102 protein-coding genes and 5 tRNA genes (1 of these 107 cut by a window edge) are annotated in these 112,939 nt (G+C 67.3%); 43 read left to right on the plus strand and 64 right to left on the minus strand.

What is annotated here, in order from left to right; all coding sequences use genetic code 11:
• Positions 1–154: 154 nt before the first annotated feature.
• The 5 genes from MKD38_RS00005 to MKD38_RS00025 form a co-directional block, all read right to left on the minus strand.
• The gene (locus MKD38_RS00005; RefSeq protein ID WP_252674126.1) at positions 155–574 is read right to left on the minus strand and encodes an Hsp20/alpha crystallin family protein; all 420 of its coding nucleotides are present in this window, start codon (positions 572–574) and stop codon (positions 155–157) included.
• Positions 575–589: 15 nt separating this feature from the next.
• Positions 590–1,030: an Hsp20/alpha crystallin family protein gene (locus tag MKD38_RS00010; protein WP_026163953.1), complete on the minus strand. Its 441-nt coding sequence runs from the start codon at positions 1,028–1,030 to the stop codon at positions 590–592.
• A gap of 172 nt (positions 1,031–1,202) precedes the next feature.
• Positions 1,203–2,282 carry an alpha/beta fold hydrolase gene (locus MKD38_RS00015; protein ID WP_252674127.1) on the minus strand — a complete coding sequence of 360 codons (1,080 nt, stop codon included), beginning with the start codon at positions 2,280–2,282 and terminating at the stop codon, positions 1,203–1,205.
• Positions 2,283–2,405: 123 nt separating this feature from the next.
• Positions 2,406–2,807 (minus strand): hypothetical protein, encoded by a 402-nt coding sequence (locus tag MKD38_RS00020; protein ID WP_252674128.1) that lies wholly within the window; start codon positions 2,805–2,807, stop codon positions 2,406–2,408.
• A gap of 456 nt (positions 2,808–3,263) precedes the next feature.
• Positions 3,264–5,162, minus strand: coding sequence for a potassium transporter Kup (locus tag MKD38_RS00025; RefSeq protein WP_252674129.1), 1,899 nt, complete (start codon positions 5,160–5,162; stop codon positions 3,264–3,266).
• Here MKD38_RS00025 and MKD38_RS00030 point away from each other — a divergent pair.
• A complete protein-coding gene (locus tag MKD38_RS00030; protein ID WP_252674130.1) occupies positions 5,161–5,304 on the plus strand; it encodes a hypothetical protein in 144 nt (47 codons plus the stop codon). The two genes, MKD38_RS00025 and MKD38_RS00030, sit on opposite strands and share 2 nt — an antisense overlap.
• A 179-nt stretch (positions 5,305–5,483) precedes the next feature.
• Here the strand turns inward: MKD38_RS00030 and MKD38_RS00035 are convergent, their stop codons facing one another.
• The 7 genes from MKD38_RS00035 to MKD38_RS00065 all read right to left on the minus strand — a co-directional run bounded on the left by MKD38_RS00035 (position 5,484) and on the right by MKD38_RS00065 (position 12,820).
• Positions 5,484–6,224, minus strand: coding sequence for an ABC transporter ATP-binding protein (locus tag MKD38_RS00035; RefSeq protein ID WP_252674131.1), 741 nt, complete (start codon positions 6,222–6,224; stop codon positions 5,484–5,486).
• Positions 6,221–6,991, minus strand: coding sequence for an ABC transporter ATP-binding protein (locus MKD38_RS00040; RefSeq protein WP_252674132.1), 771 nt, complete (start codon positions 6,989–6,991; stop codon positions 6,221–6,223). Before MKD38_RS00040 ends, MKD38_RS00035 begins: the two co-directional genes overlap by 4 nt.
• Entirely contained in the window at positions 6,988–8,067 is a 1,080-nt protein-coding gene (locus MKD38_RS00045) for a branched-chain amino acid ABC transporter permease (RefSeq protein WP_252674133.1), read from the minus strand. Before MKD38_RS00045 ends, MKD38_RS00040 begins: the two co-directional genes overlap by 4 nt.
• 1 nt (position 8,068) lies before the next feature.
• Positions 8,069–8,935, minus strand: coding sequence for a branched-chain amino acid ABC transporter permease (locus MKD38_RS00050; RefSeq protein WP_025582061.1), 867 nt, complete (start codon positions 8,933–8,935; stop codon positions 8,069–8,071).
• Positions 8,936–9,035: 100 nt separating this feature from the next.
• A complete protein-coding gene (locus MKD38_RS00055) occupies positions 9,036–10,241 on the minus strand; it encodes an ABC transporter substrate-binding protein (protein ID WP_252674134.1) in 1,206 nt (401 codons plus the stop codon).
• A gap of 121 nt (positions 10,242–10,362) precedes the next feature.
• Positions 10,363–11,193 carry an alpha/beta fold hydrolase gene (locus MKD38_RS00060; protein WP_252674135.1) on the minus strand — a complete coding sequence of 277 codons (831 nt, stop codon included), beginning with the start codon at positions 11,191–11,193 and terminating at the stop codon, positions 10,363–10,365.
• Between the two features lie 13 nt (positions 11,194–11,206).
• Complete coding sequence (locus MKD38_RS00065; protein WP_252674136.1) at positions 11,207–12,820, minus strand: benzoate-CoA ligase family protein; 1,614 nt, start codon at positions 12,818–12,820, stop codon at positions 11,207–11,209.
• 286 nt (positions 12,821–13,106) lie between these two features.
• Here MKD38_RS00065 and MKD38_RS00070 point away from each other — a divergent pair, with 286 nt between their 5' ends.
• From MKD38_RS00070 to MKD38_RS00135, 14 genes are all read left to right on the plus strand, one after another.
• Entirely contained in the window at positions 13,107–14,054 is a 948-nt protein-coding gene (locus MKD38_RS00070) for a helix-turn-helix transcriptional regulator (RefSeq protein WP_252674137.1), read from the plus strand.
• A gap of 114 nt (positions 14,055–14,168) precedes the next feature.
• Positions 14,169–15,866: a 2,3-epoxybenzoyl-CoA dihydrolase gene (gene boxC, locus MKD38_RS00075; protein WP_252674138.1), complete on the plus strand. Its 1,698-nt coding sequence runs from the start codon at positions 14,169–14,171 to the stop codon at positions 15,864–15,866.
• Positions 15,867–15,898: 32 nt separating this feature from the next.
• The gene (gene boxB, locus MKD38_RS00080) at positions 15,899–17,323 is read left to right on the plus strand and encodes a benzoyl-CoA 2,3-epoxidase subunit BoxB (RefSeq protein WP_252674139.1); all 1,425 of its coding nucleotides are present in this window, start codon (positions 15,899–15,901) and stop codon (positions 17,321–17,323) included.
• A 13-nt stretch (positions 17,324–17,336) separates the two neighbouring features.
• Positions 17,337–18,581 carry a benzoyl-CoA 2,3-epoxidase subunit BoxA gene (gene boxA / locus MKD38_RS00085; RefSeq protein WP_252674140.1) on the plus strand — a complete coding sequence of 415 codons (1,245 nt, stop codon included), beginning with the start codon at positions 17,337–17,339 and terminating at the stop codon, positions 18,579–18,581.
• A 110-nt stretch (positions 18,582–18,691) separates the two neighbouring features.
• Positions 18,692–19,081, plus strand: a complete 390-nt coding sequence (locus tag MKD38_RS00090) for an MbcA/ParS/Xre antitoxin family protein (RefSeq protein WP_018004354.1) — start codon at positions 18,692–18,694, stop codon at positions 19,079–19,081.
• The gene (locus MKD38_RS00095; protein ID WP_252674141.1) at positions 19,041–19,793 is read left to right on the plus strand and encodes an RES family NAD+ phosphorylase; all 753 of its coding nucleotides are present in this window, start codon (positions 19,041–19,043) and stop codon (positions 19,791–19,793) included. Before MKD38_RS00090 ends, MKD38_RS00095 begins: the two co-directional genes overlap by 41 nt.
• A gap of 122 nt (positions 19,794–19,915) precedes the next feature.
• Positions 19,916–19,991 (plus strand) — tRNA-Met (locus tag MKD38_RS00100).
• Between the two features lie 197 nt (positions 19,992–20,188).
• A complete protein-coding gene (locus MKD38_RS00105; RefSeq protein ID WP_252674142.1) occupies positions 20,189–20,773 on the plus strand; it encodes an NUDIX hydrolase in 585 nt (194 codons plus the stop codon).
• A 40-nt stretch (positions 20,774–20,813) separates the two neighbouring features.
• On the plus strand, positions 20,814–21,566 hold the full coding sequence (aat, locus tag MKD38_RS00110) for a leucyl/phenylalanyl-tRNA--protein transferase (protein ID WP_252674143.1): 753 nt from the start codon (positions 20,814–20,816) through the stop codon (positions 21,564–21,566).
• A 74-nt stretch (positions 21,567–21,640) separates the two neighbouring features.
• Positions 21,641–22,447: an arginyltransferase gene (locus tag MKD38_RS00115; protein WP_252674144.1), complete on the plus strand. Its 807-nt coding sequence runs from the start codon at positions 21,641–21,643 to the stop codon at positions 22,445–22,447.
• A 108-nt stretch (positions 22,448–22,555) separates the two neighbouring features.
• Positions 22,556–23,590, plus strand: a complete 1,035-nt coding sequence (locus MKD38_RS00120; protein ID WP_252674145.1) for a quinone-dependent dihydroorotate dehydrogenase — start codon at positions 22,556–22,558, stop codon at positions 23,588–23,590.
• Positions 23,591–24,025: 435 nt separating this feature from the next.
• Positions 24,026–25,003: an ABC transporter substrate-binding protein gene (locus MKD38_RS00125; RefSeq protein WP_062798240.1), complete on the plus strand. Its 978-nt coding sequence runs from the start codon at positions 24,026–24,028 to the stop codon at positions 25,001–25,003.
• A 177-nt stretch (positions 25,004–25,180) separates the two neighbouring features.
• Positions 25,181–26,077, plus strand: a complete 897-nt coding sequence (locus MKD38_RS00130; RefSeq protein ID WP_115706673.1) for an ABC transporter permease — start codon at positions 25,181–25,183, stop codon at positions 26,075–26,077.
• 1 nt (position 26,078) lies between these two features.
• Positions 26,079–26,873, plus strand: a complete 795-nt coding sequence (locus MKD38_RS00135; RefSeq protein WP_062798235.1) for an ABC transporter ATP-binding protein — start codon at positions 26,079–26,081, stop codon at positions 26,871–26,873.
• A gap of 82 nt (positions 26,874–26,955) precedes the next feature.
• Here the strand turns inward: MKD38_RS00135 and MKD38_RS00140 are convergent, their stop codons facing one another.
• The 3 genes from MKD38_RS00140 to MKD38_RS00150 are packed head-to-tail and all read right to left on the minus strand — an operon-like array spanning position 26,956 to position 29,854.
• On the minus strand, positions 26,956–28,002 hold the full coding sequence (locus MKD38_RS00140) for a tripartite tricarboxylate transporter substrate binding protein (protein ID WP_252674146.1): 1,047 nt from the start codon (positions 28,000–28,002) through the stop codon (positions 26,956–26,958).
• On the minus strand, positions 27,999–28,856 hold the full coding sequence (locus MKD38_RS00145) for a phosphate/phosphite/phosphonate ABC transporter substrate-binding protein (RefSeq protein ID WP_252674147.1): 858 nt from the start codon (positions 28,854–28,856) through the stop codon (positions 27,999–28,001). The genes MKD38_RS00140 and MKD38_RS00145 overlap by 4 nt, the downstream gene beginning before the upstream one ends.
• Complete coding sequence (locus tag MKD38_RS00150; RefSeq protein WP_252674148.1) at positions 28,853–29,854, minus strand: ornithine cyclodeaminase family protein; 1,002 nt, start codon at positions 29,852–29,854, stop codon at positions 28,853–28,855. Before MKD38_RS00150 ends, MKD38_RS00145 begins: the two co-directional genes overlap by 4 nt.
• Before the next feature lie 117 nt (positions 29,855–29,971).
• On the opposite strand from MKD38_RS00150, the gene MKD38_RS00155 reads away from it, so the two are divergent.
• On the plus strand, positions 29,972–30,859 hold the full coding sequence (locus tag MKD38_RS00155; protein WP_252674149.1) for a LysR family transcriptional regulator: 888 nt from the start codon (positions 29,972–29,974) through the stop codon (positions 30,857–30,859).
• A 46-nt stretch (positions 30,860–30,905) separates the two neighbouring features.
• On the opposite strand, the gene MKD38_RS00160 is transcribed toward MKD38_RS00155, so the two are convergent.
• Genes MKD38_RS00160 through MKD38_RS00170 form a run of 3 tightly spaced genes read right to left on the minus strand, consistent with a single transcriptional unit; the run spans position 30,906 to position 33,340 of the window.
• Entirely contained in the window at positions 30,906–31,175 is a 270-nt protein-coding gene (locus MKD38_RS00160; RefSeq protein ID WP_252674150.1) for a hypothetical protein, read from the minus strand.
• Positions 31,172–32,584 carry a LutB/LldF family L-lactate oxidation iron-sulfur protein gene (locus tag MKD38_RS00165; RefSeq protein ID WP_252674151.1) on the minus strand — a complete coding sequence of 471 codons (1,413 nt, stop codon included), beginning with the start codon at positions 32,582–32,584 and terminating at the stop codon, positions 31,172–31,174. Before MKD38_RS00165 ends, MKD38_RS00160 begins: the two co-directional genes overlap by 4 nt.
• A gap of 30 nt (positions 32,585–32,614) precedes the next feature.
• The gene (locus tag MKD38_RS00170) at positions 32,615–33,340 is read right to left on the minus strand and encodes a (Fe-S)-binding protein (RefSeq protein WP_252674152.1); all 726 of its coding nucleotides are present in this window, start codon (positions 33,338–33,340) and stop codon (positions 32,615–32,617) included.
• A gap of 234 nt (positions 33,341–33,574) precedes the next feature.
• On the opposite strand from MKD38_RS00170, the gene MKD38_RS00175 reads away from it, so the two are divergent.
• From MKD38_RS00175 to MKD38_RS00185, 3 genes are all read left to right on the plus strand, one after another.
• Positions 33,575–34,360 (plus strand): IclR family transcriptional regulator, encoded by a 786-nt coding sequence (locus tag MKD38_RS00175; protein WP_012352591.1) that lies wholly within the window; start codon positions 33,575–33,577, stop codon positions 34,358–34,360.
• A gap of 153 nt (positions 34,361–34,513) precedes the next feature.
• On the plus strand, positions 34,514–35,263 hold the full coding sequence (locus tag MKD38_RS00180; protein ID WP_252674153.1) for a FadR/GntR family transcriptional regulator: 750 nt from the start codon (positions 34,514–34,516) through the stop codon (positions 35,261–35,263).
• A gap of 15 nt (positions 35,264–35,278) precedes the next feature.
• The gene (locus MKD38_RS00185) at positions 35,279–36,691 is read left to right on the plus strand and encodes an FAD-binding oxidoreductase (protein ID WP_252674154.1); all 1,413 of its coding nucleotides are present in this window, start codon (positions 35,279–35,281) and stop codon (positions 36,689–36,691) included.
• Between the two features lie 66 nt (positions 36,692–36,757).
• Here the strand turns inward: MKD38_RS00185 and pbpG are convergent, their stop codons facing one another.
• The 5 genes from pbpG to MKD38_RS00210 all read right to left on the minus strand — a co-directional run bounded on the left by pbpG (position 36,758) and on the right by MKD38_RS00210 (position 41,378).
• Positions 36,758–37,975 carry a D-alanyl-D-alanine endopeptidase gene (pbpG, locus tag MKD38_RS00190; protein WP_252674155.1) on the minus strand — a complete coding sequence of 406 codons (1,218 nt, stop codon included), beginning with the start codon at positions 37,973–37,975 and terminating at the stop codon, positions 36,758–36,760.
• Between the two features lie 271 nt (positions 37,976–38,246).
• On the minus strand, positions 38,247–38,969 hold the full coding sequence (locus MKD38_RS00195; RefSeq protein ID WP_252674156.1) for a nitroreductase: 723 nt from the start codon (positions 38,967–38,969) through the stop codon (positions 38,247–38,249).
• A 16-nt stretch (positions 38,970–38,985) separates the two neighbouring features.
• Entirely contained in the window at positions 38,986–39,444 is a 459-nt protein-coding gene (locus MKD38_RS00200) for an acyl-CoA thioesterase (protein ID WP_252674157.1), read from the minus strand.
• An 84-nt stretch (positions 39,445–39,528) separates the two neighbouring features.
• Positions 39,529–40,455, minus strand: a complete 927-nt coding sequence (locus tag MKD38_RS00205) for a DMT family transporter (protein WP_252674158.1) — start codon at positions 40,453–40,455, stop codon at positions 39,529–39,531.
• Positions 40,452–41,378, minus strand: a complete 927-nt coding sequence (locus MKD38_RS00210) for a histone deacetylase family protein (protein ID WP_252674159.1) — start codon at positions 41,376–41,378, stop codon at positions 40,452–40,454. Before MKD38_RS00210 ends, MKD38_RS00205 begins: the two co-directional genes overlap by 4 nt.
• 367 nt (positions 41,379–41,745) lie before the next feature.
• Here MKD38_RS00210 and phaP1 point away from each other — a divergent pair, with 367 nt between their 5' ends.
• Positions 41,746–42,324, plus strand: coding sequence for a TIGR01841 family phasin PhaP1 (phaP1, locus tag MKD38_RS00215; protein WP_252674160.1), 579 nt, complete (start codon positions 41,746–41,748; stop codon positions 42,322–42,324).
• A gap of 360 nt (positions 42,325–42,684) precedes the next feature.
• On the opposite strand, the gene lpdA is transcribed toward phaP1, so the two are convergent.
• The 4 genes from lpdA to aceE form a co-directional block, all read right to left on the minus strand.
• On the minus strand, positions 42,685–44,469 hold the full coding sequence (gene lpdA / locus MKD38_RS00220; protein ID WP_252674161.1) for a dihydrolipoyl dehydrogenase: 1,785 nt from the start codon (positions 44,467–44,469) through the stop codon (positions 42,685–42,687).
• Positions 44,470–44,502: 33 nt separating this feature from the next.
• Positions 44,503–45,162 (minus strand): Ntn hydrolase family protein, encoded by a 660-nt coding sequence (locus MKD38_RS00225; RefSeq protein ID WP_252674162.1) that lies wholly within the window; start codon positions 45,160–45,162, stop codon positions 44,503–44,505.
• Between the two features lie 59 nt (positions 45,163–45,221).
• On the minus strand, positions 45,222–46,886 hold the full coding sequence (gene aceF, locus MKD38_RS00230) for a dihydrolipoyllysine-residue acetyltransferase (protein ID WP_252674163.1): 1,665 nt from the start codon (positions 46,884–46,886) through the stop codon (positions 45,222–45,224).
• Between the two features lie 166 nt (positions 46,887–47,052).
• Positions 47,053–49,740, minus strand: coding sequence for a pyruvate dehydrogenase (acetyl-transferring), homodimeric type (aceE, locus tag MKD38_RS00235; protein WP_252674164.1), 2,688 nt, complete (start codon positions 49,738–49,740; stop codon positions 47,053–47,055).
• Between the two features lie 476 nt (positions 49,741–50,216).
• Here aceE and MKD38_RS00240 point away from each other — a divergent pair, with 476 nt between their 5' ends.
• Both MKD38_RS00240 and MKD38_RS00245 read left to right on the plus strand, forming a co-directional pair.
• Positions 50,217–52,778 (plus strand): PAS domain-containing sensor histidine kinase, encoded by a 2,562-nt coding sequence (locus MKD38_RS00240; RefSeq protein WP_371925599.1) that lies wholly within the window; start codon positions 50,217–50,219, stop codon positions 52,776–52,778.
• A gap of 159 nt (positions 52,779–52,937) precedes the next feature.
• Positions 52,938–53,570, plus strand: a complete 633-nt coding sequence (locus MKD38_RS00245) for a response regulator transcription factor (protein WP_012352577.1) — start codon at positions 52,938–52,940, stop codon at positions 53,568–53,570.
• A gap of 86 nt (positions 53,571–53,656) precedes the next feature.
• On the opposite strand, the gene MKD38_RS00250 is transcribed toward MKD38_RS00245, so the two are convergent.
• Positions 53,657–54,337, minus strand: coding sequence for a hypothetical protein (locus tag MKD38_RS00250; RefSeq protein WP_252674165.1), 681 nt, complete (start codon positions 54,335–54,337; stop codon positions 53,657–53,659).
• A gap of 161 nt (positions 54,338–54,498) precedes the next feature.
• Here MKD38_RS00250 and folD point away from each other — a divergent pair, with 161 nt between their 5' ends.
• The 5 genes from folD to MKD38_RS00275 all read left to right on the plus strand — a co-directional run bounded on the left by folD (position 54,499) and on the right by MKD38_RS00275 (position 60,828).
• Positions 54,499–55,350: a bifunctional methylenetetrahydrofolate dehydrogenase/methenyltetrahydrofolate cyclohydrolase FolD gene (gene folD / locus MKD38_RS00255; RefSeq protein ID WP_115680008.1), complete on the plus strand. Its 852-nt coding sequence runs from the start codon at positions 54,499–54,501 to the stop codon at positions 55,348–55,350.
• A 128-nt stretch (positions 55,351–55,478) separates the two neighbouring features.
• On the plus strand, positions 55,479–57,563 hold the full coding sequence (locus tag MKD38_RS00260) for a M3 family metallopeptidase (protein ID WP_252674166.1): 2,085 nt from the start codon (positions 55,479–55,481) through the stop codon (positions 57,561–57,563).
• Positions 57,560–58,390 carry an exodeoxyribonuclease III gene (xth, locus tag MKD38_RS00265; protein ID WP_252674167.1) on the plus strand — a complete coding sequence of 277 codons (831 nt, stop codon included), beginning with the start codon at positions 57,560–57,562 and terminating at the stop codon, positions 58,388–58,390. The genes MKD38_RS00260 and xth overlap by 4 nt, the downstream gene beginning before the upstream one ends.
• Before the next feature lie 109 nt (positions 58,391–58,499).
• Positions 58,500–59,015 (plus strand): homoprotocatechuate degradation operon regulator HpaR, encoded by a 516-nt coding sequence (gene hpaR / locus MKD38_RS00270; protein WP_252674168.1) that lies wholly within the window; start codon positions 58,500–58,502, stop codon positions 59,013–59,015.
• Between the two features lie 19 nt (positions 59,016–59,034).
• Positions 59,035–60,828: a SulP family inorganic anion transporter gene (locus tag MKD38_RS00275; RefSeq protein WP_252674169.1), complete on the plus strand. Its 1,794-nt coding sequence runs from the start codon at positions 59,035–59,037 to the stop codon at positions 60,826–60,828.
• 186 nt (positions 60,829–61,014) lie between these two features.
• On the opposite strand, the gene MKD38_RS00280 is transcribed toward MKD38_RS00275, so the two are convergent.
• The gene (locus MKD38_RS00280; RefSeq protein ID WP_018006788.1) at positions 61,015–61,278 is read right to left on the minus strand and encodes a DUF1488 family protein; all 264 of its coding nucleotides are present in this window, start codon (positions 61,276–61,278) and stop codon (positions 61,015–61,017) included.
• A gap of 227 nt (positions 61,279–61,505) precedes the next feature.
• Between MKD38_RS00280 and MKD38_RS00285 the strand changes: the two genes are divergently transcribed.
• Positions 61,506–61,581: transfer RNA gene (locus tag MKD38_RS00285), tRNA-Lys, on the plus strand.
• A gap of 78 nt (positions 61,582–61,659) precedes the next feature.
• Here the strand turns inward: MKD38_RS00285 and MKD38_RS00290 are convergent.
• Positions 61,660–63,048 (minus strand): 8-oxoguanine deaminase, encoded by a 1,389-nt coding sequence (locus tag MKD38_RS00290; protein WP_252674170.1) that lies wholly within the window; start codon positions 63,046–63,048, stop codon positions 61,660–61,662.
• Between the two features lie 140 nt (positions 63,049–63,188).
• Positions 63,189–64,097: a LysR substrate-binding domain-containing protein gene (locus MKD38_RS00295; RefSeq protein WP_252674171.1), complete on the minus strand. Its 909-nt coding sequence runs from the start codon at positions 64,095–64,097 to the stop codon at positions 63,189–63,191.
• 141 nt (positions 64,098–64,238) lie between these two features.
• Between MKD38_RS00295 and MKD38_RS00300 the strand changes: the two genes are divergently transcribed.
• From MKD38_RS00300 to MKD38_RS00310, 3 genes are all read left to right on the plus strand, one after another.
• A tRNA-Lys gene (locus tag MKD38_RS00300) sits at positions 64,239–64,314 on the plus strand.
• 338 nt (positions 64,315–64,652) lie between these two features.
• On the plus strand, positions 64,653–65,633 hold the full coding sequence (locus MKD38_RS00305; RefSeq protein WP_111519754.1) for a tripartite tricarboxylate transporter substrate binding protein BugE: 981 nt from the start codon (positions 64,653–64,655) through the stop codon (positions 65,631–65,633).
• Between the two features lie 316 nt (positions 65,634–65,949).
• Complete coding sequence (locus MKD38_RS00310; protein ID WP_252674172.1) at positions 65,950–66,300, plus strand: hypothetical protein; 351 nt, start codon at positions 65,950–65,952, stop codon at positions 66,298–66,300.
• Between the two features lie 64 nt (positions 66,301–66,364).
• On the opposite strand, the gene scpC is transcribed toward MKD38_RS00310, so the two are convergent.
• Complete coding sequence (gene scpC / locus MKD38_RS00315) at positions 66,365–67,882, minus strand: succinyl-CoA:acetate CoA-transferase ScpC (RefSeq protein WP_252674173.1); 1,518 nt, start codon at positions 67,880–67,882, stop codon at positions 66,365–66,367.
• Positions 67,883–68,270: 388 nt separating this feature from the next.
• On the opposite strand from scpC, the gene MKD38_RS00320 reads away from it, so the two are divergent.
• A complete protein-coding gene (locus tag MKD38_RS00320) occupies positions 68,271–68,840 on the plus strand; it encodes a winged helix DNA-binding protein (protein ID WP_252674174.1) in 570 nt (189 codons plus the stop codon).
• 165 nt (positions 68,841–69,005) lie between these two features.
• Positions 69,006–73,859, plus strand: a complete 4,854-nt coding sequence (locus MKD38_RS00325) for an NAD-glutamate dehydrogenase (RefSeq protein ID WP_252674175.1) — start codon at positions 69,006–69,008, stop codon at positions 73,857–73,859.
• 21 nt (positions 73,860–73,880) lie between these two features.
• Here MKD38_RS00325 and MKD38_RS00330 read toward each other — a convergent pair whose 3' ends face one another.
• Together MKD38_RS00330 and MKD38_RS00340 are read right to left on the minus strand one after the other, a co-directional pair.
• Positions 73,881–74,234, minus strand: coding sequence for a hypothetical protein (locus tag MKD38_RS00330; RefSeq protein ID WP_252674176.1), 354 nt, complete (start codon positions 74,232–74,234; stop codon positions 73,881–73,883).
• A 504-nt stretch (positions 74,235–74,738) separates the two neighbouring features.
• Positions 74,739–75,125, minus strand: a complete 387-nt coding sequence (locus MKD38_RS00340; protein WP_252674178.1) for a hypothetical protein — start codon at positions 75,123–75,125, stop codon at positions 74,739–74,741.
• 184 nt (positions 75,126–75,309) lie between these two features.
• Between MKD38_RS00340 and MKD38_RS00345 the strand changes: the two genes are divergently transcribed.
• The 3 genes from MKD38_RS00345 to MKD38_RS00355 all read left to right on the plus strand — a co-directional run bounded on the left by MKD38_RS00345 (position 75,310) and on the right by MKD38_RS00355 (position 76,614).
• Positions 75,310–75,570 (plus strand): hypothetical protein, encoded by a 261-nt coding sequence (locus MKD38_RS00345; RefSeq protein WP_252674179.1) that lies wholly within the window; start codon positions 75,310–75,312, stop codon positions 75,568–75,570.
• Between the two features lie 44 nt (positions 75,571–75,614).
• The gene (locus tag MKD38_RS00350) at positions 75,615–76,121 is read left to right on the plus strand and encodes a cupin domain-containing protein (RefSeq protein WP_252674180.1); all 507 of its coding nucleotides are present in this window, start codon (positions 75,615–75,617) and stop codon (positions 76,119–76,121) included.
• A gap of 268 nt (positions 76,122–76,389) precedes the next feature.
• Entirely contained in the window at positions 76,390–76,614 is a 225-nt protein-coding gene (locus tag MKD38_RS00355; RefSeq protein ID WP_252674181.1) for a DUF2188 domain-containing protein, read from the plus strand.
• A 13-nt stretch (positions 76,615–76,627) separates the two neighbouring features.
• On the opposite strand, the gene MKD38_RS00360 is transcribed toward MKD38_RS00355, so the two are convergent.
• Entirely contained in the window at positions 76,628–76,768 is a 141-nt protein-coding gene (locus MKD38_RS00360; protein ID WP_154676077.1) for a hypothetical protein, read from the minus strand.
• A gap of 650 nt (positions 76,769–77,418) precedes the next feature.
• Between MKD38_RS00360 and MKD38_RS31080 the strand changes: the two genes are divergently transcribed.
• The gene (locus MKD38_RS31080) at positions 77,419–78,387 is read left to right on the plus strand and encodes a fimbrial protein (protein ID WP_371925600.1); all 969 of its coding nucleotides are present in this window, start codon (positions 77,419–77,421) and stop codon (positions 78,385–78,387) included.
• 832 nt (positions 78,388–79,219) lie between these two features.
• Here MKD38_RS31080 and MKD38_RS00370 read toward each other — a convergent pair.
• From MKD38_RS00370 to phaZc, 13 genes are all read right to left on the minus strand, one after another.
• Positions 79,220–79,296, minus strand: a tRNA-Pro gene (locus MKD38_RS00370).
• 55 nt (positions 79,297–79,351) lie between these two features.
• Positions 79,352–79,777: a MerR family transcriptional regulator gene (locus MKD38_RS00375; RefSeq protein WP_252674183.1), complete on the minus strand. Its 426-nt coding sequence runs from the start codon at positions 79,775–79,777 to the stop codon at positions 79,352–79,354.
• 116 nt (positions 79,778–79,893) lie between these two features.
• The gene (locus MKD38_RS00380; protein ID WP_252674184.1) at positions 79,894–80,304 is read right to left on the minus strand and encodes an integration host factor subunit alpha; all 411 of its coding nucleotides are present in this window, start codon (positions 80,302–80,304) and stop codon (positions 79,894–79,896) included.
• Between the two features lie 87 nt (positions 80,305–80,391).
• A complete protein-coding gene (gene pheT / locus MKD38_RS00385) occupies positions 80,392–82,839 on the minus strand; it encodes a phenylalanine--tRNA ligase subunit beta (protein ID WP_252674185.1) in 2,448 nt (815 codons plus the stop codon).
• Positions 82,840–82,898: 59 nt separating this feature from the next.
• The gene (gene pheS, locus MKD38_RS00390) at positions 82,899–83,930 is read right to left on the minus strand and encodes a phenylalanine--tRNA ligase subunit alpha (RefSeq protein WP_029047729.1); all 1,032 of its coding nucleotides are present in this window, start codon (positions 83,928–83,930) and stop codon (positions 82,899–82,901) included.
• A 250-nt stretch (positions 83,931–84,180) separates the two neighbouring features.
• A complete protein-coding gene (rplT, locus tag MKD38_RS00395) occupies positions 84,181–84,537 on the minus strand; it encodes a 50S ribosomal protein L20 (protein WP_008650487.1) in 357 nt (118 codons plus the stop codon).
• A gap of 28 nt (positions 84,538–84,565) precedes the next feature.
• On the minus strand, positions 84,566–84,763 hold the full coding sequence (gene rpmI, locus MKD38_RS00400) for a 50S ribosomal protein L35 (protein WP_006575466.1): 198 nt from the start codon (positions 84,761–84,763) through the stop codon (positions 84,566–84,568).
• A 167-nt stretch (positions 84,764–84,930) separates the two neighbouring features.
• Positions 84,931–85,452: a translation initiation factor IF-3 gene (gene infC / locus MKD38_RS00405; protein WP_081479471.1), complete on the minus strand. Its 522-nt coding sequence runs from the start codon at positions 85,450–85,452 to the stop codon at positions 84,931–84,933.
• A gap of 47 nt (positions 85,453–85,499) precedes the next feature.
• Positions 85,500–87,407, minus strand: a complete 1,908-nt coding sequence (gene thrS, locus MKD38_RS00410) for a threonine--tRNA ligase (RefSeq protein ID WP_252674186.1) — start codon at positions 87,405–87,407, stop codon at positions 85,500–85,502.
• Between the two features lie 356 nt (positions 87,408–87,763).
• Positions 87,764–87,840 (minus strand) — tRNA-Val (locus MKD38_RS00415).
• A gap of 21 nt (positions 87,841–87,861) precedes the next feature.
• Positions 87,862–90,090 (minus strand): RelA/SpoT family protein, encoded by a 2,229-nt coding sequence (locus MKD38_RS00420; RefSeq protein ID WP_252674187.1) that lies wholly within the window; start codon positions 90,088–90,090, stop codon positions 87,862–87,864.
• A gap of 15 nt (positions 90,091–90,105) precedes the next feature.
• Positions 90,106–90,468: a RidA family protein gene (locus MKD38_RS00425; RefSeq protein ID WP_252674188.1), complete on the minus strand. Its 363-nt coding sequence runs from the start codon at positions 90,466–90,468 to the stop codon at positions 90,106–90,108.
• An 84-nt stretch (positions 90,469–90,552) separates the two neighbouring features.
• Positions 90,553–91,434 (minus strand): 3-hydroxybutyrate-oligomer hydrolase PhaZc, encoded by an 882-nt coding sequence (gene phaZc, locus MKD38_RS00430; protein ID WP_252674189.1) that lies wholly within the window; start codon positions 91,432–91,434, stop codon positions 90,553–90,555.
• Between the two features lie 206 nt (positions 91,435–91,640).
• Between phaZc and MKD38_RS00435 the strand changes: the two genes are divergently transcribed.
• Entirely contained in the window at positions 91,641–92,417 is a 777-nt protein-coding gene (locus MKD38_RS00435) for a 3-hydroxybutyrate dehydrogenase (protein ID WP_252674190.1), read from the plus strand.
• Between the two features lie 39 nt (positions 92,418–92,456).
• Positions 92,457–92,948, plus strand: coding sequence for a DUF411 domain-containing protein (locus tag MKD38_RS00440; protein ID WP_252674191.1), 492 nt, complete (start codon positions 92,457–92,459; stop codon positions 92,946–92,948).
• A gap of 42 nt (positions 92,949–92,990) precedes the next feature.
• On the opposite strand, the gene MKD38_RS00445 is transcribed toward MKD38_RS00440, so the two are convergent.
• The 3 genes from MKD38_RS00445 to MKD38_RS00455 all read right to left on the minus strand — a co-directional run bounded on the left by MKD38_RS00445 (position 92,991) and on the right by MKD38_RS00455 (position 94,928).
• The gene (locus tag MKD38_RS00445; protein WP_252674192.1) at positions 92,991–93,371 is read right to left on the minus strand and encodes a putative zinc-binding protein; all 381 of its coding nucleotides are present in this window, start codon (positions 93,369–93,371) and stop codon (positions 92,991–92,993) included.
• Positions 93,372–93,576: 205 nt separating this feature from the next.
• A complete protein-coding gene (locus MKD38_RS00450; RefSeq protein ID WP_018006816.1) occupies positions 93,577–94,215 on the minus strand; it encodes a CoA transferase subunit B in 639 nt (212 codons plus the stop codon).
• 11 nt (positions 94,216–94,226) lie between these two features.
• On the minus strand, positions 94,227–94,928 hold the full coding sequence (locus tag MKD38_RS00455; protein ID WP_252674193.1) for a CoA transferase subunit A: 702 nt from the start codon (positions 94,926–94,928) through the stop codon (positions 94,227–94,229).
• A 181-nt stretch (positions 94,929–95,109) separates the two neighbouring features.
• On the opposite strand from MKD38_RS00455, the gene MKD38_RS00460 reads away from it, so the two are divergent.
• Positions 95,110–95,655, plus strand: coding sequence for a PAS and helix-turn-helix domain-containing protein (locus MKD38_RS00460; RefSeq protein ID WP_018006818.1), 546 nt, complete (start codon positions 95,110–95,112; stop codon positions 95,653–95,655).
• Positions 95,656–95,667: 12 nt separating this feature from the next.
• Here the strand turns inward: MKD38_RS00460 and MKD38_RS00465 are convergent, their stop codons facing one another.
• The 5 genes from MKD38_RS00465 to MKD38_RS00485 form a co-directional block, all read right to left on the minus strand.
• Positions 95,668–96,069: an acyl-CoA thioesterase gene (locus tag MKD38_RS00465; protein WP_252674194.1), complete on the minus strand. Its 402-nt coding sequence runs from the start codon at positions 96,067–96,069 to the stop codon at positions 95,668–95,670.
• A 52-nt stretch (positions 96,070–96,121) separates the two neighbouring features.
• The gene (locus MKD38_RS00470; RefSeq protein WP_252674195.1) at positions 96,122–97,150 is read right to left on the minus strand and encodes a DctP family TRAP transporter solute-binding subunit; all 1,029 of its coding nucleotides are present in this window, start codon (positions 97,148–97,150) and stop codon (positions 96,122–96,124) included.
• A 64-nt stretch (positions 97,151–97,214) separates the two neighbouring features.
• Complete coding sequence (locus tag MKD38_RS00475) at positions 97,215–98,519, minus strand: TRAP transporter large permease (protein WP_172581733.1); 1,305 nt, start codon at positions 98,517–98,519, stop codon at positions 97,215–97,217.
• The gene (locus MKD38_RS00480; protein ID WP_111519729.1) at positions 98,516–99,118 is read right to left on the minus strand and encodes a TRAP transporter small permease; all 603 of its coding nucleotides are present in this window, start codon (positions 99,116–99,118) and stop codon (positions 98,516–98,518) included. The genes MKD38_RS00475 and MKD38_RS00480 overlap by 4 nt, the downstream gene beginning before the upstream one ends.
• Positions 99,119–99,385: 267 nt before the next feature.
• Complete coding sequence (locus tag MKD38_RS00485; RefSeq protein ID WP_116336664.1) at positions 99,386–100,171, minus strand: SDR family oxidoreductase; 786 nt, start codon at positions 100,169–100,171, stop codon at positions 99,386–99,388.
• A 302-nt stretch (positions 100,172–100,473) separates the two neighbouring features.
• On the opposite strand from MKD38_RS00485, the gene MKD38_RS00490 reads away from it, so the two are divergent.
• Positions 100,474–102,162 (plus strand): electron transfer flavoprotein-ubiquinone oxidoreductase, encoded by a 1,689-nt coding sequence (locus MKD38_RS00490; protein WP_252674196.1) that lies wholly within the window; start codon positions 100,474–100,476, stop codon positions 102,160–102,162.
• A 79-nt stretch (positions 102,163–102,241) separates the two neighbouring features.
• Here MKD38_RS00490 and MKD38_RS00495 read toward each other — a convergent pair whose 3' ends face one another.
• The 3 genes from MKD38_RS00495 to MKD38_RS00505 all read right to left on the minus strand — a co-directional run bounded on the left by MKD38_RS00495 (position 102,242) and on the right by MKD38_RS00505 (position 105,370).
• Complete coding sequence (locus MKD38_RS00495; protein ID WP_256504644.1) at positions 102,242–103,288, minus strand: lipase secretion chaperone; 1,047 nt, start codon at positions 103,286–103,288, stop codon at positions 102,242–102,244.
• Positions 103,275–104,393, minus strand: coding sequence for an esterase/lipase family protein (locus MKD38_RS00500; RefSeq protein ID WP_252674197.1), 1,119 nt, complete (start codon positions 104,391–104,393; stop codon positions 103,275–103,277). Before MKD38_RS00500 ends, MKD38_RS00495 begins: the two co-directional genes overlap by 14 nt.
• A gap of 89 nt (positions 104,394–104,482) precedes the next feature.
• Positions 104,483–105,370: a flagellar brake protein gene (locus MKD38_RS00505; protein ID WP_252674198.1), complete on the minus strand. Its 888-nt coding sequence runs from the start codon at positions 105,368–105,370 to the stop codon at positions 104,483–104,485.
• Positions 105,371–105,613: 243 nt separating this feature from the next.
• Here MKD38_RS00505 and MKD38_RS00510 point away from each other — a divergent pair, with 243 nt between their 5' ends.
• Together MKD38_RS00510 and MKD38_RS00515 are read left to right on the plus strand one after the other, a co-directional pair.
• Positions 105,614–106,330, plus strand: coding sequence for a FadR/GntR family transcriptional regulator (locus MKD38_RS00510; protein ID WP_252674199.1), 717 nt, complete (start codon positions 105,614–105,616; stop codon positions 106,328–106,330).
• Between the two features lie 45 nt (positions 106,331–106,375).
• Positions 106,376–107,482 carry an NAD(P)/FAD-dependent oxidoreductase gene (locus tag MKD38_RS00515; RefSeq protein ID WP_252674200.1) on the plus strand — a complete coding sequence of 369 codons (1,107 nt, stop codon included), beginning with the start codon at positions 106,376–106,378 and terminating at the stop codon, positions 107,480–107,482.
• On the opposite strand, the gene MKD38_RS00520 is transcribed toward MKD38_RS00515, so the two are convergent.
• The 5 genes from MKD38_RS00520 to MKD38_RS00540 all read right to left on the minus strand — a co-directional run.
• A complete protein-coding gene (locus MKD38_RS00520) occupies positions 107,404–108,675 on the minus strand; it encodes an MFS transporter (RefSeq protein ID WP_252674201.1) in 1,272 nt (423 codons plus the stop codon). The genes MKD38_RS00515 and MKD38_RS00520 overlap by 79 nt on opposite strands.
• Position 108,676: 1 nt before the next feature.
• Positions 108,677–109,786 (minus strand): chorismate synthase, encoded by a 1,110-nt coding sequence (aroC, locus tag MKD38_RS00525; RefSeq protein WP_252674202.1) that lies wholly within the window; start codon positions 109,784–109,786, stop codon positions 108,677–108,679.
• 83 nt (positions 109,787–109,869) lie between these two features.
• The gene (locus tag MKD38_RS00530) at positions 109,870–110,598 is read right to left on the minus strand and encodes a glutathione S-transferase C-terminal domain-containing protein (protein ID WP_252674203.1); all 729 of its coding nucleotides are present in this window, start codon (positions 110,596–110,598) and stop codon (positions 109,870–109,872) included.
• 20 nt (positions 110,599–110,618) lie between these two features.
• A complete protein-coding gene (locus MKD38_RS00535; RefSeq protein WP_252674204.1) occupies positions 110,619–112,517 on the minus strand; it encodes an MFS transporter in 1,899 nt (632 codons plus the stop codon).
• A 176-nt stretch (positions 112,518–112,693) separates the two neighbouring features.
• Positions 112,694–112,939, minus strand: partial view of a CBS domain-containing protein gene (locus tag MKD38_RS00540; protein ID WP_092313657.1) — the 3' portion only. It continues 201 nt past the right edge of the window; the window shows 246 of its 447 coding nt (coding positions 202–447); its start codon lies beyond the right edge, outside the window — the gene reads right to left on this strand; its stop codon occupies positions 112,694–112,696.

Genomic DNA, 112,939 nt, shown 5'->3' on the forward strand with positions numbered 1-112,939 from the left:
GGAGATCGGCATGGAAGCGGCGCTGCGGCGCATCTTCGAAGCCTACCGCCGGCACGTGAGCGACGCGCGCGTGCTGGTCAACCAGGGCTGAGCCCGCCGCGCGTGCAAAGCAAGACGGCGGTGCCATGGCACCGCCGTCTTGCATCGGGCACGCTTAGCCCACCGAGACCTCGATCCGGCGCGGCCGCGCTTCATCGCGGCGCGGGATGGTCAGCTTGAGCACGCCATCCTGCAGGTTGGCCTCGATCCCGGACGCGTCGAGATCGGGACTGAGCGTGAACGTGCGCGCATAGCGCGGCTGCCGTACCTCGGCATGTTGCACGCGCAGGCCCGCCGGCATCGGCAGCACTGCCTCGCCCTCGATGCGCAGGCTGCTGTCGTGCACGTTGACCTCCAGCTTCTCGCGTGGCACCCCCGGCAGGTCCGCCCACAGCGTGACGCCGGCGGCGGTCTCGAAGATGTCGACGGCGGGAATCAGCGTCATGGCCGCCTCATCCCGGCGCTCCGCCACGGCACCGCCCTGCCCGGCCGCATCGGCCTGGTCGCGCTGGACGACTTGATTCGAATCGGTCATGGCTACCTCCTCACATTAGCTGACGGTGATGGCACGCGGGCGCGAGGCCTCGCGCTTGCCGACGCTGATCGACAGGCAGCCGTTGGCATAGCGTGCCTGCACCTTGTCGGGATCGGCCGCCTGCGGCAACTCGATCACACGGCGGAAGCTGCCGGCAAAACGCTCCTGCGCGTAGGGCCGCGCCTCGGCGTCGCCCTCGGGCTGCGTCGCGGCGCGCTCGCCGCTGATGGTCAGCAGGCCCTTGTCCACCGACACCTCGAACTGCTCCGCCTTCAGGCCCGGGGCAAACACCACGATCTCGATGGAGTCGTCGGTGGTGCCGATATTGAGCGGCGGAAACGCACCGAAACGCCCGGAGCGCAGGCTCGACGGAAAGCCGCCGAACAGGCTGGCCATCTGCCGTTGCATCCGGTCGAATTCACTGAACAGGTCAGTCCCGAAAATGAAGTCACTCATGGTTGGATCCTCCTTCTGTGCAGCGGGGAGGCGCACGGACGCCTTGTTTCCCGGCCGCCGGTGCGCCGGCTGGCGGGGAAGCCACAGCGCGTTGCTGCAGCGGCTGGGCAATCCTTAATTAGTGTCCGGGCCGGAGGATTTCAAGAGGGGTTGGTGCAGGCTGCCCGGCGCCTCAGGCACCGGCGCGATCGAAGCCGGCCTTGCGCGCCAGCACAATGGCCTGGCCGCGGTTTTCCACTTCCAGCTTGGCGAAGATGCTGGTGATATGGTTGCGCACGGTCTTCTCGCACAGGTCCAGGTGGGCAGCGATCTGCGCGTTGTCGCGCCCCTGCGCGATCAGTTCGACGATATCGCGCTCGCGGCGCGTGAGCGCGGTAAACGCGGGGGAGCGTGCCGGCTGCGCCGACGGCAGGAACGCACGCACCTCGTCGAGCCAGCGGCGCCACGCCGGCTCGTCCTCCAGCAGCAGGTGGTTGCCGCTTTCCAGCGGCACGAAGCGCGCGCCGGGAATCTCGCTGGCAATCAGGCGGCCTTCATCGAACGGCACGCGCGCGTCGCGCACCGCGTGTAGCACCAGCGTCGGGCACGACACGCGCGGCAGCAGCGCCACCACGTCGATGTCGTTGAACACGCGCATGAAGCGCGCGGCATTCAGCGGCGAGGTCGACACCCGCTCCAGTTCGTTGAACCAGGCATGCTGCTCGGCGGTGCCGCCCGGGATGAACTGGGTGGTGAAGAACTGGCGGAAGGCGGGGTTCTCCTGGCCCCAGCCCAGTTCGGCCAGCTTGTTCATCAGCTCGGCTTCCTCCAGCAGGCGCTGGCTCAGATGGTCGCGCTTCAGGCGCCCGCGCGCGTAGCCGCCGTGCAGCACCAGATGGCTGACCCGCTGCGGATGCGCCACTGCGTAGGCCACGGCGATCGATGCGCCCTGCGAGATACCCAGCAGCGGGAAATGGTCCACGCCGGTGGCGTCGACGATGGTTTCGAGATCGCGCAGCCAGGCATCGAAGGACAGGTCCTCGATGTCGCGATCGGACAGGCCGCAGCCGCGCTCGTCATAGCGGATCAGCGTATGCGTGTCGGACAGCGCCGTGATCATGTGGCTCCACACCGGGCTGCCGACATCGAACTCCAGATGGCTCATCCAGTTGGCCGCCTTGACCAGCGGCGCGCCGCTGCCGGTGATGGCATAGGCCAGCCGCACGCCATCGCGGCTGGTGCACAGGCGGATCTGCTGCTTGAACATCGGCATGTCGGGGCCGCGCGGGCAGGAGCTGCCTGCCGGCGGCCGCGGGCCGCGGCCGCCATGCGGGCGCGCCGCGTGACTTCCCTAGCTTAGGCAAAGGACGGGCGGCGCAAAAGCGCCGCCGCGGGTTCAGGACAGGCATTCCCCGCTACCGCGCGCATCGCTGCGCGCGCCGTCGGTATACGGATCACGAGAGGAGTCGCGCGACCCGCCAAGCGCGCCCTCGGTGAAGACGTCGAAACGCCCCATGCGCGCGCCGTCGGTATAGGGATCCGCCTTGCGCATTCCGTCGTGGCTCACGTCGAAGTCGCGCACCCGGCACACGGAAAGGTTGCCGCGCGCCACCACGGGCAGCAGCACGTTCCCTGCGTCCGGACTGCGCGCGCCCTCGGTAAATGCATCGCGCTGGGCGGCGTGGCGCGGCATGGCGGCGGCCAGCGCTTCGCCATAGGCACCGGCACGGGCCGGCTGGCTCAAGCCGGCGGCGAGTGCGGCAGCGGCAACGAGGGCGTGGGCAAGATTCCTGTGCATTGCAATCTCCAACTGCGGTAGCCGTCGGCAGGTCTGCCGCGGCGGATCCGTCATGCGGGCGAACGACGACAAAACGGCGCGGCTGCACGGGATCGCCCGTGCCGTGCAAGCCATGGCCTGGCGCCGGCCGGCTGCCATCCCATCAGGGCAGCGGCGTGGCGCCGGACTCCGGGTTTCCGGGGGGGTGCTGGGGCAGTCTGGAGGCCGCCGCGCCGATGAGGGAACTGCCGCCAGGCGCGGGGCTGAGACAAGCTAGGGGAGCATTGTCGGACGCGGACCGGCTCGCCGCATGAGGCCACGGTCCCGGATCGGGCTGCCGCATGGCCGTTTTCCGGGACCTGTGCCCCGCCGCGGCGTCGTGGGGTCAAAGCGCGGCCAAAAGAAAAGCCCCCGGGGCGCCTGGCGGCGCAGGCCCGGGGGCTGGCGGAGCGGGCGGCGGGCGCGGCCCGCGCGCGCTCAGATCTCGACCTTGGTGCCCAGTTCGACGACCCGGTTGGCCGGGATCTGGAAGAAGTCCGACGGCTTGGCGCCGTTCTGGTGCATCCACGCGAACAGGCTTTCGCGCCACATCGGCATGCCCGGCAACTTGGACGGGATCACCGATTCGCGGGCAATGAAGAACGAGGTCTCCATCAGCTCGAAATGCATGTCCAGCTTGCGATCGGCCAGGTCCAGCACCTTCTGCACGTCCGGCGTTTCCTTGAAGCCATATTCGGACTTGAGGATGAACACGCCGCCGCCCAGGTCCTTGCAGCTCAGGCGATGGTCGTCGTCGACGTACGGGACGTCGCGCGTGATGAAGTTCAGGAACACCACGCGCTCGTGCAGCACGCGGTTGTGCTTGAGGTTGTGCAGCAGCGAGACCGGCACCGAGTCGGTGTTGCCGGTCAGGAACACCGCGGTGCCCTCGACCCGGTGCGGCGGGTGCGCCAGCAGGCCGGCGATGAACGGCTCGAGCGGGATGCCGTCTTCCAGGCTGCGCGCGCGCAGCAGCTTGCGCCCGCTGTACCACGTCATCAGCAGGAAGAACGCGCTGCTGCCAAGCAGCAGCGGGAACCAGCCGCCCTCGGCGACCTTGAGCAGGTTGGCCGCGAAGAATGACAGGTCGACCACCAGGAAGGCCGCGCCCAGCACCGCGACCAGCGCCGGGTTCCATTTCCAGACGTTGCGCATGCACACCGTCGCCAGGATGGTGGTGATGACCATGGTGGTGGTCACCGCGATGCCATAGGCCGCCGCCAGGTTCTCCGACTTCTTGAACGAGATCACCACGCCGAACACCAGCGCCAGCAGCATCCAGTTGACCACCGGCAGGTAGATCTGGCCGATCTCGGCCGCCGAGGTGTAGCGCACGCGCATGCGCGGCAGGAAGCCCAGCTGGATCGCCTGGCTGGTCAGCGAGTACGCGCCCGAGATCACCGCCTGCGAGGCGATCACGGTGGCGCAGGTGGCCAGCAGCACCATCGGGATCAGCAACAGCTCCGGCACCATCAGGTAGAACGGGTTCTCGGCGCCGGCCGGATTGTTCAGCAGCATCGCGCCCTGACCAAAGTAGTTCAGCATCAGGCACGGCATCACCAGGATGAACCAGCCGATGCGGATGGGGCGCGCGCCGAAGTGGCCCATGTCGACATACAAGGCCTCGGCCCCGGTCAGCACCAGGAACACCGAGCCGAGCACGATGAACGCCTGCAGCGAGTGCTCGACCAGGAAGGTGATGCCGTAGTAGGGATTCACTGCCTTCAGGATCTCCGGCGCCTGCACCAGGTTGTAGACGCCCAATGCGCCCAGCGCGAGGAACCACGCCAACATCACCGGTCCGAACAGCTTGCCCACCGCCGCGGTGCCGTGGCGCTGGATCAGAAACAGCGCGGCCAGGATCACCAGCGTGATCGGTATCACGAATTGCGACAACTGCGGCGCGGCGATCTCCAGCCCTTCCACCGCCGACAGCACCGAGATCGCCGGCGTGATCACCGCGTCGCCGTAGAACATGCAGGCGCCGAAGATACCCAGCATCATCAGCACTTTGGCCTTGCCGGAGCGCGGCGCCACGGTGCGCAGCACCAGCGCCATCAACGCCAGCACGCCACCCTCGCCGTCGTTGTCGGCCCGCATCACGAACACCACGTACTTGATCGAGACCACGATGATCATGGCCCAGAACAGCATGGAGATCACGCCCAGCACGGCGTCCGTGCTGAAGGCAATGCCGTGCTCCTTGCTGAAGCATTCCTTGAGGGCGTAGAGCGGGCTGGTGCCGATGTCGCCGAAGACGACGCCTACCGCGCCGAGCACCAGCGCGCGCGTGCTGGGGCTCTCGACAAAATAGTGGCTGGTTGTGGATTGGGTCATGAAGTTGGGTCTGCTCGACCGGAGCGCCGGCAGGTTTGTTGGCTCTGCCGCGGCCGGTCCGATCCGGCGCAACAGTTTGCTGCGCGCGGGGCCGGTGCTGGTTGCGGTTCTTATTGCATTGCACAAACGCGCGCAATTCTAGTTGAACTGTCGACTATCGACCACTGCGGCAATAAGGGATGCCGCTTTCGTGACTTCGCAAGAATGGGAGGGAAGTGGCGGATGGTCAAGCCCCGCCGGAGCAAAACAGCGACACCTTGCGCCCGCAAGTGCCGTTGCGGCAGGACAACAATAGTGAACTACACGTCACCCGCAGTCGGCTCAGACGCCGAGATAGCGGTCCAGCGCTTCCGGCTTGCCGGCCAGGTCCGAGGCGGGACCGGACAACACCACCCGGCCCTTTTCCAGCACCACGGCACGGTCGGCATGGGCCAGCACCGAACGGAAATTGCGGTCGACCACCACCGACGCGATGCCGGTGCTGCGCACCGTGGCGATCACCGCCCAGATCTCGCGCACGATGCGCGGCGCCAGTCCTTCGGTGGCCTCGTCCAGCACCAGGCAGTCCGGATTGGTCATCAGCGCGCGGCCGATCGACAGCATCTGCTGCTCGCCGCCGGACAGCTGCTGGCCCCCATGGGACAGGCGTTCCTTCAGGCGCGGGAACAGATCGAGCACGCGCGCCTCGTCCCAGTCGTTGCGGCCGTGGCAGCCCTTGCGCGCCGCCATCAGCAGATTCTCGCGCACCGACAGGCTCGGGAAGATGCCGCGCCCCTCCGGCACGTAGGCCACGCCGAGGCGTGCCACCTCGAACGGCTGCGCGCGCGAGACCTCGCGGCCGGCCACCAGGATGCGGCCCTGGCGCTGGCGCACATGGCCCAGCAGCGTGCGCAACAGCGTGCTCTTGCCCATGCCATTGCGCCCCAGCAGCCCGACCGTCTCGCCCGCGCCGACGGTGAAGTCGATGTCGCGCAGCACATGGCTGGAGCCATACCAGGCGTTGATGCCGGTGGCCTCGATCATCGGCGTGGCGGGGGCCGCCGCGGGGTTCTGCTGGTTCATGCGGCCTCGTCCTCTTCCTCGCCCAGGTAGGCGACCTGGACTTCGTGGTTGGTGCGGATCGCCTCGGGGCTGCCGGTGGCGATCACGGCGCCGTTGACCATCACGGTGATGCGGTCGGCAACCGAGAACACCGCGTCCATGTCGTGCTCCACCAGCAGGATGGCGTGGCCTTCGCGCAGGCCGCGCAGCAGTGCCAGCATCCGGGCCGATTCTTCCGCGCCCATGCCGGCCAGCGGCTCGTCCAGCAGCAGCGCGACCGGCTGCGTGGCCAGGCACATCGCCACCTCCAGCTGGCGCTTCTGCCCGTGCGCAAGGTCGCTGGCGCGCCGGTCAGCCAGGTGCTCCAGCCCGGCCCGCTCCATGGCCTCGTCGGCCAGCGTCGCGGCGGTGCGGCAGCCCTGGGCGCTTTCCCACAGCCGCCAGGCGCGCTGGGCGCGCGACTGCGCCGCCAGCCGGCAGTTCTCGCGCACCGTCAGCGGCAGGAAGATGTTGTTGCGCTGGTAGCTGCGCCCCACTCCATGGCGCGCCAGCCGCGGCTGCGACCAGCCGGTCACGTCCTCGCCCTTCAGGCGCAGCCGGCCCGAGGAAGGCGGCAGTTCGCCGGACAGCATATTGATCAGGGTCGACTTGCCGGCGCCATTGGTGCCGATCACGGCGTGGATCTCATGCAGCGCCAGCGTCAGGTCGACCCCCGCCACGGCGGTCAGGCCGCCGAAGCGCCGGGTCAGCTGCTGCGCCTCGAGGATGGGGGTGGCGGGCGCGTTCATGCGGCCTCCGTATGGCTGCGCGGCTCCGCCGCGGCTTCGTCGGTGCCGGAGCCGGCATCGCCATTGCGGCGGCGCCGGCGCCCGTGCCGCAGCACCGACGGCAGGCTGACCAGCCCGCGCGGCAGCAGCGCCACCGCGACAATGATGAAGCCGCCCATCAGCAGCTGCCAGTGCTTGGTCAGCGTACTGAACCACTCGGCCAGCAGCACGAACGAGAACGCGCCCAGCACCGCGCCGGCGAGGCTGCCGACGCCGCCCAGGATCACCATCAGCATGGCGTTGCCCGACTGGTGCCACGACGCGATCTCCGGATTGACGAAGCCGAACTGGATCGCATAGAGAAACCCGGCCAGCCCTGCCAGCAGCCCGCCCGCGACAAAGGCGCTAAGCTGGTAGCGGTAGGTGGCATAGCCGGCCGCGCGCATGCGCTGCTCGTTGTGGCGGATGCCGACCAGCGCGTGGCCGAAGCGCGAGCGCAGCACCAGCATCAGCACCGCGACCGTCGCCACCAGCCCCAGCCACACCAGCCAGTAGAAATGCATGGGGTCGTTCACCGTCAGCAGGTGCTCGCCGGGCACGGGGAATTCCGGGCGGAAGTAGATATAGGTGCCGTCGCTGCCGCCCGCGACCTTGGTGTCGTGGAACACGAAGTACACCATCTGCGCGAACGCCAGCGTCACCATGATGAAATACACGCCGCGCGTGCGCAGCACCAGTGCTCCCACCACCAGCGCCAGCGCGGCCGATGCCGCCAGCGCGCCGGCCAGCAGCACCCAGCCGTTGCCGGGCCCGCTCTGCGGCGCCAGCATGGCGGTGGCATAGGCGGCCATGGCGAAGTAGGCGGCGTGGCCCAGGCTGACCAGCCCGGTGTAGCCGATCAGCAACTGCAGCGACAGCGCGAAGATCGCCATGATCATCACCTTGCTGAGCAGCTCGATATAGAACTTGTGGCTGTCCGCGGTCAGCAGCAGCGGCAGCCCGGCCAGCACCGCGAAGGCCACCACCCAGCCCAGCGCGGTGGCGAGCGTGGCGTTGCGCGCAGCGCGCCGGCGCGTCGGCAATGTCGTCGGATTCATGTCATCCCGCCTTGAACAGCCCCTGCGGCTTCCACAGCAGGATCACCGCCATCAGCAGGTAGATCAGCACGCCGGCTGCCTCCTGCCAGAACACCTTGCCGAAGGTATCGACAAAGCCCAGCAACAGCGACGCCACCAGTGCGCCCTTGACCGAGCCGATGCCGCCGATCACCACCACCACGAAACAGACGATCAGCACCTGCGCCCCCATGCCGGGATAGACCGACGACACCGGCGCGGCGATCATGCCGGCCAGCACCGCCAGCGCCACGCCGAGCGCGAAGACAAAGCGGTAGAGCACGGTGATATTGATGCCGAGCGACTGCACCATCTCGCGGTTGGTGGCGCCGGCGCGGATCATCATGCCCAGCCGCGTGCGCCGGATCACGTAGTACATCGCCAGCGCCACTACCAGGCAGATGGCGGAGATGAACAGCCGGTACACCGGATACGTCATGTCGTTGCCGATCGGCAGCGCGCCGTCGAGCAGCGCCGGCACCTGCACGCCGTGCACGTCGTCGCCGACCAGGATGCTGCGCAGCTCCTCGAACACCAGGATCAGGCCATAGGTCATCAGCACTTGCTGCAGGTGGTCGCGCTCGTACAGGTAGCTGAAGAAGGCCCACTCCAGCACATAGCCGAACGCCACCGCCAGCACGATGCCGAGCGGAATGGCGATGAACAGGTTGCCGGTCAGGCCGGCCAGCGTGAAGGCCAGGTAGGCGCCCAGCATGTAGAAGCTGCCGTGCGCCAGGTTGATCACGCCCATGATGCCGAAGATCAGCGTCAGGCCGCTGGCGACCAGGAACAGCAGCAGGCCGTACTGGACGCTGTTCAGGCATTGGATGAGGAAGGAGACGATGTCCATGCGGGCAATACATCAAGGAACCGATAGCCACGCACGCTGGTGGCAAGCTCTCCTCTCCCGCGAGCGGGAGAGGGGAGAAAACACGCGGGTGTTAAAGCGCTTACAGCCGGCAGCCGCGCGCCGGATCGGCCAGCGCCTTCACCGCCACGGAACTGACCTTGTTCTCGCGCCCGTCCACCTTGCGCAGGTAGAAGTCCTGCACCGGGTTGTGCGCCTTGGACAGCGTGAAGGTGCCGCGCGGGCTGTCGATCCTGGCCGCGCCCATGGCCTTGTACAGGTCGGCCTTGCGCGTCATGTCCCCCTTGACCGCGGTGGCACCGGCCGCGAGCAACTGTGCCGCGTCATAGCCCTGCACCGCATAGACATCGGGCTGCAGCTTGAAGGCCTTGGCGTAGTCCAGCCGGAAGTTCTTGTCGCGCGCATTGGTCAGGCCGTCGGCATAGTGCAGCGTGGTCTCCAGCCCCTGCGCGGCGTTGCCCTGCGCCTCGAGCGTGCCGTCGGTCAGGAAGCCCGAGCCATACAGCGGGATCTTGTCCTTCAGCCCCGCCGCGGCCCAGTCCTTGACGAACTTGACCGCGCCGCCGCCGGCAAAGAACACGAACACGGCATCGGGCTTGAGCGAGGCCACTTCGGTGATCAGCGCCTGGAATTCGACATTGGGGAACGGCAGGCTAAGCTCCTTCACCACCTTGCCGCCCTTGGCCTCGAACGCTTCCTTGAAGCCCTTGACCGACTGCTCGCCGGCGGCGTATTTCCAGGTCAGCGTCACCACCTTCTTCAGGCCGCGCTCGCCCAGCACCTGGCCCATCGCATAGCCCGGCTGCCAATTCGAGAACGAGGTGCGGAAAATGTTGGGCCCGCACAGCGGCCCGGTGGCCTCGTCGACGCCGGCGTTGGGAATGATCAGCAGCGTGTTGTTTTCCTTGGCCACCTTGACGATGCCCATCTGCACGCCGGAATGCACCGTGCCGACCACCACGTCGACCTGGTCGCGCTTGACCAGCTTGGTGGCGTTCTCCGGCGCCTTGGCCGGATCGGACTCGTCATCGACCTTGAAGTACTCGATCTCGCGTCCGCCCAGCTTGCCGCCCTGCTGCTGCACGTACATGCGGAAGCCGTTCTCGATGGCGTTGCCCAGCGCGGCATAGGTGCCGGTGTACGGCAGCATGAAGCCGACCTTGATCTTGCCGCCGGCGGGGGCGCCGGCCGCGGGGGCCGCGGTCTGCGCGGAAGCGCCGGCCATGGCAAAGACGGTGGCGACGGCAAGGCAGGCAGGCGCAAGCCTGCGCGATGGGAAGCGACGCATGGTGTCTCCTGGTGGTCAAGCCGGTTGGCTCGCTGGACCGTTGCCGGTCACCCTGCCCTTGCCACGGTGCCGCCGGCGCATCTGGCACCGCGAACCCCTGCGCAATCGGCGGGAAGCCGAATTATTTTAGGTTTGAAGTATATGCGTTTATATGCTGAACCGCAGCCAGCGTCAACGGATCTTTTTGGTCGCGATGGGGCGAATGTCCGCATCGCGCGAGTTTAAGCAAGGTGGTCTGGGGGGCATATCGATGGATACCCTCGATCTGCGCCATGGTGCCGTACTCGTCGTCCTCGCCCTGCACCGCCAGCACCGGGCATTGGATGCCGGACAGCAGCGGCCGCAGGTCCCAGCGGCGGAATTCCGGGTCAAGCCAGATATCGTTCCAGCCCCAGAACGCGGAATCGACATCGGCATGGTGGCGTGCCAGCCGCTCGCGCAGGTCGGTTTCGAGGTAGGCCTGGCGCGTCGCCGCGATGCTTTGCACCGACAGGTCTTCGACCACGATATGCGGCGCCAGCACGGTGATGCCCGCCACTGCACGCGGAAAGCTGGCAGCGTGGATCAGCGCGATCGAGCCGCCGTCGCTGTGGCCGAGCAGCCAGGGCGTGCCGTGCGCGCGTCCGGGCCCGATCTCCAGGGCATCGAACAGCGCGGGCAGCGCCTCGCGCGCCTGCCGGTGCATGAAATCGGGGCGCCACTTCTCGTCGTGCGGCCGCGGCGAGGAGCGACCGTAGCCGTAGCGGGAAAACACCAGCCCGCGGTAATTGCCGGCCTCGCAGAAGTCCAGTGGAAAGTCGCGCCACATGCTGACCGAGCCGAGGCCCTCGTGCAGGAACACCACCAGCGGGCGCTGCGCGCGCTCCGGGCGCAGCCACTGGTACTCGATCTGGATACGGCGGTTGTCGAACGGGATCTCGACCAGGCTGCCGGGCATGGACATTGGTTGCATCGGTTAAGGAAGTTCAGCCGCGCGCGGCCTGCTCGCGCTGGCGCAGGCGGAAGCGCTGTATCTTGCCGGTCGCGGTCTTGGGCAGCTCCGGCACGCATTCGATCAGGCGCGGGTATTTGTACGGCGCCAGGCGCGACTTGATAAAGGCCTGCAGTTCCGCCGCCATGCCGTCGTGCCATTGCTGGCCGGGGCGCAGCACCACGAAGGCCTTGGGCTTGACCAGTTCGTCGGCATCGGTCACGCCGATCACCGCCGCTTCCAGCACGGCCGGATGCTGCGCCAGCGCGGCCTCGACCTCGAACGGCGAGACGTAGATGCCGCCGACCTTGAGCATGTCGTCGCTGCGGCCGGCGTAGGTGTAATAGCCGTCCGCATCGCGCAGGTACTTGTCGCCGCTGCGGGTCCAGGCGCCGACAAAGGTCTCGCGGCTCTTGTCGCGATTGCACCAGTACATCAGCGCGGCGCTCGGGCCCTTGATGTAGAGCTCGCCGATCTCGCCCGCGGCGCAGGGCTGGCCCTGCTCGTCGAGCAGCCTGATTTCGTAGCCGGGGACCGGCACGCCGGTGGTGCCGTAGCGCACCGCCCCCGGCCGGTTCGACAGGAAGATGTGCAGCATCTCGGTGGAGCCGATGCCGTCGAGGATGTCGCAGCCGAAATGCGCCAGGAAGCGTTCGCCGATATCGCGCGGCAGCGCCTCGCCGGCCGAGGTGCATACGCGCAGGGCCACCTGCGCGCGCGGCGGCAGCTCGGGCGCGGCCAGCATGCCGGCGAACAGCGTCGGCACGCCGCAGAACACCGTCGGCTTGTGCTCGCACAGCCGTTTGAACACGGCCGCGGGCGTGGGCCGTTCGGCCATCAGCACGGTGGTGGCGCCGACCGACATCGGGAAGGTCAACGCGTTGCCCAGCCCGTAGGCAAAGAACAGCTTGGCCGCGGAGAACACCACGTCGTCCTCGCGGATGCCCAGCACTTGCCGTGCATAGAGGTCGGCGGTATGGAACAGGTTGGCGTGGGTATGCACGGTGCCCTTGGGCCGGCCGGTCGAGCCGGACGAGTACAGCCAGAACGCCATGTCGTCGGGCCCGGTGCTGGCAGTCGGCACCGGTGTGCGCGTGCGCGCCAGCATCGCGCCGACACTGCAGGATGGCGCGGCGCCGGCGTGCGGCGCGGCCTGGATCACGGTCGGCGACAGCCCGCTCTTGTCGATCGCGGCCTGCATCACCGGCAGCAGCGGCTCGGACACCACCACCGCGCGCGCGCCGCTGTGTTCAAGCATGTAGGCGTAGTCGTCGGCGGTCAGCAAGGTATTGACCGCCACCGGCACCACGCCCGCCAGCAGGCAGCCGAGGAACACCACCGGAAAATCGACCGTATCCAGCGCGCACAGCAACAAGCGCTCTTCCTGGCGCAAGCCGGCCGCGCGCAGCGCGCCGGCGAAGCGGCGGGCCCGGTCGTCGAGTTCGGCGTAGGTCAGCGCGGTGGTGTCGTCGCGATAAGCAGTCTTGCCGCCGCGGCCGGCCGCGAGGTTGCGCGACAGCAGGTCGTCGGCGGCGTTATAGCGTGACGGCAGCGCCGCTGCGGCACTGGCGGTGCCGTCGGAGGCCGCGGCAGGGTTGGGGGGCGTCATGTCTGCACTCCTTGGTCTCGCGCAGCGCGGGCCGCCGCGGCGCGGCAGGCGCGCGACGGCGCCAGGCCAGTCGCTGTTGTCGGGACCGGCCGGGTCGCAGCCGGGATCCGCTTGTTGATGCATTTTATTTCACATCAACTATTATGCAACCAAGGGAATGCACTATAGGACAGGGTTCGCGCTGGCAGCCGCCTGCGGCACCACTTGGGGCGACCCCGCTGAACGTATAATGCGCCCCTGCTTTTGCCCGCGCCTTCCTTTGGCCGCACCAACCCCGACCGACACCATGCGCCGCGATTCCGCACCGCTGCCCGCCGCCAGCGCCGCCGAGGCCGACACCCCTGCCGCGCCCGCTGCCAACGCCGAACGCGACCCCTACCTGACCCGGCTGGGCGAACGCATCCGTTCGCTGCGCGCCTCGCGCGGCATGTCGCGCAAGGACCTGGCGCGCGGCGCGGCCGTGTCCGAACGCTATCTGGCCAACCTGGAAACCGGCACCGGCAATGCCTCGGTGCTGCTGCTGCGGCAGGTGGCGCGCGCGCTCGATGTGCCGCTGCCGGTGGTGCTGGCCGAGGTGGACACCCTCAACGGCCAGCAGGCGTCCGAGTTCGCGCAGATGGTCCAGTGGCTGGCACAACTGCCCGCCGGCGACCTCGCGCGCGTGCGCGAAGCCTGCCGCCATGCGCTGGCGCCGGAGCCGTCCGGCGATGCGCGCCACCGCCGCATCGCGCTGATCGGCCTGCGCGGCGCCGGCAAGTCGACGCTCGGGCGCGCGCTCGCCGCAGTGCGCGACGTGCCCTTCGTCGAACTGAATACCGTGATCGAGCAGGAAGCGGGCGCCAGCCTGTCCGAGATCCACTCGCTGTACGGCCAGGCCGCCTATCGCCGCTACGAAATGCGCGCGCTGGAGCGGACCCTGCGCGAACACGACCGCATGGTGCTGGCCACCCCCGGCAGCCTGGTGTCGGAACCGGCCACCTTCAACCTGCTGCTGGCGCAGTGCTACACCATCTGGGTGCGCACCTCGCCCGAAGAACACATGGCGCGCGTGGTGGCCCAGGGCGACATGCGGCCGATGGAAGGCAACCGCGAGGCCATGGCCGACCTGCGCCGCATCCTCGAAGCGCGCGCGCCGCTGTATGACCGGGCCGACCTGTCGATCGACACCAGCGGCCAGGACGCCGCGACCTCGCTGCAGCAACTGCGCGCCCAGCTGCAGGCCGCGGGCGCCTGAGCCCGCCCCAGCGCGCGCCCCGGAGCGCGCCGACAAAGACGTTGCACCGGCCGTATCCATGCACTATATTTCATCAAAAGCCGCAAGGCACGATAGTGCACTCTGGAGACAGCCATGTCCACGCCGGCAATCGCCCCGCACCACCCCGTCCAGGCAGACGCGCCCGCGCCGGTCACGTTCGAGCGCCATCCCGACCAGTACCGCCACTGGAAGCTGAGCTTCAACGGCCCCATCGCCACGCTGGCGCTGGATGTCGATGAGGAAGGCGGCTTGCGTCCGGGCTATGCGCTCAAGCTCAATTCCTACGACCTCGGCGTCGACATCGAACTGCACGACGCGCTGCAGCGCATCCGCTTCGAGCACCCGGAGGTCCGCACCGTGGTGCTCACCAGCGCGCGCGAGCGCATCTTCTGCTCGGGCGCCAATATCTTCATGCTGGGGCAGTCGTCGCATGCGTGGAAGGTCAACTTCTGCAAGTTCACCAACGAGACCCGCAATGCCATCGAGGACGCCAGCCGGCACTCGGGGCTGAAGTTCATCGCCGCCTGCAACGGCACCACCGCCGGCGGCGGCTACGAGCTGGCGCTTGCGTGCGACGAGATCGTGCTGGTCGACGACCGCTCGTCCGCGGTGAGCCTGCCCGAGGTGCCGCTGCTGGGGGTGCTGCCCGGCACCGGTGGCCTCACCCGCGTAACCGACAAGCGCCATGTGCGTCGCGACCACGCCGACATCTTCTGCACCACCACCGAAGGCGTGCGCGGCCAGCGCGCCAGGGACTGGAAGCTGGTCGACGAAGTGGTCAAGCCGGCGCGCTTCGCCGAATACGTGGCCGAGCGCGCCGCGGCGCTGGCCGCCACCAGCGACCGTCCGCAAGGCCACCACGGCATCACCCTGACGCCGCTATCGCGCGCCGTGGAGCCGGACGGCTATCGCTACGAGACCGTGCGCGTGCATGTCGATGCCAACGCGCGCAAGGCCACGCTGACCGTGTTCGGCCCCGACAAGCACCAGCCCGCCGACCTGGCCGGCGTGGTCGCGGCGGGCGCGCAATGGTGGCCGCTGAAGATGGCGCGCGAACTCGACGACGCCATCCTGACGCTGCGCACCAACCATCTCGACATCGGCATCTGGGTGCTGAAGACCGATGGCGACCCGGCCGCGGTGATGGCGGCCGATGCCCTGCTGCAGGCGCACGCCGGCCACTGGTTCGTGCGCGAGACGCTGGGCATGCTGCGCCGCACGCTGGCGCGGCTGGACGTGTCGTCGCGCAGCCTGATCGCGCTGATCGAGCCCGATTCCTGCTTTGCCGGCACGCTGCTGGAACTGGCGCTGGCCGCCGACCGCAGCTACATGCTGCACCTGCCCGACGCCCCCGACGACGCGCCCCGCGTGTTCGTCTCGCCGCTCAATTTCGGCCACTACCCCATGCCCAACGGCCAGACCCGGCTGGCTGCGCGCTTCTACGGCGACGAGGCCGCGCTGGGCCCGGTGCGCGACCATATCGGCGCGCCGCTGGATGCGCTCAGCGCCGATTCGCTCGGCCTGATCACCGCGGCGCCGGACGATATCGACTGGGAAGACGAGATCCGCATCGCGCTGGAAGAGCGCGCCAGCCTGTCGCCGGATGCGCTCACCGGCATGGAAGCCAACCTGCGCTTCGGCGGCGCCGAGACCATGGAGACCCGCATCTTCGGCCGGCTCACCGCCTGGCAGAACTGGATCTTCCAGCGCCCCAACGCCGTCGGCGAGAACGGCGCGCTGAAGGTCTTCGGCAGCGGCAACAAGGCCCGCTTCGACTGGGACCGCGTCTAGCGCGCCCGCCAGGACCACACAGGAGACCGCCCGTGAGCATCGACTACAGCCAGAAGATCCCCAACAACGTCAACCTGTCCGACGACCGCGCGCTGCAGCGCGCGCTGGAGCACTGGCAGCCGGCCTTTCTCGACTGGTGGCGCGACATGGGACCCGATGGCTCGCACGACTTCGAGGTGTACCTGCGCACCGCGGTGTCGATCGATCCCTCCGGCTGGGCGCATTTCGACCACGTCAGGATGCCCGACTATCGTTGGGGCATCTTCCTGCAGCCGGCCGATCCCGAGCGCCGCATCCACTTCGGCGAGCACAAGGGCGAGGCCGCGTGGCAGGAGGTGCCGGGCGAGCATCGCGCCAACCTGCGCCGCATCATCGTGACCCAGGGTGACACCGAGCCCGCCTCGGTCGAGCAGCAGCGCCACCTCGGCCTGACCGCGCCCAGCCTGTACGATCTGCGCAACCTGTTCCAGGTCAACGTTGAAGAAGGCCGCCACCTGTGGGCGATGGTGTACCTGCTGCACCGCTATTTCGGCCGCGACGGCCGCGAGGAAGCCGAGGCGCTGCTGGAGCGCCGCTCGGGCGACCAGGACAACCCGCGCATCCTCGGCGCCTTCAACGAACGCACGCCGGACTGGCTGTCGTTCTTCATGTTCACGTACTTCACCGACCGCGACGGCAAGTTCCAGCTGTGCGCGCTGGCCGAGTCCGGCTTCGATCCGCTGGCGCGCACCACGCGCTTTATGCTGACCGAGGAAGCGCACCACATGTTCGTCGGCGAATCCGGCGTATCGCGCGTGATCCAGCGCACCTGCGAGGTCATGCGCGAGCGCGGCATCGAAGACCCGGCCGAAATACGCGCCGCCGGCGTGATCGACCTGCCGACCATCCAGCGCTACCTGAACTTCCACTACAGCGTCACCATCGACCTGTTCGGCGCCGACCAGTCGTCGAACGCCGCCACCTTCTACAGCGCGGGCCTGAAGGGACGCTTCGAGGAAGGCAAGCGCGCCGACGACCATGTGCTCAAGAACGATGTCTACCGCGTGCCGGAAGTGCGCGACGGCCGCCTCGGCGAGCGCGAGGTGCCGATGCTCAACGCGCTCAACGAAGTGCTGCGCGACGACTACATCAAGGACAGCATGGGCGGCGTGGCGCGCTGGAACAAGGTCATCGAGAAGGCCGGCATCCCGTTCCGGCTGACCGTGCCGCACAAGGCCTTCAACCGCAAGATCGGCACGCTGGCCAACGTCCATGTCTCGCCGGACGGCAGGCTGATATCGCCAGCCGAATGGAAGGCTCACGAACGCGACTGGCTGGCAACCGACGAAGACCGCGCCTTCGTCGCCTCGCTGATGGGCCGCGTCATCGAGCCTGGCAAGTATGCGAACTGGATCGCCCCACCGGCGGTGGGCATCAACCGCCAGCCAATGGATTTCGAATACGTGCGCTTCAACTGAAACCCGACACGCCATGGGCGCCCCCGACATCATCAAGCAGCACCTGATCGATCCGGAAATCTGCATTCGCTGCAACACTTGCGAAGACACCTGTCCGATCGATGCCATCACCCATGACGACCGCAACTACGTGGTCCGGGCCGACGTGTGCAACGGCTGCAACGCCTGCCTGTCGCCGTGCCCGACCGGCGCCATCGACAACTGGCGCACCATGCTGCGCGGCCAGGCCTACCCGATCGAGGCACAGCTGCTGTGGGACGAGTTGCCGGCCGAGGTGCCGTTGCCGGATCTGGACAGCGCCGATCAGGCCGCGCCGGCCACCGCCGGCAGCGGCACCACCGCGCCCGACGACGCCGCGATCCAGTCGGTCGAGACCAGCCGCCACACCTCGCCGCGCGCGCCATGGTCGGCCGCCCATCCCTATGTGAACCTGCACGGCGTGCGCGCGCCGGTGACCGCCACCGTGGCCGGCAACTACCGGCTTACCGCCGCCGACGCGTCCAGCGATATCCACCATATCGTGCTGGATCTCGGCACCCACTTCTTCCCGATCCTGGAGGGCCAGTCGATCGGCATCGTCCCGCCGGGCACCGATGCCGCGGGCAAGCCGCATTACATCCGCATGTATTCGGTCGCCAGCCCGCGCGACGGCGAGCGCCCGGGCTATAACAACCTCGCGCTGACGGTCAAGCGGGTCGAGCAGGACCACGACGGCAAGCCGGTGCTTGGCGTGGCGTCGAACTACCTGTGCGACCTGGCCAAGGGCGACACGGTGCAGGTGGTGGGCCCGTTCGGCGCGACCTTCCTGATGCCCAACCACGCCGAGGCCAGCGTGATGATGATCTGCACCGGCACCGGGTCGGCCCCGATGCGCGCCATGACCGAGCGCATGCGCCGCAACCTGGCGCAATTCAGCGGGCGCCGGCTGCTGTTCTTCGGCGCGCGCAATGCCGCCGAACTGCCTTACTTCGGCCCGCTGCTGAAGCTGCCCAGGGATTTCCTCGACATCCACTTCGCCTTCTCGCGCGACCCGGCCACGCCGCGCCGCTATGTCCAGGACGCGATCCGCGAAGCCGCCGACAGCGTTGCCGCGCTGCTGGGCGACGCCAACGGCCATGTCTATATCTGCGGCCTGAAGGGCATGGAGGAAGGCGTGCTGGCCGCATTTGAAACGGTCTGCGCCGGCGCCGGTCTTAACTGGAAGGCGCTGGAAACCAACATGAAGGCCGAAGGACGGCTGCATATCGAAACCTACTAGCCGCGCCTCCGAGACGGGCGCGCCGCGTCATAGGCTGGAATCTTCGAGCAGCCCCTTCCCTTCTGAAATTCATCGCCTATAATCTTTCTGAAGAAACAGGAGCATAGGCAATGCAATCGAGGCGGATTCCGGAAACCGATCCCGCCGGCGGTCCCGACCCCGGCACCACGCTGACCAAGGCGGTCATGCGCGCCGCCGGCTTCCTGGGCATCAGCCAGGCCATGGTGGCAAGCGTGCTGGGCATCAGCACGGCCTCGGTCTCGCGCATGGCCTCGGGCGGCTATGTGCTCGACGCGCACCGCAAGGAGTGGGAGTTCGGCGTCTTGTTCGTGCGCCTGTTCCGCTCGCTCGACGCCATCCTGGGCCACGGCGACCAGGCCCGGCTATGGCTCACCCACGACAACCTCGCGCTGGGCGGCAAACCGCTCGAGCTGATCCGCACCACCGAAGGCCTGGTCCGTGTCGTTCACTACCTGGACGCCACCCGCGGTCGCATCTGAGCGCCGGCAGTTCGCGCTCACGCTGTGGCGGGCGGTGGAAGCCCAGCATGTGGTCTCGACCATGCCGCTGGTCGACAGCCTGGAGGAACAGGCGGTCCTCGAAGCCGTGCTGGATGCCGGCAAGCCCGTGGTGCCGGTCGAGGCACGCCATCTGCACTATCTGCTGTTCACCCCGTTCCGCTATCCGCCCTCGCCCTGGGGCTCGCGCTTCCGCGCCAGCCAGGATCCGGGCGTGTTCTATGGCGCCAACGAGATCCGCACCGCCTGCGCCGAGCTCGGCTACTGGCGCTGGCGCTTCCTCAACGACAGCCCCGCGCTGCCCCGCATCGACGCGCGCGCGCAGACGCTGTTCGAAGTGCGCGTCGAGACCTCCGGCGTGGCGCTGGACCAGCCGCCGCTCGACCGGGATCGCGCCGCATGGACCGACCCGGATCATCACGAGCCCTGCCAGGCGTTCGGCCGCATCGCGCGCGAAGCCGGCCTCGGCATGATCCGTTACACCTCCGTGCGCGATCCGCAGCACGGCCCCTGCGGGGCGGTGCTGACGCCGCGCGCGTTCTCGCACCCGGCGCCACTGGCCACCACCACGTGGATGCTGACCGTGCGCCGCGACCGCGTGATCTGGCAGCGCGACGATCTGCAACAGCGCGACAGCTTCGAATTCGAGGCCGCGCTGTGGCAGCGCACAAGCGATACCCCCGAGGTCGGATGAACCTCCGCCCCGCCGCGACGATCTAATCGTTATGGCACGCGGCAATGCGCATCGCTGACAGGTTTTGTTAAACAGGTGTTGCATTGCGCAACCGGATGCCATATAATCTTTTCTTCGACGGACGCGGGGTGGAGCAGTTGGCAGCTCGTCGGGCTCATAACCCGAAGGTCGCAGGTTCAAGTCCTGCCCCCGCAACCAACCGCACAGATGCATGTCTGTGACGCCGTCAAAGCAGACAAACCCGCCATCGGCGGGTTTTTTGTTTTTGTGCCGCCGCGCGGGGGTCGCGGCACTGGCCGTGACGGTATCCGGCCCATGGTGCACCACCGCTCCTACGGCCCCCCGGCGCCCTCTGCGAGGGTGATACACTTTCGCCATTCTCCCGGACGCCCCTCATGAAATTCTGCTCGAACTGTGGTCATGCGGTCGTGTTGCGCGTGCCTGACGGCGACAACCGCCCGCGCAGTGTTTGCGACAACTGCGGCACCATCCACTATGTCAATCCCCGCAACGTGGTCGGCACGATTCCGGTCTGGGAAGACAAGATCCTGCTGTGCAAGCGCGCGATCGAGCCCCGCTACGGCTTCTGGACCCTCCCTGCGGGCTTCATGGAGATCGGCGAGACCACTGCCCAGGCGGCCTCGCGCGAAACCCTGGAAGAAGCCGGCGCGCGCGTGCAGGTGGGCGAGCTGTTCTCGATCCTGAACGTGCCGCATGTGCATCAGGTGCACCTGTTCTACCTCGCCACGCTCGACGACCTCGACATCGCGCCCGGCGAGGAAAGCCTGGAAGTGAAGCTGGTGTCGGAGGCCGATGTGCCTTGGGATGAACTGGCCTTCCCCACCGTGATCCATACCCTGCGCTGCTTCTTTGCCGACCGCGCCGCCGGCCGCCTGCAGGATGGCAGCTTCCGGCTGCACAGCCTGGACATCGACAAGCCCATGCGCCCGCTGACCAGCCGGGCCACGGTCACCCCCTGAGCGGCGGGCCCGCCGCGCACCGCCCTCCGGCGCAGCCCGCATGATTGCCTGGCTGGACCCGCAAGATCCGTTTCCCCCGGTCGAGCACGCGCTCGGGCCCGATTCCGAGGCCCCCGGCCTGCTGGCCGCCAGCCGCGATCTGTCGCCGCAGCGGCTGCTGCTGGCGTATCGCCAGGGCATCTTCCCATGGTATTCGAGCGGCCAGCCGGTGCTGTGGTGGAGCACCGATCCGCGCATGGTGCTGCCGCCGCCGGCGCTGCGCGTCTCGGCCAACCTGCGCAAGACGCTGCGGCGCGTGCTGCGCGATGCCGACTGGGAAATCCGCGTCGACCACGATTTCCTGGCGGTGATGCGCGCCTGCGCGACCACGCCGCGCGAGGGCCAGGACGGCACCTGGATCACCGATGCCATCATCGCCGCGTACGGCACCCTGCACCGCAACGGCCTGGCCCACTCGGTCGAAAGCTGGTACCGCGGCGAGCGCGTCGGCGGCCTGTATGGCGTGGCGCTGGGACGGATGTTCTTTGGCGAATCCATGTTTGCGTACCGCACCGACGCGTCCAAGATCGCGCTGGCGGCGCTGTGCGCGTTCCTCGGCAACCACGGCGTGGCGATGATAGACTGCCAGCAGGAAACCGACCACCTGGCCTCGCTGGGTGCGCGCCCCATCCCCCGCGCCGAATTCGTGACCCATGTGCGCGCGGCAACGGCACGGCCGGCGATCAGTCCGTGGCGGTTCGACAAATCGGTGCTGGAGCGCTGGGTCGGGACACCCGCCGCGCCGGCAGGCTGAATCCCGGCACGGGTGCCGACGCTGACGCGGCGGACCACCGTGCAAGCGCCGTCCCGCCCGGAGCCCCCTGAGTCATGAGCAAGCTGAAGGAACTACCGCTGTCCGCGCTGCAGTTCTATGCCACGGCGCCCTACGCTTGCAGCTATCTCGACGGCCGCATGGCGCGCTCCCAGGTGGCCACGCCGGCGCACCTGATCAATGCCGACGTCTATTCGCGCCTGGTGCGCGCGGGCTTCCGCCGCAGCGGCATCTTCACCTACCGGCCGTATTGCGACGATTGCCACGCCTGCACGCCGTGCCGCGTGCTGGTCGACCAGTTCACGCCGGACCGCTCGCAGCGCCGCGCGTGGAGCCGCCACCAGCACCTGCAAGCGCTGGTGGCGCCGCTGACCTACGTCGAAGAGCACTATTCGCTGTACCTGCTGTACCAGTCGATGCGCCACGCCGGCGGCGGCATGGACCAGGACAGCCGCGACCAGTACGAGCAGTTCCTGTTGCAGAGCCGCGTCAACTCGCGCCTGGTCGAATTCCGCGATCCGCCCGGCTCGCCCGAGGCCGGGCGGCTGCGCATGGTCAGCATGATCGACGTGCTCGACGACGGGCTGTCGTCGGTCTACACCTTCTACGATCCGCTCGAGCGCAACGCCAGCTACGGTACCTACAACATCCTGTGGCAGATCCACCAGACCCATGCGCTCGGGTTGCCGCACCTGTACCTGGGCTACTGGATCGCCGACAGCCGCAAGATGGCGTACAAGGCGCGCTTCCGGCCGCTGCAGGTGCTGACCGGCAACCACTGGCATGCGTTCGAGGACGTCGCCGCCGAGGCCGCCGAGGCCGAGAAAGCCGCGGCGCCGGTGCCGCCCGCGACGCAGCCTTAGCCCGGCCAGGCCGCGGGCCGCCGCCGCGGCCGCCCTCGCGGGCGGACCAGCCGCTACAATGCCGCCCTGGTCCCGACTTCCGCGCCGCCCCGCCGGCCGCCTGCCCACGTGCTCAACGCGCTCTACCCCCTGTTTCGCCCCGCCCTGTTCTCGATGGATGCCGAGGATGCCCACCATTTCACGCTGAACAACCTGCTGCGCGCCCACCGCATGGGCCTGGGCGGCTGCATCGGCAACCGCATCGCCGACGATCCGCGCACGGTCATGGGCGTGCGCTTTCCCAACCCGGTCGGCCTGGCCGCGGGGCTGGACAAGGACGGCGCCTATATCGACGGCCTCGCCGCGCTCGGCTTCGGCTTTATCGAGGTGGGCACGGTCACGCCGCGCGCGCAGCCGGGCAACCCGCGCCCGCGCATGTTCCGGCTGCCGCAGGCGGATGCGCTGATCAACCGCATGGGCTTCAACAACGGCGGCGTCGATGCCTTCGTCGCCAACGTGCAAGCGTCGCGCTGGAAGGCCGAGGGCGGCGTGCTGGGGCTGAATATCGGCAAGAACGCCGATACCCCGATCGAGCGCGCCAACGACGACTACCTGTACTGCCTGGAACGCGTCTATCCGCACGCCAGTTACGTGACGGTCAATATCTCGTCGCCCAACACCAAGAACCTGCGCCAGTTGCAGGGCGCGAGCGAGCTCGACAGCCTGCTGTCGTCACTGAAGGACGCGCAGCAGCGCCTGGCCGACCAGCACAAGCGCTATGTGCCGCTGGCGCTGAAGATCGCGCCGGATCTCGACGCCGACCAGATCGGCAATATCGGCGATGCGCTGGTGCGCCACCGGATCGATGGCGTGATCGCCACCAACACCACCATCTCGCGCGACGCGGTCAAGGGCCTGCCGCATGCCGACGAAGCCGGCGGCCTGTCCGGGCGCCCGGTGTTCGAAGCCTCGACCCGCGTGGTGCGTGCGCTGCACGGCGTGGTCGGCGACGCGGTGCCGATCATCGGCGTGGGCGGCATCTTCGGCGGCGCCGACGCGCGCGCCAAGACCAACGCCGGCGCCCAACTGGTGCAGGTCTACAGCGGCCTGATCTATCGCGGCCCGGCGCTGGTGCGCGAGTGCGCCGCGGCGCTGCGCCGCTGAATCCGGCGGGGCTGCCAAGGCCCCCGATCCCGCCCGGCCGATGCGCCACCCGCACGGCCCAGGTCGAGGAAAACCTCGACACCCTGGCGGCACGCAATTGCATGAAGATGCAGCCACCGCAATCAGGGTAATCCACAAGCAAACCCCGGTTCCCGCGCAATTAAATGCGCCTCGATGGCGGATAGCGGGCGTCTGACAGCATCGGATGCCCCACTTCCGCATGATGACTGTCCATTTCGTGCGCGGGAAGTGGTATCCTCGCAGGCTTATCGCTGTCGCATCCGCCGCGTCCGCGCACGCTCCCTCCCGCCGCAGGAAGCCGCCGCGCCCGCCCGGACCGGCACCGTGCGCCAGCCGGCGCGCGGGCCAGGACGGCGGACCGAACCATCCGCGGCCGTATCCAATCCAGAACCGAGTTTCGGGGGAGCACACATAATGAAATCCACCAAGGGTCTCGCAGCATCCAAAACCATCCTGGGCGGCGCCGTGGCGCTGGCACTGCTGTACGGCGGCGCCGTGCAGGCCCAGACCGTCAAGGTGCTGTCGATCGTCGACCATCCCGCGCTGGACGCCATCCGCGACGGCGTGCGCGCAGAACTGAAGGCGGCCGGCTATGACGCCGACAAGAGCCTGAAGTGGGAATACCAGAGCGCCCAGGGCAACACCGGCACCGCCGCGCAGATCGCCCGCAAGTTCGTCGGCGACAACCCCAACGCCATCGTCGCCATCGCCACGCCGTCGGCGCAGGCCGTGGTCGCCGCCACCAAGACGGTGCCGGTGGTGTACTCGGGCGTGACCGATCCGGTCGCGGCGCAGCTGGTCAAGAGCTGGTCGGCGTCGGGCACTAACGTCACCGGCGTGTCGGACAAGCTGCCGCTCGACAAGCAGGTCGCCCTGATCAAGCGCGTGGTGCCCAAGGCCAAGACCGTGGGCATGGTCTACAACCCGGGCGAAGCCAACTCGGTGGTGGTGGTCAAGGAACTGAGCGCGCTGCTGGCCAAGGAAGGCCTGACGCTCAAGGAAGCCGCCGCACCACGCACCGTCGACATCGGCCCGGCCGCCAAGAGCCTGATCGGCAAGGTCGACGTGATCTACACCAACACCGACAACAACGTGGTGTCGGCGTACGAGGCGCTGGTCAAGGTCGCCAACGAATCGAAGATTCCGCTGGTCGCGGCCGATACCGACAGCGTCAAGCGCGGCGCCGTGGCGGCGCTGGGCGTCAACTACGGCGACCTGGGCCACCAGACCGGCAAGGTGGTGGTGCGCATCCTGAAGGGCGAGAAGCCGGGCACGATCGCCTCGCAGACCAGCGACAACCTGGAACTGTTCGTCAACACCGGCGCGGCCGCCAAGCAAGGCGTGACGCTGTCGCCGGAGCTGGTCAAGGAAGCCAAGACGGTCATCAAGTAAGCACAGCCACGCCCTGCCATGCCGCCGCCGCGAGGCGGCGGATGCGCCGGCCAGGCCTACCCGGCCCGGCCGGACCGACCAGGGCGAGGCGGCCGGCGGCCCCACCCGGGCGTGCCGGGCGCACTGCCCCGAAACCGGCGCCAAGGCAGACGCCGGACCCCGCAACAGGATTCCCCCATGTCCCTCTTTTCCCTTCTGGGCGCCCTGGAGATCGGCCTGATCTTCAGCCTGGTGGCGCTCGGGGTGCTGATTTCCTTCCGCATCCTCAACTTTCCCGACCTGACCGTTGACGGCAGCTTCCCGCTGGGCGGCGCCGTGGCCGCGACGCTGATCGCCGCGGGCCAGGATCCGTTCCTGGCGACCGTGGTGGCCATCGCCGCCGGCGCGCTGGCCGGCTGGATCACCGGCTGGCTCAACGTGCGCCTCAAGATCATGGACCTGCTGGCCAGTATCCTGATGATGATCGCGCTGTACTCGATCAACCTGCGCATCATGGGCCGCCCCAACGTGCCGCTGATCACCGAACCCACGCTGTTTACCGTGCTGCAGCCCGAGTGGCTGCCCGACTACGTGCTGCGCCCGCTGGTGCTGTTCGTGGTGGTGGTGGTGGCCAAGGTCGGCCTGGACTGGTTCTTCAGCTCGCAGCTGGGCCTGGCGATGCGCGCCACCGGCGCCAACCCGCGCATGGCGCGCGCGCAGGGCATCGCCACCGGCCGTGCCACGCTGGCCGGCATGGCGCTGTCCAATGCGCTGGTAGCGCTGGCCGGCGCGCTGTTCGCGCAAACGCAGGGCGGCTCGGATATCTCGATGGGCATCGGCACCATCGTGATCGGGCTGGCCGCGGTGATCATCGGCGAGACCATCCTGCCGGCACGCCGGCTGATCTGGACCACGCTGGCCGTGGTGCTGGGCGCCATCCTGTACCGCTTCTTCATCGCGCTGGCGCTGAACAGCGACTTCATCGGCCTCAAGGCGCAGGATCTGAACCTGGTCACCGCCGCGCTGGTGACGATCGCACTGGTGCTGCCGGCGACGCGCAAGAAGCTGTTTGCCCGCAAGAACGGAGGTGCCTGAGATGCTGCGCGCACAAGACCTGAAGCTCACCTTCAACCCGGGCACCCCGATCGAGACCCGCGCGCTGCGCGGCCTCAGCCTGGAAATCCCGAGCGGCCAGTTCGTGGCGGTAATCGGTTCCAACGGCGCCGGCAAGTCGACCTTCCTGAATGCGATCAGCGGCGACCAGATGGTCGACGCCGGGCGCATTACCATCGATGACACCGACGTCACGCGCAAGCCCGCCTGGGACCGCGCCCACCTGGTGGCACGCGTGTTCCAGGACCCCATGGCCGGCACCTGCGAAGCGCTGACGATCGAGGAGAACATGGCGCTGGCGATGGCCCGAGGCAGCCGCCGCGGCTTCCGCCCGGCGCTGAACCGCGCCTCGCGCGAGCTGTTCCGCGAGAAGCTGCGGCTGCTCAACCTGGGCCTGGAAAACCGCCTGACCGACCGCATCGGCCTGCTCTCCGGCGGCCAGCGCCAGGCGGTCAGCCTGCTGATGGCCTCGCTGCAGCCGTCGCGCATCCTGCTGCTGGACGAGCACACCGCCGCGCTCGACCCGAAGACCGCCGCGTTCGTGCTGGAACTGACCGCGCGCATCGTCGAGGAAAGCAAGCTGACGACGATGATGGTGACGCACAGCATGCGCCAGGCGCTCGACTACGGCCAGCGCACGGTGATGCTGCACCAGGGCCAGGTGGTGCTGGATGTCTCCGGCGACAAGCGCAAGGGGCTCGATGTGCCGGACCTGCTCAAGATGTTCGAGCAGACGCGGCATGAGCAGCTGGATGACGATGCGCTGTTGCTGGGGTGATAGCGCCGGCAAGAAAAACGGGGAGCTTCGGCTCCCCGTCTTCTTGCTCGTTAGCGCTTGCGCGTCCCGATGTTGCCGATGATCAGTCGATCGTGATACGCCGCTGCTTGATCACCCCCGCCCACCGCGTGCTTTCCTTCTGGATGGCCGCCGCCAGCTGCTGCGGCGTGCCGCCCGCCGCTTCCATCCCCAGCGTCGCCAGCTTCTCCTTCAGCGCGGCATCGGCCAGCACCGCGTCGGCATGCTGGCTGAGCTTGCGCACGACCTCGGGCGGCGTACCCGCCGGCACCATCAACGCATACCACGACACCGCCTCGAACTTCGGGAAACCCTGCTCGGCGATCGTCGGCACCTCGGACAGCACCGTCGAACGCCTGGCGCTGGCCATGCCGAGCGCGCGCAGCTTGCCCGCCTTGATATAGGGCAGCGCCGCCGACAGCTGCGCAAACATCATCGTCACCTGCCCGCCGACCACATCGGTCATGGCAGGATTTACGCCCTTGTAGGGCACGTGGTTCAGCTTGACGCCGGCATCGAGCTGCAGCAGCTCGCCGGCCAGATGCGCCTGGCTGCCGGCGCCGGGCGAGGCGAAGCTCAGCTCGCCCGGCTTCTGCGCGGCCAGCTTGAGCAGTTCCGCCAGCGACCTGGCCGGCGTCGCCGCGTTGACCACCAGCACGTTCTCGGCGGTGGCGAGCATCGCCACCGGCGCCAGGTCGGACGGCTTGTAAGGCAGGTTGGGCATCAGCGTGGGATTCACCGCGATATTGCCGACCGGCACCAGCGCGACGGTGTAGCCGTCCGGCGCGGCCTTGGCCACCATGTCGACACCGATGGTGCCGGCCGCGCCGGCCTTGTTCTCGACCAGCACGCTTTGGCCGGTGGCCCTGGCCAGGCCCTCCCCGACCGCACGCGCCAGCACGTCGGCCGGGCCGCCCGCGGCAAACGGCACGATCAGGCGTACTGGCTTTGCGGGATAGGCCGGCGGCTGGGCATGGGCCGGGCCCGCACCGAGCCATGTCGCGCAGGCCGCCGCGCAGGCGAGCAGGCCATGCACGGCAAGGCGCCGGATGTCAGGATTTACGAACGGCCTTACAGCGGCGATGACAGTGGCATTCACAGCGGATTTCATGACGGTTCCCCCAATTGGCAGTGACCAGGCGATGGTTCCCCGGCCGCGGCATCGGTCAGTGCAAAGCCCGCCCGTTCGGCTTCGTCGGCCATCGCGGGCAGGCAGGCATAGTCGGCAGGCTGCACCGCGACGAAGCGCGCCAGCCCCAGCGACGCCAGCAGCGCGGTGCCGGTGGCGTCCTCATGCAGGCCCAGCAAGGCCGCGCGCACGCGCATGCATTGCCGCGGATCGGCATCCACCGACGCGACCAGCACCGGGATCGGTGCGGGCGGAGTCAGCGCCAGCGTCTTCAGTTGCGCGGCAAGCGCCGGGTCATAGCGGCGCAGCAGGTCCATTACATAGCTGTCGACGACCCCCACCTCGGCATCGCCGGCCAGCACCGCGTCAATGACCTCGCGCGGGGTTGGCGTCTCCATGGCCGCGGGCCGGTACAGCGCCTGCGTACCCGGCGGGGCCAGCCGCATCAGGTAATGGCGCGGCGCGTTATAGCCCGAATTCGACTCAGGCAACATGCATGCCAGTCGCCCGCCGAAGGTCTGCGCCAGCTGCTGCGCCGGCGCATCGGCACGCCCGATGAATTCGGTGAAATAAACTGGCCTGCCGCCGTAGCGCGCCTGCGCCGGAACCGGCGCGGCCAGCAGCTGCGGCGTGACCGGCGCGCTCGCATACGGATAGCCGCACATGAACACGCAGCCGCAGTCGGGCCGTGCCCACAACGCGCTGACCGGCGCGGGCGCGGCGTGTTCGACATACGGCAACGCCACGCCGGCGCGCTCGGACACGCGTGCCAGCAGCGTGCGCCAGGCCGCTTCGGCCTGCGGCGTCACTGCGTACATGCGGGCATTGGCGATCATGCGTACACCAGCTTCTGGCCCACCCCGCGCTCGCCGGCCTTCCTCAGGATGGCATGTCCCAGCGCGATATCGCTCAGCGACAGGCCGCGGTGCCAGAACAGGTTGGTTTCGTCGTCGCGCTGGCGGCCCGGCTTGCGGCCGGCGACGATCTCGCCGAGTTCGCCGTAGAGCGTCCGTTCCGACAGCTTGCCCGCTTCGACATGCGCGCGCAGCGAGCCGAACATGCCGCCCTTGCACTGCCCCCAGTCGTCCACCACCATCCGCGTCATGATGTCGGTCAGCGACAGCTCGACCGCGCTCATGGTGCCGTAGGGCACGACGAAGGCACCGGGCTTGATCCATTCGGTCCTGAGCATCGGCGTCGGGCGCTCCAGCCGCGATGCCTCGACCACGATGTCGGCGCCGCGCACGCACGACTCCCAGTCCTCGGTCACCACGATCTTCTTGCCGAGATCGCGCTCAAGCCGCGCGGCAAAGGCATTGCGGCTTTCGGGACGGCGCGAGTGCACGCGGATCTCGTCGAAGTCATAGAGGCTGTTTAGCAGGCGCACGTTCCAGTACGAGGTGCCGCGCGCGCCGATATGGCCCAGCACCTTGCTGTCGCGGCGCGCCAGGTGCTTCGCGCCGAGCGCGGTCAGCGCACCGGTGCGGGCATCGGTGATAAAGGTCGCGTCGATCACCGCCACCGGCATGCCGGTGCGCGGATCGAACAGATTCAGCATGGCCATCTCCGACGGCAGGCCGAGCTTGTAGTTGTCGACGAAATCGCCGACCACCTTGACGCCGGCCAGCCCCAGCGGCGCTACGTAGCCCCGCAGCACGTTGAAGTGGCCATTGAAAGCCGGGTCCGGCATCAGGTGCACGCGCGGCTCGATCACGGTCTGGCCGTTGCCCTGCGCCACCAGTGCCTGCTCCACCGCGTCGATGATTTCGGCATCGGTCATTTCCAGCCGCGCGATGTCCCGGCCGTTGAGGTAGGTGATAAGAATATTTGCCATACGGTCCCCGCTCTCCAGATCAGTGTGTGTGGTGTTTCGATGGAATCCAGTTTAGGTATGGCGTCATTGACTGTCATATGCTTATATGTCCGCCTGCCTTAACATCAGGTTAATGCCATGAAAATGAACCTGCGCCAGATCGAGGTGTTCCGCGCGGTGATGCTGACCGGCTCGATCAGCGGCGCGTCGAAGCTGCTTTATGTGTCGCAACCAGCGATCAGCCGGCTGATGTCGCATACCGAACAGCGGCTCGGGCTGGAACTGTTCCGGCGCACCAAGGGGCGGCTCTACCCCACGCCGGAAGCGCGGCGGCTGCTGGGCGAAGTCAATGCGGTCTATGAAGGGATCGAGCGCGTCAACGAGATCGCCGAGGACCTCGTCGCCAACCGCACCGGCAGCCTGCGCATCACCTGCAGCCCCAACCTGGGCCAGACCGTGCTGCCGCGTGCGATCGCCAGCTTCCGCGCCGCGCACCCGGCGGTGCGTGTGGTGGTGCGCACGCAGATTCCCGGCAACATGCTGCGCGCGCTGCTATCGGGACAGGTCGACCTGGCGGTATCGAACATGCCGCTGGTGCATCCCAACCTCGAGGCGCGGCTGCTGGTGAAGAACGAGATCGTGGCGCTGGTGCCGGTGGGACACCGGCTGGCGACGCGCAAATGGGTGCGCCCCGCAGACCTGATCGGCGAAGACCTGATCGGCTATGGCCCGGAAGTGCCGTTCGCGCTGCTGGTGCACGAGATGTTCGGCAACGATGGCGACCAGCCCGACATGCGGGTGCAGGTCGAGCAGGCTCATGTGGCGCGCGCGCTGGCGCAGGCCGGCGCCGGCATCGCGCTGGTCGATGCCATGACGGTATTCGGCGCGAACTGGCCCAATATCGTCGCCGTGCCGATCCGCACCAAAGTCAATGCCTCGGTGCAGATTTTCCATGTGCAGACCGAGCCGCTGTCGCGGCTGTCGCTGGAATTCGTGGAAACGCTGACGGGGATGATGAAGCGTTAGGCCGCGGCGGCGATGGAAGAACGGGCTGCGGCCAAGCGTGAAGGCCTCAGGCTGTCGCCGCCTTGTCCAGCCACCGCGCCAGCTGGTCGGTGACCGCGGTACTGGAAAACGAGCAGCTGTCCTGCGCGAACACCGCCGCCATCTCCAGCCGGCGCAGCAGTTCTTCCATGGCCTGGCCGTAGACCGGCGGCAACGCCAGCGCGCTGCCGGCATCGCGCCATTCGCGCACCAGCTCCTGCGCCGGCTTTGCGCCGGCCACGTGCTGCTCCAGCGCGGCGCGCATGCGCGCCAGCGCGTCCGAATTTTTAGCGCTCATGAACGCGCCCTCCTTTCCTTGTAGAGTTCGCGGAACGTGCGGCCCGACGGCGCCGGCATGTCGCGTGTTTCGGTCCAGCCCTTGCCCGCCAGCGGCAGGCTGGCGATCAGTCCGTTGCTGCCGCCCATGCGGCCCAGCAGCCAGGCACCGATGCGGGCCGTCAGCGCATAGAGTTCGGGCCGCTTCGCCACGTAGCCCCAGGCCTTCAGCGCAAAGCGCTCCTGCCATGGCCGCAGGCCGCGTTCCATCTGCTTCTCGCGCAGCTTGCGCAGCAGGTCGGACAGCGGGATCGATGCCGGGCAGACGCGATTGCACTCTCCGCACATGGTGGCCGCCTGCGGCAGGTCGACGGTCTTGGCGAGGCCAACGTAACTTGGCGTCAGCACGCTGCCCATCGGCCCGGGATAGACCCAGCCATAGGCATGGCCGCCGATCTTCTGGTACACCGGGCAGTGGTTCATGCAGGCGCCGCAGCGGATGCAGCGCAGCATCTCCTGGAAGTCGCCGCCGATCAGTCCGCTGCGGCCGCCATCGACCAGCACGAAATACATATGCTCGGGACCGTCGCGCTCGCCCTCGGCGCGCGGCCCGGTCAGCAGCGAGAAGTAGTTGGAAATCGCCTGGCCGGTGGCCGAGCGCGGCAGCAGCCGCATCACCGTGGCCAGGTCTTCCAGCGTCGGCAGCACCTTCTCGATGCCGGTCACCGCCACGTGCACGCGCGGCATCACCGTGCACATGCCTTCATTGCCCTCGTTGGTGACCACCGCCACCGAGCCGGTCTCGGCGATGATGAAGTTGCCGCCGGTGACGCCCATGTCGGCGCTGAGAAATTCCGGGCGCAGCACTTCGCGCGCCTCGCGCGTCATCTCCGGGATCTCGGTCAGCCGCGGCTTGTGGTGGACCCTGGCGAACAGGTCGGCGATCTCGTCCTTGTCCTTGTGCACCACCGGCGCAATGATGTGCGACGGCGGCTCCGAGTCGTTGATCTGCAGGATGTACTCGCCCAGATCGGTCTCGATGCTCTGTACGCCCATCTCGCCCAGCACCTGGTTCAGGCGCATTTCCTCGGTCACCATCGACTTGCTCTTGATGACCTTCTTCACCCCGTGCTTCTGCGCGATCTCCGCAACCAGCCGCGCGGCATCGGCGGTGGTTTCGGCAAACAGCACGGTGGCGCCGCGGCGGGTGGCGTTTTCTTCGAACGTGGCGAGCCAGACGTCGAGGTTTTCCAGCGCGCGGTTGCGGCGCTCTTTCAGGGCCTCGCGCGTGGCGTCGAAATCGATATCGCGGATCGCATCGGCGCGCGCAGTGACGAACTTGGTCGAAAGCTTCTTCAGGTTCTGCTGCAGGCGCTGGTCGGCAAGCTTCTGCCCGGCGCGCGCCTTGAATTCCATGCTGTGGACTTGCATCGTGGCGAATTCCTGATGGTGTCGTCGCGGTCAGGCGTCGCCCGCCAGCACCTGCGCGATATGCAGCACGCGGGTGCGGCTGTCGCCGGTGCGGCGCAGGCGGCCTTCGATATTGAGCATGCAGCCCAGGTCGCCCAGCACCACGGCGTCGGCGCCGGTGGCCTGGATGTTGGCGCATTTCTCGTCGACGATGGCCGTTGAGATATTGCCGTACTTGACCGAGAAGGTGCCGCCGAAACCGCAGCAGGCCTCGCAGTCCTGCATCTCGGTCAGCTGCACGCCGGGCAGGCGCGACAGCAAGGCGCGCGGCTGCTGCTTGACCCCCAGTTCACGCAGACCGGAACAGGAATCGTGGTAGGTGACCTGGCCCGCGAACGTCGACGGCAGGGCCTCGATCCGGGCCACGTTGGCGAGGAAGTCGGTCAGCTCGAACACGCGTTCGCGCAGCCGCTCGTAGCGGCCGTTCAGTTCCGGATCGTCGCGCAGCAAATCGGCGTAGTGATGCCGGATCATGCCGCCGCAACTGCCCGACGGCACCACGATGTAGTCGAACATCTCGAATTCGCACAGGAATTTCTCCGCCAGGTCGCGCGACACCGCGCGCTCCCCCGAGTTGTAGGCCGGCTGGCCGCAACAGGTCTGCGCCTCGGGCACCATGACCTCGTAGCCGGCGGCTTCCAGCAGCTTGAGCACGGAAAAACCGATCTCCGGGCGCATCAGGTCCACCAGGCAGGTGTGGAACAGACCGACTCGCATTGTTGACTTCTCCCAGACCCTGAAACCCCGCAATTATGCGCGTTCGGCGCCGCGGGTGGCGCACAAAGCGTTCAGCGCAGCGGTGAATGCGGTGCCATGCACGGCACCCGGGGTCGCGACATCACGGGCGCTTTCTTACCGTAATGTCATTTCACCTATTGAAATTTTCACGATGCGAGATAGAATCAGGCAGACGTTTAAAAATGCCGCAAGGCAACATTTCTACTTTTCCCAATGTCCGACGCAGACAAGTCACCCGGCAAGACGTCCATCCAGGTCATCGAGCGCATGATGACCCTGCTGGACGCCCTCGCCCAGCATGCCGACCCGGTCAGCCTGAAAGAGCTGTCGCTGGCCACCGGCCTGCATCCCTCCACCGCGCACCGCATCCTCAACGACATGGTCGCGTGCCGCTTCGTCGACCGCTCCGACCCCGGCAGCTACCGCCTCGGCATGCGGCTGCTGGAGCTGGGCAACCTGGTCAAGGCGCGCCTGTCGGTGCGCGACGCGGCGCTGGCGCCGATGCGCGCGCTGCACCGCGTCACGGGCCAGACCGTCAACCTGTCGGTGCGCCAGGGCGACGAGATCGTCTATATCGAGCGCGCGTACAGCGAGCGCTCGGGCATGCAGGTGGTGCGCGCCATCGGCGGCCGCGCCCCGTTGCACCTGACCTCGGTGGGCAAGCTGTTCCTCGCCGCCGACGAGTCGGCGCGCGTGCGCAACTACGCCACCCGCACCGGGCTGGCCGGCCACACCCGCACCTCGATCACCGACCTGGCCAAGCTCGAACGCGAACTCAACTGGGTCCGCACCAACGGCTATGCCCGCGACAACGAAGAGCTGGAACTGGGGGTGCGCTGCATCGCCGCCGGCATCTATGACGACTCGCGCCGGCTGGTGGCGGGCCTGTCGCTGTCGGCGCCGGCGGACCGGCTGCAGGACAGCTGGCTGCAGAACCTGAAGGACACCGCCCTGCAAATCTCGCGCGGCATGGGCTACGTGACCGAAGCCGCCGCCTGAGGCCCATCGGGGCCATGCACCGCCGACGCGCGGACTGCCGGCAAGGCAGTCCGCGCGTTTTGCTTTGGCACGCCGGAGATCTATACGAGAGACCTATGCATAAGGGTTTACCCGTTGTTTTCAGATAACCAGCAAACCTTATAATCGACGGTCATGCGAACCCGCACCGTCACCCTTACCGAACAGGTCACGCGCCAGCTGCGCGCCGAAATAGAAAGCGGCGCCTACCCCGTCGGCAGCCGCCTGCCGACCGGCCGGCAGCTGGCCGAGCAATACGGCGTCAGCGCCGCCGTGATCCGTGAAGTCACCGAGCACCTGCGCTCTCAAGGCTTTGTCGAGTCGCGCCAGGGGGTGGGCTGCACGGTGCGTTCGCGCACCGGCGCATCCGGCTTCCAGCTGCCGCGCGATCCCGAGTTCGACGCCGGCGAGCTGGCCGACCTGTACGACCTGCGCATCGACCTGGAAGGCGCCGCCGCGGCGCTGGCCGCGGTGCGCCGCACCGATGACGACGTGGCCGCGCTGACGGCCCTGCTGCAGCGGCTGCAGGCACGGCTCTACGACCCGCAGCCGGCCGCCGATCTCGACGCGGCCTTCCATATCGGCATCGCCGCCGCCACGCACAACCCGTACTACCGCCAGCTGCTGCAGTACCTGAACCTGCAGCTGCACCAGGCCGTCGCTACCGCGCGTGCCAATACGCTGCGCCAGCCCGGGCTGGCCGAGACCGTGCATGCCGAACACGAAGCCATCGTCGCGGCCATCCGCCATGGCGATGCCGGCGCGGCGCGCGCGGCGGCGGTGGCGCACCTGCAAAGCGCCGCGCGCCGCCTGGGGCTGTCGCTACGCGTGCGCGCGGACACAGCCACGGCGCCTGGCGCCACCAGTCCCGCATCCCTTTCCTGACAAGACACCACCATCATGCAAAACGGATCCTTTGCCCAGCGGCTCACCGAAGCCCTGGGCCCCGACACCGCGCTGACCCAACCCGACGAGATCGCGCCGTGGCTGTCGGACTGGCGCGGCATCTACCGTGGCCAGGCCCAGGCGGTGCTGCGGCCCCGTAGCGTCGACGAAGTGTCGCGCGCGCTGGCGCTGTGCCAGCAGGCCGCGGTGCCGGTGGTGCCGCGCGGCGGCAATACCGGCCTGTGCGGCGGCGCCACGCCCGACGCGCGCGCACAGAACGTGGTGCTGAGCCTGGACCGCATGAACGCGGTGCGCTCGCTCGACACCATCGCCAATACCATGGTGGCCGAGGCCGGCTGCATCCTGGGCAACCTGCGCCGCGCGGCGCAGGACGCCAACCGATTGCTGCCGCTGTCGCTGGCGGCGGAGGACTCGTGCCAGATCGGCGGCAACCTGGCCACCAATGCCGGCGGCGTCAACGTGGTGCGCTATGGCATGACACGCGAACTGGTGCTGGGGGTCGAGGCCGTGCTGCCCAACGGCGAGGTCTTCCACGGGCTGCGCACGCTGCGCAAGGACAATACCGGCTATGACCTGAAGCAGCTGCTGATCGGCTCTGAAGGCACGCTCGGCGTGATCACCGCGGCGGCGCTGCGCCTGTTCCCGCGCACCGATACGCGCAGCGTGGTGCTGGCCGCGGTGGCCTCGCCCGCGCAGTCGCTGGCGCTCTATGAACTGCTGTTCGAGCAATGCGGCGCACGCCTGCAGGCCTTCGAGTTCTTTACCGGCGCTTGCCTGGACCTGGTGCTCGCGCATGCGGAAGGCGTGCAGGAACCGTTCGCTCAGCGCTACCCGGCCTATGTGCTGGTGGAGCTGGCCGACACTACCGATGAGGCGGCGCTGAACGCGCTGCTGGAACGCGTCATCGGCGAGGCGCTGGAACGGGAGCTGTGCCTCGATGCCGCGGTCTCCGCTTCGCTGGCGCAGTTGCAGGCGCTGTGGAAGCTGCGTGAGGAAATCTCCGAAGCGCAGCGCGCCGACGGCCCGCACCTCAAGCACGACGTGTCGCTGCCGATCGAGCAGATCCCCGCCTTCATGGCATCGATGGAAGCCCGGCTGCGCGCGCTCGATGTCGCGATCCGGCCCTTCGTGTTCGGACACTTCGGCGACGGCAACCTGCACTACAACCTGTCGCGTCCCGCCGGCGCTTCCAGGGACTGGGCGGCCACGCAGGGCGATGCCGTGACCGATGCGGTGCTGGACGAGGTGATGCGCTACGGCGGCAGCATCAGCGCCGAGCACGGCATCGGCCAGCTCAAGCGCCATGCCTTCCTGGCGGTGAAGGATCCGCTGGAATTGCGGCTGATGCGCGAGCTCAAGGCGGTGTTCGATCCGGCCGGGATCATGAACCCCGGCAAGCTGCTCTGACCGCTGCCGCACCAAAGCAAAACGCGCCGCAATGCGGCGCGTTTTTTTCCGGTCAGGCGTGCGGGCTCAGATGCCGCGCGATTGCTGCGAGGCCAGCACCGCGTGGGCGCTGCCCGGACCCTGCGTCAGGTTCGGCGACGACGGGAAGCCGCGCTGCGGCGAGGACGGCGAATGCTCGAGCCAGTCCTTGACCCGGTTGGCATCGGCAAAGCGAGACAGCTTGCCGGCCGAATCCAGGAACACCATCACCACGTTGCGCCCGTGCACACGGGCCTGCATCACCAGGCACTGGCCGGCCTCGGAGATAAAGCCGGTCTTCTGCAGGCCGATCTCCCAGTTGCCGCCGCGCACCAGGCGGTTGGTGCTGACGTAATGCTGGGTGCGGCCCAGCACATTGACTTCGTGCTCGGTCTGGGTCGAGTACTCGCGGATGGTCGGGTTGCGGTACGCGGCATTGACCATGCGCACCAGGTCGGTCGCGCTCGACACGTTGCTGCTCGACAGGCCGCTGGAATCGACGAAATGGCTGTCGTTCATGCCGAGCTCGCGCGCCTTGCGGTTCATGGCCTGCACAAAGGCCGGCAGGCCGCCCGGGTAGTGGCGGCCCAGCGCCGAAGCGGCGCGGTTCTCGGACGACATCAGCGCCAGCAGCAGCAGTTCCTGGCGCGTCAGCTGCGTGCCGAAGCGCAGGCGCGAGCTGCTGTGCTTCTCGGTGTCACGGTCTTCTTCGGTGATGGTCAGCACCTCGTCCATCGGCAGGCGCGAGTCCATCACCACCAGCGCGGTCATCAGCTTGGTGATCGATGCAATCGGCAGCACTGCGCCGGCATTCTTCTGGAACAGCACCTCGTTGGAGTTCTGGTCCATCACCAGGGCGACGCTGGAGCGCAAGGCCAGCGCATCGTCGGTGTCGCGCAGGCCCATGGCCTCGCCCAGCGACGGCTTGGACGGCGTAAACGCAGCCCGCACCGGGGCCGCGCGCTGCGCCACCACGACGTGGCGCTTGCCCTTCTTCAGCACCACGACCTTGCGCGCGGAGCGTGCTTCGCTCTTCGCGACCCTGGCATTGCGGGAGCTCTTGGCAACAGGCTTGGAAGCGGTCTTTTTCTCCGTTTTAGCGGATTTTGTCTGCTTTTTGCTTGTTTTTTGCGTGGATGAGGCCGTGGTGGCCGCTTCGGCCACGGGCACCGCGACCATCGACACCGACACCAATACCGCGGCGGCGACGGCGGACAAGGGTGTGGAGCCGAAGAATCTGGAGAAAATGGAATCAGACCGGAACATGATTCGTTCAGCGCATAGGAATGGCGCTAGTGTAGGAAATAAAGAAATTGTTAGCAAGATTAAAGACTTACAGACGCTCCTTAAAGTTCGATTCACATACATTTCCACATTGTGGAAAAAGTACGTAATGCGTCACGTCCGCTATCGAACTCCAATGCGCTCGACCAAGCGCAGTCCGGCTCACCCTTGCTACCCCTTCGTAGCGACGAAGCCAATATGCGAAGTCTCTTGTGATATCGGCGCCCATCGTTACATGTTGAAACAAATTTCACTATGAGAGAAAACGCGCAAACCCGCTGACCGGCTCACGTTCCGTGGTGAGGCGGTTTGCGATGGCCTCCGGATCGGCAAAGCCCAGCGACATGCCGCACACCACCATTTCTTCAGGTGGCAGCCGCAGGTGGCTGGCGATGATCTTGTGAAACTGCGTGAACGCCGCCTGCGGGCAGGTATCGAGCCCGCGCGCCCGGGCGGCAACCATGATGCTTTGCAGGAACATGCCGTAGTCGAGCCAGCTGCCCTGTTCCATGATGCGGTCGATGGTGAAGATGAGGCCCACCGGCGCATCGAAGAAACGGAAGTTGCGCGCATGCTGTTCGTGCATGCGCGCCTTGTCTTCGCGGCTGATCTCGAGCAGCCCGTACAGGTCCCAGCCCACCTTGCGCCGCCGCGACAGGTACGGATCGGCCCATTCGCGCGGATAGTACGGGTACTCCTCGCGGTACTTGCTGTCGCGCTCGGGATCTTCATAGGCGGCCAGCACGTCGGCGCACAGCTTGGCCTTGGCCTCGCCCGACAACACATAGACGCGCCACGGCTGCGTATTGGTGCCGGACGGCGCGCGGCTGGCTACCGCCAGGATCTCTTCCACGGTGCTGCGCGGCAGGGGCGTATCGAGAAAGGCCCGCACCGAGCGCCGCGTCAGGATCGCGCGATCCACGCAGTCCACGGCCTCCTGCGAGCCGAGTTGATTCTCGTGGGACATCTTGTTCATCTCCTGTTGCCCCGCCCTATTCCCGTGCGCCCGTCACCGCGCCCGCCGCCGCCAACGGCAGCAGCGCTTCGCGCAACGCGCCCGGCAACGGTACCGGGCGGCGCGTAGCGCGATCGACATAGACGTGGATGAAATGCCCTTGCGCGGCAGCGACCTCGTTGTCGCCGCTGAACAGGCCGACCTCATAGCGCACGCTCGACGTGCCCAGCCTGGCTACGCGTAAACCCGCTACCACGGTCTCGGGAAAACTGAGCGACGAGAAGTAGTTGCACTGCGTCTCGATCACCAGCCCGATGGTGTCGCCCGACATGACATCGAGCACGCCCTGCCGGATCAGGTAGGTATTCACCACGGTGTCAAAATAACTGTAGTAGACAACGTTGTTAACGTGGCCATAGACATCGTTATCCATCCAACGCGTGGTGATCGGCTGGAAGTACGGATAGGCACTGCGCGATTCGGCTTGCGGTTTCATGGGGCGAGAGGGAGACAGGACGCGAGGCAGTACGAAATGCGAATATTCTGAACCAGCGACCTACGCGATACGAACGCGCGGACGCTAGCGACGGATGACAAGCGCGACACCCAGCGCGGCCAGCACCATGCCGGCGGCCGCCAGCGGCGGGAAACGCTCGCCGAACAAGAGCCAGGCCATCACCGCCGTGGTAGGCGGGGTCAGGTACATCAGGCTGGACACCTTGGTGGCCGCACCTTGGCGGATCAGCAGGAACAGCAGCGAGATCGCGCCGATCGACAACGCCACCACCGACCACGCCAGCGCGCCGAGCATGGCGGCAGTCCACTGCACCTCCCGCGTCTCGAACAGGAACATCAACGGCACGCAGGCGAGCGCCGCCGCGGCGAACTGGATCACCGAACCCATGCGCAGGTCGAACACCGGGCAGAAATGCCGCTGGTAGACCGTGCCCACGGTAATGCTGAACAACGCGCCGCCAGCCAGCGCGAGGCTTGCCGGCGTCAAGCCGCTGGCGCCGAGCTTGTTCGCCACCACCAGCGCCACGCCGGCAATGCCCAGCAGCAGGCCCAGCCACTGGCGTGCGCCGATGCGCTCGCCCATGCGCGTGGCAATCAGTGCGGTCAGGATCGGCTGCATGCCGACGATCAGCGCCGATACGCCTGCCGGCATGCCGAGCTTGATCGCGGCCCATACCCCGCCGAGATAGCCCGCCTGCAGCAGCAGGCCTGCCACCGCGATATGCCCCACTGCGCGCCAGTCGGTTGCAGTCGATCCCGTCACGCGCGGCAGCGGCACGCGCGCCAGCAGCACGAACGGCACCATCAGCACCAGCACGCCGGCAAAGCGCAGGAACAGGAAGGTCATCGGCTCGGCATACGGCATGCCGTATTTGGCGACGATAAAGCCGGTGCTCCAGATCAGCACGAACAGCCACGGCATCGATGCCACCCACAGCGTGGCACGCGGGCTGGCCGCACCGCGGCGGCCCGAGTCGATCGCCTCGCTCATGACGCAAGCCTTGCGGCAAGTTGCGCGTACCGGGCGTGATATTGTTCGGCGAGCCGCACCGTCTGCGCATGGACGGCAACGGTGTCTTCGATCTGGTTGCCGTAGCCGCCGGCCATGGTCACCGCCACCGGCAGCCGGCGTGCTTGCGCGGCGTCGAACACCAGGCGGTCGCGCCGTGCCAGGCCAGCCATGGTTAGTTTCAACCGCCCGAGCCGGTCGCCCTCGTGCGGGTCCGCGCCCGCCAGGTAAATCAGCAGGTCCGGCTCGAAGCGGCGGAACAGCGTGTCCAGCGCGGTCTGCAGCGCCTGCGCGTAGGCCTCGTCGTCGCAGCCATCCGGCAGGCCGACGTCGAGGTCGCTCGCTTCCTTGCGAAACGGGTAGTTCTTCTCGCCGTGCAGCGACAGCGTGAATACCGATGGGTCGCCGTGCAGGATCGATGCGGTGCCGTTGCCCTGGTGCACGTCGAGGTCGATCACCGCGACGCGGCGCACCGCGCCGTCGCGCTGCAGCACGCGCGCCGCGATCGCGGCGTCGTTGAAGACGCAGAAGCCGCCGCCCTTGTCCGCGTACGCGTGGTGAGTGCCACCGGCCAGGTTCACGGCAATGCCTTCACGCAGCGCGCTGCGGCAGGCCTCGATAGTGGCGCCCGCCGAACGGCGCGAGCGCTCCACCATCGCTTCGGACCACGGAAAGCCGATCTCGCGCTGGCGCGCGGCGTCGAGCGTGCCGGCCGAGGCCGCCTCTACATATTCCGCCGTGTGCGCCAGCAGCAGCGCATCGTCGCCGGCGCGCGGCGCCTCGGACAGGCGCAGCCCCGGCACCTGGGCCGACACCGCGTCGCGCAGCATGCTGTACTTGCGCATGGGGAAGCGATGTCCCGGCGGCAACGGCAGCACGAAGTGGTCGGCGTAGAAAGCGAGCATGGAAAGAGGCCTGGGCGATTCTGTTCACATCTTGTTGGTGTTCCGGCCTCGGCCGGTCGTACCGGCGCGGGCAGCCTGGCATGGTAGCACCCCTGCCCTGGCATTGCCGGCGGACCCCGGAATGCCTACGACGCCACTTGCAGCAAGCCCGAATCAACCGGATTTTGTGCGACGCACAAAATCTCCTTGACATTGACTCGGCCGCCCCTAAAATACGGCTTGTTGCGGCGCACAAACGCAAAAACGAATTGGCGCCCTGACCCACCCACACGCCTGGGCTGGCCGAAACGGGCTCAACACCGTCACGGCCCTGACATCTAGGCGGCTTAATTTGCTTGACCTTGAAGTTCACCACTGGAGACCAGCAATGATCCTCACCCCGGAACAAGTCGCAGCAGCACAAAAGGCTAACCTCGAAACGCTGTTCGGCCTGACCACCAAGGCGTTTGAAGGCGTCGAAAAGCTCGTCGAACTGAACCTGCAGGTCGTCAAGACCACCTTCGCCGAAAACGTCGAGAACGCCAAGAAGGCGCTGTCGGCCAAGGACGCCCAGGAGCTGCTGGCGATCCAGGCTGCCGCCGTGCAGCCGGTCGCCGAAAAGACCCTGGCCTACACCCGTCACCTGTACGAGATCGCTTCGGAAACCCAGAGCGAATTCGCCAAGGTGGCCGAGGCTCAGCTGGCCGAAGGCTCGAAGAACGTCCAGGCCCTGGTCGAGAACTTCGCCAAGAACGCCCCGGCCGGTTCGGAATCGACCGTGGCCATCGTGAAGTCGGCGATCTCCGCTGCCAACAACGCCTACGAGTCGGTGCAGAAGGCGACCAAGCAAGCGGTCGAAATCGCTGAAACCAACTTCCAGGCCGCCGCCACGGCTGCCACCAAGGCTGCCCAGCAAGCCAGCGCCACGGCCCGCACGGCCACGGCGAAGAAGGCCACTGCTGCCTGATAGCCAGCGTTGAAGACGGACCGGCTGCGGCCGGTCCGTTGGCAAAGCCCATTGCCACGGGTTGCCGTGGGTTTTGCCAACGATGAAGGGAGTGCCATGACCGACCGGCCCGGCGCTGCCTTGTCTGCCGATGTCTCCTCGGTACCGCGGTCTCCTTGTCCAAAGGTATCGTTAAACCCGACCTCTACAGGTCGGGTTTTTTTTGGGCTCTCGCCTCAGCCAGCCTTTCCCGCCGCCCTTTCCCCCTCTCGCTGCAAGCCGCCACGCATTGACGCTGATAAGTTATGGCGGTTAATTGCGAAACCACGCAAAACAAAGCCCGCCATCAAGGCGGGCTTTGTCATGGCAGCGGCCAGCGCCTCAACGCTTGCGCGGCGGCGGCACGTCGGTGCACGTGCCTTCGTAGATCTCGGCCGCCATGCCGATCGACTCGCCCAGCGTCGGGTGCGGATGGATGGTCTTGCCGATATCCACCGCGTCGGCGCCCATCTCGATCGCCAGGCACACTTCGCTGATCAGGTCGCCGGCGTGCGTGCCGACGATGCCGCCGCCGATCACGCGGTGCGTTTCTTCGTCGAAGATCAGCTTGGTAAAGCCCTCGTCGCGGCCGTTGGCGATGGCGCGGCCCGAAGCGGCCCACGGGAACACGCCCTTGCTGTACTTGATGCCCTGCGCCTTGCACTCGTCCTCGGTCAGGCCGGCCCAGGCCACTTCCGGATCGGTAAAGGCTACCGACGGGATCTGCTTGGCATCGAAGAAGGCCTTCTCGCCATGCGCGGCCTCGGCGGCCACATGGGCTTCGTGCACGGCCTTGTGCGCCAGCATCGGCTGGCCGACGATATCGCCGATCGCGTAGATGTGCGGCACGTTGGTGCGCATCTGCTTGTCGACGTCGATAAAGCCGCGCTCGGTCACGGCAACGCCGGCCTTCTCGGCGCTGATGCGCTTGCCGTTGGGCGAGCGGCCCACCGACACCAGCACCAGGTCATAGCGCTGCGCCTCCGCCGGTGCCTGCTCGCCCTCGAACCTGACGTAGATGCCGTCGGGCTTGGCCTCCACCGCGACCGTCTTGGTGTTCAGCATCACCTTGCCGAAGCGGTCCTTGTTCTTCTTTTCCCAGACCTTGACCAGGTCGCGGTCGGCGCCGTTCATCAGCCCCGGCAGCATTTCAACGACATCGATTTCGGCACCCAGCGTGCTGTACACCGTCGCCATTTCCAGGCCGATGATGCCGCCGCCGATGACGAGCATTTTGTTGGGCACTTCCGGCAGTTCCAGCGCGCCGGTCGAGTCCACGATGCGCGGGTCTTCCGGGATGAAGGGCAGCTTCACCGCCTGGCTGCCGGCGGCGATAATGGCCTTGTCGAAGCGGATCACGGTCTTCTTGCCGGTGCTGCGCTTGCCCTCGCCCTCGGTCAGTTCGACTTCCATGTGGTGCGGATCGAGGAAGTTGCCGATGCCGCGCACCACCTGAACCTTGCGCGCCTTGGCCATGCCGGCCAGGCCGCCGGTCAGCTTGCCCACCACCTGGTTCTTGTAGTGGCGCAGGCCGTCCAGGTCGATCTTGGCTTCGCCGAACAGGATGCCGTGGGCGGCCAGCGCCTTGGCTTCGTCGATCACCGCGGCGTTGTGCAGCAGCGCCTTGGACGGGATGCAGCCCACGTTCAGGCAGACGCCGCCGAGCGTGCTGTAGCGTTCCACCAGCACGGTGTTCATGCCCAGGTCGGCGGCGCGGAAGGCGGCAGAGTAGCCGCCAGGGCCGGCACCCAGCACCAGCATCTCGCACTGGATATCGGCACCGCCGGCATGGCTGGCGGCCGCCGGGGCGGGCGCTGCTGCGGGGGCGGGCGCTGCGGCCTGCGCGGGTGCCGGGGCCGGGGCCTGCGCAGGCGCGGCGGCTGCTCCAGCCTGGGCCTCGATGGTGCAGATCACCGCGCCCTGGCCTACCTTGTCGCCGACCTTGACCTTGACGTCGACCACCTTGCCGGCAGCCGACGACGGCACGTCCATGCTGGCCTTGTCGGACTCCAGCACGATCAGGGACTGCTCCACCTCGACCGTGTCGCCGGCCTTGACCAGCACCTCGATCACTTCCACCGCGTCGAAATCGCCGATATCCGGCACCTTGACTTCGATCACACTCATATTTGCTCCTCTATGCGCGCCCGCCTCTCGGCTTCAGGGCGCGCCGTCGTTGTTGGTTGCTGCGTCGCCGGCCGCCGGCTCGCCGTCCGTGGCATCGTCGGCGAGTGCCGCCGCGGCGTCTTCCTGGTGCAGCCGCACCGTATGCATCTCGATCGGTCCCGACGAACTCTTGTCGAACTCCACGCCGGCATCGACGCCGATGCGCGCGATCTCGCCCGCGCCGAGGTCCGGCCGGTCATAGACCGCATGCATCGCGCCCAGCGCGTAGTTGCGTCCCGAGCCGATACCCCAGAAGCGGTCGAACGAGAACACCTCGCGGTACGAGTAGACGCCGAAGATGCCCGCTGGATTGGCGATCAGGCATACGATCTGCGACGACTCGTAGGGATCGTCATCGTCTTCCTTGGTGTTGACGAAATAATCCGTCTTCAGCTTCTCGTGCACCTTCAGGAAGGTGCGGAACACGTCGTCGCGCGAGCCCAGCCTGCATTCCTCGCCCAGGCCCGCCAGCAGCGTGCGCATGACCGGGAAGTGCGCGGTCGTCCCGGCCAGCGCGATAAAGCCGTCGCCGACCGGAAAGACCTTCTGGTTGCGCTCATACGCGCGCGACAGCCGCGTATCGCCGAAGGTGACCAGCGCGTCCGCCGCGATCGCCACCTCGGCGCCCTTCTTGACGACAACACAGGTAGTCATGGCTCGCTCCTATCGTCAGGCTTGGGCGCACACCGGCAATGCCGGTGCGCGCTGCCGAGTTAGAGCAGGATACGGCGGAAGTCCGCCAGCAATTGCGCAAAGTACGTGTTGAAGCGTGCGGCCTCGGCACCGTCGATGACGCGGTGGTCCCACGACAGCGACAGCGGCAGCGTCAGGCGCGGCGCGAACTGCTTGCCGTCCCACACCGGCTTCTGGAACGACTTGCACACGCCCATGATGGCCACTTCCGGCGCATTGATGATCGGCGTGAAGTACGTGCCGCCCAGGCCGCCCAGCGACGAGATCGAGAAGCAACCGCCCTGCATCTGGTCCGGCTTGAGCTTGCCGTCGCGCGCCAGCTTGGCCAGCTCGCTCATTTCCTGGCTGATTTCCAGCACGCCCTTCTTGTCGGCGTCCTTGATCACCGGCACGACCAGGCCGTTCGGGGTGTCGGCGGCAAAACCGATGTTGAAGTATTTCTTCAGCACCAGGTTGTCACCGTCGAGCGAGGCATTGAAGTTCGGGAACTTCTTCAGCGCCGCGACCGTGGCCTTGATCATGAACGCCAGCATGGTCACCTTGATGCCGGACTTCTCGTTTTCCTTGTTCAGCTGCACGCGGAAGGCTTCCAGCTCGGTGATGTCCGCTTCGTCATGGTTGGTGACGTGCGGGATCATGACCCAGTTGCGGTGCAGGTTGGCGCCGGAAATCTTCTTGATGCGCGACAGGGCCTTGTTTTCCACCTCGCCGAAGCGGGTGAAATCGACCTTCGGCCACGGCAGCAGGCCAAGCTCGCCACCGCCGCCGCCAGCCGCGGCCGCCTGCGCAGGCGCGGCAGCCTGGCCAGTCATCACGCCCTTGACGTAGTGCTGCACGTCCTGCTGGGTGATGCGGCCCTTGGGGCCGGTGCCGGCCACGCGCGACACGTCGACGCCCAGCTCGCGCGCGAACTTGCGCACCGAGGGGCTGGCATGGGCGGCCTTGCCGCTTACGCCAGCGACGGCCGGCGCGGCGGCAGGCGCTGCTGCCGGAGCGGGGGCAGCCGCGGGCGCGGGTGCCGGTGCGGGCGCGCTGGCTGCGGCCGGGGCCGCCGCGGCAGCCGGAGCCGGTGCGGCGGCCGCGCCGGCGGCGCCTTCCAGGATCAGCAGCAGCGTGCCTTCGGACACGTTGTCGCCGACCTTGACCTTGACTTCCTTGACCACGCCGCCCTGCGGCGAGGGCACGTCCATGGTGGCCTTGTCGGATTCCAGCGTCACCAGCGCGTCTTCGGCGTTGATGGTATCGCCCGGCTTGACGTGGACTTCGATGACCGGCACGGCATCGTAGTCGCCGATATCGGGTACCTTGACCTCGATGGTGCCGCCACCGCTGGCGGCAGGCGCAGCCGCGGGAGCCGCTGCCGGTGCGGGAGCGGGCGCAGGTGCCGGGGCGGCGGGCGCCGGAGCGGGCGCGGCGGCGGCAGGCGGTGCCGCGGAGGCCTCGTTCGCCGCTTCCAGCATCACCAGCACCGAGCCTTCGGACACGTTGTCGCCCACCTTGATGCGGACGTCCTTGACCACGCCGGCCTGCGGCGAGGGCACGTCCATGGTGGCCTTGTCCGATTCCAGCGTCACCAGCGCGTCTTCCGCGTTGATGCTGTCGCCGGGTTTCACATGCACTTCGATGACGGGGACGGCGTCATAGTCGCCGATATCCGGCACCTTGATTTCAATTGCTTGACTCATTCAGTGTCTCCTGAGCAGGCCGGCACGCGCGACATCCGCAAGCGGCGAGATTACCTTCGCCGCCCGCTTCTGTCACGCCGCCATGCCGCAAGGCGCCATCGGGACTGTGCCGGGGCGCCCGCGGCACGGCGCTGCCGTACTGCGGGGGTGGGTGCAGGCTGCCGGATCAGACCGACATCGGGTTAGGCTTGTTCGGGTCGAGGTTGTACTTCTTGATGGCCTCGGCGACCTTGTCGCGGCCGATCGCGCCCTCGTCGGCCAGCGCCTTGAGCGCGGCCAGCGTGACCCAGTAGCGGTCCACTTCGAAGAAGTGGCGCAGCTTCTCGCGCGTGTCCGAGCGGCCGAAGCCGTCGGTGCCCAGCACCACGTAGCGGCGCGGCACATACGGACGGATCTGTTCGGCGAAGGTGCGCACGTAGTCGGTCGAGGCAATCACCGGGCCGCGCGCCGACTTCAGCTTCTGCGTGACAAAGGCTTCGCGCTGGGTCTCGGCCGGGTGCAGCAGGTTGTAGCGCTCGGCGGCCTGGCCGTCGCGCGCCAGCTCGGTGAAGCTCGGGCAGCCCCACAGGTCGGACTCGACGCCCCAGTCCTTCTTCAGCAACTCGGCGGCGGCGATCACCTCGCGGAAGATCGTGCCCGAGCCCAGCAGCTGCACGCGCGGCGCGTTGCTGTTCTCGACGCCCTTGCGGAACTGGTACATGCCCTTGACGATGTCCTGCTCTACGCCAGCCGGCATTTCCGGATGCTCGTAGTTCTCGTTCATCACCGTCAGGTAGTAGTAGACGTCTTCCTGCTCGGCATACATGCGGCGCAGGCCGTCCTGCATGATCACCGCCAGCTCGTACTGGAAGGTCGGGTCATACGAGATGCAGTTGGGGATGACGGCGTGGAACACGTGCGAATGGCCGTCTTCATGCTGCAGGCCTTCGCCGTTCAGCGTGGTGCGGCCGGCGGTGCCGCCCAGCAGGAAGCCGCGCGAGCGCATGTCGGCGGCGGCCCAGCACAGGTCGCCGATACGCTGGATGCCGAACATCGAGTAGTAGATGTAGAACGGGATCATCTGCACGCCGTGGGTCGAGTACGACGTGGCGGCGGCGATCCAGTCGCACATGGCGCCGGCTTCGTTGATGCCTTCCTGCAGCACCTGGCCAGTCTGCGATTCCTTGTAGAACATCAGCTGGTCATGGTCTTCCGGCACGTACTTCTGGCCTTCCTGGTTCCAGATGCCGACCTGGCGGAACAGGCCTTCCATGCCGAAGGTGCGCGACTCGTCCGGCACGATGGGCACTACGTGCTTGCCGATCTGCTTGTCCTTCAGCAGCGTGTTCAGGATCCGCACGAAGGCCATGGTGGTGGACACTTCGCGGCCTTCGCCGGTGGCCTTGAGCAGGGCTTCGAACGCCTTCAGCTCGGGCACCTGCAGCGCTTCGGCCTTCTGCCGGCGCGCCGGCAGGTAGCCGCCCAGGTTCATGCGCGCCTGGCGCATGTATTCCAGTTCCTTCGAGCCTTCCTCGAAGGTGATGTACGGCACGTCTTCCAGCTTGTCGTCGGCAACCGGCAGGTTGAACTGGTCGCGGAACTTGCGGATCGCGTCGACCGGCATCTTCTTCTGCTGGTGCGCGACGTTCATGGCCTGGCCGGCGTCGCCCATGCCATAGCCCTTGATGGTCTTGGCCAGGATCAGCGTGGGCTGGCCCTTGTGCTCGCTGGCGGCCTTGTAGGCGGCGTAGATCTTGTGCGGGTCGTGGCCGCCGCGGTTCAGGCGCCAGATGTCCTCGTCGGACCAATCGGCGACCATCGCCTTCAGCTCAGGGGTGTTGAAGAAGTGCTCGCGCACGTAGGCGCCGTCCTTGGCCTTCATGGTCTGGTACTCGCCGTCCACGCATTCCATCATGCGCTTCATCAGCAGGCCCTTGGTGTCGCGCGCCAGCAGCGCGTCCCACTTGCTGCCCCACACCACCTTGATCACGTTCCAGCCGGCGCCGCGGAACTCGGACTCCAGTTCCTGGATGATCTTGCCGTTGCCGCGCACCGGGCCGTCCAGGCGCTGCAGGTTGCAGTTGATGACGAAGACCAGGTTGTCGAGCTTCTCGCGGCCGGCCATGCCGATCGCGCCCAGCGATTCCGGCTCGTCGGTCTCGCCGTCGCCCAGGAAGGCCCAGACCTTGCGGTCGCCGGCCTTGGCCAGGCCGCGGCTGTCCAGGTACTTCATGAAGCGGGCCTGGTAGATGGCCATGATCGGGCCGAGGCCCATCGACACCGTCGGGAACTGCCAGAAATCCGGCATCAGCCACGGGTGCGGGTACGACGAGATGCCCTTGCCGTCGACTTCCTGGCGGAAGTTATCGAGCTGGTCGGGCGTCAGGCGGCCCAGCAGGAAGGCGCGCGAGTACACGCCCGGCGCCGAGTGGCCCTGCACGAAGACCAGGTCGCCACCGCTCTGTTCCGACGGGGCGCGCCAGAAGTGGTTGTAGCCGACGTCGTACAGCGTGGCCGCCGAGGCAAACGACGAGATATGGCCGCCGACGTTGGTGTGCTTGTTGGCGCGCAGCACCATTGCCATGGCGTTCCAGCGGGTGTACGAGCGGATCCGGTGCTCGATGTCCTGGTCGCCGGGGATGCGGGCCTGCTGCTCGACCGGGATGGTGTTGATGTACTGGGTCTCGGCGTGGAACGGCTGGGTCACGCCGTTCACGCGTGCGTATTCGATCTGCTTGTCGATCAGGAAGGCGGCGCGCGCCGGGCCTTCCGCGGCCAGCACGCCCTGCAGGGCGTCGAGCCATTCATGGGTTTCCTGGGGATCGGCGTCGTTGGCGCTCGAGGCGCCGAGGATCTGCTCTGGTACGGCGGACATGACTGTCTCCTGGGTGAATTCTTGGCTTCCGCGTCCGCGCTGGCAGCGCCGGACACGACTCAACGTATGACTCGCACCGACTTGCGGAGGATCGGCGCCATTGCCGCCTTGCATCGGGGCCGCCGCCGGGAAACCTGTTCCGGTTTCTCCGCGCGGCAGACGCATGGCTACCGCCCGCATTCTTGGGTCGGACCGATTCTATGGAAGCCCAATGTCGAGCACAAGGGAAATTTTCAAATTGCGATATCGTTTTTTATAATGTGGAATTATGCGGCAGCGCACCAAGAAGCACCGTTGAACCCGCATGCCGCGTGCCTTCACCCTGCCGCCGCCGGCACGCGGCGCCGGGATTTCATTGGCGCTTTCCCCAAGCGACGCACCGCAATAATCTCGGTACACTGGTCGGTCAGCCGTCAATCCCTCCCATGCCGTTTTCCAACCGCCTCGATCGTCTTTTCCGCAGCCTGCGTGCCGCCATGCTTCCCTCCGATGCGTCGGGTACAGCCAAGGCCGCCGGCGGCGAGTCCGCGCATGTCCCGCATGCGCCTTCCGCAGCGGCCGGCCTGGGGCCGATCGAGGCGCTGGGACCGGACGACGGCGTCCCGGTGGCGCCGCCGCGCGGCCTGTGGTGGCTGCGCTGGCGCAACCTGGTCGCCACCAGCTGGTTCATGTTCATCCCGCTGGTTGCCATTGTGCTCTTCACCGTGGCCATGGGCGTGATCCTGTGGTCGCTGCACGAGACCGAACGCCAGCAGCAGCGCGACGCGCTGTACCGCGACGCGGCCTGGGCGCAGCAGCGCGTGCGCCTGTCGCTGCTGAGCAACCAGGACCAGCTGGCCTCGCTCGCGCGCGACATCGCCGCCGCTCAGCTGGAGCAAGGCGCCTACCGCACCGCGGCGCAGGAAATCCTGCGCGAGAACCCCGAGATCGTCTTCATCAACTGGCTCGACGCCACCAAGCGCGGGCGCTGGTCGCTGCCCTCGACCTCCGAGTTCGCCAGCCGCCTGCGCGAGAACCAGGACCAGCCGCTCGAGCCCGAAGTGCTCGACACCTTCGACGCCGCGCGCGAGACCCAGCGCGTGGTCTACTCGCGCCCGCTGGTCAACGAACGCGGCGACAGCTTCATGCTGATGGAAGTGCCGATCGTGCGCGACAACGAGTTCCTCGGCACGCTGGGTGCGCTGTATTCGATCAACGGCATCCTGACCCACCTGCTGCCGCCCGAGCTGACCGAGCGCTACCGCTTCTCGCTGATCGACAAGAACAACCAGACCCGCGCCAGCACCTCGCTGCGGCCAGTGCCGGGCAACGCGCTGTCGTACGAGGTGCTGCTCGACCCGCCGGGCCATTCGCTGTCGCTGCGCGCCGATGCCTATCCGCCGGCATCGAACCTGCCCAACAACATGCTGCTGTGGCTGGTGGTGGGGCTGTCCTGCTTCCTGCTGTGGAGCCTGTGGAGCATGTGGCGGCACACCAGCCGCCGCTCCGAGGCGCAGCGCGCGCTGCTGGCCGAGACCTCGTTCCGGCGCGCGATGGAAAACTCGATGCTGATCGGCCTGCGCGCACTCGACCTGAACGGCCGCATTACCTACGTCAACCCGGCGTTCTGCCGCATGACCGGCTGGCAGGAAAACGACCTGGTCGGGCGCCTGCCGCCCTTCCCCTACTGGCCGCCCAACGACCAGCAGGAGATGCAGAAGCAGATCGACCTGACGCTGCAGGGCAAGTCGCCCGCCGGCGGCTACGAGATGCGCGTGATGCGCCGCGACGGCAGCAGCTTCTATGCCCGCATGTATGTGTCGCCGCTGGTCGACAGCCGCGGCCGCCATACCGGCTGGATGAGCTCGATGACGGACATCACCGAGCCCAAGCGCGCGCGCGAGGAACTGGCCGCCGCGCACGACCGCTTCACCACCGTGCTGGAAAGCCTGGACGCCGCGGTGTCGGTGCTGGCCACCGACAAGGCCGAGCTGCTGTTCGCCAACCGCTATTACCGCCAGCTGTTCGGCTGGGAGGCCGAGGGCCACGTCAAGCTGGCCGGCGACGAGCTCGACAAGGACCAGGTCTCCAGCGACAACACCGACTATGTCGATGCCTATGCCGGCCTGCCGGCATCGGAGCTGATGCCGTACGCGTCGGATGCGCGCGAGGTGTTCGTGCCCGACATGCAGAAATGGTTCGAAGTGCGCCGCCGCTATATCCAGTGGGTCGACGGCCACCTGGCGCAGATGCAGATCGCCACCGACATCACCGTGCGCAAGGCCGCCGAGGAAATGGCGCGCCAGCATGAAGAGCGCCTGCAGTTCACCAGCCGCCTGACCACCATGGGCGAGATGGCATCGTCGCTGGCGCACGAGCTGAACCAGCCGCTGGCGGCGATCAACAACTACTGCATGGGCGCGGTGGCGCGGCTGCATTCGGGGCGCAGCACGCCCGAGGACCTGATCCCGGTGCTGGAGAAGACCTCGGCGCAGGCGGTGCGGGCCGGCACCATCATCAGCCGCATCCGCGGCTTCGTGAAGCGCAGCCAGCCGCAGCGGCGCGAGGCCGCGCTGCACGACATCGTCGCCGACGCGGTGGGCCTGGCCGACCTGGAGGCCACGCGCCGCCGCGTCACCATCCTGACCCGGCTGCCGGCGCCGCCGCTGACGGTCTATGTCGATCCGGTGCTGATCGAACAGGTGCTGGTGAACCTGCTCAAGAACGCGGTCGAGGCCATGGCCGGGCTGCCGGCGATACGCGCCGGCGGCGTGGTGCGGCTGCACGCGCGGGTCGAGTCCGGCGAGATCGGCGACAACGTCCATATCGACGTGATCGACCAGGGCCCGGGCGTCGACGAAGCCACCAAGGAGCGGCTGTTCGAGCCCTTCTTCAGCACCAAGTCCGACGGCATGGGCATGGGGCTGAACATCTGCCGCTCGATCATCGAATCGCACCAGGGCCGGCTGTGGGTCGAGAACAATGTCGACGGCATTGGCTGTACATTCAAGATCATGCTGCCGCTGCAGTCGGCGCTGGCCGAAACCCTGGCCGAATAACCAGAGCCCGCGCATGCGGGCCGCGCGCACCCTTGCGCATCATCGACTGCCCGATGCCGGCCGCGCCGCTTCCCCTCCGACGTGGGGGGCCTGTCTCGCCACAGAGGGCCGCTGCCGGTTACACTTCGCAGCAATGAATTGTTGTCCCGAGGAGACTACATGACCGCAACGCCAAACCCCACGCCCCACCGCGGCGAGACCGTGTTCATCGTCGACGACGATGAAGCCATGCGCGACTCGCTGACCTGGCTGCTGGAGGGCAATGGCTATCAGGTGCGCAGCTTCACCAGCGCCGAGCAGTTCCTCGCCGCCTACGACGCCAGCCAGGTGTCCTGCCTGATCCTGGACGTGCGCATGCCCGGCATGAGCGGGCCCGAGCTGCAGGAGCGCATGCTGGCCGAGCAGATCGATATTCCGATCGTCTTCATTACCGGCCACGGCGACGTGCCGATGGCGGTATCGACGATGAAGCGCGGCGCGATCGACTTTATCGAAAAGCCCTTCGACGAGTCCGAGTTGCGCGCGCTGGTCGAGCGCATGCTGCAGAAGGCCCGCACCGACCACTCCACCGCGCGCGAGCAGCGCGCCGCCAAGGACCTGCTGGGCAAGCTGACCACGCGCGAGCAGCAGGTGCTGGAGCGGATCGTGGCCGGCCGCCTGAACAAGCAGATCGCCGACGACCTGGGCATTTCCATCAAGACCGTGGAGGCGCACCGCGCCAACATCATGGAAAAGCTCAACGTCAACACTGTCGCCGACCTGCTGCGCCTGGCGCTGTCTCGCAACAGCTGAGCGGCTGGCGCCCGCCCTTGCCTGGTGCGGCCCAAGGCCGCGCCTGCGCCCCGCTGCGCCCTTCCCCACGCCCTGCCGCACACCGCTCAGCGCCCGAGGTAATCCTCGTCGCGGAAGGTCGCCACCCACTGTGGCCGATAGACCACAAACACCGCGACCAGCATGCCGGTGAGGAAGGCCTCGCCGAAGGCCAGGATGACGGCTCCAAGCAGGCTGTCGGCAAGGCTCAGTGGCTGTCCCGGCATGGTCAGGTAGCGCCACGCCGCCTGCGCCGCCCCGGCCCCCAGCGCGGCCAGTCCGGCGGTGAAATACCCATGCCCCAGGATGAAGACGAACGGGTGGCGCGGCAGCAGGCGCCGCATCGCCGCCTGCAAGCCGGCCGAGAGCAGCGCCGGCAACAGTGCCAGCCAGACATAGCGCACCCACAGCGCAGCCCAGTCGAACTGGCTCCAGCCGTGCCCGGCCAGGTACTCCAGCCCCAGCAGCGAGACCACGTCGGCGGCGAACAGCGACAGCAGCGCCAGCGGCAGCCCGAACAGCGTCACCATCAGCGTGGCGCCGAGCAGCTGGATCACCATGCCGCCTGCCAGCGTCGCGCGCACCGTCCACAGCAGCGCCACCAGCAGCATCGCGCCGAGCCAGGCATTCTGCAGCGCATCGCGGCGCAGCAGCCGCCAGGGCCGGCGCGTCAGTGCCCACAGCAGTCCGCACACGGACAGCAGCACCAGCAGCGGATCGGACAGTGTCGAGGCAAGCGCGGTAGGCATGCGGCCGATGCTACCAGTGCTGGGCCGGCGCCATCGCTGCCGTCGGTCAAGCTCAGTGCGACTGGCCTCGCGCAACCCTTATAATTCCGCCTTTGGCCCCTGCCGCGCGCCCGCGCGGGCCGGCGCCGCCACCTTCTCGCCATCATTCCCGCCCTGCCTCCATGCCTGCCCAACTGATCGACGGCAACGCCCTTGCCAAGCAAATCCGCTCCGAAGCCGCCCAGCGCGCCGCGCGCCTGACCGAACGCGGCCACCAGCCCGGCCTGGCCGTGGTCCTGGTGGGCGAAGACCCGGCCAGCCAGGTCTACGTGCGCAACAAGGTCAAGGCCTGCGAGGACAATGGCTTCCATTCATCGCTGGACCGTTATCCGGCCGACCTGTCCGAGGCCGACCTGCTGGCCCGCATCGACGCCCTCAACCGCGATCCCCGCATCCACGGCATCCTGGTGCAGTTGCCGCTGCCCAAGCACATCGACAGCCACAAGGTGCTCGAAGCGATCGCCCCGGAAAAGGACGTCGACGGCTTCCACGTGGCCAACGCCGGCGCGCTGATGACCGGCGCCCCGCTGTTCCGCCCGTGCACGCCCTACGGCTGCATGAAGATGCTGGAATCGATCCAGTACCCGCTGCGCGGCGCGCGCGCGGTGGTGGTGGGCGCCTCCAATATCGTCGGCAAGCCGATGGCAATGCTGCTGCTGCAGGCCGGCGCCACCGTCACCATCTGCAACAGCAAGACCCGCGATATCGGCGCCCACACCCGCGACGCCGACGTGGTGGTGGCCGCGGTCGGCAAGCGCAACCTGATCACGGCCGACATGGTCAAGCCCGGCGCGGTGGTAATCGATGTCGGCATGAACCGCGATGACCACGGCAAGCTGTGCGGCGATGTCGACTTCGCCGGCGTGCGCGAAGTCGCCGGCTACATCACGCCGGTGCCTGGCGGCGTGGGGCCGATGACCATCACCATGCTGCTGATCAATACACTGGAAGCCGCCGAGCGCGCCGCGGGCTGAGCTTCGCGACTTGCCGCCGGCGCCCGATGCGCCACCCGGGGCCCTGGAAAATCCACCGCCCCGGCCCCATCTGCGGGAATATTGCCTGACCAAGCCGAGCCAACCGAGCAGCCAACCGAGAACACGCCATGGACCACGCCGCCAACGCTACCAATCCGCTGCTGGACTTTTCCGACCTGCCCCGCTTTGCCGAGATCCGGCCGGAGCACATCAGCCCTGCGCTCGACGTGCTGCTGGAGCGCGCGCAACAGGCCGTCGCCCGCGCCGAGGATCCGGCCACGCCCGCCGACTGGGCCAACGCCGTGCAGGCGCTGGAAACCGCCACCGAGCCGCTGGGCCGCGCCTGGGGCGTGGTCAGCCACCTCAGCGCCGTCGCCGATACGCCCGAGCTGCGCCAAGCGCATGCCGAAAACCTGCCGCGCATGACCGAGTTCTGGTCATCGCTGGGCCAGAGCCTGGCGCTGTACGACAAGTACAAGGCGCTGGCGGCCAGCCCCGAGTTCGCCGGCATGAGCGCGGCGCGCCACCAGCTGATCGAAAACGAGCTGCGCGGCTTCCGCCTGGGCGGCGCCGAACTGCCCGAGGACAAGAAGCCCCGCTTTGCCGAGATCCAGGAGCAGCAGGCCCAGCTGTCCAAGGCCTTCTCCGACCACGTGCTTGACGCGACCAACGCCTACGCGCTGGTCATCGAGGATGAGGCGCGCCTGCCCGGCCTGCCCGACGATGTCCGTGAAGCCGCCCGCCACGCCGCAGACAAGGACGGCAAGGCCGGCTGGAAGTTCACGCTGCACTTCCCCTCTTACTTCCCGGTGCTGCAGTACGCCGACGACCGCGCGCTGCGCCAGACCCTGTACGAAGCCAACGTCACGCGCGCGTCCGAGCTCGGGCCGCAGCACGGCCAGGGCCAGGCCGACTGGGACAACACCGCCAATATGCGCGAGCAGCTGGCGCTGCGCCGCGAAGAGGCGCAGATGCTGGGCTACCAGTGCTATGGCGAAGTCTCGCTGGTGCCGAAGATGGCCGAGTCGCCCGCCGAGGTGCTCAAGTTCCTCGACGAACTGGCGGTCAAGGCGCGCCCCTATGCCGAACAGGACTGGGCCGAGCTGAAGGCCTTCGCCGCGGCCGAGCTGGGCCTGCCGGAGCTGGCGCCGTGGGACGTGGCCTATGCCTCGGAGAAGCTGCGCCAGCAGCGCTATGCGTTCTCCGAACACGAGGTCAAGCAGTATTTCCCGGAAGCCAAGGTCCTGGAAGGCCTGTTCGGCGTGGTGCAGAAGCTGTTCTCGGTGCGCATCGAGCCCGAGCAGGCGCAGACCTGGCACCCGGACGCGCGCTTCTTCCGCGTCTGCACCGCCGACGGCACCCTGCTGGCCCAGTTCTACATCGACCTGTACGCGCGCGAAGGCAAGCGCGGCGGCGCGTGGATGGACGACGCGCGCGGTCGCAAGGTGCTCGAGCACGGCGGCGTGCAGACCCCGGTGGCCTACCTGACCTGCAATTTCTCGGCGCCGGTCGGCGGCAAGCCCGCGCTGTTCACGCACGATGAGGTCATCACGCTGTTCCACGAGTTCGGCCACGGCCTGCACCACATGCTGACGCAGGTCGGCGAGCTGGGCGTGTCGGGCATCAACGGCGTGGAGTGGGACGCGGTGGAGCTGCCGTCGCAGTTCATGGAGAATTTCTGCTGGGAATACGAAGTGCTGACCGGCATGACGCAGCACGTCGACACCGGCGCGCCGCTGCCGCGCGCGCTGTTCGACCGCATGCTGGCGGCCAAGAACTTCCAGAACGGCATGATGACGCTGCGCCAGATCGTGTTCTCGTCGTTCGACATGCATCTGCACACCGACTTCGACCCGGCCGGCGCCACCTCGGTGCTGGAACTGTCGCGCCAGATCAACGACCGCGTGCACGTGGTGCCGCAGCATCCGCTGTCGCGCTGGCCGAACACCTTCAGCCATATCTTCGCCGGCGGCTATGCCGCGGGCTATTACAGCTACAAGTGGGCCGAAGTGCTGTCGGCCGATGTCTACGCGGCGTTCGAAGAGGCCGCGCAGCTCTCGGGCACGGTGCTCGACAGCGAAACCGGCGCGCGCTACCAGCGCGAGATCCTGTCGGTGGGCGGCAGCCGCCCGGCGATGGACTCGTTCGTGGCCTTCCGCGGCCGCGCGCCGCAGATCGACGCGCTGCTGCGCCACGGCGGGATGGCGGCATGAGCGCGCTGGGACTGCCGGGCCAGGGCCCCTTGCGCATCGCCAGCTGGAACGTCAATTCGCTGAAAGTTCGCCTGCCGCAGGTGCTGCAATGGCTGGCCGAACAGGACCAGGCCGGCGCGCCGATCGACGCGCTGTGCCTGCAGGAACTGAAGCTGCCCGACGACAAGTACCCGCTGGCCGAACTGGAGAACGCCGGTTTCCACAGCGTCTACACCGGCCAGAAAACGTACAACGGCGTCGCCATCCTGGCGCGCGACGCGAGCATGCCCGGCCCCGTCGACGTGGTGCGCAACATCCCCGGCTTCGAGGACGTGCAGCAGCGCGTGATCGCCGCGACCTACGGCGACCTGCGCCTGGTCTGCGCCTATTTCCCCAACGGGCAGGCGCCCGACTCGGACAAGTTCGCCTACAAGCTGCAATGGCTGGAAGCGATGACCGCGTGGCTGCGCGAGGAAATGGCGCGCCACCCGCGGCTGGCGCTGCTGGGCGACTTCAATATCGCGCCGGAGGACCGCGACGTGCACGACCCGGCCAAGTGGGAAGGGCAGAACCTGGTCTCGCCGCCGGAGCGCGCCGCCTTTGCCGCGCTGGTCGAACTGGGCCTGGCCGATGCGTTCCGCAAGTTCGAGCAGCCGGAAAAGGCGTTCTCGTGGTGGGACTACCGCATGCTGGCGTTCCGGCGCAATGCCGGGCTGCGCATCGACCATATCCTGCTGTCGCCGGCGCTCACCGAGCAGTGCAGCGCTTGCGTGATCGACCGGGTGCCGCGCACGTGGGAGCAGCCGTCCGACCACACGCCGGTGGTGGCGACGCTGCATTGCGGCTGACCCTGCGCGGCGTGCGCGCCTGCCGGCCGCACTGGCGCGTGGCGCGGGTTCAGGCAAGCCCGGGCAAGCCCCGCTCGCCGCGCCCGGCCGCGCCCGCTACACTGCGGGCATGAGCCCTCCCGCCCAGGCCATGTTTCGCCATCGCAATCTCCCTCACCTGCTGCTGCAAGCGCGCGAAGCGTTGCTGGCCGGCTTCCGGCCGATCCTGCGGCAGTTCGGCGTGACCGAGCAGCAATGGCGCGTGCTGCGCACGCTCAACGAGCGCGGGCCGATGGAGCCCAACCAGCTCGCCGAGGCCTGCCTGATCCTGAGCCCCAGCCTGACGCGCATGCTGGCGGGCATGGAAGACGCCGGGCTGGTGGCACGCACGCGCTCGGCCACCGACCAGCGCCGCCAGCTGATCAACCTGACCGGTGCCGCGCGCGAGATCATAGCGCAGATGGAACCGCTGATCGACGCCCGCTACCAGCAGCTCGCGCAGCAGCTGGGGGCCGAGCGCCTGGCCGAGGTCTATCGCGCGCTCGACGCCATGCTGGCCAGCCTGGGCCCGCAGGCCGCACCACAATCCACTGCGCCAGCCCCCGCCGTCTTGCCGCCGTCCGGACGCGGCGGCGAAGCCGGCTAGCCCGCACCGTTTCTTGCCGATGCCTTCGCCTACCACCGCATCCCTGCTGCCGCGCCTGTTCCCCTGGAGCCAGCGCGTCGACCCGACCACGCTGCGCGCCGACCTGGTCGCGGGGCTGCTCGGCGCCGTGCTGGTGTTGCCGCAGGGGGTGGCGTTCGCTACGCTGGCCGGCCTGCCGCCGCAGTACGGCATCTACAGCGCGGTGGTGCCATGCATCGTCGCGGCGCTGTTCGGCTCCAGCTGGCACGTCATGTCGGGGCCGACCAACGCCAACTCGCTGGCCCTGTTCGCGATGCTGAGCCCGCTCGCGTTCGCGGGCAGCCCGGCCTATATCGGGCTGGCGCTGGCGGTGACCATCGTGGTGGGCGTGATGCAGCTGGCGGTAGGCACGCTGCGGCTGGGTTCGCTAGCCAACTTTATTTCGCCGTCGGTGCTGCTCGGCTTTACTTGCGGCGCGGCCACGCTGATCGGGCTGTACGCACTGAAGGACCTGTTCGGCCTGTCGGTGCCGACCGGCACCAGCGCCTTCGGCGTACTGCGCCATCTGTTCGAGCATGCCGATGCCATCAACTGGGACGCGGCCGTGGTGGGCGCGGTCACGCTGGCGGTGACGCTGCTGTGCAAGCGGCTGTGGCGGCGCCTGCCGTTCATGCTGCTGGGCCTGCTGGCCGGCTATGGCGTGGCGCTGCTGCTGAACCAGGCCGGCGGCCACCACGTCAACGTGGTCGGGCCGATTCCGTCGGCGCTGCCGCACTTCCAGGTGCCGGACGTGGACTGGCGCAAGCTGCCCGACCTGCTCGGCATCGCCGCGGCGCTGACCATCGTCGCGCTGGGCCAGTCGATCTCGATCGCCAAGGCGGTGGCGTTGCGCTCGGGCCAGCATATCGATGCCAACCGCGAGTTCATCGGCCAGGGCCTGTCGAATATCGCCGGCGGCTTCTTCTCCGGCTATATCTCGTGCGGCTCGCTCAACCGCTCGGTGCCCAACTTCGAGGCCGGCGCGCGCACGCCGCTGGCGAGCGTGTTCTCGGCGCTGTGGCTGGTGGCGCTGGTCGCGGTCAGCGCGCCGCTGCTGGCGCAGATTCCGATGGCGGCGATCGCGGCGATGCTGCTGCTGGTGGCGTGGGGCCTGCTCGACATCGCGCGGCTGCGCCGCATCTTCACGCTCAGCCGCACCGAGTTCGCGATCGCCATCGGCACCTTTGCCGCCACGCTGGTGATCCGGCTGGAAATGGCGGTGCTGCTCGGCACCGTGCTGTCGCTGGTGGCCTACCTGTACCGCACCTCACGGCCCGCGGTGCGCAGCCTGGTGCCGGATGCCGACGATCCCGGCCGGCGCTTCACGCCGCTGGACGAGCTGCGCCGGCCGCAGCCGGAATGCCCGCAGCTCAAGCTGCTGCGCATGGAGGGTGCGATCTACTTCGGCGCGGTGCAATACGTGACCGACCGCCTGCACTGGCTGCGCACCGTCAATGCCGGCCAGACCCACCTGCTGGCGATGACCAAGAGCATGAACTTCATCGACCTCGCCGGCGCGGAAATGTGGGAATACGAGCTGAGCGAGCGCCGCGCGCTCGGCGGCGACCTGTACTTCCACCGTCCGCGCACGCAGGTGCTGCAGACCTGGGCGCAGACCGGCTTTACCGACAAGCTCGGCGCCGACCATGTGTTCCCGACCAAGCGGCAGGCGCTGCACACCATCATCGGCCAGCTGTCGCCGGAAGTCTGCGCCCGCTGCACGGTGCGCATCTTCGAGGAATGCGCGTCGCGGCCGGGCGCCACGGCGGCGACGGCAGCGTCCGCGCAGCCATGAACGCAGCGCCCGCACCGGCGCGCTTCGCCACGGTCACGGCGGCAAAAAGAAAAAGGCGTAAGAAACTGGGATTGCCTGCGCCGGCGGCGCCGGCTGGCATGCAAGGCCGGACGGCCTATGCTCTGCTACCTGATTCCGGATGGGCGCCCGCGGCTTGCCTGGGGCTGGCCGGGGCATCCATCCGCATCAGATTGGCGCCACGTGGGCGCGCTTGACGACGATAGGCTGCGGTGCGCCCTGCTCGATCAGCACCACGGCGGCGCGTTCGATGGTTTCGCGGCCGGCGCGGAATGCTTCTTCCAGTGACAGCACCTGGTCGGCGCTGAAACCTTCCCACAGTGCTTCGCGTGTCACCACGCAAGTCACCTTCTCGCCATTGACAAGTGCCTGGAACAACAAGCCTTCGTTATTGATGTCGTAGCGCTCTTGCTCTTGGAATTTGATATCCATCGGTGCAGCCCTCCATATGCAAGTGGAGAAACATCCTAACATGGCTCCGGCAAAATCGTATGGGTGGAACCCTATGCGATAGGGTTCAATCGGAAGACCACCGCGACCGCCGTTCGGTTCCGTCGGCCAACCCCTTCGCACGCGGGGCACGTTCGCGCAGCTTGCCATGGCAATTGCGTCAGGCAATTGACAGCGCCGGAAATCATGCTAGAATCTCGTTCTTCGTTGGGGCGTTAGCTCAGTTGGTAGAGCAGCGGACTCTTAATCCGTAGGTCGAGTGTTCGAGTCACTCACGCCCCACCAGCGAATACAAGAAAGGCCGGAAGCAGCGATGCTTCCGGCCTTTTGCTTTGGGCGGCGCGGATGCGCCGCGGCACCTCGTCACGCGCCGACGCTGGCCCGCTCGAACAGCGTGTGCGCCAGCGTGCGATGGCGCAGCAGCACGGCAGGCAGGTCGGCGGTGAGCAACTCGCCGTCACGCACGACTTCCCTGCCATTGATCACGCTGGCCGCGACATTGGCCGGCGTGCAGAACACCAGCGCTGCCACCGGATCATGGCCGGCGCCGGCAAAGCCGACCGACGACAGATCGAAGGCGACGAAGTCCGCCGACATGCCCGGCGCCAGCGCGCCGATATCGTCGCGGTTGAGCACGCGCGCGCCGCCCAGCGTGGCGATTTCCAGCGCCTCGCGCGCGCTCATCGCGGCCGGCCCGTAGCCGACCCGCTGCAGCAGCATCGCCTGACGCGCCTCGCCCAGCATATGCGCGCCGTCGTTCGACGCGCTCCCGTCCACGCCCAGCCCCACCGGCACGCCCGCATCGCGCATGGCACGCACGGGCGCGATGCCCGATGCCAGCCGCATGTTCGAGCACGGGCAATGCGCCACCCCGGTGCCGGTCCGCGCGAACAGCGCGATGCCCTCGTCGTCCAGCTTGACGCAGTGCGCGTGCCACACGTCGTGGCCGACCCAGCCGAGGTCTTCGGCATACTGCGCCGGCGTCAGGCCGAACTTCTCGCGCGAATAGGCGATGTCGTTGTCGTTCTCGGCCAGGTGCGTATGCAGTGACACGCCGTAGTGCCGCGCCATCACCGCCGATTCCCGCATCAGGTCGCGCGATACCGAGAACGGCGAGCACGGCGCCAGCACCACGCGCAGCATCGCGTGGCGCGCGCTGTCGTGGTACTGCTCCACCAGCCGCTGGCTGTCGCGCAGGATGGCGGCCTCTTCTTCCACCACCGCGTCCGGTGGCAGGCCACCCTTGCTGCGGCCCACGCTCATCGAGCCGCGCGCGGCATGGAAGCGCATGCCCATCTCCTGCGCCGCGGCGATCGAATCGTCCAGGCGCGAACCATTGGGAAACAGGTAGAGGTGGTCGCTGGTGGTGGTGCAGCCCGACAGCATCAGCTCGGCCATCGCGGTCTTGGTCGACACCGCGATCATTTCCGGCGTCAGGTGCGACCACAGCATGTACAGGTTGCTCAGCCACGAGAACAGCTCGGCGTCCTGCGCCGCCGGCACCGCGCGCGTCAGGCTCTGGTACATGTGGTGGTGCGTGTTGACCAGCCCGGGCGTAACCACGCGGCCGCGCATGTCGAGGACCTGCGCGCTGCCGTCGTCGACCATGCGCCGGTATTGCGGCGGCAACTCAGCGGTGGGGCCAACCCATTGCACCGCGGGACCTTCGGCGACCAGCGCGCCGTCGCGGATCTCGCGGCGCTGCGCGTCCATGGTCACCAGGACGTCGGCATTGAGGGCAATCAGGGTCATGGCGGCATTCCTTCTGTGAAGCGGATGGGATTGAGGGGCAGATACGATCGCCGCCAGTCTACGGCGGCGCGTTGCCGCCTCCCAAGCATAGAATTCCGAGCAGCCTGTCCACAAAAAGTGGACATCTACCAGAGCCCGCCTCAGCGGGCCTGCGCGAACAGCGTCGCCAGCGCGTCGCCGATGCGCTCGGCCATCAGCCCCGCCGCGGCGCTGAGCTGGCCGCCGGCGCGCGCCACCAGTGTCAGCGTCTGGCCCTGCAGGTGGCGGTCGCGCAAGGGCACGTACACCAGCGCCTGGCGCGCGCGCTCCTCCATCACATCGAGCGGGTTCAGCAGCGCGATGCCGGTCCCCAGCAGCACCAGCTGGCGGATCAGTACGGTCGAGGTCGACTCCGCCACCGGCGAGACTTCGATTGCGTTGCGCGCAAAGGCCGCATCGAGGATGCCGCGGATCGACAAGGAAGCTGCCGGCAGGATCAGCGGATAGCCGACGCACTCGCTCAGCAGCACCGATGGCCGCGCCGCCAGCGCGTGGTCCGGCGGCACCACCGCGCCGATCTGCCAGTCGCTGCTGGCCAGCACACGAAAGGCCGGCAGTTCCGGCAGGTCATAGCCCAGACCGAGGTCGGCATCGCCCTGCTCCACCGCCGCCACGATGTCGGCCACCGGCAGGTCGTTGACGCGCACCACGATGCCCGGATAGCGCTGGCGGAAGTCATGCACCAGCGACGGCATCAGCGAGCCCGCCAGGCCGGCCGTCACCGCCACCGTGACCTCGCCCCGGCGCGCGCCCTTGAAGTCCTCGATACGCTCGCGCAGCGCGTCGTGTTCGCGCAGCGTCTGGCGGACATGTGCCAGCACCATCTCGCCGAGCGGCGTCAGCCGCAGGCGCTTGTTGATGCGCTCGAACAGCGGCGCGCCCAGTTCCGCCTCCAGGTCCAGGATCTGCCGGTTGACCGCGGTCGGGGCTACATGCAGGTACTCGGCCGCCTTGCGGATGGAGCCGCGGCGGACGACCTCGTCGAGATAGCGTAGGACTCTGGCGTGCATGGATCTGGCAAACAGGTGGGTTCGGGTGGCGGGCCGTGGCACATGACGGCGGCCTGGCATTGTAGCGGCCAGGCATCGCAAAAAATGCCGCAAAGGCTATTGCGCCGCATTCGATACCTTGCTACAATCTTTTTCTTCGTTGGGGCGTTAGCTCAGTTGGTAGAGCAGCGGACTCTTAATCCGTAGGTCGAGTGTTCGAGTCACTCACGCCCCACCAGCGAATTCAGAAAAGCCGGAAGCCTTGCTTCCGGCTTTTTGCTTTGGCGCTTGCGTCCCGGCCACGCGCGCGATCGGCAGTGCAGCCCGATTCTTGATACGCGGGTTCTCACCAATTCCCCTGCAGGCGCTTTCCCGGTTGAATCGCTCCGGCGCCATTGTGGAACACAGTTCCGTATCGCGGAACTATCGCAAGGCGCCGGCCGTACCGCATCCCGGCACGGCCCGGTCATGCCAGCCGGGGAAATCCTGACAGCGCGGGCGCCGGATCCGTAGCCGATCCGCGGACACGCCTGCAACCTGGCTGGCGCATCAGTGAAAGAAGAATGGAGGCCCTCCTTGAAAGCAGTCCTTAACGCCGGCGCAGCCGCATGCATCGCGGCCCTCGGCCTGGCCCACGCCGGCCTGGCGCACGCCCAGTCCTACCCTGCCAAGCCGATCCGCCTGATCGTGCCGTTCGCGGCCGGCGGCACCACCGATATCGTGGCGCGCGCGGTGTCCGACGGCCTGGGCCGTGAACTGGGCCAGCCGGTGGTGGTGGAAAACCGCGGCGGCGGCGGCGGCGCCATCGGTGCCGACGCGCTGGCCAAGTCCGCGCCGGACGGCTACACGCTGGGCATCGCCACGGTCAGCACCATGGCGACCAACCCGGCTACCAATCCCAAGAACCCGTACGATCCGCTCAAGGACTTCGCGCCGATCACCAACCTGGTGAACGTGCCCAACGTGCTGACGGTGAATCCGAAGGTTCCGGCCAAGACCCTGAAGGAATTCGTGGCGATGTTGAAGGCCAACCCGGGCAAGTACAGCTACGCCTCGGCCGGCAAGGGCAGCATCTCGCATCTGGACGGGGAACTGTTCAAGGACATTACCCAGACCGACATGGTCCATATCCCCTACCGTGGATCGGGCCCGGCGCTGAACGACACGCTGGCCGGCCAGGTCAACGCGCAGTTCGACAACCTGCCGTCGTCGATGCCGCATATCCAGGCCGGCAAGCTACGCGCGCTGGCCGTGGCGGCGCCCAAGCGCGTCGAGGGCCTGCCCGATGTGCCGACCTTTGCCGAAGCCGGCATGAAGGACATGAACAACATGGCCTGGTACGGGCTGGTGGCCCCGGCCGGCACGCCGGCGGCGATCATCACGCGCGTGCATGACGCCGCGGTCAAGGCGCTGCAGGACCCGAACGTCAAGCGCCGCCTGGCCGACAGCGGGGCCTACACCGACGGCAACACGCCGCAGCAATACGCCGCGCAGATCAAGCGCGAACTGGACCTGCGCAAGAAGATCGCGCGCGACCAGAACATCACGCTGGAATAAGCCGGCAAGGCGGCGCGAAGCGCCCCCGACCCGAAACCGGCTGCCACGGCAGCCGGTTTTTTTTGCGCGGCTTCCGAAAATGCCCGCCGCGCCACTCAGATTCTTCCTATTGCTGGCGCGTTTGATCCCGCGCAGCACCCCTGCCGTGCCGGTAACGTTCAATACGACTAGAAGAAACTTTCACTTTGCGGACATGCGCCGACTCGGTACATTTACCGGGTGCTACGCCACACGCGCCGGCAGTCGACCGGCCAACGTCCGGCCCCAACCGGTTTCGCGCAGGCGCTGCGCGACCGTCATTCGCGAGGATTGCAAAATGCTGAAGAAGACCCTGATCATTGCAGCCCTGGCCGCGCTCGGCGCGACCCAGGCGTATGCGCAGAAAAACTACACCGATGGCGGCGACCTCTACAGCGGCAGCCACACCAACAAGGCCGGGCCGAACCAGAGTGCGGCCAAGTCCGGCAAGTTCGACCCGTACACCGACGGCGCCAAGCAATCGACCAAGTCGCAGCTGAACAGCTCCGGCAAGAAGTTCGATCCGAACACCGATGGCGCCAAGGCCGGAAAGTACGACCCGTACACCGACGGCGCCAAGGCGGGCAAGACCGATCCCTACACCGATGGCGCCAAGGCGCCCGCCAGCCAGGGTAACAAGGCGCAGTAACCCGCCTTCGTCCAGGCAGACAGCCCGCGCGTGCGGGCTGTTTTGTTTTAGGGTTGGCGTGAGCTCAAGCGGCCAGCGCCTGCGCCGGCCGCGCCGGCTGCATGGTGCCGCGGTCGCGGAATGCGGCATGCCAGGACAGCGCCTCTTCCACCAGGTGCGGCGTCTGGCCGCCGTACGCGCAGGCGCGGTGGAAATAATCGCCCAGCAGGTCGCGGTACTGCGGGTCGGCGCAATTGGCAATCACGGCGCGCGCGCGTTCCCGCGGCGCCAGGCCGCGCAGGTCGGCCAGGCCGTGCTCGGTGACGATGATGTCGACATCGTGCTCGGTATGGTCGACGTGCGCCACCATCGGCACGATGCTGGAGATATCGCCCCCCTTGGCTACCGACTTGGTCACGAACACCGACAGGTGCGCATTGCGGGCAAAGTCGCCCGAGCCGCCGATGCCGTTCATCATGTGCGTGCCGCCCACATGGGTCGAGTTGACGTTGCCGTAGATATCGCACTCGAGCGCCGTGTTGATGGTGATCAGCCCCAGCCGGCGCAGGATCTCCGGATGGTTGCTGATTTCCTGCGGCCGCAGCAGCAGGCGCGAGCGGTAACGGTCCAGGTTTGACAGGAAGCGCTGGTACAGCGCGCGCGTCAGCGTCACCGACGAGGCCGAGGCGAAGGCCAGGCGCCCCGCATCCAGCAGCTCAATGGTGCTGTCCTGCAGCACTTCGGAATACATCTGCAGGTCATGGAACGGCGACTCGACCATCCCGTGCAGCACCGCGTTGGCAATGGTGCCGATGCCGGCCTGCAGCGGCTGCAGCGACGGCGACAGCCGCCCGGCGCGCACTTCGCGCAGCAGGAATTCATTGAGATGGCCGGCGATCTGGCTGGTGTCGGCATCCGGCGGCAGCGCGTTGGACGGGCTGTCGTCCTTGGCGGTGATGACGATGGCCGCGATCTTCTCGGGATCGATCGGGATATACGGCAGGCCGATGCGCTGCGCGGGCGCGATCAGCGGGATCGGCTGGCGGTACGGACGCTGCACCGGGAAATAGATGTCGTGCAGCCCTTCCAGCTCCAGCGGCATGTTCAGGTTGATCTCGACGATCACCTTGCGCGCCAGCATGGCGAAGCTGGCCGAATTGCCGACCGAGGTGCTGGGAATGATGCCGCCCTGCTCGGTAATCGCCACCGCTTCCACCACCGCGACGTCCACCGGCGCGATCTGGCCCGAGCGCAGCTGCTCGACGGTCTCGGACAGATGCTGGTCGATGAACATGACTTCGCCCGCATTGATCTTGCGGCGCAGCGTGGCATCGGACTGGAACGGCAGGCGGCGCGCGATCACGTCGGCCTCAGCCAGCACCCGGTCGATGTCGTTGCCGAGCGAGGCGCCGGTCATCAGGGTGATGCGCAGCGGCTCGGTGGCCGCGCGCCGCGCCAGCGCGAACGGCACTTCCTTGCAGTCGCCCGCGCGCGTGAATCCGCTCATGCCTACCGTCATGCCATCGCGGATCAGCGCGGCGGCCTCGTCGGCCGAGACTACCTTGTCATCCAGCCTGGCCAGGCGAATGCGTTCCTTGTACATCTTGATCTCCGGTCTGACGGCCGGCCGGTGCCTGCGCCGTTCGCCCCGTACGTGCCTGGCGGCTGGTTGCGGGGTCTCCGGCAGGCAGTGTAGCCAGCCGCGCCTATTCCAGCGATGATTTAAAGTCATCCGTCCAAGTCGCTTTTTTCATAACTTGGCGGTTGGCGCGCGCAGCCGCCGGCACTATCGTGCGGGTCCGCCTCAGGACATTCCCGCAGTGTCACAAATCTGGCAAAAGTTTCTGGTAGTCTCGCCGTTCGGTCGACCCAGCCCGCCCCAGAGGCTGTGGCGACCGTGCCGCCCGGGCCGGCCATGCTCCGGCCCCTTGCACCCCCTGCGGGTGCCTGTGCATTGCGGTGGCGGCAAAACACAACAGGAGACGCCATTCATGCAGCCAAGACCCCTCGAACCCAGCGAGCCGGTTGTCCTTGCCCTGATTGACGCAGTCACCGCCTGGCAAGGTGCGTTGGACCAGACCCTGCGCGCCTCGGGCCTTAACTATTCCCAGTGGCTGCTGCTGCGGGCCATCCGCCAGGGTGCCTTCAAGCGCGGCTTGCCGCTGACCGGCCCGATGCCGCTCGAAGCCGCGCAATCGGAGACCCTGCTCGACGAACTGCGCCGCGACGGCTGGATCGAATACACCGCGACGGTGGCGCCCCGCATCGCCGAAGGCGCCACGGCACGGGTGCAACGTACCGCGCAGGCGCTGAGCGCGCTGCACAGCGTCTCGGTCGCGGCCTTCAATTCGCAGGAGCGTGCCGCGCTGGGCAGCCTGCTGGACCGGATGAAATCCACGCTGGACGGCCACACTTCGCGCCAGGTCAGGGCCGTCTCCGAGGCTCCCCGGCAGGAACGGCACAGCCAGCACACCCAGCACACCCAGGCGCTGCCCTGCCCCGGCCTGCCGCCGGTCGCGCACCGTCCGTCTTCCTGCCCCAGCCTCGCCACGCGCTTCTGAGCGCTGCCCGGGTCCCGCGGCTTGCCGCCGGGACCCGTCCGTGCCCCTCCCTCGCCATCGCCAGTACCCGCCACTTTGTTGCGCCGGGCACTCGGATTTTTCCTAAAGTATGAGCATGCCCCGGCACATGCCCCGGCGACCCATCGACACCGCGAGGAGGGGAACATGCCGCAGGAGAACGAAGACAAGGTCGCGCACCTGCTGGACGAACTGGCCAACTTTGCGCGCGGGCGGCTGCCGGCGGCGATGTTCAGCGTGGTCGAGCCCTTCCTGCTGCATTACTACGACCAGGCCGACGCCGAAGACCTGCTGCGGCGCGAAGTGGCCGACCTGTACGGCGCCGTGATGGCGCACTGGCAGACGGCGCAGAAATTCACCCCCGGCAGCGCCCGCATCCGCGTCTACAACCCCAACCTGGAAGAGCACGGCTGGCACTCCGACCACACCGTGGTCGAGATCGTCAACGACGACATGCCGTTCCTGGTCGACTCCGTCACCATGGAGATCAATCGCCAGGGCCTGGCGCTGCATTCGGCCATCCATCCGGTGTTCCGGGTCTGGCGCGGCGGCACCGGCATCGAGCGGATCGCCCCTGCCGGCGCCGGCGAGGGTGGCGACAATTCGCGCCTGGAGTCCTTTATCCATTTCGAGATCGACCGCACCGGCGAGTCGTCGCGCCTCGACGCCTTGCGCAACGGTATCTCGCAGGTGCTGGTCGACGTGCGCGCCGCGGTGGAAGACTGGCCGAAGATGTGCGACATCACCCGCGCCACCATCGGCGCGATGGCGCAGGCGCCGGACGCGGCTTCAGCGGAGAGCGTCGAGGCGCGCGCCTTCCTGGAATGGATGATGGACGACCATTTCTCCTTCCTGGGACAGCGCGACTACCAGCTGGTGGCGCGCGACGGACGCTACTTCCTGCGCGGCGTGGCGGGCTCCGGCGCCGGCATCCTGCGTGAAAGCCTGCGCGAGCCCGACGCCGAAGACCTGACCCCGCTGCCCGCGGCGGCCACCGCGATCATCGAAGGCAGCTCGCCGATCTTCCTGACCAAGGCCAATTCGCGCGCCACCGTGCACCGCCCCGGCTATCTCGACTACGTCGGCGTCAAGCTGCTCGACGAAAACGGGCAGCTGTTCGGCGAGCGGCGCTTCGTCGGCCTCTACACCTCGACCGCCTACATGGCGCCAATCGCCGACATCCCGCTGGTGCGGCGCAAGTGCGCCAACATCCTGGCGCGCGCCGGCTTCCTCGCCAAGGGCCACCTGTACAAGTCGCTGGTCACGATCCTGGAACAGTATCCGCGCGACGAACTGTTCCAGGCGACCGAGGACGAGCTGTTCGATATCACCACCGGCATCCTGCGGCTGCAGGAACACCAGCGCACGCGGCTGTTCGTGCGGCGCGACCGCTTCGACCGCTTTGTCTCGTGCCTGGTGTTCGTGCCGCGCGACAAGTACAACACCGACCTGCGCCAGAAGATCCAGAAGCTGCTGACCGCCGCTTTCCACGGCACCAGCTGCGAGTTCACGCCCTTGCTGTCGGAATCGCCGCTGGCGCGCATCCAGCTGATCGTGCGCGGCGAGCCCGGCACCATGCCCAAGGTCGACACGCAGGAGCTGGAAGCGCGCATCGTGCATGCCAGCCGCCGCTGGCAGGACGACCTCGCCGAAGCGCTGCACGAAAGCCACGGCGAAGAGCACGGCAACCGGCTGCTGCAGCGCTATGGCGGCTCGTTCCCCGCCGGCTACCGCGAAGACTATCCGGCGCGCACCGCGGTGCGCGATATCGAGCTGATGGAGCATGCGCGGCGCGGCAACGGCATGGCGATGAACCTGTACCGGCCAATCGAAGCCGCGCCGGCTGCGTTCCGCTTCAAGGTGTACCGCGCCGGCGAACCGATCGCGCTGTCGCTGAGCCTGCCGATGCTGGAGCACCTGGGCGTGCGCGTCGATGAAGAGCGCCCCTACCTGATCGAGCCCGACAGCGGCGCACCGGTCTGGGTGCACGACTTCGGACTGGAAATCGCCGACGGCGGTGGCGCCGCGGAATTCGACATCGCGCGCGTCAAGGCGCTGTTCGAGGACGCCTTCGCGCGCGCATGGCACGGCGAGATCGAGAACGACGATTTCAACCGCCTGGTGCTGCGCGCCGAACTGGCCGCGCGCGACGTCACCATCCTGCGCGCCTACGCGCGCTACCTGCGCCAGGTGGGCTCCACCTTCAGCGACGCCTATATCGAACGCGCGCTGACCGGCAATGCCGGCATTGCCGCGATGCTGGTGGCGCTGTTCGTGGCACGCTTCGACACCTTCAGCCAGGTGGCCGCCGACGCCGCGCGCCAGGCGCGCTGCGACAAGCTGCTGGCCGATATCGGCACGGCTTTGGACAAGGTGCCCAACCTCGACGAAGACCGCATCCTGCGACTCTTCCTCGGCGTGATCAACGCCACCGTGCGCACCAATTATTTCCACCGCGGCGAGGACGGCCAGCCGCGTCCGTACCTGTCGTTCAAGTTCAATCCGGCCCTGGTGCCGGGCCTGCCCGAGCCGCGCCCGATGTTCGAGATCTGGGTCTACGCGCCGCGCGTGGAAGGGGTGCACCTGCGCGGCGGACGCGTGGCGCGCGGCGGGCTGCGCTGGTCGGACCGGCGCGAGGACTTCCGCACCGAAGTGCTGGGCCTGATGAAGGCGCAGATGGTCAAGAACACGGTGATCGTGCCGGTCGGCTCCAAGGGCGGCTTCGTGGTCAAGCGCCCGCCGCCGCCGGCCGACCGCGACGCCTTCCTGCGCGAAGGCATCGCCTGCTACCAGACCTTCCTGCGCGGGCTGCTGGACCTGACCGACAACCTCGTCGGCGGCGAGCTGGTGCCGCCGCCCGAGGTGGTGCGTCACGACGACAACGACCCCTACCTGGTGGTGGCCGCGGACAAGGGCACGGCCACGTTCTCGGACTTCGCCAATGCGATCTCGGCCGAGTACGGGTTCTGGCTGGACGATGCCTTCGCCTCCGGCGGCTCGGTCGGCTATGACCACAAGAAGATGGGCATCACCGCGCGCGGCGCCTGGGAATCGGTCAAGCGGCATTTCCGCGAGATGGGCGTCGATATCCAGTCCACGGATTTCACCGTGGCCGGCATCGGCGACATGTCGGGCGACGTGTTCGGCAACGGCATGCTGCTGTCGCCGCATATCCGGCTGGTGGCTGCGTTCGACCATCGCCACGTCTTTCTCGACCCGGATCCGGACCCGGCGCGCAGCCTGCAGGAACGCGCGCGGCTGTTCGGGCTGCCGCGCTCGAGCTGGGCCGACTACGACGCCACGGCGATTTCCGCCGGCGGCGGCATCTATCCGCGCACCGCCAAGACCATCCCGCTGTCGGCGCAGGTGCAGGCGGTGCTCGGCATCACCGCGAGCGCGCTGTCGCCGGCCGAGCTGATCCACGCCATCCTGATGGCGCCGGTGGACCTGCTCTACAACGGCGGCATCGGCACCTACGTCAAGTCCAGCCAGGAGACGCACCTGCAGGCCGGTGACCGCACCAACGACGCGGTGCGCGTCAATGGCAACGAGCTGCGCTGCAAGGTGGTCGGCGAAGGCGGCAACCTCGGCTTCACCCAGCTGGGCCGCATCGAGTTTGCGCGCAAGGGCGGCCGCATCAACACCGATGCCATCGACAACTCGGCCGGCGTCGACTGCTCCGACCACGAGGTCAATATCAAGATCCTGCTGGGACTGGTGGTCGCCGACGGCGAGATGACCGAGAAGCAGCGCAACAAGCTGCTGGCCGAGATGACCGACGAAGTCGGCCTGCTGGTGCTGCAGGACAACTACTATCAGACCCAGGCGCTGTCGGTGGCCGGCCGCAGCAGCGGCGCGCTGCTCGATGGCGAGGCGCGCCTGGTGCGCTGGCTGGAACGCGCCGGGCGGCTGAACCGCGCGCTGGAATTCCTGCCCTCGGACGAGGACATAGCCGAGCGCAAGCTGGCCGGCGAAGGGCTGACCTCGCCCGAGCGCGCGGTGCTGCTGGCCTACAGCAAGATGTGGCTGTACGACGAACTGCTGGGCTCCGACGTGCCGGAGGACGCGCTGGTCGCCGGCCTGCTTGCGGATTACTTCCCGGTGCCGCTGCGCCAGCGCTATGGCGAGGCCATGCAGCGCCATCCGCTGCGGCGCGAGATCCTGTCGACGCACCTGACCAATATGCTGGTCAACCGCATCGGCGCCACCTTCGTGCACCGGATCATGGAAGAAACCGATGCGCGACCCGCCGATATCGTGCGCGCGTGCCTGATCGCGCGCGACGTGTTCGCGCTGACCGCGCTGTGGCAAGAGATCGACGCGCTCGACAATCGCGTGGCCGACGCCGAACAGGCGCGCATGTTCGGCTCGGTGGCGCTGCTGCTGGAGCGCGCATGCCTGTGGTTCATCCGCTATCTGCGCAGCGGCAGCAGCGCCACAGAAGACCTGGCGCGCTTCGCGCAGGCGGCACAGTGGCTGGGGCCCCGCTTGCCGCAACTATTGCCACAAGCCGATGCCGCGGCGTTAGCCGAGCATACGCGTGCGCTGATCGAGGCGGGGGTGGGCGAGACGCTGGCCGCGCGCGTGGCCGGCAGCGAGATTTCCGCCGCGGCGCTAGACATCGCCGAAGTGGCCACGGCGTGCGAGCGCAGCCTGGACCTGGTGGCGGGGGTCTACTTCGCGCTGGACAGCCACCTGAGCTTCAGCTGGCTGCGCGAACGCGCGCTGGCGCTGCCCTCGGACACCCATTGGGACCTGCTGGCACGCACCACCACGCTGGAAGACCTGGGGCGGCTCAAGCGCGCGCTGACCGTCAGCGTGCTGTCGCAGGCGGGCGACCAGGCCTCGCCGGAAGCGATGATCGACGCCTGGCGCGCCAGCCGCCACGGCGCGCTCGAACGCTTCACGCGCATGCTGGCGGACCAGCGCGCGTCGGGGGCGGCAGGGCTGTCGATGCTGTCGGTCGCGGTGCGCGAGATCGGCATGCTGGAGCGAAGCTAGCCGCGCCGGATGCCGGGCGGCTTAATCGTCGGTGTCAGCGTCAGGGTCAGCACCGAGATCCGCGTCGGCATCGGCGCCGCGCGGTCGCAGCTCGAGGCCGAGCAGGATCAGTAGCTCGAAGGCATCGGACAGCAGGTGCTTCTGCCGCGGCAACAGGCTCGCGTACGGCATGTCGTAGATCGACTGGTGCGCCGCGCGCTCGCCCTTCAGGCCGCGGTCGCGCGCGATGTCCGACAGCAGCGCGGCAAACCCGGACAGGTCCTGCGCCGCCAGCGCCGAGTTCAACACCTTCGCGATAACTTCGGGCGAAGCGTTGGCCCAGCCCATGCGCTCGGCATTGGAAGCGGGGTCGTTGGGAAGGTCGGCAAAGTCCATGTTGTGTTTAACGGTCCTGCCTGAACTAGCTTAAGCCGCCAACGATGTGAATTTGACCCCACACAGGTGGGGTAACATGGCCTGCCCGCCCGCTGCCGGTCAGCGCGATGCGGGCTTGGCGCGGCCATGGGCCGGTGCCTTCCGCGGTACCTTCGCCGGCGCCTTTGGCCGTGCTCCGGCGGGCCGCTGCGCCGGTGCCTTTTGCGCTGCGCTGGCGGGTACCTGGCGATAGGTCGTGCTGCCATCTTTGGCCGTGCGCGCCACGACATGGTTGCGCGCGCCACATTGCGGGCAGCGGAACACCAGTCCCTGCCCTTCATCGCGGATCTGCACCTCGTCCGGCTCCCAGCTGGCGCCGCAAGCCTGGTTCCCACACACAAACATGAATTCTCCTGGAAGATCGTGCCAATCGACTGCCGGCACGGACGCGATTATCAGGCCTGCCGCGCGCGAGCGGGTCGATTTGCCGCCAATTGTGCCGGTCGGCCGGCATGGCCCGGCGTTTCAAGCATTGCGCTGCACCCATTGCTGCGCCCACGCAATCGCCGCGGCCCGCGCCTCCTCCGGCGTGGCATGGGTGATCGGTGGCGCCCCGCCTTCCAGCACCACGGCGCCCGCTTCCCAGATATCGCACAACGCCTTGAAGCGCCCCATGCCCAGCGCATGGCAGAACACGTGGATGACGAAGCCGCGGTACTCGAGCACGTCGGTGGCGGCATCGGTCAGCACCTGGTCCGCGGTGACGTCGGCAGGCAGCAGTGGCGCATCGGACTGACGCGGTTCGCGCTGATCGGCCGCCGTGCGCGCCGACCGTGCCAACGCGCCCCCGACCGCCGCGCCAAGCAGCACGCCCAGGCCGAACCAGCAGGCTTTGCTTCCGCTTTCAGCCATGGCATCTCCTGTAGCGACCCGGCGGTCGCGGCAAGACAGCGTCGTGAAGACTGTTACCGGTTTCAGGTTATACCAGGCAACGATCACGTACCGGCGCACCGAGGGCCGAAATTGAGAATCAGGAGGATGACCGAACGGCATGCCGCGGCTATACTGTACATCCATACAGTATCAGGACACTGCCATGCCCTTGTACCAGTCCGATTCCATCCTGCTCGAAGCCCATTACTTCGGCGACGACACCGAATCCGTGCGCCTGCGCTGCGGCAGCGTCTGCGTCAACGCCGGCGCCATCCTGGTCGACGGCATCGAGCTGCGCCAGCTGCAGTCGCTGCGCTGGACCCCGGACTTCCTCTCGTTCGAGGCGCAAGGCATGCGCCACCGCTATCCGGTGAGCCGCCCGGCGCTGGTCGGCCCCGCGCAGGCGCGCTTTGCGCTGCTTTAAGCTACACCTTCCGCTTCCACCCATGCGCCGCGCGCCATGCCCCCATGCCAGACCTGAGCCCGACCGCCCGCCAGCTGATCCACGCACTCGACCTGCGGCCGCATCCGGAAGGCGGCTACTACCGCGAAACCTATCGCAGCGAGGAACGCGTCGCATGCCAGGACGGACGCACGCGCGAAGCCTGCACCGCCATCCACTACATGCTTTGCGGCAGGGACTATTCCGCCTGGCACCGCATCCGCTCCGACGAGCTGTGGCACTACCACGCCGGCACCCCGCTGGACGTGCACCGTATCGTCGACGGCACCATCCTCACCCAGCGCCTGGGCGACCCGCTGCGGCATCCCGGCGCGGCCTTCCAGGCGCTGGTGCCGGGGGGCCAGTGGTTTGCCGCCGAACGCGTGGACGCTGGCGACCCCGAGGACTTTGCGCTGGTCGGCTGCACCGTGGCCCCAGCCTTCCAGTTCAGCGAGTTCGAACTGGCCAGCGCGGCGGTGCTTGCCGGGCTCGTGCGCGGACATGACACGCGGTGGCAGCGGCTGCTACGATAGTGCCGCACAAAAAAACAGCCCGCCGCGGCGGGGTGCGGGCGGGCTGGTGAGTACAGCCAGCGCAGTCTACGTGCACACGCGTTGTCGCCATGCCCGAAGCACCCCGGTATCCCGGCGCTTTTTCTGATTACCGGCCCGAGGGGTCACATGGCCGATGCCGATACCGGCCACTGCGCCGCAAAAGACACCAGCGCTGTCAGACGGTCACCGATACCGGCCGCGGGAAGCAGCGTGGAGACTGGGGCATCTTCCACCATGGAGGTGCGCCATGCCGGCCAAGAACATCCACGTCGTACCGCTCGACAACGGCTGGGCCATTGAATCCGAAGACGGCGCGGGCGGGCGCCAACTTTACGCGACGCAAGAAGACGCGATCGCCGCGGGCACCGAGAAAGCCCGGCAGCTCCAGGCAGAACTGCTCGTCCACGGCCGTGACGGCCGCATCCGGATGCGCAACAGCTTTGGCAGCGATCCTCGCGATATCAAAGGCTGAAAAGTCCAGCGCGTCAGCCGCCGCTGGCGCGCTGCCCCTCCACACGCGCACGCGTCGCGTAATAAGCAAGCACCAGCGATGCGGTCAGTGCCAGGCCGGCTACTGCCAAGGCAATGCATGTTGTGCCGACGATTCCGTTGCCCTTGTCGCTCATTACAGCCTCCGTCGCGATGAAGTCCGCTGTGCCACAACTATAGGTGCAACGGGCTGAATCGAAAAACGGCCACGCCTGCGCTCACGCGGAGACCACGCTGGTTGCAGGCGCGAAGTAGCACGCGTTTGCCACCGGGACACGGAAATAAAAAACCCGCTTGGCGATTTACCAAGCGGGTTTTTTTGTCTGGTCGGGGCGAGAGGATTTGGAACTCCCCAGGCTCCCCAGTTGTAATCCGTGCTAGAGCGGCGGGTCGTACCGGTTCAGGACAATCGAAGTCTACGCCATAGGCAGCCCATGTACATGTGATGCTTGGATCATCGACCCGGATGAACTCTGTCGAGATTTCGTAGATGGGGCGTTGTGGGCCTGAAGACGTGAAGGACTGGCTGAACACCGGATGCCATACAGTATAGCGATGCCCAGCCTTGGATTCCGTTCCTAATCTGGCACAGGCACCCGGCAGTCTGCAACCGGTCGTTGAACCAAACCGGTGCGAATCTTCCAATCCTCAAATCAGGCTTACCTGATTTTTTTCTCTTCCTTCGGCTGAAATACTGACGCTTTTATGGCAGCCTCGTGAGATAGATATGTGCTCCCATTCGAAGAAACTAGCCTCTCAAGGGATTCTCGTCATTCGCCTATGTGCAATGATCCTCTTGGGCCTGTGCCTTTCCTTGCCCGCATTCGCAGAGTGTCTCTTTACCACCGGCAACACATTAGGCACAGCAACACTCACGCCGCCGGTCAAACTCAACGTACCGCGCAACACCCCTAATGGGACCATCCTCTATGATAGTAATTGGGTTACCTCGGGACCCACAACCGTAAGTTGCTCGGGCACAGGCGACTTTCAGGTCGCCCGAGGCTATGCGACTGCAATGCAGCTAGCCCAAGGTTACTCCAACGTATACCAGACCTCCGTTCAAGGCATAGGCGTCAAGGTGGGATGGGTTAACTGGCTACAAGGTGGATCTATCAACGACGCGTCGCTAGCATGGCCACCGTTCTCAGAGACAGTTCGGTCAACAACGTGGCCGTATGGACCCATGGGACAGTTTCGGCTTCAGCTGATCGTGATAGGACCGGTTACGACAGGAACGATCACGCTACCGAGCCTACTGGCGCAGGCATCCTATGGTTCGCTGATCGTCAATCAGCTTCTGATAGCAGGTAATACGCAAGTTGTTGCTCCGGCTTGCTCAGTGCAAAACACCTCCGTGTTCGTCAGGCTACCGACAATCAGCGCCGCTTCCCTATCTAAGGTGGGCTCGACGTCCGAGAAAACCGGATTTCATCTTACCCTCAACTGCTCTGGGGACACTGTCGTTGCCATGACCGTCACCGATGCCACACAGCCAGGCAACGTCGGGAGCAACTTGACCTTGGGAAGTGATTCCGCCGCTTCCGGAGTGGCATTTCAGATTCTCCACAAGGATGCGCCGATCAGTTTCGGATCAGACACTGCGGCAGCGGGTAACCCGAACCAGTTTATCGTTGGAAATTCAAGCGGTGTCGCTAGCATGGATATCCCGCTCGCTGTACGCTATATCCGCACGGGCACAGTGACACCGGGCGGGGCGACTGGCTACGCTACCTTCACAATGAGCTATCAATAATCTGATCCCGCTGCGATGCTCGCTAACCCGAAGTCGCGCGAACCTTCATGATCCTGTTCCTGGCGGAAGCTATGACCGGGCGAGCGAATCACTGCATAGAACGCACATCCTTTTGCTCGAATGCATCTTGATTCGAGATCATAAAAAGTTTAGCGTTGTTGATTCCTCATATTTGGATATGAATATACCTAGTGGATGTAGCGAGGAATCTGGTCACAGTGCACCGCAAAAGCGAAGGATTTGACGGCGGCCAGTTCGTACAATTTGACATCGCCGTCAAGGGCCCATGGCGCCCAGTTAGCGACTGCACCTCGAAGTCGCGCCAGAGCTCCTTGGCACGGCGCAGCACCTCGTTGATTTCCGGCGTGATCAGCCAGTCCACCGCCTCGCCGCCGCTGACAGCCGTCTTGGTCGGTATGAAGTGGATGATGCCGGCGAGGCGGTCAACCTGCAGCCAGCGGAGCTCCCTGATGTCGGTCGACCGCTGGCAGGTCAGGTAGCACAGTCGAACACCTGCATTTCTGGGCCCGTCGGCACCTTCCCCTGCGATGCTGGGGAGCAAGGACTAAACCGTGAAGGACATCCGGGCAAAGGCTCTCACGGGCGCGAAGGAGGGGGCTATTACATCGAGGTCCTGCAGGTCGCCGGCGCGCACACGGATCGCGCGACTACCGAGGGCTACATACAAGCAGCGCGAGGTACCGGATTCGACGGTGAGTCTGCACCTCCCGGCCGCGTGAATATTGGAGGTCATCCAGAAAGATGGTCAGCGACGCTACTCCGAAGGGGCCAATAAAAAACCCGCTTGGCCTTATACCAAGCGGGTTCTGTCTGGTCGGGGCGAGAGGATTTGAACCTCCGACCACCTGCACCCCATGCAGGTACGCTACCAGGCTGCGCTACGCCCCGAAGCAAAAGATTATAACAGAAGCATTTCTCGTATGACTAGCTCCTGACGTGGAAATTATCCGCGCTTTGCAATCTCGCGCAACTGCGCCAGCAGGTGCTGCACGTCGACCAGTGCGTTGCGCAGGCCGGCGATGTCGACCGACAATGTCGGCGCTTTTTCCACGCCGGCTTCCATCGATTCCTGCGTTGCCGTGGCCGCGCTGTGATGGCGGCCTTCGTCGAGGCGATTGCGCGCGCCGTTGATGGTGAAGCCCTGCTCGTAGAGCAGCTCGCGGATGCGGCGGATCAGCAGGACTTCATGGTGCTGGTAGTAGCGGCGGTTGCCGCGGCGCTTGACTGGCTTGAGCTGCGTGAACTCCTGTTCCCAGTAGCGCAGCACGTGCGGCTTGACGGCGCAAAGCTCGCTCACCTCACCGATGGTGAAGTAGCGCTTGGCCGGGATCGGCGGCAACGCGATGCGGTCGCTGGGTTTGTCCGACATGCAGTGTGTAGACGAGCGTCAGGCCATGCCGGCCAGGAGGTTGGCGCGCGTCACGCGCGCGCCCAGAAGAATACCGATGCCGGCCTCGGGAAGCAATCCGCCGTTCGGGTGACGGATCAGCCGGCGATGCCGGCGCGTTCTTCGACCAGGCCCTTGAGCTTCTGGCTGGCGTGGAACGTCACCACGCGGCGCGCGGTGATGGGGATGACTTCGCCGGTCTTGGGATTGCGGCCGGGCCGCTGCGGCTTGTCGCGCAACTGGAAGTTGCCGAAGCCGGAAAGCTTGACGCTGTCGCCCTGCTCCAGCGCTTCGCGGATGACATCGAAGAAGGCCTCGACCATGTCCTTCGATTCACGCTTGTTCAGGCCCACCTGGTCGAACAGCATCTCGGCAAGCTCGGCCTTGGTCAGCGTGGGAACTTCGGCCGAGCGGGCGTCCGGCATTGCCTCGTCAAGGGAGGATGCCTGCCGGTCGCTCATCTCACCCAGTGCTGCAGCGGTCATGGAATTCGCGTCTCGATCATTCATGTCGATCGCTCGAGTGTCTGTCTGGCGATCCGCCCGGGGCGAGCCCGGGCGCCCTTTTTATCGTGCCCCGTCGGTCCTGGCGACGGATCAGCCGCGCAGCCGCGCCTGGAAGGCTTCAGCCAGCGCGTCGACCATGCAGCGCACCGCGCTGTCGACGGTTTCGTCCTGGAGGGTCGACCCAGTATCTTGCAAGGTCACCCGGAACGCAAGGCTTTTCTCGTCCGCGCCGATGGCGGTGGAAGCCCCCTTGGGACGGAACTCGTCGAACAGCACCAGGCCCTGGCAGAAGCGGCCGTAACCCTGTTTTTCCAGGGCCGCGCGCATGGTGTCGAGCAGGTCCTGCACGCGTACCGATTGCTTCACGACCACGGCCAGGTCACGCACGGCGGCGGGGAACTTGGAGATCTCGGTGTACGCCGGCAGGCCGGTGCCGCGCAGCGCGTCGAGCTGCAGTTCGAACAGCACCGGCGCATGCGCCAGCTCATATTCCTGCAGCCAGCGCGGATGCAGTTCGCCGACCACGCCCACGGGCTGGCCGTCGAGCAGCACGCGCGCGGCGCGGCCCGGGTGCAGCGCCGGGTGCGAGACCGGTTCGAAGCGCGGCACGCGCGGATGGAACAGCGCCTCGACATCGCCCTTCATGTCGAAGAAGTCGACATTGCGCGTGGCGATGCCCCACTGCTCTTCGAACGCCGGGCCGTAGGCGATGCCCGCCGCCATCATCGGCTGGTCATAGCCGGCCACGGTAAGGGCGCCGTCCCTGACCTCGGCGTCGCGATGGAACACGCGGCCCACCTCGAACAGCCGCACGCGCGCGGCCTTGCGGTTGAGGTTGTAGCGCACCTTGTCGAGCAGCCCACCGATCAGCGTCGAGCGCATCACCGCCAGCTGGCTGGCGATCGGGTTGAGCAGGCGGATCGGCTTGTCGTTGGCAGCAAAATCACGCTCCCACTTGTCTTCGACGAAGGCGAAGTTGATCACCTCCTGGTAGTCGCGTGCGGCCACGGCATGGCGCACCACGTGGGTGGAGCGGCGAGCTTCGTTGGTCGGGCGCATTTCGCTTTCGGCGACCGGCGGGCGCGCCGGGATGCGCTCGAAACCGTAGATGCGCGCGACTTCCTCGATCAGGTCTTCCTCGATCTCGATATCGAAGCGGTAGCTCGGCGGCGTGACTTCGAACACTTCGCCTTCGGCACCCTGCGTACGCGTGAACGGCAGCTGCAGGCGCTGGAACACGTCGGCGATGGCCGCCGGCGACAGTTCGATGCCGAGCACGCGCTCGGCGCGCGCCACGCGCAGGCTGACCGGCTTGCGCACCGGCAGGTTGACCACGTGGTCGTCGACCGGGCCGGCCTGGCCACCGCAGATCTCGAGGATCAGCGCGGTGATGCGCTCGATATGCTCGACCGTGGTGGCGTAGTCCACGCCGCGCTCGAAACGGTGTCCGGCGTCGGTCGAGAAATTGTAGCGGCGGCTGCGGCCCTGGATCGCGGCCGGCCACCAGAACGCGGCCTCAAGATAGATGTCGGTGGTGTCCAGCGTCACCGCGGTGCTGTCACCGCCCATGATGCCGGCGAGGCTTTCGATTTCCTTGTCGTCAGCGATCACGCCGACCTGCTCGTCGACCTCGATGGTATTGCCGTTCAGCAGCTTGAGCTGTTCGCCCTTGCGGCCCCAGCGCACATCCAGGCCGCCATGGATCTTGTGCAGGTCGAACACGTGCGACGGGCGGCCCAGCTCCAGCATCACGTAGTTGGAAATATCGACCAGCGCCGACACGCTGCGTTGGCCCGAGCGCTCCAGCCGCTGCACCATCCACAGCGGCGTGGCGGCACGCGCGTTGACGCCGCGGATGATGCGGCCGGAGAAGCGGCCGCAAAGATCGGGTGCCGATACCTTGACCGGCAGCTTGTCCTGGATCGTCACCGGCACCGGCTTCATGTCGGGCAGGTTCAGCGCGGCACCGGTCAGCGCGGATACTTCACGCGCCACGCCGTGGATCGACAGGCAATCCGCCTTGTTCGGCGTCAGCTTGATGACGAAGACCTGATCGTCGAGGTCCAGGTACTGGCGGATGCTCTGGCCGACCGTCGCGTCTTCCGGCAGCACCATCAGGCCGCCGTGGTCTTCCGACAGCTTCAGTTCGCGCGCCGAGCACAGCATGCCGTAGCTGTCGACACCACGCAGCTTGCCGACCTTGATCTCGAACGGCTTGCCGCCGTCCTCTGCCGGGGGCAGCACCGCGCCGACCAGCGCGCACGGCACCTTGATGCCGGGCTTGACGTTGGGCGCGCCGCAGACGATCTGCAGGGTCTCGCCGGTGCCGGCATCGACCTGGCACACGTTGAGGCGGTCGGCGTTGGGATGGCGCTCGGTCGACAGCACGTGCGCGACCACCACCTTGTCGAACGGCGGCGCGACCGGGCCCACCTCTTCCACTTCCAGGCCGGCCATGGTCAGGCTGTGCGACAGCGCGTCGGTGGAGATCTTTTCAGGGTTGGCGAAGGTGCGAAGCCAGGATTCCGAGAATTGCATGGCGCTTCTGATCCGGTAAGTATTCTGTGTAGTCGGTGACGAGTTTGACGTTGCGCCGATCAGGCGAACTGGCGCAGGAAGCGCACGTCGCCCTCGAAGAACAGGCGCAGGTCGTTGATGCCATAGCGCAGCATGGTCAGGCGCTCTAGGCCGGAGCCGAACGCGAAACCGATATAGCGCTCGGGATCGAGGCCCATGTTGCGCAGCACGTTCGGATGCACCTGGCCCGAACCGGAGATTTCCAGCCATTTGCCGTTGCCGAAGGCCATGTCGATTTCCGCCGACGGCTCGGTGAACGGGAAGTACGACGGACGGAAGCGCACCTGTATGTCGTCGCGCTCGAAGAACTTGCGCAGGAAATCGGTGTACACGCCCTTCAGGTCGGCAAAGCTGACGTCCTCGCCGATCCACAGGCCTTCGACCTGGTTGAACATCGGCGAATGGGTGGCGTCGCTGTCGACGCGATAGGTACGGCCCGGGCAGATCACCTTGATCGGCGGCATCGCCTTGCCCGCGTACTTTTCCACGTGCATCTTGGCGTAGCGCACCTGCATCGGGCTGGTGTGCGTGCGCAGCAGCAGGAGCTTGTCGTCGCTGTCGCGGCCATCCACGTAGAAGGTGTCCTGCATCGAACGCGCCGGGTGGTTGTCCGGGTTGTTCAGCGCGGTGAAGTTCATCCAGTCGGTTTCGATCTCGGGGCCGTCGGCCACGTCGAAGCCGATCGAGCCGAAGATCTGCTCGACGCGCTCCCAGGTGCGCATCACCGGATGCAGGCTGCCGCGCGCCACCGCGCGGCCCGGCAGCGTGACGTCGATGGCCTCGGCGGCCAGGCGCGCGTTCATCAGCGCGTCGGCCAGCGCCTGGCGGCGCGCCTGCAGCGCGGCTTCCACCTGCTGCTTGACCTGGTTGATGCGCGCGCCCTCGCTCTTGCGGGTCTCCGGGTCGAGCTTGCCGAGGCCCTTGAGCAGTTCGGTCAGCGCGCCGGTCTTGCCGAGGAAGCGGGCCTTCTCGTTTTCCAGCGTGGCGTTGTCATTGGCGGCGGCGAAAGCGGCCTGGGCGTCGGCGACGATTTGGTCCAGATCCTGAGACATGGCGGCGGTCGTGGAGTGTTCTGGCGTCGGCGCAACCCTGTCATGCGACAAGGCCGGCCCGACGTGGGTTGGCACTTCGTGCGGTATGCGTTTCCGGATGCGGTCTCGTCAACAATCGCAAAACGGCATCCGGAAACGCAAAGAAAAACGGGGCTCGGTGAGGAGCCCCGTTTCAGCAGACCTTGCGGTCAGCGGTCGACCTTGCGGTCGGTGCTTGCCCGGCAGCGCTTGCGCGCCGCCGGAGCCGGCATCAGGCAACGGTGGCTTTCACCTGGTTGACGATGGCGGCAAAGGCAGGCTTGTCGTGAATAGCCATGTCCGACAGCACCTTGCGGTCCAGTTCAATCGAGGCCTTCTTCAGACCGTTCATGAACACGCTGTAGGTCATGCCATGCTCACGCGTCGCGGCATTGATACGCGCAATCCACAGCGCGCGGAACACGCGCTTCTTGTTGCGGCGATCGCGGTACGCGTACTGGCCGGCACGCATGACCGCCTGCTTGGCGATGCGATAGACATTATTGCGACGGCCGCGGTAACCCTTGGCAGCGTCGATAACCTTCTTGTGACGGGCCCGTGCAGTGACCCCACGCTTTACTCGAGGCATGTAATTCTCCTTTCGTTGTCGTCAGGGGTTATGCGTAAGGCATCATCGCGCGCACCGACTTCAGGTTCGTCTCATGGACGTCCTGAGTACCGCGCAGTTGACGCTTGTTCTTGGTGGTCTTCTTGGTCAGGATGTGACGCTTGAAGGCCTGGCCACGCTTGAACGAACCGTTCGGACGGGCAGTAAAGCGCTTGGAGGCGCTTTTCTTCGTCTTCATCTTCGGCATGAAAAACTCCAGCTCATATGACATGCATGCAGGTGGACGGCTTACGCCGACGCTTGCAAGACCCGCATCCACTTGTTGTTGCGCGATGGTCCTTGCGGACCCCGCGCGACTTCCGCACGAAGCAACGCCGGGATGACTGGCATCCCGGCCGCCGCACCGCACAGGAATTACTTCTTCTTCTTGGGGGCGAGCACCATCACCATCTGGCGCCCTTCCATCTTCGGCATCTGCTCGACCTGGCCGATTTCTTCCAGGTCCGCCTTCAGGCGTTCGAGCATGCGCGCGCCGATTTCCTGGTGGGCCATCTCGCGACCACGGAACCGCAGCGTGATCTTGGTCTTGTCGCCATCTTCCAGGAAGCGCTTCAGGTTGCGCAGCTTGACGTTGTAGTCGCCATCATCCGTACCCGGCCGGAACTTGACTTCCTTGACCTGGATGATCTTCTGCTTCAGCTTGGCCTCGTGGGCGCGCTTGGCTTCCTCGTACTTGAACTTCCCGTAATCCATGATCCGGGCGACGGGCGGAGTCGCGTTGGGGGCGATCTCAACCAGGTCCAAGTCCTTGTCCTCAGCCAGCCGCAGAGCGTCCATGAACTTGACGATGCCGAGCTGCTCGTTATCAACCCCTACCAGGCGCAGTTCAGGCGCGCTGATTTCCCGGTTGATGCGATGACCTTTGTCCGTAGCGATGTTGCGTTACCTCAAGAAGACAAAAAAACAAGCCGTGCTCACCACCCTCAGGCTTTGCTGGCGACGTCGTGTTGCAGACGCTCAACAAACGCGGAGACGGGCATCACACCCAGATCCACGTTGCCACGGGCACGCACGGCCACTTGATTGGCATCCCGCTCCTTGTCGCCCACTACCAGCAGGTAAGGGACCTTTTGAAGCGAATGCTCGCGGATTTTATACGTAATTTTCTCGTTGCGCAAATCCGCCTTGGCCCTAAACCCTTGTTTTTGCAGCAATTGCACGACGCTTTCGGCGTATTCTGCCTGCGAATCCGCAATATTCATCACCACGACCTGGTCCGGGGCCAGCCAGGCCGGCAGCGCGCCGGCATGGTTTTCCAGCAGGATGCCCAGGAAGCGCTCGAACGAGCCCAGGATGGCGCGATGAAGCATCACCGGGCGCTTGCGCGAGTTATCTTCGGAGACGTACTCGGCATCCAGGCGCTCGGGCAGCACCAGATCCAGCTGCAGCGTGCCGCACTGCCACGAGCGGCCGATGGCGTCCTTGATGTGGTACTCGACCTTGGGGCCATAGAAGGCGCCCTCGCCCGGCAGCTCTTCCCAGTCCACGCCGCAGGCGCGCAGCGCCAGGCGCAGGCCTTCTTCGGCGTGGTCCCAGATCTCGTCCGAGCCGGCGCGCTGCGCCGGGCGCAGCGACAGCTTGACCTTTACATCCTTGAAGCCGAAGTCGTCATAAACGGAGAAAGCGAGTTCGTTGAAGGCCTTGGCCTCGGCCACGATCTGCTCTTCCGTACAGAAGATATGCGCATCGTCCTGCACAAAGCCGCGCACGCGCATCAGCCCATGCAGCGCGCCGGACGGCTCGTTGCGATGGCAGGCGCCGAACTCGGCCAGGCGCAGCGGCAGGTCGCGGTACGAGCGCAGGCCGTGGTTGAAGATCTGCACATGGCCCGGGCAGTTCATCGGCTTGATCGCGTAGTCGCGCTTCTCCGACTCCGTGACGAACATGTTTTCCTTGTAGTTCTGCCAGTGGCCCGACTTCTCCCACAGCGAACGGTCCATCACCTGCGGCGTGCGCACCTCGTCGTAACCGGCGTCCGTCAGGCGGCCGCGCATGTATTGCTCGACGGCCTGCCACACCTGCCAGCCCTTCGGGTGCCAGAACACCATGCCGGGCGCCTCTTCCTGCAGGTGGAACAGGTCAAGCGTCTTGCCCAGCTTGCGATGGTCGCGCTTCTCGGCCTCTTCCAGCATGTGCAGGTAGGCTTCCTGGTCTTCTTTCTTGGCCCATGCCGTGCCGTAGATGCGCTGGAGCATCTCGTTGTTGGCATCGCCGCGCCAGTAGGCGCCGGCCACCTTCATCAGCTTGAAGACCTTGAGCTTGCCCGTCGACGGCACGTGCGGCCCGCGGCACAGGTCGACGAAATTGCCTTCGCGGTACAGGCCGATTTCCTGGTCGGCCGGGATCGAGCCGATGATCTCGGCCTTGTACTTCTCGCCCATCGACTCGAACAGCGCCACCGCTTCGTCGCGGTTCCACACTTCGCGCGTGACTTTTTCGTCCTTGCGCGCCAGCTCCGCCATTTTTTTCTCGATGGCGGCAAGGTCTTCGGGCGTGAAGGGGCGCTTGTAGGCGAAGTCGTAGTAGAAGCCGTTCTCGATCACCGGTCCGATCGTCACCTGCGCCTCCGGATACAGTTCCTTGACGGCATAGGCCAGCAAGTGCGCCGTGGAGTGGCGGATCACGTCGACGCCGTCGGCATCCTTGTCCGTGACGATGGCCAGTTCCGCATCGCGCTCGATCCTGTAGCTGGTGTCGACCAGCTGGCCATCGACCTTGCCGGCCAGCGCAGCCTTGGCCAGGCCGGCGCCGATGCTCTGCGCCACTTCGGCAACCGTCACCGGGCCGGGAAACTCGCGGCGGGACCCGTCCGGCAGCGTGATTGCGATCATTTCGACTCTCCAGGTTCCGCCGGCGGCGCCTTGCGCTGGCCTGAGCGGATCAAACTGCATCTTGTGGCGCCTGCCCGCATGCCTGCGTGCTGGCGATTGGTTCTTGGCTGCCCCGCCCTGCCGCGCGGGAAGGCGGCAGCTTATCAGGGCTGCTGGCAAGCGACGGACGAAAAAAAACGCGGCCAAGGCCGCGTTTCTCTTTGTCAAACCCGATCCAACCGGGTCGAAGGCGCACCTCGACTACTGTCGCTTGCCAGCGGTAGTAGTTCGCGGTGTCATAACCATGATGCCCTTCCGTTCCGTATGGGGTTGAATCGGACTTGCCGCACTGCTTTTACTGCTTTACTGCAATTCGTTGGTAGGCTCGATTGGACTCGAACCAACGACCCCCACCATGTCAAGGTGGTGCTCTAACCAGCTGAGCTACGAGCCTAGCGAAGCCGCAAGTATAGCATCACTTTCTTTTTGCCTGCAACACCCCCTGGACCTCTTCGATCATCAGCAGTGCCCGCTGCAGCTGCGTGGCCTCGGACACCTCGGCGGTGAACTGCATGCGCGCCACCCCCTTGCTCGACAGCGTCTTGACCCCGGTGACGTTGATCTTCTCGCGCGACAGCACTTCGGAGATGTCGCGCAGCAAGCCCTGCCGGTCGATCGCCTCGACCTGGATGTCGACCGGATAGACCGCGGCGTGGCTCTTCTGGCCCCACTCGGTCTGGATCACGCGCTCGGGCGCGCGCGCCGACAGCTGCTGGAAGGTATGGCAGTTGCGGCGATGGATCGACACGCCGCGCCCGCGCGTGACGAAGCCGACGATCTCGTCGGGCGGCGCCGGCTTGCAGCAGCGCGACATCTGCGTCATCAGCGAATCGACGCCCACCACCAGCACGCCGCTCTTGGCGCCGCGCGCCACGCTGGTGGCGCGGCTCTTCTTGGTGACGGCGTCTTCCTCGCTCAGCGGCGCCTGGACTTCGCCTTCCGGGTGGCGCAGCGCGTGCTCGACATGGCGCAGACTGAACTCGTCCTTGGCCACCGCGGCGAACAGCTCGTCGGGGGTCTTGAAGCCCAGCCGCGTCGCCAGGTCTTCGAGCTTGACCGCGGTCTTGCCTTCGCGCTGCAGGGTCTTGTCGATCAGCGCGCGGCCCTGCGCAATGGTTTCCTGCGAATCCAGCGCGTTGAACCACGCGCGCACCTTGGCGCGGGCGCGGCTGCTGGCGAGGTAGCCGAGGTCGGCATTGAGCCAGTCGCGCGACGGCCCGCCCTGCTTGACCGCGATGATCTCGACGGTCTGGCCGTTCTTGAGCGGCGTGTTCAGCGGCACCATGGTGCCGTCCACGCGCGCGCCGCGGCAGCGGTGGCCGAGGTCGCTGTGCAGGTAGTAGGCAAAGTCCACCGCGGTCGCGCCCTGCGGCAGCGCCACCACGCGCGCCTGCGGCGTCAGCACGTAGATGTGGTCGTCGATCGCGGCGTGCTTGATCTGCTCCCACGATTCGTCGTGCGCCACGCTGTGGTCGGCATCGTCCTTCCACGCCAGCAGCTGGCGCAGCCAGGCGATCTTTTCATCGTAGCGCTCGCTGGCGGAGAACTGCCCGGCATAGCCGCGGCTGCCCGCCTCCTTGTAGCGCCAGTGCGCGGCCACGCCGTATTCGGCGAAGTGGTGCATCTCGTGGGTGCGGATCTGCACCTCGAAGGCGCGCCCGTCGTCGCCGATCACCACCGTGTGCAGCGACTTGTAGCCGTTGGCCTTGGGCCGCGAGATATAGTCGTCGAACTCGCGCGGGATCGGCTGCCAGATATGGTGAACGATGCCGAGCACCGTATAGCAGTCCTTGATATCGTCGACGATCACGCGGAACGCGCGCACATCGTACAGGTCGGCAAAATCCAGTTCCTTGCCGCGCATCTTCTTCCAGATGCTGTAGATATGCTTGGGGCGTCCGCTCACCTCGGCGCGGATGCCGGCGGTGGCCAGTTCAGATTGCAGCCGCGCGATCGCGCCGGCGATATAGCCTTCGCGCTCGATGCGCTTTTCATCCAGCAGGCGGGCGATGCGCTTGTAGGTATCGGGCTGCTCGAAGCGGAAGGCCAGGTCTTCCAGCTCCCACTTCATCTGCCAGATGCCCAGGCGGTTGGCCAGCGGCGCGTAGATGTCGAGCGTTTCGCGCGCCACGCCGGGCAGCGGTGCCTGCTTGGTCTCGGCCAGCCAGCGCAGCGTCTGCAGCCGCGACGCCAGCCGCACCAGCACCACGCGGATGTCCTGCGCGAAAGCGAGCAGCATCTTGCGCAGCGCCTCGACCTGCTCGTGGCGCGCCTGGGCTTCATTCTTCGACGGCGCGGCCGATTCCACCTCAGGGCGGCTGCCGGCGATGGCGCCGATGCGCAGCAGCTGCCGCACGCCATTGACCAGCCGCGCCACTTCCTCGCCGAAGCGCGGCTCGATCTCGGCTTCGGTCTCGGGCACGAATGCCGCCAGGCCGAACAGGCACGCGGCCGCGCGCGCGGAATCGTCCACGCGCAGGCCGTCGAGGATGCGCAGCATCCCCTCCGCGTGCGACTGCACGGTCTCGCCGGTTGGCAGCGCAACGCCGGCACCGTGCTCGCGCACGTAGGCCAGTGCGCGCTCGACCAGCTCGGTATCCGGAATGCCCGCGACCCGGCCAGCCAGGTCGGTCGACGTCACCATGTCACAGCGCCTGTATCAGTTGAGCGCAGCGGTCACCACCACTTCGATCAGGTAATCGGGATTGGCCAGGCGGGCTTCGACGGTGGCGCGCGGCGGCGTGCTGCCTTGCGGCACCCAGGCGTCCCAGACCTCGTTCATTTCGCCGATCAAATCGATATTGGTCAGGAAGATCTGGCACGACAGGATGCGGGTCTTGTCGCTGCCGGCCTCGGCCAGCAGGCGGTCGATATGGCCCAGCACCTCGCGCGTCTGGCCGCGGATATCGGCCTTGGGATCGACCTCGGGGACCTGGCCGGCCAGATACACCACACCGTTGTAGACCGCGTATTCAGACAGGCGCTTGCCCACGTGGGCACGCTTCAGTTCAGGAAGGCTCATGGCAATGCATAACTCGATAAAAACAGCCGGATCACAAACAGGCCGGCAACTCGGGCCGGCAACCCATGCCGGCCGCGGGCGCGCTCAGGCGCCGGTAAAGAACTGGCGCACGATCGCGATTTGCGCCGGATCGACAAAGGTCGGGGCGTGGCCCACGTCGGGCACTTCCACCGAGCTCACATGCTGGCCGCGCGCCACCATCTCGGCCACGGTCTCGCGCAGCAGCAGGTCGGACTGCGCGCCGCGCACCACCAGCACCGGCGCCTCGATGGCTTCGAAGCTGCGCCACAGCGCGGCTTCGCCGGCGGCGATGGCCTCGGGCGTCGACTTGCGGAACGGCAGCGCCAGCTGCGGATCGTAATGCAAGCCCCATTCCAGGCCGTCCGCGCCCTGCATCGGTTTCAGGATGGCGGCGTTGAGCTCGCGCCACTGCTCGGCGCTGTGGCGCCCGAACGAGGCGCTGATGGTCTGCAGGTACGCCAGCCCTTCCTCGAAGGTCTTGAAGCGCACCGGCAGGCCGAGATAGGCGCCGATACGCTCGACCGCCGAGGGCGCGATGCGGGGACCGACGTCATTGAGCAGCAGCCTGCGCACCGGCGACTTGGGCAGGCCGGCCAGGCCCATGCCGATCAGCCCGCCCATCGAGGTACCGAACCAGTCCACCTTCTCCACATTGAGCCGCGCGATCAGCGTGACCATGTCGGCGACATACTGCGGCACCACGTAAGCGTTGGCGTCGGCCAGCCATTCGGAACGGCCGCGGCCGACCACGTCCGGGCACACCACGCGGTAGTCGCCGCACAGCGCGCGCGCCACGGCGTCGAAGTCGCGCCCGGTGCGCGTCAGGCCGTGCGCGCACACCAGCACGCGCGGATTGGCGGGGTCGCCCCACTCGTGGTAGGCCATGCGGTGCAGGCCCGCCGGACTGATGCACTGGACGAAACCGAGACGCGGACTGGCAGACATCTGGACTCCCTGACAAACCGGACCGCACAGCGCCAGGAGGCGCCGCCGCCGGAAGTTGAGCAAAGCTGGATTGTACGCCGCAGCGGGTACAATGCCACAGCACAGTGTCCGCGCCCTCGCGCGCGGGGCGCGCACCGCCACGGCGCGCGCCGCCCATCCGGCGGCTGTACTGCCGTGGCATCCCCTTTCTCTCGACGGAGGCTTACATGCTCAACGGCAAGACCGCACTGGTGACTGGCTCGACCAGCGGCATCGGGCTCGGCATCGCAAAGGCGCTGGCGGCGCAGGGCGCCCACATCATCGTCAACGGCTTCGGTGACGCGGACGCCGCAAAGAGCGAGATCGCGCAGGCCGGCCAGGGCATCCGCGTCGGCTACCACGGCGCCGACATGAGCAAGGCGGCCGAGATCGAAGAGATGATGCGCTACGCGCAGTCCGACTTCGGCGGCGCCGACATCCTGGTCAACAACGCCGGCATCCAGCACGTCGCCACCATCGAGGATTTCCCGCCCGAGCGCTGGGACGCGATCATCGCCATCAACCTGACCTCGGCCTTCCACACCACGCGCCTGGCGCTGCCCGGCATGAAACAGAAGAACTGGGGCCGCATCATCAACGTCGCCTCCACCCACGGGCTGGTGGCGTCGGCGCAGAAATCCGCCTACGTCGCCGCCAAGCACGGCATCGTCGGCTTCACCAAGGTGACCGCGCTGGAAACCGCGCAGACCGGCGTCACCGCCAACGCGATCTGCCCGGGCTGGGTGCTGACGCCGCTGGTGCAGAAGCAGGTCGAAGCCCGCGCGCAGAAGGAAGGCATCCCGGTCGAGCAGGCCAAGCGCGAGCTGGTGCTGGAGAAGCAGCCCTCGGGCCAGTTCGTCACGCCCGATGAACTGGGCGCGCTGGCCGTGTTCCTGTCGTCCGAAGCGGCGCGCCAGGTGCGCGGCGCGATCTGGAACATGGATGGCGGCTGGGTGGCGCAGTAAGGTGCCACATTGGCGCACCACAGCAAGGAGCAACAAGCAATGATGCAACGACGACGTTTTCTCGGGACCCTGGGCGCGCTGGCGCTCGGCACGCTCGCCGTGGGCGTGCTGGGCCCCGCGGCCGATGCCTTCGCGCAGGCGAAGCCGCTGGCCATCGACGTCTACAAGAGTCCGCTGTGCGGCTGCTGCGAGGACTGGGTCAAGCACCTGCGCGCCAACGGCCTCACCGTGACGGTGCATGACGTCGAGGATACCGGCGAATACCGCAAGCGCTTCGGCATGCCCGAGCGCTTCGGCTCCTGCCATACCGGCCATATCGCCGGCTATGCGATCGAGGGCCATGTGCCCGCCGTCGATATCCGCAAGCTGCTGGCGGCCAAACCCAAGGCAGTCGGGCTGGCAGTGCCGGGCATGCCGGTCGGCTCGCCGGGCATGGAACAGGGACCGCGCAAGGATCCCTTCGACGTGCTGCTGGTCAAGGCAGACGGCGCCGCCTCGGTATTCAGCCGCCACAACAAGCCGGCGGCCTGACGTGCCGCCGCGCCGGATGCGCCGCGGCGCATCCGGCCATCCCTACACCTGTGCGAGGCGCTGCAGCGCCGCCTCGACCTCCCGCCACACCGCCTCGGTCTCACCCTCGGTGCATTCGCCGTGCTGGCGCTTGATCGCGCCCAGCCGGTTCAGCACCAGGTGCTGGTCCGGCACCACGCCAGCGTTGGCCAGGCACGCCTGCACGCAAGCCAGCGGACACCCGTCCAGCGCCAGGATCGGCCGGCCCGAGCGCGCCACCCGGGTCAGCGCCGGCACGCCGCCGCCCACCCCGCTGATGCACGACATCTCCGCGCGGCCGCCGCGGTCGAGCTTCACCGCGCAGGCATTGGCCAGTTGCGCCACGCTGGAGCAGCCGGAGCAGGCGTAGACCAGGGGCAGTGATCGGATGGGGGAAGCCGGCATCGCGCACCTTCCGTAAAGACTTGTGTTGGCAGGCCCAAGCCCGCTGGGAACCGGCCAGCATAGTGGCTTGTGCGTGAGCGGGCCATTCGCCGTTAGAGCTAGCCCGCCCCGCCGGTCGGCGTAGTCGGTTACCGCTGCGCCAAATGAAAAAAGCCCTGTGGCGCAGTGCGCCACAGGGCTCGTCAGGCCTTGACCGAAGGCTGGCTTACAGCAGCGGCGCCCCCGTCTTTGCCTGGATTTCCTCGCGGCTGACGCCCGGCGCGGTCTCCACCAGCTTCAGGCCGTCCGCGGTCACGTCGATCACGCCCAGGTCGGTGATGATGCGATTGACCACGCCGACGCCGGTCAGCGGCAGGTTGCACTGCTTCAGGATCTTGAGGTCCTCGGTGCCGTCCTTCTTCTTGGCGGTGTGTTCCATCAGCACCACCACGCGGCCGACGCCGGCGACCAGGTCCATCGCGCCGCCCATGCCCTTGACCATCTTGCCCGGGATCATCCAGTTGGCCAGGTCGCCCTTCTCGCTGACCTGCATCGCGCCCAGGATGGCCAGGTTGATGTGGCCGCCGCGGATCATCGCGAACGAGTCGGCCGACGAGAAGATCGACGAGCCCGGCAGCGTGGTCACGGTCTGCTTGCCGGCGTTGATCATGTCGGCGTCGACCTCGGCCTCGGTCGGGAACGGGCCGATGCCGAGCAGGCCGTTCTCGGATTGCAGCCAGACTTCCATGCCTTCCGGCACCCAGTTGGCCACCAGCGTCGGCAGCCCGATGCCCAGGTTGACGTAGAAACCGTCCTGCAGCTCGGCCGCGGCGCGCGCGGCCATTTCGTCACGTGTCCATGCCATGATGGGTCTCCTTAGCTGGCCGCGCGCACGGTGCGCTGCTCGATGCGTTTCTCGGGGTTGGTGTTGAGCACCAGGCGCTGCACGAAGATGCCGGCAAGGTGGATCTCGTCGGGATCGAGCTCGCCGGTCTCGACGATCTGCTCGACCTCGGCCACGGTGACCTTGCCCGCCATCGCGCACATCGGGTTGAAGTTGCGCGCGGTGCGGCGGAACACCAGGTTGCCGGCCTTGTCGGCCTTCCAGGCCTTGACCAGCGCCACGTCGGCGGTCAGCGAACGCTCCATCACATACTTTTCACCGTCGAATTCGCGGATTTCCTTGCCTTCGGCGACGATGGTGCCGACCCCGGTCTTGGTGAAGAAGGCCGGGATGCCCGAGCCGCCGGCGCGCAGCTTTTCGGCCAGCGTGCCCTGCGGGGTGAATTCCAGTTCCAGTTCGCCGGCCAGGTACTGGCGCTCGAACTCCTTGTTCTCGCCCACGTAGGACGAGATCATCTTCTTGATCTGGCGCGTGGACAGCAGCAGGCCGAGGCCGAAACCGTCGACGCCGGCGTTGTTGGAGATGCAGGTCAGCTGCTTGGCGCCGCTGTCGCGCAGCGCGCCGATCAGCGCCTCGGGGATGCCGCACAGGCCGAAACCGCCCACAGCGATCGTCTGGCCGTCGCGGACGACGCCTGCAAGCGCTTCTGCGGCGCTGGCGTAGACCTTGTTCATGCTTCGCTCCTTCCTCGGTAGTCCCTGTCGATCTCCCCGCCGGCGGGTAGTGCGGCGGGCGACGCAGGGAAATTGTAACGGTACAATCGGCAACGGGCGGTCGGCCGTCGCCGTAACGCGTCCGACCGACAGCATACGCAAGCACAGCCGGCTACGCCATTACGTAAAAATACATAAGCAGATGCCCGCCATCGACTACCAGACCGCCTTCCAGCTCGCCCCCGTGGGCCTGGTGCTGTCACGCGAGCGCGTGATCGAGGATTGCAACGAAGAGGTCTGCCGCATCTTCGGCACCACGCGCGAGGCCCTGCTGGGCCAGTCGTTCCAGGTGCTGTATCCCACCGCCGACGAGTTCGAGCGCACCGGTGCGCGCATCGCGCCGATCATGGGCAAGCGCGGCATGTATTCCGACGAACGCATCATGAAGCGCGCCGGCGGGGAACTGTTCTGGTGCCACGTCACCGGCCGCGCGCTGGACCGCAGCCAGCCGCTCGGCGCCGGCATCTGGACCTTCGAGGACTTGTCGCAGAAGCGCCAGGTCACCGCCGAACTGACCGCGCGCGAACGCGAGATCGCGGCGCAACTGGTGGAAGGCAAGACCAGCAAGCAGATCGGCAAGCTGCTGGCGATCAGCCCGCGCACGGTCGATATCTATCGCGCGCGGCTGATGAAGAAGTATGGGGCGAGTACGTCGGTGGATCTGGTACAGCGGTTGGTGGCGCACTGACGCTGGCAACCATCACCCTTCGATGATCGCCCGGATCTCCGCCGGCACCGGCACCGATTTCTCCTGCGCATAATCGCACCACACCACCTTGGCCCCGCCCTCGGCCCACACCACCTCGGGCAGGTCGGTGCGCCGGATTTCCATGCGCGTCTCGAAACTGGTGCGGCCCAGCTGTCCGGCATAGACCCGGCATTCGATCTGGCCCGGATAGCGCAGCTGCTTCAGGAAGGTCATATGCGCATTGATGATGACCGGACCCTGTCCGTTCGCATCCTTGCCGCCGCGGCCCAGCGAGGCGAACCATTCGATGCGCGCCTGCTCCAGGTACTGGAAATAGACGGTGTTGTTGACATGGCCCATGGCGTCCATGTCGCCCCAGCGGATCGGCATCACCACGGTATAGACGTGCTTCATCTCAGCCTCCAATGCAACAGGCCCGCCGATGCCGGCGGGCCTGCTTCATGACTTAGCGCTTGGCGATCGCGCCTTCGGCCTTGGTGACAAGGTCGGCGCCGATCTGCTTCTTCCACTTGTCGTAGACCTTGGCGGTGGCCTTGCGGAAGGCGTCATGCTCGGCCGGGGTCAGGTGCGTGACCTTGACGCCGTGGGCCTCCATGTCCTTCCATGCGGGTGCACCGGCCTCGGCCAGGCCCTTGCGGGCCAGCGCGATTTCCTGCTTGCCGGCGTCGATGGCGGCCTGCCTGACGATCTCGCGGTCGGCCGGGGTCCAGCTTTCCCAGATCTGCTTGTTGACCACGAAGATCAGCGGATCGGCGACGTAGCCCCAGGTGGTGACGTACTTCTGGCCGACCGTGTACAGCTTGGCGGCGGCGAACACCGACTGCGGGTTCTCCTGGCCGTCGACCGCCCCCGAGGCCATCGCCGGCTGCGCGTCGGCCCAGCTCATCTGGGTCGGGTTGGCGCCCAGCGCGTTGAAGGTCTCGATGTACAGCGGCGAACCGACCACGCGCAGCTTCATGCCCTTCAGGTCTTCCGGCTTGCGGATCTCGCGCTTGGAGTTCGAGACCTCGCGGAAGCCGTTCTCGCCCCACGCCAGCGGCACCACGCCGGCCTTTTCCAGCGTGGCGAAGATCGACTTGCCGACCTCGCCCTGCGTCAGCGCGTCGAGCGCCTTGTAGTCGGGCATCAGGAACGGCAGCGAGAACAGGTTCAGCTCCCTGACCTGCGGCGACCAGTTGATGGTCGAGCCCACCGCCATGTCGATCACGCCCTGGCGGATCGCCGAGAACTCGCGAGTCTGGTCGCCGGCCACCAGCGAGGTGCCCGGGTAGAGCTTGATGTTGATGCGGCCGTTGGTGCGCTGCTTGACCAGGTCGGCCCAGATCTCGCCGCCCTTGCCCCACGGGAAGGCCGGGCCGAGCACCAGCGACATCTTGTACTCGGACTTGTAGGTCTGGGCCATCGCACCGGCGGGGGCGAAGGCGGAAGCGGCCAGGGCGGCGGCCGTGGCGAGCATCAGGGCACGACGTTTCATTTCATCTCCTCAGGGGAAAAGCGTCAGGTTCTTGTTGGTGAATGCAAAATCAAGGCAACAGCGATCAATAGCCGAGGTACTCCGGCAGCCACGTCGCCAGCGGCGGATAGGCCAGCACCATCAGCATGGCGACAAACATCGCCAGCAGCATCCAGATCACCCAGGGCACGGTTTCCTCCATGCGCACGCGGGCGATCCGGCACGACACCATCAGGTTCACGGCCAGCGGCGGCGTGAACTGGCCCAGCGCCACCTTCAGCGTCAGCACCACGCCGAACCACACCGGGTTCCACTGGAAGGCATTGGCGATCGGCAGCAGCAGCGGCACGAAGATCAGGAAGATCGAGATGCCGTCGAGGAACATGCCGACCGTCATCAGCAGCAGCACGATCAGCGCCAGCACGCCATACTCGCCCAGGCCGGAGGTGGCGATCGCCTGTGCCAGCGGGTCGATCACGCCCAGCGTCGACAGCGCATAGGCAAAGATGCCGGCCAGCGCCACCACCAGCAGGATCACCGCCGAGGTCTCGGCCGCCTCCTGGAAGATCGTGAACAGGTCGCGCATGCCGATGCTGCGGTACACCACCATGCCGACGAAGAGGCCATAGACCACCGCCACCACGGCGGCCTCGGTCGGCGTGAACCAGCCGGCGCGCATGCCGCCCAGGATCAGGAACGGCGCCACCAGCCCCCACGCGGCCTCGCGCAGGCTCTTCCAGAACGGCGGGCGCGGCAGCGCGGCTTCGGCGGCGCCCATATTGTGCTTGCGCGCCAGCCACACCGCCGGCACGATCAGCGCGATGCCCGCGAGCACGCCCGGGATCATGCCGGCCGCGAACAGCGCCGGCACCGATGCGCCCGGCACCAGCACGCTGTAGATGATGAACGCCACCGACGGCGGGATCAGGATGTCGGTGGCCGCGGCCGCGCCGACCACCGCCGCGCTGTAAGAGCCGGGATAGCCCGCGCGCGACATCGCCGCGATCATCACGCCGCCGACCGCGGCCGCGTTGGCCGGGCCCGAACCCGAAATGCCGCCGAGGAACATCGCCACCAGGATCGCCACCAGCGGCAGCATGCCCGGGCCGCGCCCGACCACGGCGATGGCAAAGGTCACCAGCCGCTGCGCCACGCCGGAGCGGTCGAAGATCGAACCCACCAGCACGAACATCGGGATCGCCAGCAGCGGATACTTGGCCAGGCCCGCGTAGAAGTTCTGCGGCACCGCCAGCAGGCCGAACATCTGCGTATCGAGATTGGACAGGCCGATCGCAACCAGGCCGCCCAGCCCCAGCGACACGCCGATCGGCACGCCCAGCAGCATCAGGCCGATAAAGACCACGAACAGGATGATGGCAACCAGCGTCATTGCGCACGCTCCGTCGCCGACCGGCTCTGTTCATGCAGCGCCTTGAGCGCCCGCACGTTGCGCACCATCAGCGCCAGCGCGCGCAGCGCGATGCCGGCCGACAGCACCGGCAGCCAGATCGAGTACCACCAGCTTGGCACGCCGATGCCGGGCGAAGTCTCGCCGAAGGTGTATTCGTCCCAGGTGATGCGCGCCCCCAGCACCGCCAGCGCGATAAACATCACCGCCACCGCCAGCGCCGACAGGATCGCCAGGCGCCGCTGCCGCGCGGCGCTGCCACGTTCGAAGAAGAACTCGATGCGGATATTGCGGTCGCGCGCCACCGCGGCGCTGCCGGCGACCAGGGCCAGCACGATCATCAGGAACACCGAGAACTCCTCGGTCCAGGCGAACGACTCGTCGGTGAAATAGCGGACCACCACGTTGGCGAAGGTAATGCCGACCAGCAGCACCATCACGATCACGCCAATCCAGTCCTCGAGGCGGGGCGATACCCGGAATTCAGCGTCCTGCGCTTCGTCGGCGGCCTGCGGGATCACCGCGGAATCGACGACGTGTTGCGGCACGGCGTTGCGCCGTGCCTCTTGTTGTTGCTCCATCTCCCCGGCCTCCGGTCCAGGCCCGCTCGGGCCATGCGGCCACCGCGGCGTTCTCGCTTTGTATGTAAAGACTTAATCTGCAGACATGGCGGATTATGCCAAGACTGGCCTGCCACGCACGAAATTTCTGAATAATGACGCGTACTGACGACGGCGCGCCCAAGGGGACCGGATAAGCCCAGGGTTGGCGCTCGGGCATCCCGCGGCGCTTTTGGCGCCTGGGCGGGATGCGGGGGACTTGCGCCCCCGGTGTCAGCGCGCGGGCGCTCAGACCATGCCGTCGTCGGCGGTGATCACGGCGCCGTTGATGAACTGCGACTGGTCCGAGGCCAGCAGCAACAACAGCCCGTCGAGGTCTTCCGGCTTGCCCAGGCGCTTGCGCGGCAGCATCTGGATCAGCTTCTGCCCGGCGTCGGAATCCCAGTGGTGGTGGTTGATATCGGTATCGATATAGCCCGGGCAGATGGCGTTGGAATTGATGCCATGGCGCGCCCATTCCAGCGCCATGGCCTTGGTCATGTGCACCACCGCCGCCTTGCTCATGCAATAGACACCGATCTGCGACAGCACCTTCAGCCCCGCCACCGATGCGATATTGACGATACGCGCCTGCGGCAGCGGGCTGCCGTTGCGCTCGGCGCCCTTGGCGCGCGCGATCATGCGCTTGGCGACTTCCTGTGCAACGAAAAAAGCGCCGCGGGTATTGGTGTCGAAGACGAAGTCGAAGTCTTCCGGGGCCACCTCGGTCAGCTTCTGCGTGGTCGACACGCCCGAATTGTTGACCAGGATATCGATGGCGCCGGCTTCGGTCTCGGCGTGCGCCACCGCGGCGCGAATGCTGTCCGGGTCCGTCACGTCCAGGCGCACCACATGGGCGCTGCCGCCATCGGCCTCGATCGCGGCGCGCAGTTCCTTGAGCCGCTCGGTGCGGCGCGAGGCCAGCACCACCTTGGCGCCGGCGGCGGCGAGCACCGTGGCGAAACGCGAGCCCAGCCCGCTCGAGGCGCCGGTCACCAGCGCCACCTTGCCTTCCAGATTGATCGACAAACCCATGGTTACCTCTTGTGCGGGAGCCCCTCAGCCCTCATCAGGAGCAGAAGGCAGCATATCAAAAAAAAGAACGACCGTTCCAAAAAAATCCTTGCCTGTGGGTGGCGAGTCCCGGACAATGCCGGAGATTCTAAGAACTTGGCCCGCAAAGGGAAAGAGGGAAAACGCGCGATCCGGCCGGCTATCGGCCGCAAAAAGCCGTCAAAAATCCCCTCCCCTGCCCACCGGCGCAAGTTCCAGCAGAACGATCACCGCACTTCCCACAATTGCAAAGCTAGCAGCAAAGAAATAGAGGGTTAGAGACAATGGATCAGCAACAGCTCCTGGAGCAGTTCGGCCCGCGCGAAGCCATGGAATACGACGTGGTCATCGTCGGCGGCGGCCCCGCCGGCCTGGCCACGGCCATTCGCCTGAAGCAACTCGCGCAGGAGAAAGGCGCCGACGTCAACGTGTGCGTCCTGGAAAAGGGCTCAGAGCCCGGCGCGCACATCCTGTCGGGCGCCATCATGGACCCGCGCGCCCTGAATGAGCTGATCCCGAACTGGAAGGAGCTGGGCGCGCCGCTGAACCAGGCCGTGACCGAGGACAAGTTCCTGTTCCTGAACGAGACCGGCTCCAAGGGCACGCCCCCGGCGCTGCTGCCCGAGTGCTTCCACAACGAAGGCAACTACATCGTCAGCCTGTCCAACTTCGTGCGCTGGCTGGGCCAGCAGGCCGAGGCGCTGGGCGTGGAGATCTTCCCGGGCTTCGCCGCCGCCGAGGTGCTGTACAACGAAGACGGCTCGGTCATGGGCGTGGCCACCGGCAACATGGGCATCGACAAGGAAGGCGAGCCGACCGACAACTTCCAGCTGGGCATGGAGCTGCATGCCAGGTACACGATCTTCGCCGAAGGCGCGCGCGGCCACCTGGGCAAGCAACTGATCGCCCAGTTCGGCCTGGACGCCGGCAAGGATCCGCAGAGCTACGGCATCGGCCTGAAGGAGCTGTGGGAGATCGACCCGGCCAAGCACAAGCCCGGCCTGGTGGTGCACACCGCCGGCTGGCCGCTGGACCCGGCCACGTACGGTGGCTCGTTCCTGTACCACATGGAAGACAACAAGGTCGCGGTCGGCTTCGTGGTCGGCCTGGACTACACCAACCCGTGGCTGTCGCCGTTCGAGGAATTCCAGCGCTTCAAGACCCATCCGGAAATCCGCCAGTACTTCGAAGGCGGCAAGCGCCTTTCGTACGGCGCGCGCGCCATCACCGCCGGCGGCCTGCTGTCGCTGCCCAAGACGGTGTTCCCGGGCGGCGCGCTGGTCGGCTGCGATGCTGGCTACCTGAACGCCTCGCGCATCAAGGGCAGCCACGCCGCGATCAAGACCGGCATGCTCGCCGCCGAGGCCGCCTACGACGCGCTGCAGGCCGGCCGCCAGCACGACGAGCTGAGCGCCTACCCGGCCGCGTTCGAGCAGAGCTGGCTGTACAAGGAGCTGCTGCAGGCCAAGAACTTCAAGCAGTGGTTCAAGAAAGGCCGCACCACCGCCACGCTGATGACCGGCATCGAGCAATGGCTGCTGCCCAAGCTCGGCGTGCGCAACCCGCCCTGGACCCTGCATCGCGAAAAGCCGGACCATGTCTACCTGAAGCCGGCCGCCGAGTGCCAGAAGATCGACTACCCCAAGCCGGACGGCAAGCTGACCTTCGACCGCCTCAGCTCGGTCTTCATCAGCAACACCAACCATGAAGAAAACCAGCCGGCGCACCTGACGCTGAAGGACGCCAGCGTGCCGGTCGACATCAACCTGGACAAGTACGCCGGCCCCGAGTCGCGCTATTGCCCGGCGGGCGTGTACGAGTTCGTGCAGGACGAGACCTCGGGCAAGGAGCGCCTGCAGATCAACGCGCAGAACTGCGTGCACTGCAAGACCTGCGATATCAAGGACCCGACCCAGAACATTGTGTGGGTGACGCCGGAGGGTGGCGGCGGGCCGAACTACGTCGGCATGTAAGACGGCCGCGCAAGCGCGCTGCAAGTGAAAACGGCACCGGATTCTCCGGTGCCGTTTTTTTTGGTGATCGCGGCATGCGTTAGCGTGCCCGCTGCCGCGCTGCCAGCGCCTGGTCGACCACCTCCGCCTGCAGCGCCTCGCTGGGATTGTCGAAGGCCTGCCTGCGCAGCGTCTCCAGCTGCAGCCGCCGATCCTGCTCCGACAACCCCGCGAACGCCTCGATCTGCGCGCGGCGCGCGGCGTAGTCGTCGTAGCGCTGCTGCCATGACTGCTCGGCCTGCGCCTGCTGCTGGTAGCGCTGCGCCACCTCGGGACCGTATGCCTGCGCCAGCGCGGCGCCGATGTCCTGCGTGGTGCGTCCAGCCCCCTGCAGGTGTGAGAGGGTCTGGCTGATGGCCTGCGGGCGCGCGCTGGCTGCGCGTGCGGCACGCAAGGGTTCAGGCAGCGTGGCGTTTAGTTCGGCCAGCCGCTGCCGCCGCTGCGCGTCGTCCAGGCCCGCCTGCGTCACGATCTCCAGCCGCGCCAGCATGGCCTCGTCGTAGGCCTGCTCGTCGCCGAACCAGGCCTGCGCCACCTCGGGCAGCCAGCGCTGGCGCGCCGCGTTGCGCTGCGCCAGCAGCGCGCGCAGCTGCCGCACCTGCTGCGCATCGAGCGTGCCGTCCGCATCCGCGAGCGGCTTGCGCGTGGCCTCGGGCAGGATCTCCGCCAGGCAGGCGACGTAGCGGCGCCACAGCTGCCACGCCTGTCCGGCCGCGGGCTGCGGCACATGGCGGCGGATGTCGTCATGCACCAGCGGCTCGAGCGCATCGATGCCGCCGGCGTCGTGGCGCGCGCCCAGAAAATAATCGAAATAGGTGCGCAGCGCGCGGGTCAGCCGCAGGTTGCCCGCGGCATCGGCCTCGGGACCTGCGGGCATCTCCACGCCGGCGAGCGATGGCCAGGTGGAGGCGCCAGCGGGCGCCGGATGCGCCGATGACGCGGATGGACGCGCAGCGGCGGCCACCGCCGCCTGCCGCGGCACGGGCGCCGGGTCCGCCGGCATGGTCAGCCAGTACACCGCAGCGGCCGCGGCGCCGGCCGGCAGCAGGGCCAGCCAGAACCGCGGCGCACGCTCAGAGCTGGTCATTGCGCAGCCGGTTGGCGTGGTTGAGGATGACCGTGCGCGGATCGGCATCCTGGTACAGGCCTGCCATCTGGTTGACCTCGTCGAGATGGTTCCAGTAATAGCCGGTGGCCAGCACCCGGCCCCACTTGCTGCTGCAGACCGAGACCAGCCCGTCATTGGCGCCGGCACCCTTCAGCGCCATCAGCCCCGCCGCGGTCGACATCATCACCGTGGACGGATCCAGCAGGTTGGAGCGCAGCAGGCTGAGCGGGCCACCCTGCCCGGTCCACGAATACGCGGCCAGGGTATGGGTGACGAGATTGCCCGTGGCGTCGCGCGCCTGGCGCTGCTCGGACACGGCGCCGGCGCTGTCGCAGTCCGTGCCCAGCGCCGACCTGGTGCCAGGCACCAGCGTTGCGTCGAGCCGCGCATTCTGCTCGGCGGCGCCGCGCGTGGTCAGGCTCTTGAGCGAGGCCAGCGCGTCCTGGTCCAGCGCCTGCCCGTTGCTGATGCCGTTGAACCAGCCGACCGTATCGAACACGCCCTGGATCAGGCTGACCAGCACCGGTCCGGCGATCGGGATGGTGCCGATGCCGTGGATCAGGTCGAGCACGGTGTCGGCCACTTCGCTGCCGCGGTGCGGGCTGCCGATGGTGGTGACGGAGGCCACGTCCTGCGGCGACATCGCCGCCAGCACGCGCGAGGTGGGCCCGCCCTGGCTGTGGCCGATCAGGTTGACCTTGTCGGCGCCGCTTTCCAGCTTGACCGCGCGCACATAGGCCTGCAGCGCCAGCGCGCGCTCGGCATCGCTGTTGAACGATGGCACCGTGGCGACATAGACCTGCGCGCCATGGGCCCGCAGCACTTCGGGAATGCCATACCAGTAGTCGAGCACGCCGGCCATCTTCGCCGCGCCGGTCAGGCCGTGGACCAGCACGATCGGGAAGCGCGTCTTCGCGTAGTCGCCATTGGCGGTGACCGCGGCGGCGGGTGCCGGCTGCGCCAGCATGGCTGCTGCGGCCAGCGCCGCGGCGGTGCCTGCCAGCCTGCGCCGGGAATTGCGGGACTGCTGCGTGCGTGCTACGGGCGTGCGTTGCCCGCACGCGTGGTGTTCGCCGTGCTCCATCTGGTCTCCTCGGTGGTGGGTCTTTTTATGTTGGAAGCAGTAAAGACGGCCCGCCCCGGGGAGACAATCAAAACATTAGCGGATTCCCTCTAAACGGCTGCTACCGCGGCGGGCTGCACCGGCATGCGGGTGCTGGAAAGCAGCTGTTCGTAGATGTAGCACTGCAGCAGCGTCAGTTCGCGCTCGGCCAGCACATCGAAGGCCACGCCGAACGCGGGAAAGTCGGCATCGTCGCCGGCGGCCCCGGCTGGCGCCACGCGGACCCAGCCATCGATCACCACCTCGCTGTCCAGCGACGCGGTACGCAGGTTGAAGCGCAGGCGCACGCGGCTGCCGGGCGCGGGGGCCGGCGCCGTGGTCTGCACCAATGCGCCACCGGTGCTGAGGTCGGACAGCAGCGACAGGCGCGCCACACCGCGGTCGATGCCGTCGTCATCGCCCGGTTCGGTCAGGTACGCGGCCAGGCGGGTCGGCACGCGCGCCGCCTTGCGCACCGGCGTCGCGTGCTGCTGCACCGGCGCGGACAGCACCAGATAGCGGAACGGGCTGCGGCACACGGCGGTGATGGTCGAGGTGAAGCTGTGGATGGCCTGCCCGGAGAAGCCGCGCAGCACCACGCCATCGCCGGCCTGCAGCGGCAGGTCGCGCCCGCCCAGCTGCGGCCACGTGACAAAGAGGCCCTGCTCGATAAAGCCGATCAGGCGGCTGGCGGCCGGCCGCGCGGCCTCGCCATCCAGCTTGATATGCAGCAGCGTGCCGACCTGCAGGCCGAGCGGCCCGGTGGCGGGACGCAGCTCGTCGGCGGCCTCGTCGCCGGCATCGTCGCGGCACACCGTTCCGTGGTGGAACACCAGCGCCAGGTCGCGCGCATCGGGAATGATGTTGCCGCTGCCGAGCACCAGGTTGCCATCGCCATCGAGCAATGACCAGGGCAGCGGATGGCCGACGGGAAGATCGTTAGGGGTGAGCTGGATCATGGCTGTTTGCAGTTGGCCCCGGGTGGGCGTGCTGGGACGAGACGAGCCCTGGGCGGGACTGACGTTCGGATTCCGCCGCCTGTATTGGGCTTCTATCGGCGTCCGCGCGGCGAAATTTAGTGCCGGGCAATGGATTGCAAGGCCGCATGTGTAGCATCGGTTACCTGCAGCAAGCTTGACGCGACGCAAAGTTGAGGCCAGAATCGTAAAAAATCTGTCAGACAGCCTGACATATCGAGCCCCATGAACACTCTCTTGCCCCGCCCGGCTTCGCTTGCCACCCGTATCGCACAGACCCTGCATGACGACATCCTTGCCGGCCGCTACGGCGCGGGCGCGCGCCTGCCGGCCGAGTCCGCGCTTGCCGACAGCTTCGGCGTGAGCCGCCCGATCGTGCGCGAGGCCATTGCCCAGTTGAAGGCCGACGGTGTGCTGGTCACGCGCAAGGGCTCCGGCGCCTATGTGTCCGACACCCCGGGCGGCCAGGCCTGGCGCGTGGCCAGCGCGCCCGACGGCGGCCCGACGCTGGCCCAGCTGTTCGAGCTGCGCCGGGTGGTGGAAACCGCCTGCGCTGAAATGGCGGCGCGGCGGCGCACCGCGGCCGACGTTGACGCCATCCGCGCCGCGCTGGCGGCAATGCAGGCGCAGGCCGACGGCCACGGCGACATGGCCAGCGCGGCCGCGGCCGACATGGCGTTCCACCACGCCATTGCCGAAGCCGCGCACAACCCCTGCTTTACCGGGCTGACCGATTTCGTCAGCCAGCAGATGCTGGCCGCGCGCCGGCGCGCGTGGGAGAACACCGCGCGCCTGAGCAGCGCCACCGGCGCGCCGCGCGCTGCCGACCAGGAGCACGCGGCCCTGGCCGAAGCCATTGCCGCCGGCGACGCCACGGCCGCGCGCAACGCCGCGCAACAGCACCTGGCCGCCGCCGCAGCGCGCCTGGGCCTGCCCGCCTGAACCCGGATATATCGAGACCCCTGAACCCTGAAGCAAGGAACAACCATGGAAACTGTGGATTGCGTCGTGATCGGCGCCGGCGTGGTGGGACTGGCGGTCGCGCGCGCACTGGCGCTGCAAGGCCGCGAAGTGATCATCCTGGAAGCCGAGAACGCCTTCGGCACCATCACCAGCGCGCGCAACAGCGAGGTCGTCCATGCCGGCATCTACTATCCGGCGGGCTCGCTCAAGGCCCAGCTGTGCGTGCGCGGCAAGGCCATGCTCTACGACTACTGCGCCAGCCGCCACGTGGCGCACCAGCGCTGCGGCAAGCTGATCGTCGCCACCAGCGCGGCACAAGTGGCGACGCTGGAAGGCATCCGCGCCAAGGCAGCGGCCAATGGCGTGGACGACCTGCGCCTGATCGACCGCGCCGAAGCGCAGGCGCTGGAGCCGCAGCTGCAGTGCCACGCGGCGCTGCTGTCGCCGTCGACCGGCATCGTCGACAGCCACGGCCTGATGACGGCGCTGCTGGGCGATGCGGAAAACGCCGGCGCGATGCTGGCGGTGCAGTCGCCGGTGCTGGGCGGCGCGGTCACGGCGCACGGCATCCGGCTGGAGATCGGCGCGGAAGACGGCAGCACCACCACGCTGCTGGCGCGCACGGTGGTCAATTCGGCCGGGCTCACGGCACCGGAGCTGGCGCGCCGCATCGACGGCATGCCGGAAGCCCATATCCCGCCGCAGTACTACGCCAAGGGCTGCTATTTCACGCTGGCCGGCCGCGCGCCGTTCTCACGGCTGATCTATCCCGTGCCCGAGGCCGCCGGACTTGGCGTGCACCTGACCATCGACCTGGGCGGCCAGGCGCGCTTCGGCCCCAATGTGCGCTGGATCGACGAGATCGAATACGGCGTGGATGCGGCCGACGCCGACGCCTTCTATGACGAGGTGCGCCGCTACTGGCCGGGACTGGCCGACGGCGCGCTGCAGCCCGGCTACGCCGGCATCCGCCCCAAGATCAGCGGCCCGCACGAAGCCGCCGCGGACTTCCGCATCGACGGCCCCGCCGTGCACGGCGTGTCGGGGCTGGTTCACCTGTTCGGGATCGAATCGCCGGGGCTGACCTCGTCGCTGGCGCTCGCCGAGCGGGTCTGCGCGGCGCTGGACTGAAGCGCCCCGTCGCCCTCCACGCGAAAGCTCATCGCGGCGCAGAAGGCCCCCGCCGCCGCGGCCACGGCGGCGAGCCCGAAGGTGTGCGCCGGCGCCAGCGCATTCCAGGTCCAGCCCATCGCCAGCCCGCCGAGCGTGCCGCCGACGCCGTAGGAGATGCCGGTGTACATCGCCTGCCCGCGCCCCTGCAGCGGCCCGGCAAACCATGCCTGCAGGCGCTTCAGGCTGGCGCTGTGGTGCGCGGCGAAGGTCGCCGCGTGCAGCACCTGCACCAGCGCCATCAGCCACGCCAGTTGCGCGAAGTAGCCGGTCAGCCCGAAGCGCAGCGCCGCCAGCACGAAGGTGCCCGCCAGGATGGTGCGCAGCGCCAGGCGCGCGAACAGCAGCCCCTGGTAGTAGAAGAAGACGATCTCGGCGACCACGCCGATGGTCCACATCATGCCGATGGCGAACTTGCTGTAGCCCAGCGTCTCCAGCCACAGCGAGTAGAACACGTAGAGCGCGGCGTGCGCGAACATCATCAGGAAGGCCGACGCCAGGAACCAGGCCACGTCCGGACGGCGCAGCAGCGGCAAGGCGCGCGGCGGCGTCGTGCGCGGGCCCTCGTCGGCCGCGTCGCGCATGGTCAGCACCACCCCGGCCAGGATCGCCAGCACCGCGCTCGCCACCCACGGGAACGCGCGCATGCCGACCGCCTCGAACAGCGCCCCGCCGGCCAGCACCGCGCCGATAAAGCCGAGCGAGCCGAACATGCGGATGCGGCCGTAGCTGTGGTCGAAGGCGCCGTAACGACGCAGCGTGGAAATGGTCAGGGCATCGCCCAGCGGCGACATCGCGCTGGTCAAGAGGCTCAGCGTCAGCATCATCGCCATCATGCCGCCGTAGCTGCCGACGCCCGGCAGCACCAGGAACGCCAGCAGCGAGGTGAACGCGCTGACGCGCAGGATGCGCACGCGCGTGTGCATCATGTCGGAGAGCCAGCCCCACAGGTAGGGGCCGGCGATGCGGCTGACCTGGAAGCTCGCCATCAGCACGCCGATCTGCACCGGGTCGAAGCCGCGGTCGGCGAAGTACAGGCTGACGTAGGGCGAGATCAGGCCGACGTAGCCGTAATAGCCCAGGTAGAAGAGCCCGAAGCGGGCATGGTCGGGGCCGCCGGCCCCGCTTTGGCCGCCCGCGCGCTGCGGCGTCAAGTCAGCGGGTCTGGCCGGCCTGCGCGGGGATGCGCGGCGTTTCGACGCGGACGTCGCCGCACTGGGCGCGGTGGCGCAGCGCGTGGTCGATCAGCACCAGCGCCAGCATGGCCTCGGCGATCGGCGTGGCGCGAATGCCCACGCACGGATCGTGGCGGCCGAAGGTCTCGACGGTGGCGGCGTTGCCGGCCTTGTCGATCGATTCGCGCGGGGTGCGGATCGACGAGGTCGGCTTGATCGCCAGCGACACGGTGATGTCCTGCCCGGTGGAGATGCCGCCCAGCACGCCGCCGGCGTTGTTGCTGCGGAAGCCCGCGGCGGTCAGCTCGTCGCCATGCACGCTGCCGCGCTGCGCGACGCTGTCGAAGCCGGCGCCGATCTCGACCCCCTTGACCGCGTTGATGCCCATCATCGCGTGCGCGATATCGGCATCGAGCTTGTCGAACAGCGGCTCGCCCAGGCCCACGGGCACGTGGCTGGCCACCACCTCGATACGCGCGCCGACCGAGTCGCCGTCGCGGCGCAGCGCGTCCATATAGGTTTCGAGCTCGGGGATGATGTCGGCATTGGCCGCGAAGAACGGGTTCTCAGGCACATGCGACCAGTCGGTGAACGGCACCGCGATCTCGCCCAGCTGCGACATATAGCCCCGGATCTCGGTACCGTACTGCTCGCGCAGCCATTTCTTTGCCACCGCGCCCGCCGCCACCACCGGCGCGGTCAGGCGCGCCGACGAGCGGCCGCCGCCGCGATAGTCGCGGATGCCGTATTTCTGCCAGTAGGTGTAGTCGGCATGGCCGGGGCGGAAGGTCTCGACGATATTGCCGTAGTCCTTGCTGCGCTGGTCGGTGTTGCGGATCAGCAGGCAGATCGGGGTGCCGGTGGTCTTGCCCTCGAACACGCCGGACAGGATCTCGACCTGGTCGGGTTCCTTGCGCTGGGTGACGTGGCGCGAGGTGCCGGGCTTGCGGCGGTCCAGGTCGCCCTGGATATCCGCCTCGGTCAGCGCCAGGCCCGGCGGGCAGCCGTCCACCACCGCGCCGATGGCCGGCCCGTGCGATTCGCCAAAGGTGGTGACAGTGAAAAGCAGGCCAAGGGTGTTGCCGGACATGATGGAAACCGCACAGGAATTGGGGACGGCCTCCATTGTAAGGCCAATGGCCGGGGTCGGCGGGCCTCGGCGGCGTCGGCAGGTCAGGCGGCGACGCCCTGCGGCACTGGTGCCAGCTCCGGGTAGAACTCGGCGCGCATCCGCGCCATATAGGCCACCAGGTTGGCATGCCCCTCGGCCGCGGTGCGGATCGGGGTGTCGAATACGGGGCACAGCAGGCTGCCGGCAAAGGCGAACAGCGTGGCATCGGCCCCGCACGGCTGGTTGCCCATCAGGTAGCGCTTGTCGCCCAGGATGTCGGCGATCGAGGCCACGCCCTTGCTCGCCAGCGCCACCAGCTCTTCCTCGCTATGCCGGCCCAGGCCCTGCCCCCACAGCGTCTTGCGCACCTTGTAGCGCACCAGCCGCTCGGCCAGCCCGCGCACCGGCGCCGGCACGCTGCGGAAGAACTGGGCCGGGCCCTTGTCGAAATTGGCCTGGTCGAGCCAGCGCACCCGCGCCACCGCCCAGTAGAGATGGTCCTCCATCAGCTTTTCGGCGGCCCAGGCAATGCCGCGCTCGGCCGCACTCAGGCCCGCGTCGAAATCGATGTGGTAGGTCTTCTCGATATGCCAGCGGATCATGGTGGAATCGGCCACGATCCGGCCCATGTCGTCCAGGTACGGCAGCTTGCCCTTGGGCGCGCGCCGCAGGCTGCCGCGGCGCGCCGTGTATGGCAGGCCGGCCAGCTTGAGCAGCATCTCGGCCTTGGTGACGAAGGGGCTGGCATCGGGCAGCCCGAAGGCGGGGCCGAAGGTGTAGAGGGTGATCATCGGGGTCGCCTTTGCCTCAGCTAGCGCCAGTCGCCGCGCAGGGCCTGCACCATCTGCTGCAGCCCTTCCGGGGTGGCCGACTCGGGCGGCACCGGCTCGCCCACCACCAGCTCGAGCCGGTTCAGGATGCCGCGTCGGAACGGCCGCGACATCGCCGGCGCGCCCTTGCGCGAGAAGAAGCTGCCCCACAACCCGCGCAGCGCCATCGGCACCACCGGCACCGGGGTGCGGCGGATGATCTGCTGCACGCCCTGCTTGAACGGATTGATGTCGCCGGTGGCGGTGATCTTGCCTTCGGGGAAGATGCAGACCAGGTCGCCGTCGTCCAGCGCCTGGGCCACGCTGTCATAGGCGCGCCTGAGCATCTCGGGGTCCTGGTGCGCCGGCGCGATCGGGATCGCGCGCGCCTGGCGGAAGAACCACGACAGCAGCGGCACCTTGAAGATGCTGTGGTCCATCAGGAAGCGCACCGGGCGCGGGCTGCATGCCATCAGCACCACCGCATCGGCAAAGCTGACGTGGTTGCACACCAGCACCGCCGGCCCTTCGGTGGGGATGCGCTCGGCGTTGATGCGGCGCAGGCGATAGAGCGTATGGACCAGGATCCACGCGATAAAGCGCAGCAGGAATTCCGGCACCAGCGAGTAGATGTAGACCGCCACCACCGCATTGAGCAGCCCCACCACCAGGAACAGTTGCGGGATGGTATAGCCCGCCTGGGTCAGCGCCACGCCCAGCAGCGAGGCCGCGATCATGAAGAAGCTGTTCAGGATGTTGTTGGCGGCGATGATGCGGGCGCGGTGCGTGGGCGCGCTGCGGCTCTGGATCAGCGCGTACAGCGGCACGCTGTAGAAGCCGCCGAACATCGCCAGCAGGAACAGGTCGGCCAGCACGCGCCAGTGGTGCGGCTCGGCCAGGAAGGCGCCGATGCCGCTCAACGCGGCCGGCGCCTGCCCCTGGCTGGCAAAGTACAGGTCGACCGCGAACACGGTCATGCCGATCGAGCCGAACGGCACCAGCCCGATCTCGACATGGCGCCCGGACAGGCGCTCGCATAGCAGCGAACCGGTGCCGATGCCCAGTGAGAACACCGCCAGCAGCAACGTCACCACGTTCTGGTCGCCGCCTAGCACATCCTTGGCGTAGCTGAAGAACGAGGTCAGGAAGGTGGCGCCGAGGAACCACAGCCACGAAATGCCGAGCAGGCTCAGGAACACGGTGCGGTTGCCGCGCGCCAGCATCAGGTTGCGCCAGGTCTCGGAAAACGGGTTCCAGTTGATGCGCAGGTCCGGCTGCGGCGCCGGCGACGCCGGGATCCGGCCCGCCACCAGCCGTCCGGCCACGGCGATGATCACGCACGCCACGCCCACGTACAGCGGCCCGACCATGGCGCCGCCCTGCTGCAGCCCCGCCAGTTCGCCGCCGATCAGCGTGCCGATCAGGATCGCGACGAAGGTGCCCATCTCGACCAGCCCGTTGCCGCCGACCAGTTCGCTCTCGTCGAGGTGCTGCGGCAGGTAGGCAAACTTGACCGGCCCGAACAGCGTGGAATGCAGCCCCATCAGGAAGGTGCCGGTGTACAGCAGCGGCGCGCTGTGCCAGGCAAAGCCGGCCAGGCCCAGCACCATGATGGCGATCTCCAGCGACTTGACCAGCCGGATCAGCCGTGACTTCTCCAGCTTGTCGGCGATCTGCCCGCTGGTGGCCGAGAACAGCACGAATGGCGCGATAAAGATGGCCGAGATCAGGAACGCCGCGCTGCGCGCGTCGACGCCCTCGAACAGCGCCGTGTGGTACGTCACCAGCGAGGTGAAGGCGACCTTGAACACGTTGTCGTTCATCGCCCCCAGGAACTGGGTCCAGAAGAACGGCGCGAAACGGCGCAGGCCGAGCAGTCGGAACTGGCTGTGTTGGCTCATGGAGGGGCCGGTCGGTGGCGACCGCCAACGGGAATGGGAACGCCGGCTAGTGTGCCGCAGCCGCGGCCTTGCCGCCACCTTGCCGCGGCCGGGTGGCGCCAACCGAGGGTATTTCCGCAGGCGGCTTCAGTAGGCTGGGGGCTTCGGGCGGACTCTACCGGCGCGGCCCGGCGCCCTCACTCGGCGCGCTCTTCCGGCCAGTCCCGGATATAGGCCTTGAGCATCTTGTTCTCGAAGCTCTGGTCCTCGACCACGGCCTTGGCGACGTCGTAGAAGGAGATCACGCCCATCAGCGTGCGGTTGTCGAGCACCGGCAGGTAGCGGGTGTGACGCTCCAGCATCATGCGGCGGACCTCGTTGACGTCGGTTTCCATGGTGCAGGTCAGCGGCGCATCGTCCATCACCTTGCGGATGCTGCTGGT

Origin of the sequence: Cupriavidus sp. WGlv3, from assembly GCF_023952475.1 — a bacterium.
GTDB classification, from domain to species: domain Bacteria; phylum Pseudomonadota; class Gammaproteobacteria; order Burkholderiales; family Burkholderiaceae; genus Cupriavidus; species Cupriavidus phytorum.

Coding starts and splice junctions, on each gene's coding strand:
- MKD38_RS00480 (WP_111519729.1), bottom strand. CDS start 99,118: ATGGAGCAACAACAAGAGGCACGGCGCAACGCCGTGCCGCAACACGTC.
- MKD38_RS00290 (WP_252674170.1), bottom strand. CDS start 63,048: ATGACCCTGATTGCCCTCAATGCCGACGTCCTGGTGACCATGGACGCG.
- MKD38_RS00355 (WP_252674181.1), top strand. CDS start 76,390: ATGCCGGCCAAGAACATCCACGTCGTACCGCTCGACAACGGCTGGGCC.
- MKD38_RS00060 (WP_252674135.1), bottom strand. CDS start 11,193: ATGCAACCAATGTCCATGCCCGGCAGCCTGGTCGAGATCCCGTTCGAC.
- MKD38_RS00350 (WP_252674180.1), top strand. CDS start 75,615: ATGCCAGACCTGAGCCCGACCGCCCGCCAGCTGATCCACGCACTCGAC.
- pbpG (WP_252674155.1), bottom strand. CDS start 37,975: ATGTTCCGGTCTGATTCCATTTTCTCCAGATTCTTCGGCTCCACACCC.
- MKD38_RS00165 (WP_252674151.1), bottom strand. CDS start 32,584: ATGCAAGTCCACAGCATGGAATTCAAGGCGCGCGCCGGGCAGAAGCTT.
- MKD38_RS00200 (WP_252674157.1), bottom strand. CDS start 39,444: ATGAAACCGCAAGCCGAATCGCGCAGTGCCTATCCGTACTTCCAGCCG.
- MKD38_RS00360 (WP_154676077.1), bottom strand. CDS start 76,768: ATGAGCGACAAGGGCAACGGAATCGTCGGCACAACATGCATTGCCTTG.
- MKD38_RS00005 (WP_252674126.1), bottom strand. CDS start 574: ATGACCGATTCGAATCAAGTCGTCCAGCGCGACCAGGCCGATGCGGCC.
- hpaR (WP_252674168.1), top strand. CDS start 58,500: ATGAGCCCTCCCGCCCAGGCCATGTTTCGCCATCGCAATCTCCCTCAC.
- MKD38_RS00515 (WP_252674200.1), top strand. CDS start 106,376: ATGGAAACTGTGGATTGCGTCGTGATCGGCGCCGGCGTGGTGGGACTG.
- folD (WP_115680008.1), top strand. CDS start 54,499: ATGCCTGCCCAACTGATCGACGGCAACGCCCTTGCCAAGCAAATCCGC.
- MKD38_RS00450 (WP_018006816.1), bottom strand. CDS start 94,215: ATGGCATGGACACGTGACGAAATGGCCGCGCGCGCCGCGGCCGAGCTG.
- MKD38_RS00185 (WP_252674154.1), top strand. CDS start 35,279: ATGCAAAACGGATCCTTTGCCCAGCGGCTCACCGAAGCCCTGGGCCCC.
- MKD38_RS00175 (WP_012352591.1), top strand. CDS start 33,575: ATGTCCGACGCAGACAAGTCACCCGGCAAGACGTCCATCCAGGTCATC.
- aceE (WP_252674164.1), bottom strand. CDS start 49,740: ATGTCCGCCGTACCAGAGCAGATCCTCGGCGCCTCGAGCGCCAACGAC.
- MKD38_RS00530 (WP_252674203.1), bottom strand. CDS start 110,598: ATGATCACCCTCTACACCTTCGGCCCCGCCTTCGGGCTGCCCGATGCC.
- scpC (WP_252674173.1), bottom strand. CDS start 67,882: ATGTACAAGGAACGCATTCGCCTGGCCAGGCTGGATGACAAGGTAGTC.
- MKD38_RS00440 (WP_252674191.1), top strand. CDS start 92,457: ATGATGCAACGACGACGTTTTCTCGGGACCCTGGGCGCGCTGGCGCTC.
- MKD38_RS00490 (WP_252674196.1), top strand. CDS start 100,474: ATGGATCAGCAACAGCTCCTGGAGCAGTTCGGCCCGCGCGAAGCCATG.
- MKD38_RS00020 (WP_252674128.1), bottom strand. CDS start 2,807: ATGCACAGGAATCTTGCCCACGCCCTCGTTGCCGCTGCCGCACTCGCC.
- xth (WP_252674167.1), top strand. CDS start 57,560: ATGAGCGCGCTGGGACTGCCGGGCCAGGGCCCCTTGCGCATCGCCAGC.
- MKD38_RS00105 (WP_252674142.1), top strand. CDS start 20,189: ATGAAATTCTGCTCGAACTGTGGTCATGCGGTCGTGTTGCGCGTGCCT.
- rpmI (WP_006575466.1), bottom strand. CDS start 84,763: ATGCCGAAGATGAAGACGAAGAAAAGCGCCTCCAAGCGCTTTACTGCC.
- MKD38_RS00455 (WP_252674193.1), bottom strand. CDS start 94,928: ATGAACAAGGTCTACGCCAGCGCCGCAGAAGCGCTTGCAGGCGTCGTC.
- phaZc (WP_252674189.1), bottom strand. CDS start 91,434: ATGTCTGCCAGTCCGCGTCTCGGTTTCGTCCAGTGCATCAGTCCGGCG.
- MKD38_RS00500 (WP_252674197.1), bottom strand. CDS start 104,393: ATGGAGCACGGCGAACACCACGCGTGCGGGCAACGCACGCCCGTAGCA.
- MKD38_RS00345 (WP_252674179.1), top strand. CDS start 75,310: ATGCCCTTGTACCAGTCCGATTCCATCCTGCTCGAAGCCCATTACTTC.
- MKD38_RS00155 (WP_252674149.1), top strand. CDS start 29,972: ATGAAAATGAACCTGCGCCAGATCGAGGTGTTCCGCGCGGTGATGCTG.
- MKD38_RS00180 (WP_252674153.1), top strand. CDS start 34,514: ATGCGAACCCGCACCGTCACCCTTACCGAACAGGTCACGCGCCAGCTG.
- MKD38_RS00125 (WP_062798240.1), top strand. CDS start 24,026: ATGAAATCCACCAAGGGTCTCGCAGCATCCAAAACCATCCTGGGCGGC.
- boxA (WP_252674140.1), top strand. CDS start 17,337: ATGGGCGCCCCCGACATCATCAAGCAGCACCTGATCGATCCGGAAATC.
- MKD38_RS00295 (WP_252674171.1), bottom strand. CDS start 64,097: ATGCACGCCAGAGTCCTACGCTATCTCGACGAGGTCGTCCGCCGCGGC.
- MKD38_RS00320 (WP_252674174.1), top strand. CDS start 68,271: ATGCAGCCAAGACCCCTCGAACCCAGCGAGCCGGTTGTCCTTGCCCTG.
- MKD38_RS00040 (WP_252674132.1), bottom strand. CDS start 6,991: ATGAACGCGCCCGCCACCCCCATCCTCGAGGCGCAGCAGCTGACCCGG.
- MKD38_RS00340 (WP_252674178.1), bottom strand. CDS start 75,125: ATGGCTGAAAGCGGAAGCAAAGCCTGCTGGTTCGGCCTGGGCGTGCTG.
- MKD38_RS00150 (WP_252674148.1), bottom strand. CDS start 29,854: ATGGCAAATATTCTTATCACCTACCTCAACGGCCGGGACATCGCGCGG.
- MKD38_RS00465 (WP_252674194.1), bottom strand. CDS start 96,069: ATGAAGCACGTCTATACCGTGGTGATGCCGATCCGCTGGGGCGACATG.
- MKD38_RS00160 (WP_252674150.1), bottom strand. CDS start 31,175: ATGAGCGCTAAAAATTCGGACGCGCTGGCGCGCATGCGCGCCGCGCTG.
- MKD38_RS00485 (WP_116336664.1), bottom strand. CDS start 100,171: ATGGGTTTGTCGATCAATCTGGAAGGCAAGGTGGCGCTGGTGACCGGC.
- MKD38_RS00240 (WP_371925599.1), top strand. CDS start 50,217: ATGCTTCCCTCCGATGCGTCGGGTACAGCCAAGGCCGCCGGCGGCGAG.
- MKD38_RS00010 (WP_026163953.1), bottom strand. CDS start 1,030: ATGAGTGACTTCATTTTCGGGACTGACCTGTTCAGTGAATTCGACCGG.
- phaP1 (WP_252674160.1), top strand. CDS start 41,746: ATGATCCTCACCCCGGAACAAGTCGCAGCAGCACAAAAGGCTAACCTC.
- pheS (WP_029047729.1), bottom strand. CDS start 83,930: ATGTCTCAGGATCTGGACCAAATCGTCGCCGACGCCCAGGCCGCTTTC.
- MKD38_RS00420 (WP_252674187.1), bottom strand. CDS start 90,090: ATGGTGACGTCGACCGACCTGGCTGGCCGGGTCGCGGGCATTCCGGAT.
- MKD38_RS00025 (WP_252674129.1), bottom strand. CDS start 5,162: ATGACCCAATCCACAACCAGCCACTATTTTGTCGAGAGCCCCAGCACG.
- MKD38_RS00050 (WP_025582061.1), bottom strand. CDS start 8,935: ATGGACATCGTCTCCTTCCTCATCCAATGCCTGAACAGCGTCCAGTAC.
- MKD38_RS31080 (WP_371925600.1), top strand. CDS start 77,419: ATGATCCTCTTGGGCCTGTGCCTTTCCTTGCCCGCATTCGCAGAGTGT.
- MKD38_RS00030 (WP_252674130.1), top strand. CDS start 5,161: ATGAAGTTGGGTCTGCTCGACCGGAGCGCCGGCAGGTTTGTTGGCTCT.
- MKD38_RS00250 (WP_252674165.1), bottom strand. CDS start 54,337: ATGCCTACCGCGCTTGCCTCGACACTGTCCGATCCGCTGCTGGTGCTG.
- MKD38_RS00170 (WP_252674152.1), bottom strand. CDS start 33,340: ATGCGAGTCGGTCTGTTCCACACCTGCCTGGTGGACCTGATGCGCCCG.
- MKD38_RS00280 (WP_018006788.1), bottom strand. CDS start 61,278: ATGGATATCAAATTCCAAGAGCAAGAGCGCTACGACATCAATAACGAA.
- MKD38_RS00445 (WP_252674192.1), bottom strand. CDS start 93,371: ATGCCGGCTTCCCCCATCCGATCACTGCCCCTGGTCTACGCCTGCTCC.
- MKD38_RS00225 (WP_252674162.1), bottom strand. CDS start 45,162: ATGACTACCTGTGTTGTCGTCAAGAAGGGCGCCGAGGTGGCGATCGCG.
- MKD38_RS00195 (WP_252674156.1), bottom strand. CDS start 38,969: ATGAACAAGATGTCCCACGAGAATCAACTCGGCTCGCAGGAGGCCGTG.
- MKD38_RS00090 (WP_018004354.1), top strand. CDS start 18,692: ATGCAATCGAGGCGGATTCCGGAAACCGATCCCGCCGGCGGTCCCGAC.
- MKD38_RS00145 (WP_252674147.1), bottom strand. CDS start 28,856: ATGATCGCCAATGCCCGCATGTACGCAGTGACGCCGCAGGCCGAAGCG.
- MKD38_RS00330 (WP_252674176.1), bottom strand. CDS start 74,234: ATGGACTTTGCCGACCTTCCCAACGACCCCGCTTCCAATGCCGAGCGC.
- MKD38_RS00065 (WP_252674136.1), bottom strand. CDS start 12,820: ATGACGCCCCCCAACCCTGCCGCGGCCTCCGACGGCACCGCCAGTGCC.
- MKD38_RS00470 (WP_252674195.1), bottom strand. CDS start 97,150: ATGAAACGTCGTGCCCTGATGCTCGCCACGGCCGCCGCCCTGGCCGCT.
- MKD38_RS00275 (WP_252674169.1), top strand. CDS start 59,035: ATGCCTTCGCCTACCACCGCATCCCTGCTGCCGCGCCTGTTCCCCTGG.
- MKD38_RS00015 (WP_252674127.1), bottom strand. CDS start 2,282: ATGCCGATGTTCAAGCAGCAGATCCGCCTGTGCACCAGCCGCGATGGC.
- MKD38_RS00495 (WP_256504644.1), bottom strand. CDS start 103,288: ATGACCAGCTCTGAGCGTGCGCCGCGGTTCTGGCTGGCCCTGCTGCCG.
- MKD38_RS00070 (WP_252674137.1), top strand. CDS start 13,107: ATGCGCCGCGATTCCGCACCGCTGCCCGCCGCCAGCGCCGCCGAGGCC.
- MKD38_RS00380 (WP_252674184.1), bottom strand. CDS start 80,304: ATGAATGATCGAGACGCGAATTCCATGACCGCTGCAGCACTGGGTGAG.
- MKD38_RS00115 (WP_252674144.1), top strand. CDS start 21,641: ATGAGCAAGCTGAAGGAACTACCGCTGTCCGCGCTGCAGTTCTATGCC.
- MKD38_RS00245 (WP_012352577.1), top strand. CDS start 52,938: ATGACCGCAACGCCAAACCCCACGCCCCACCGCGGCGAGACCGTGTTC.
- MKD38_RS00210 (WP_252674159.1), bottom strand. CDS start 41,378: ATGCTCGCTTTCTACGCCGACCACTTCGTGCTGCCGTTGCCGCCGGGA.
- rplT (WP_008650487.1), bottom strand. CDS start 84,537: ATGCCTCGAGTAAAGCGTGGGGTCACTGCACGGGCCCGTCACAAGAAG.
- MKD38_RS00035 (WP_252674131.1), bottom strand. CDS start 6,224: ATGAACCAGCAGAACCCCGCGGCGGCCCCCGCCACGCCGATGATCGAG.
- MKD38_RS00435 (WP_252674190.1), top strand. CDS start 91,641: ATGCTCAACGGCAAGACCGCACTGGTGACTGGCTCGACCAGCGGCATC.
- MKD38_RS00045 (WP_252674133.1), bottom strand. CDS start 8,067: ATGAATCCGACGACATTGCCGACGCGCCGGCGCGCTGCGCGCAACGCC.
- pheT (WP_252674185.1), bottom strand. CDS start 82,839: ATGCAATTCTCGGAATCCTGGCTTCGCACCTTCGCCAACCCTGAAAAG.
- aat (WP_252674143.1), top strand. CDS start 20,814: ATGATTGCCTGGCTGGACCCGCAAGATCCGTTTCCCCCGGTCGAGCAC.
- MKD38_RS00375 (WP_252674183.1), bottom strand. CDS start 79,777: ATGTCGGACAAACCCAGCGACCGCATCGCGTTGCCGCCGATCCCGGCC.
- MKD38_RS00535 (WP_252674204.1), bottom strand. CDS start 112,517: ATGAGCCAACACAGCCAGTTCCGACTGCTCGGCCTGCGCCGTTTCGCG.
- MKD38_RS00460 (WP_018006818.1), top strand. CDS start 95,110: ATGCCCGCCATCGACTACCAGACCGCCTTCCAGCTCGCCCCCGTGGGC.
- MKD38_RS00260 (WP_252674166.1), top strand. CDS start 55,479: ATGGACCACGCCGCCAACGCTACCAATCCGCTGCTGGACTTTTCCGAC.
- MKD38_RS00140 (WP_252674146.1), bottom strand. CDS start 28,002: ATGAAATCCGCTGTGAATGCCACTGTCATCGCCGCTGTAAGGCCGTTC.
- lpdA (WP_252674161.1), bottom strand. CDS start 44,469: ATGAGTGTGATCGAAGTCAAGGTGCCGGATATCGGCGATTTCGACGCG.
- thrS (WP_252674186.1), bottom strand. CDS start 87,407: ATGATCGCAATCACGCTGCCGGACGGGTCCCGCCGCGAGTTTCCCGGC.
- boxC (WP_252674138.1), top strand. CDS start 14,169: ATGTCCACGCCGGCAATCGCCCCGCACCACCCCGTCCAGGCAGACGCG.
- MKD38_RS00130 (WP_115706673.1), top strand. CDS start 25,181: ATGTCCCTCTTTTCCCTTCTGGGCGCCCTGGAGATCGGCCTGATCTTC.
- MKD38_RS00310 (WP_252674172.1), top strand. CDS start 65,950: ATGCTGAAGAAGACCCTGATCATTGCAGCCCTGGCCGCGCTCGGCGCG.
- MKD38_RS00510 (WP_252674199.1), top strand. CDS start 105,614: ATGAACACTCTCTTGCCCCGCCCGGCTTCGCTTGCCACCCGTATCGCA.
- MKD38_RS00425 (WP_252674188.1), bottom strand. CDS start 90,468: ATGAGCCTTCCTGAACTGAAGCGTGCCCACGTGGGCAAGCGCCTGTCT.
- MKD38_RS00055 (WP_252674134.1), bottom strand. CDS start 10,241: ATGCGTCGCTTCCCATCGCGCAGGCTTGCGCCTGCCTGCCTTGCCGTC.
- MKD38_RS00325 (WP_252674175.1), top strand. CDS start 69,006: ATGCCGCAGGAGAACGAAGACAAGGTCGCGCACCTGCTGGACGAACTG.
- MKD38_RS00505 (WP_252674198.1), bottom strand. CDS start 105,370: ATGATCCAGCTCACCCCTAACGATCTTCCCGTCGGCCATCCGCTGCCC.
- aroC (WP_252674202.1), bottom strand. CDS start 109,786: ATGTCCGGCAACACCCTTGGCCTGCTTTTCACTGTCACCACCTTTGGC.
- MKD38_RS00135 (WP_062798235.1), top strand. CDS start 26,079: ATGCTGCGCGCACAAGACCTGAAGCTCACCTTCAACCCGGGCACCCCG.
- MKD38_RS00475 (WP_172581733.1), bottom strand. CDS start 98,519: ATGACGCTGGTTGCCATCATCCTGTTCGTGGTCTTTATCGGCCTGATG.
- aceF (WP_252674163.1), bottom strand. CDS start 46,886: ATGAGTCAAGCAATTGAAATCAAGGTGCCGGATATCGGCGACTATGAC.
- MKD38_RS00205 (WP_252674158.1), bottom strand. CDS start 40,455: ATGAGCGAGGCGATCGACTCGGGCCGCCGCGGTGCGGCCAGCCCGCGT.